Here is a 115,343-nt window from a genome sequence, read left to right on the forward strand (position 1 = left end):
GGCTCAAGAGTTTGCCGCCAACTTCCTTCAGATTCCACCTCACGATGGACACCCTTGTCTTTGGCTAACGGTTCCTACTACCAAGTCCGTAGGAGACTTTCACTCCCTAGACATAACACATGCCCGGCGCACAACAAAAAAGGAATCGGCATTTAACCGATTTCCTTTTTATTCTGGGCATCAAGTATTATGTATCTATCAATCCCAATCGTGCCGTCTGCTGAGAAGTTTTGATCCCGCTCCAGGCAGGTGGGTGCCTTGTTTCATATTTGTTGCACTTCCCCCTTTCCGGGGCTTGCACTCAATATGAAAACCAATTCTGGCTCCCATTAATATAAGTGTTCGGTCAAAACGAATGTACCAGACGAACACATCAGGATTGAAAGTGTTACGTGACTTTATTACTTTAAAAATATAATAACACACACAAAACGAATTATCAATATTCTTTTTACAAAATATTCTTGATAAAGCGAAACTTCATTCAATGGGGTGTTTTCCCCCATTGAATGTTAGTTGAGCAGCATCGGGCATTTATGGGCAGTTAGCCGCCGTACTTCGGCGGGTTTCTGCCCGTTAGATGCGGGGAAAAGCGAAACTTCATTCAATGGGGTGTTTTCCCCATTGAATGTTAGTTGAACCACGAATTAGGAATTTTACATATGTCTCATTCTTCATTGTTAATTTGAATCGACAGTTCATCCAGCTGATTCTTGCTTACATCATTTGGTGCATCTGTCAATAAATCAGAAGCCGAAGCTGTTTTTGGAAATAGAATAGTGTCCCTCAGATTCGAACTTCCGGCCAGCAGCATGACAATTCTGTCCAGTCCCAGGGCAATTCCGCCATGAGGAGGCGCGCCATACTCCAATGCTTCAATTAAAAAGCCAAACTGTTCATTTGCCTCATCTTTTGTAAATCCTAATACATCCAGCATCTTCATCTGCTGATCCTTCTTGTGGATGCGCAATGATCCCCCGCCAAGTTCATAACCGTTTAACACAAGGTCATACGCGTTGGCCCTGACATCACCCGGATTTGTTTCAAGATTATCAAGGTCTTCTTCAACAGGCTTTGTGAACGGATGATGAGCAGCAAAATAGCGCTCGAGATCTTCATCATATTCCAGTAAAGGCCAATCGGTAACCCAGAGAAAATTGAACGTGTTTTCATCAATCAGGTTCAATTCTTTTCCAAGCTTGAGTCTTAATGCACCTAAACTGTCATAAACAATAGATGTTTTATCACTGCCAAATAGAAGCAGGTCGCCATCAACTGCGGCAGATCTTTCAATTAGGCCATTTTTCTCTTCATCGGATAGGAATTTAACAACCGGCCCTGTCAGTTGACCGTCATCAACTTTGAGCCACGCCATCCCTTTAGCACCATAAACTTTCACAAAATCAGTCAGTTTATCGATGTCTTTCCGTGAATAATTGGCTGCTTGCCCTTTGACATTTAACAAGCAGATTTTTCCGCCCGATTCGATGGCCCCCTTAAAGACTTTAAACGACGAATTTTCCATAATATCAGAGACATGGATCAATTCCATGCCAAATCGTGTATCGGGCTTGTCGGATCCAAACCGTGCCATCGCCTCGTCATAAGACATTCGCGGCAGGGGCAAGGTAATGTCCACATTTCTGACTTCTTTTAGCACATACCTCATCATTTGCTCAGTCATGTCCATAATCTCATCGCTGGTCAGAAATGATGTTTCAATATCAACCTGAGTGAATTCCGGCTGCCGGTCCGCCCGCAAATCCTCATCCCTGAAACAGCGGGCTATCTGATAGTATTTTTCAAAACCGCCCATCATGATCAGCTGTTTAAACAACTGCGGAGACTGCGGCAGTGCATAAAATTGTCCTCGATGCACCCGGCTTGGTACAAGGTAGTCTCGTGCACCCTCAGGTGTGCTTTTCGTTAAGATAGGTGTTTCCATTTCCAGAAACCCATCGTCATTCAAAAAGTTACGGATAGCCTGTGTTGTCCGGTGTCGCATTTTAAAGGTTTCCTGCAGCTTATTTCTGCGTAAATCAATATAACGGTACTTTAAACGCAGGTCTTCAGCAACATCTGTATCTTCCTCGATTAAAAATGGCGGTGTCTTCGCCTTATTTAAAATGGTCAAATCTTTAGCGATTACTTCAATACGGCCTGTTTTCATCGCCGGGTTAACCGTTCCTTCTTCGCGTTTAACCACACTGCCTGCTACTTCCAGAACGTATTCAGTTCTGACTGACTCAGCCGCTTGTAAGGCGGCTTTCGAATGGTCCGGATTGAACACAACCTGTACAAGACCGGACCTGTCACGCAAATCGATAAAAATCAGCCCGCCCAAGTCACGGCGCGTTTGCACCCACCCTTTCAGCAATACCGATTGATCAACATTTTTCTCATTTAATGTTCCGGCTAGCACGCGTTCACTCATTAGTTTTTCCTCCTGACAGTTTTCCCCTCATAAACTCGGACAATTCGGCCAATGATACTTCCGCCTCATCACCAGTTGCCATTTCTTTCACATTTATTGTCTGTTGTTCCAGTTCATTTTCACCAAGAACAAGAACATATTTGGCACGATAACGGTCTGCAGCTTTAAACTGTGCTTTTATCTTTCGGCTCTGGTAATCCCGGTCAATCTGAATACCGTTTTTACGCAAGTCATGGACGATTTGAACCGAAGCTTTTTCGGCTTGATCGCCAACCGCCACAAAAAAGCAGTCCAAAGCCTCACCCGCCGGAATTTCAATATTCTCTGCTTCCAGTGCCATCATCAGCCGCTCCAGTCCCATTCCAAAACCAATCCCAGGTGTCTCGGGGCCGCCTAATTCTTCAATCAGACCATTATATCTGCCGCCGCCGGCAAGTGTGGTAATCGCACCAAATCCTTCAGCTTTACTCATAATTTCAAATGCGGTGTGATTATAATAATCAAGCCCCCGCACTAAATTCGGATCAACCTCATAATCAATATTCATCAATGATAAATAGGTTTTGACTTTTTCAAAATAAGTTCTCGAATCCTCGTTCAAATAATCTAGAACAGATGGCGCAGTCTTCATCGCAGGATGATCTTTATCAGTTTTACAATCCAATATGCGCATCGGGTTTTGCTCAAGCCGGGTCTGGCAATCACCGCATAATTCATTTTTATGTGGGATGAAATGATCAACCAATGCCTGACGGTGGCTTTCCCTGCTTTCCTTGTCTCCTAACGAGTTAATCACAAGCTTAAGCGATTTTAGACCAAGTTCGCGGTAGCAGGTCATAGCCAAATCGATGACCTCGGCGTCTACTGCTGGATCAGCGCTTCCCATTACCTCCACCCCGAATTGATTCAGCTGCCGCATTCTGCCCTTTTGCGGACGTTCATAGCGGAACATTTGGGCAAAATAATAAAGCTTGACCGGCTGACTGGGATTTCCATGCATTTTATGTTCCACAAATGAACGGACAACCGGAGCGGTGCCTTCAGGCTTTAGTGTCAGACTTCTGCCTCCTTTATCCTCAAACGTATACATCTCTTTTTGAACAATATCGGTTGAATCACCGACTCCCCGCTGAAAAAGCTCGGTGTGTTCAAATAAAGGTGTGCGGATTTCTTCAAAATGATATCTTTTACAAATATCTTTAATTTTTTCTTCAACAAATTGCCACTTCGCAGCTTCTTCCGGCAAAGTATCAACCGTACCGCGTGGCGCTTTTATACTCATCATCAATACCCCCTAAGTCATTTAAAATACCGATTCGTTCAATTGTCAATTCCAGACGATGGTTTGTCACAGCTCAGGTTCTTCTTTACAATCAGCTTGCAGTATAATCCCCGTTTAGCATTGCTTAAACAACAAAAAAACTCCCGTCCCCCTTAGATAATAAGGGACGGAAGTTTTTACCCGCGTTGCCACCCTGATTGGTGCTGTCAAAGCACCCGCTCTTCACAGTTAACGCCTGCAAAACGTCTATACCTACTTACTGTTTATTCGATACAGAACCTAAGGAATGTCGTTCACCAGGACTAATTGCGAAAATGTTTCCAGCCGATGACATTTTCTCTCTTTGCACTAGCGACCTGATTACTCTTTCCATCGCTGGTTAGTTTCGTTTTCATATTGAATGATTACTATATTAATGTTTCAGCATAATATTGTCAAGTGCGGATTATTTTTTTCTTCAGTCTTTTTACTTCACCAAGGGAAATACCCAACTCTTCTGCTATTTCCATATGATTAAACTGATCCTCCATCTCCATGAAACGATGGAAATCCGCCCCATATATTTCTTTATTCACATTTGTGCTCCATTGTTTATTATTCACACGCATCATATTGACCTCCTCATTCACTCTAGTTTTGCCTGTTTTAAAACTTTTTATTACAATTAAGAGTAATGATAAACGTATGGGAGGAAATCATGTGCGTTTTATTAAATCAGCTGGATTTTTCTTGTTCATTTTTTGCTTTACTTTAATCCCTGTGGCACAAGCAGATAAAGCGGTTGTAATCACTGATGGTCTGAACATCAGATCAGGGCCGGGGACAGATTATAACCGGGTAGGTCAGGTGAATACCGGCAAAGAGCTCCATATTATCAGTGTTGAAAATGATTGGGTGGAAATAGCATTTGATAGTGGAACCGGCTGGGTATCGAGTGAATATGTTGATATCTCTTCAAATTCAAGTGATGATTCCACCGACAGCGACCCTGCCGGCAGCAATGGCATTGGAAGCATAGTCATTCAGCATGACAATACACATCTGCGAAAAGGGCCTTCAACCTCTTACGACATCATCGGTTTCACAAATAAAGGCGAGGAATTTAATGTCGTAGGAGAAAAAGAAAATTGGTATGAAATCGCAAATGACGAAATGTACGGATTTGTATTGAAGAATTTTGCCACCGGTCATAAAACACCATCTTCAGCAGGTCTTGAAGATAAAACCATCGTCATTGATGCCGGTCACGGCGGGCGTGACGTAGGGGCAATTGGTGCAAGTGGTACATATGAAAAGAATTTTACTTACAGAACAATGCGGGAACTAAAAAAAGAACTGGCTATTCTTGGTGCTGAGGTCGTTATGACCAGAGAGAGAGATCAGTTTGTTTCGCTTGAAAGCAGGACGAGCCTGGCCAATATAGCAGATACAGATGCTTTTATCAGCATCCACTATAACAGTTTTCCCCAGGCGCCTGAAGTAACCGGGATAGCAACGTATTATTATCATGAGCAGAGTAAAGAACTTGCCCGGTTTGTGCAGGAAAGTCTAATCAATGAAACCGGAGCAAATAACCGTAAAGCGCTCAGTGAGGACTATCACGTTATCAGGCAAAGTTTTAACCCGTCCATTCTCATTGAACTTGGATTTATTTCCAATTCAGAAAAAGAGCAGCTGCTGGAGACTAACAGCTATCAAAAACAATTAGTTTCCGGCATTATCACCGGTCTTACCAAATACTTTAATTAGACTGATTTTTTAGATTTGTTTATATTATTAACAGAAGCTGACTAACCCGAAGACTACTTCAGGGGCAGCTAATCCGAAAGTCTGCAGAGTGTAAGTTAGAAGAAATTGATACGCTATCACAAGAAGCGAAGCGTTTGTCAACTGCTGTGATTTTTAGAAATATAAGTGTGAAATAAGAGCTGATTTTTTTATGGTACAAAAACCATTTCAGAACGTCACAGCAGCGGAGGCAATTTACGAAGACTCCTATGGGAAAAGCACTGTCCGAAGACCCCACAGAAAAGTGGTCTGTGCTTTTCGAGGAGGCTGAGGCCTTGCCCATGAAAGCGAAGTATATTGCCGGAGCGTCTCAAACCACTAACGGTAGTCAGAATGATAGGACGATTCTCTAATGAAATTTTCAACTGTGTCGCTTTTTATACCGACTTCGGGGTAAAAGATCAACAAAATTTCTGAAGAAAGCCTTGAAAAAATAACGAAAGAGATCGGACGACCCCGGTTATTTATCGTCTGTATCCAAAATAATTGTCACTGGCCCGGAATTCGTCAGACAGACTTGCATCATTTCGCCAAATTCCCCTGTTTGCACATGTATATCATGATGTGCAATCTGCTCATTAAAATACTGATAAAGCTCGTTTGCCAGATCTGGCTTGGCTGCATTAATATAGCTTGGCCGCCTGCCCTTGCGTGTATCAGCATATAGTGTAAATTGTGATATTGACAGCACATTCCCCGAAACATCCAGTAATGAGCGATTCATTTTACCGTTCTCATCATCAAAAATCCGTAAATGGATTAGTTTACTGACCAGATAGTCAGCATCTTGTTTAGTATCATCATGTGTAACACCGAGCAGAACCACAAGACCATGATCAATCGCTCCGGTTTCAGCACCGTTGACCGTCACACTTGCATCTGCCGCGCGCTGAATGACTGCTTTCATTGCCTTAAGACCCCTTTTTTAAATTATTGAACGGTCCTTGTCACCGTATAAACGTCTTTTATTTGTTTAATTCGGTCAACAATCCGCTTTAAATGTCCAGTATTATGAATGAGTATCGTAATGTTAATAACAGCCATTCTGTTTCGATCCGATCGGCCGTTAACATACGTAATGTTCGTCTTTGTTTCATTTACGGCCTGCAGGACTTCATTGACCAAACCGCGCCGGTCATAACCCGATATTTCCAGATCAACATGGTATTGCTTTTTCTTGGTATCATTATTTTCCCATTCAACATGAAGATGGCGCTGCCTGGCATCTTCTGTCTGGATATTCGGGCAATCCGCCCGGTGTACTGACACGCCCCTGCCTCTCGTAATATACCCTTCAATAGCATCTCCGGGAACCGGATTGCAGCATTTGGCAAGGCGTACCAATAAATTATCAACGCCCTCTGCTTTGACACCTGAATCACGTTTTTGCACCTTCTTGGTTACTTTTTCAGCCTTGACTTCCTCGATGGTTTCTTCGAGGTTTTGTTCTTTTTGTTTTTCCTGTCGCAGTTTATCCGTCAAGCGTGTTGCAATTAATGCTGAAGTAATACCTTGGTACCCCACCGCAGCATACATATCTTCCTCACTGGAAAAATTAAATTTTTCGAATACACGCTTTAAATTGCTCTGGGTCAGGACGTCTTTTGGTTCGATTCCGAGCGACCGGATTTCTTTGTCGACTGCTTCTTTGCCTTTACTGATATTTTCATCACGACGCTGTTTTTTAAAGAACTGCTTAATCTTGCTTTTAGCCTGTGATGTCTGGGTTATCGACAGCCAGTCGTGAGAAGGGCCATATGAATGTTTGGAAGTCATCACTTCCACAATATCTCCGTTTTTCAACTGATAATCAAGCGGCTCCATTTTCCCATTAACTTTTGCCCCAATTGTCTTATTGCCAACCTCTGTGTGAATACGGTAGGCAAAATCAAGCGGTACTGACCCCGATGGCAGCTCGATGACATCACCTTTTGGCGTAAAAACATACACCATATCGGAAAACAGATCGACTTTTAATGTTTCCATAAATTCTTCCGCATCATTCGTTTCACTTTGCCAGTCTAGAATTTCCCTGAACCAGGTCAGTTTATCTTCAAACGATTTACTGTCTTTTGCCAATTGCTTTCCTTCTTTATAAGCCCAATGTGCCGCGATTCCATACTCGGCAATTTCATGCATCTCTTTTGTGCGGATCTGCACTTCAAGCGGATCGCCTTTCGGACCAATGACAGTGGTATGCAATGACTGATAAAGGTTGGGCTTAGGCATTGCTATATAATCCTTGAACCTCCCGGGCATCGGTTTCCAGCAAGTATGAATGATACCCAGCACTGCATAGCAGTCCTTAATGCTGTGAACAAGAATCCGTACCGCCAGCAAGTCATATATTTCATTAAATTGTTTATTTTGCTTGGCCATTTTCCGGTAAATACTGTATAAATGTTTTGGTCTGCCGGACATATCCGCTTCAATATTGACATCATCCAGTTGTTGCTCCAGTTCCTCGATGACTTCATCAATATAGGTTTCACGTTCTTCACGTTTTTGTTTCATCAGCTGAACAATCCGGTAATATTGCTGTGGATTCAGATAGCGTAATGCGGTATCTTCAAGCTCCCATTTTATTGTCGATATCCCGAGCCTATGAGCCAGCGGTGCAAATATTTCCAGCGTTTCATTGGAAATCCTGCGCTGCTTATTCGGCGGCAAGTGTTTTAACGTACGCATATTATGCAAACGATCAGCAAGTTTAATCAAAATGACCCTAATATCCCTTGCCATCGCCACAAACATTTTCCGGTGATTTTCCGCCTGTAGAGCTTCTTTTGATTTATATTTGATTTTGCCGAGCTTTGTCACGCCATCTACAAGCATCGCCACTTCCTCGTCGAATGCATCCTCGATCTGCTCGAGTGTCACTTCCGTATCCTCGACAACATCATGTAAAAAACCGCCTGCTATTGTGACAGGGTCCATTTCCAGTTCAACCAGAATCCCGGCAACTTGAACAGGGTGAACGATATAAGGTTCTCCTGACTTCCGGTATTGATCCTTATGAGCATCTTCGGCGAATTTGTATGCGCGATGCAGAAAACCAGCATCCTCTTTTGAAAGGTAGCTTCGGGCTTTACCAATCACTTCTTCACTTGTTAATAGTTCGTCTTTAGCCATAAAATCACCTGAATTCAGTTTGACAATACTTTCCGCCGGCCGGGTAAGCCCCCGGCTGTTTCTGCGGTTCCCATCCTGACTGTAAAGCAGAATTTCGTTCAAAGTCTTTTCTATTGTTTATAGTATTAAAAATTTTTGCTGAAATGTAAAGAGAAAACTGTCAGCTTTTTCACTTCAAGACTTTTCAGACAGCCTCCTGAATAATAATAGGTCTGATAATTGATTCAATCAGACCTGAAATATATAGTTAATCCTGATATCGCATTAATGTCAGCACATCATAGCCATCCAATTTTTCCAGTCCTTTCAGATAGGAAAGCTCAATCAGAAAAGCACATCCGACAACAATTCCGCCCAATTCTTCCACCAAATTGATTGTTGCCTCAATCGTTCCGCCTGTTGCAAGCAAATCATCAGTTATCAGAACCCGCTGACCAGGTTTGATGGCGTCTTTATGAATCGTGAGGATGTTTTTGCCGTATTCAAGGCCATAATCAACTTTTATCACTTCACGCGGCAATTTTCCTTCTTTTCTTACAGGTGCAAAGCCTACTTCCAGTGCATAGGAAACGGGACAGCCGATAATGAAACCTCTTGCTTCGGGACCTACGACAAGGTCAATATCTTTTTTCTTGGCAAATTCTACAATTTCATCCACTGCTGATTTAAACGCTTTTCCATTATCCATTAATGGTGTAATATCTTTAAATTGTACGCCTTCTTTTGGCCAGTCTTCAACAATTTGTATATGTTTTTTATAGTCCATAAACTACTTCCTCCTTGAGGCTTCCCCTGTCTTCCAAGCATTCGGACAGCCACGTTTTCAGCTCTTCATAGGTTGAATAATATAATGTTTTTTCAATGTCGGCTTTCGTCAGACGCTCCTGATAGACAGCCGATGCCGCTAAATCTTTTTGAACAGGTTTAGGGTTGATTGTAATGAAACCATCCTCTATTTTAACAAAACCGAGGTCAAAAAACACGTCTGTCATAAATTCGATACGTGCTTTCGTCCATCCTTTAGCTTCCATAATCATGGGCAAATCCTTATCTGTATTAATCTGTTTTCGTTTAAACAGAAGCGCATACAGCCATTTGAAATCTTCTCTTGATGGAAAGACGTTCATGAAAGCACTGTCCTTCAACTGAAAACATGCATGGATATTGGTGGGATTCAACTGTTTCAGCAATAACTTGAAGGATTTCAAATCTGTCGGCATATCGAACAAAAATAGCGTCTCTGTCTCTTCTAAGCTGTTTACATCTGTATCGTATGTAACACATCGGACATTGTCAGGAAAATCATACTCATTCCGCTTTGCCTGACAAACTACTGTATACATATTATTTGGCTGTACATATGGTGTTATCCGTGGCTGAATCTTTCCCCGATGATCAAATAACTGGTGTTCATCAATTTTCATATCCTGCATAACGATCTGTACTTTCCGAAAACCGTTCCACTCATTTATGCCGAGTTCGCCGACAACGGATATTGGTGTTTTCGGCGTCATATAATAATATAAATCCCCAAGCCCAAAGCCAATACCGTCAAGTGTTTTATTTTGATGACGGAATTGCATTTTTAAATGTTTTTTATTATTCCCAATTTGCCTTGTATTTGCGGGAACTCCTTCTAAATGAAAAACAGGTTTGGGATTGGCCATGCCAAATGGTGCCAGCTGCCTGATTTCTTCAACCAATTCTTCATTAATTTCCGGTAGGGCTATAGACTTGGAAACCTCGATTTCCTGAGTAAAATCTTCTGTTCTCAGCTCTTGATAGATCAGATTATTCAATTCCGCTGTTAACGTTCGGAAGTTGTCTATCGGGAGTGTCATCCCCGCAGCCTGGGAGTGACCGCCGAAATGCGTGAACGTATCCCTTATTTTCATACAATTTGTAAATAAATCAAAGGTCGGGATGCTCCTTGCAGATCCTTTCATGACCCCGTCTTCCGGCAAAATCGACAGAACAATTGCCGGGCGGTCGTACTTCCTGACCAGATTTGAGGCGACAATACCTAATACACCCTGATTCCAGCCCTCTTTTGCCACAACAATGACACCCTGGTCTTCAACAGGGCCTGTCATTTCTTCGGCCTCTTTTACAATAGTACTGACAATGCTTTTTCGTTCCTCATTGATTGATTGAACCCTCTCTGCGATTTGATAAGCTTCATCCTGAACATCTGTCAATAACAGATGAACCGCCAGATCAGCATCCTGTAATCTTCCAACCGCGTTTAATCTTGGTCCGATTGAAAATCCGATATCTTCCTCAGTGATGCGCCCGTCAATGCCGCAAACTTTCATTAATGCCTTCAGCCCCGGTTTGCCGGAACGTGATAAAGCTTGTAAACCATAATAGGCAATAACACGATTCTCCCCTGTCAACGGTACAAGGTCGGCAATCGTTCCAATCGCTGCAAAGTCAAGCAGCTGTTTTGGAAAATATCCGAGCAGACATTCAGCAAGCTTAAGTGCGACACCTACACCTGCAAGGTCTTTAAAACCGTAATCAGGGGAACATTTTGGATGAATGATTGCGTAAGCATCCGGCAGTTGCTCCTGTGGTTCGTGGTGATCCGTAATAATCAGATCAATCCCCAGGTTTTTAGCATAAGCTGCCTCATTTACAGCAGCAATCCCGTTGTCAACTGTTATAATTAAATGATAGCCATTTTCATATGCCGCTCTGAATGCCTCTTCATTCGGCCCATAACCCTCTGTAAAGCGATTTGGAATATAGTAATCACAATGTGCACCAAGTTCATGCAGTGTGTTAATCATGATGGCTGTTGAACTGACTCCATCAGCATCATAATCACCATACACCAGAATTTTTTCATCAGCATTAACAGCTCTATGTATCCGTTCTGCTGCCTTATCAATATCTGACAACAATTTTACACTGTATAATTGTGTTAAATCAGGAGATACAAACGCTTCAGCTTCTTCGCGCGTTGTGATGCCGCGCTGAAACAACAACTCTTTGATAAGTGGTGAGAATCGATTTGAATCCCAATTTGGTATATCATTTTGACTGTCTGCAAATTTCCATTTCATTTTACTTTCTAACATAAACTCACCTCTGACTAATCCAGTATACAGGAGATAGCCACGGTGAGCAATCGGGTTTATTTACCCCGCATGTAATGGGCAGTAATCACCCAAAGTACAGAGGGGGGAGGGTAACTGCAATTAAATGTCCGATTCTGTTCAACTAACATTCAGCGGGAAAACCTTCCGCTGAATGAAGTTTCATCTTACCGTTTATTTTTAGCTGGCTGGTCAGATGCTTTCTTTCTGGAATCATCTTCTTTAAGTAAACTATGTTTTTTCAATGTCTCTTTCATTTGTTTGTTTTCGGACACGAGTGTATTGCGCTCACGCTGTAATCGGATAATTTTCACCAGACCGACAGCTGCTGTTATGACCCCTCCCATTAATACGGAAATCAGGATAACCAATATTAATGGCGCCTCCCCGCTGCCAAACAAGTAATTGACTTCCACTGGGTCAACGTTAATCACTGCAAAAATGGCAACAATTAACACAAAAATAATGGCTAAAATAACATAAGTCTGTCCTTTCAAATTTATCCTCCTTTTAAAAAGCTATTTCATTTAACTTACCCTTTTTCATTTTCAGATAACCATAATGAAACCCCTGAAGCCATTTGGCATCAGGGGTTTCGTTTCATTACACTTGCGGACCTTCCGTACGCTTTTTTTTGGCAAAAACAACGGGCTTTTGATTGATATTTTTCCCGCGCCAGACGAGCCAAAGCTGGGATGCGAGAAATAATGACGAATACGTACCTGCAAGAAGACCTACTGTCAGTGCAATCGCAAACCCGGTTATTGATTGTGCGCCAAGGAATAAGAATGCCAATACGGCAACCATCGTGGTAACAGTCGTATTGATACTGCGTGTCATGGTCTGCACAAGACTTCGATTGACAATTTTGGCAAGTCCTTTAAACGACTTAATCCGCTTTTTCTTTCTTAAATTTTCACGTATCCGGTCAAAGGTGACAATGGTATCGTTGATGGAATAACCGATAATCGTGAGTATCGCGGCAACAATCGTCACATCAAATTCAATTTGTGTCAGACTGAATATCGCTAGTATGAAAAATGCATCGTGGATCAGGGCTATGATTGCCGTAATCCCGAAAAAAAGCTCAAATCGGATAGTGACATAGATAATCATGCCTATTGATGCAATTGCGACTGCATATAGAGCATTTTTGACCAGTTCTTCCCCGACAATTGGTGATACAACACTGACACTCGTATCCGCATTGAAATTCTCCTTAAAATACGTTTGAATATCGGAAATCCGGTCTTCATCAATTACCCGGTCATAGCGGAGAATGGCACCCTCATTGTTGTCACCAGTCAGCACTACTGACTGGGCCTGCAGATCCAATTCTTCCAAACCACTTTCAATTTCCTCAGTATTCAGGCTGTTTTCTGCAGCTAGCTGAATTCGGGACCCGCTTGTAAAGTCAATGCCGGGGTTCAACTGGAAAATCCCGAGCGCAATTGCCCCGATAATGACCATTACTGCCGAAGTGACAAAGAATTTTTTACGATGCTGGACAACATTCAATTCCCTGTTGAATACTTTCGGTTCGTATTCTGTTGAGTCAGCAATATCTTTAATATCTTTTTGTTTTACACCAAACCAGCCCGGACGGCCTTTGAGATATCTGCTTTTCACCCATAGGCTCATAAGCCATCTGGTACCATACACAGCGGTCAGAAAACTGACGACGATGCTCAGGATCAGCATAGTGGCAAACCCTTTGACGGAGCTCGTGCCAAAAATAAATAGAACAGCTGCTGCGAGCAGTGTCGTAATATTGGCATCAACTATGGCACGAAGCGAGTTTTTTGACCCTGCTTTAAATGATGCCTGAACCGATTTACCTTCCCTCAGCTCTTCTTTAATCCGTTCAAATGTGATGACATTCGCATCTACTGCCATCCCGACACCGAGAATCAAAGCCGCAATCCCCTGCAGCGTCAGGACACCGTTCATCAGATTAAAAACTAATAAAACCAAAAAGATATAAACACTTAAGTTTATCGCTGCTATGATACCCGGAAAACGGTATATGACCATCATAAATAAAAATACAAGACTTATACCGATAATTCCGGCGAATACGGTTTTATCCAGTGCCTGTTCTCCGAATTGTGCCCCGACTGTGTTGGAATAAAGTTCTGTCATATTAACCGGCAACGACCCGGCATTTATGATATCAGCCAGCCGCTGAGCTGATTCGACCGTAAAATCACCGTCAATTTGAACATCCGTTGTATTCAGAGTTTTTGTAACACTGGGCGCTGAAACAAATTTTGGATCCTCTTTTCCATATTCCTCAGCAAATGAATTCCCTTCCTGATAGTCCATCCACATGACGAGCAAGTTATCCGGATAAGGCGTATCCGGATTTTGTTTACCTTTTATCCGGCTGGTGATCTCGCCGAATTGTTTTCCATCCTTCAGCTGGAGCGTAACAATCGGCTTGTTCGTTTTCTGGCTGAAATCCTGCTGGGCGCCGCCTTCAACAAAGTCCGTTCCATCGAGCAGTTTTTCATCTTCAACATTCCGCAGCGACAGACGTGCAGATGTCGACAAAAGTTCACGTGCCTCTTCCTGGTTTTCAACTCCGGCAAGCTGCACCCGAATCCTGTTTTCACCTTCGATATCTATGTTTGCTTCACTAATCCCTAGCCGGTTTACCCGTTCGTTAAGAATCCGGACAGTGGACTCAAGTAATTCTCTGTCTGTTTCCTTACCTTCTTCAACAGGTTCCACTTCGTATAAAATTTCAAAGCCGCCCTGCAGGTCCAGGCCCAGATTAATATCTTTCGCAATTCCCGTTACCGTTGAACCAATCGTTCCTGCAAATATGAGGACGATCAGAAAAAAGGCAACAATTCTGCCTCTTGTTTTCATATGTGGTTTTGCCTCCCTTTAAATTCCACGGGTCATTCATTATGTATCAATCATTCGTTTCTTCAGTTTTATCATTTTCTGTCACTGCTGCAATTGACGCCGACAGGTCATCATCCTGATAAGCATTGATCGTTAAATAACTCATATAAACATTGGACGATAAATGGAAAATATCCTGAACCACCTCATATAAACGCTTGGAGGGGTCCTCCCCTTTCCACACTTTTTCTTCCAGGCATTTCCATACATCCTCGCCTGTTGCATTATTATATCCCATAAGACGCAGTTCACTTGCTTTGCTATTTAATGCAGGTCCGATTTCAGTTTTCCATTCACTGACTGTTTTTATCATACTCTCAATCATCCCCCGTCGCAAAACCTTTGCCGTTTTATATCGTGATGCTTGTCATGCTTGGACCACTATATTGCATATATATCATTGTATCTGAAAATATATTTTTTGAGAAGGTAGGTCGGCAATATTGACCAAGCAAACATTTCTGCAAGGAACGCTAATCCTGATAACGGCAGGCATGATAACAAGACTGCTCGGATTTATTAACCGGCTGGTCATAGCCAGGGTTATGGGAGAGGAAGGTGTCGGTTTATATATGATGGCACTTCCTACACTATTTCTGGTTATCACGCTTACACAGCTTGGACTTCCGGTCGCTATTTCCAAACGTGTATCTGAAGCCGAAGCTAAAAATGACAAAGCCAAAATTAAGCGGATTCTTGTTATATCACTGCTCGTAACCTCCATAACCAGTATTGTTTTTACCATTGGCATGATTGCTGCAGCACCATTTATTGCAACAACTTTGCTGACAGATGAACGGACACTGTATCCACTGGTGGCTATTAGTCCAATTGTGCCGATTGTTGCCATCTCCTCCGTACTCAAAGGCTATTTTCAGGGCAGGCAGAATATGAAGCCGCAAAGCTATGCACTTGTCATCGAACAGCTTGTAAGAATTATCTTCGTCGCTTTTTTTGTTAAACTGCTGCTGCCTTATGGCATTGAATTTGCTGCTGCAGGTGCCATGTTCAGTGTGATACTCGGCGAACTTGCTTCGATGGTGTATTTGACAGGCGTGTTTAAACGGCAAAAAATTGTACGAGTCCGGAACCGATTCTTCCACCATATTAAGTCAGGCCAACATACATTGCAGGAATTGTTTTCTATTTCGCTTCCAAGTACGGGCAGCCGGTTGATCGGCAACATATCCCACTTTTTGGAGCCAATACTCGTTGCACAAAGCCTGGCCATCGCTGGTATTTCCAGTTCACTGGCGACTAAACAATACGGTGAATTGACAGGTTATGTATTACCATTGCTTTTTTTACCTACATTTATTACGAATTCACTGTCAATTGCATTAGTCCCTTCCATATCAGAGGCTGATGCAAATCAAAATAAACACTTGATCCATTACCGGATTCATCAATCAATCAGGATTTCATTTGCATCAGGTGCGATTGCAACCGTTGTGCTTACTTTATTCGCAGCTCCAATATTAAATTATATGTATGGAACCGATAATGCAAGTCATTTCTTAGTTCTCATGGCCCCTTTTTTCATCCTGCTCTATATTCAATCGCCATTGCAGGCTGCACTGCAGGCACTCGACCTGGCAAGACCTGCCATGTGGAACAGTTTAGTCGGTGCAGCCATCAAATTGACTGTACTTTTCTTGCTGGCATCAAATCCCAATTTTGGCATAAATGGTGTCGCAATCGCTATGTCAGTCGGTGTTATTCTCGTGACATTATTGCATCTGGCAAGTCTTTATAAGGAAATCGGGTTTATGATTGCAGGAGGGGATTTGCTGAAAATGAGCATGCTTGTCTCACTGACATGGCTGTGCGGGAGATTTTTACGGGGGATATTTACCGGCCTCGACACTAACTTGTTTGTTTTTGCCTTGATGCTCATTGCCTTACTGATCATTTATGTTATTCTGCTCTTTATTTTAAGGTTCCTGACAAAAGAGGAACTGAGGCAAATACCCATCCTGCAAAAATGGCTGTCATAAAAAGAAAATCCGAACTGATTCGAAATCTAACTGACGAATTTTGAATCATAGTTCGGATTTTTCTTTAGTAAAAAAGTTATATCCCAGCCTCATTTTTTATATAGACTAAGACATATATGGAATCAAATATCGGATGTAAATATAAATGGTTGATGCCACCAGTGATAAAATAACAAAAGGGATGCCATACAGCATAAAACGTATAAACGGCAGTTTTTGCCCCTCTCCTTCTGCGAGACCTGCCACCACCACATTGGCTGAAGCTCCTATAAGCGTCGCATTCCCGCCCAGACAGGCTCCCAATGCCAGTGACCACCAGATCGGGTCCAGGTAAACCATGCCATAACCCTGGAACTCTTCAACAACCGGAATCATTGCTGCGACAAAGGGGATGTTATCAACGATACCCGAAAATAACCCGGATATCCATAAAATTAAAATAGCTGTTGCAGCAAAATCACCATCTGTCCAAAGAATAATCCCCCTCGCCAATTCATCGATAATTCCGGCTGATTCAAGACCGCCTACCAGCGTAAAAAGCCCGATAAAGAAGAATAGTGTCACCCACTCAACCCGGGAAAAAACGTGTTCTGTATCCAGCTCTTTTTCCGTCAACAGAAGTAAGAGTACAGCCCCGCTTAGTGCAATGGCAGTCAAGTCGATATGCAGGAACGCATGCAGCAAAAAACCCAAAAGTGTCATAGTTAGAACAGCAATTGATTGATAAAGCATCGGAGAACGTACAAGATAGGCGGATGCATCGGCGTTCATCAACTCCTTCGCACTGCCATTTTCAGGCTTCAGTGACCGTCTGAACAATGGCAGCACCACCATCAGCATAATCACAAACATCAAAAGAGCCAACGGTGCCAGATGATTGATAAACGACAAAAATGTCAGATGTTCAACAGCCTGTCCGATCATAATATTCGGCGGATCTCCAATAAGAGTAGCAGTCCCCCCAATATTGGAACTGAAAATAACTATAAGCAGATATGGAAACGTCGGCAAGTTCAATTGTTTTGTGATTTTCAGAATGACAGGAACCAATATCAGCACTGTCGTAACATTATCCAATAGTGCTGAGCCAAGGGCAGTCAGTATACTCACGACTATCAAAAGCGGAACCGGCGAACCCCGTACTTGCTGAGAAAGCCGAATGGCAATAAACGAGAACAGTCCGGTCTTTTCGGTAATGGATATGAGCACCATCATTGAGAACAGTAATGTGATTGTGTTCCAATCAATGTATTTGGTAAACATATCATTAACGCTGTAAATCCCGGTTAACAACAGCAATGTTCCACCAGCCATTGTCACAACAGCTCTATTTATCTTCTCAGTCATGATAAAAATATAACTGACAGCAAAAATGACTCCAGCCAATATAACGTCCATACAACATCCTCTTTCAGTGTAATAGGTTGTTTCTTCTTACAAATATATGCCGCAGAACATAAAATATTTTCAGTCTATTTTTCTGTTTGGACGAATATGATAATGATACATGGACAATCATTTAGAGGGAGGCTGAAACAGCGTGCAGAAACAACAATTTGTTGCCCTGTTGTATGGATGGATTATTATTCTCGGATTGTTGCTGCTGACAAGTATCATTCTCGCACTTTTACTTCAATTGACCGGGTTGAATGAGATGACGTTGTCGTGGATCACATTGGCTGTCGGTCTAATCAGCTTATTTATTGGAGGTATTGTTGCCGGTGTCAAAGGAAAAGAAAAAGGCTGGGTTATTGGAGCGATAACAGGGGCAGGTTTTACACTATTTACCTTTCTTGTGCAATATCTGGGGTACCAACAAGGGTTTTCACTGGAACAATCAATACACCATGCAGGCTTTATACTGGCAGCTCTGCTTGGCGGCGTTATTGGAGTGAATATGATTAAATCAGAAAGTTGAGGTAACATAAAGAAGTCAGTGGCGAATGCACTGACTTCTTTTAAATGGGCACTTTTCAGTTTTCTTTTACCTTTATGTATAATCATAAAGTTCTATTGTGCATCATCATTCTTAACTTCACGGATTGCTGAACGGTCATATGTCAGTCTCGGCCCGTCGCCGGCCTGAAGCACGACTGTATCTTCATCAAGTGCATGAATTTCGGCATGAAGCCCGCCGATTGTCACCACTTTATCACCTTTTTGCAAATCAGACTGCATTTGTCTTACTTGCTTTTGCCGCTTTTGCTGCGGACGGATCAGCAGGAAGTAAAAAATGACAAACATTAAAATAATCGGTAACAGTGATATTAACGTATTCACTTACGTGTCCCTCCTTTAACTAAAAATTCTTTGCATCCTCTTTATTGAAACCATATCGTTCAAAGAATGCTTCTTTGAAATCTCCAAGCTGGTCATCAGCAATAGCTGTTCGCACTTGCTCCATTAATTTTAACAGAAAATATAAGTTATGGTAAGTAGTAAGCCTAAATCCGAAAGTTTCATTGCATTTTACCAAATGCCGAATATAGGCACGGGTATAATGCTTGCATACATGACAGTCACAATTTTCATCGATTGGACTGAAATCCCGGGCGTATTTGGCATTACGAACAACCAGTCTGCCGTTAGATGTCATGCATGTCCCATTACGTGCAATACGTGTCGGGAGCACGCAATCAAACATGTCGATGCCACGGATTGCCCCGTCAATCAATGAATCCGGTGATCCGACACCCATCAAATAACGCGGTTTACAGGAAGGCAGAAGCGGAGTTGTGAATTCCAGCATCCGGTTCATAATATCTTTGGGTTCACCAACCGACAGTCCGCCAATCGCATAGCCCGGAAAATCGAGTGATACCAGGTCTTCTGCACTTTGTTTTCTTAGATCTTCGTATTCACCGCCCTGAACAATACCGAATAACCCTTGTTCAGAAGGCCGTCCGTGGGCGTTCAAACAACGTTCCGCCCAGCGTGATGTCCGTTCAACCGAAGATTTCATATAATCATGTGAAGCCGGATATGGCGGGCATTCATCAAATGCCATCATAATATCCGAGCCGAGTGAATTTTGAATGTTCATCGCCTTTTCGGGTGAAAGAAACAGCTTCTCCCCGCTCAAATGATTCCTGAAATGGACGCCTTCCTCTTTTATGTCGCGCATATCACTAAGGCTGAATACCTGAAAACCTCCTGAATCGGTCAAAATCGAGCCGTCCCAGTTCATAAACTGATGGAGACCCCCCGCCTCTTCAACAATGTCATGACCGGGGCGCAGCCATAAGTGATATGTGTTGGACAAAATAATATTGGCATTCATCTCTTTTAATTCTTCCGGACTCATTGTCTTGACGGTTGCTGATGTCCCGACAGGCATAAACGCAGGCGTATCAAATGAACCATGCGGTGTATGTACCTTCCCGAGTCGCGCCCCCGTCTGTTTGCATGTTTTAATATGTTTGTAAGTAATTGTTGTCATATAATTCTTTCCTTTGTTGAAAGCTATTTTCTTAAGAGGTTTTCAACTGCTTTTTCCGCAGAAGTCATCACTTTCCGCTCATCGATTCAAAAGGCATTCAGGCGGCGGATAAATAAAACACCCTTTATGAAAAAACCTTATTATAAAATTAGCATCGCATCGCCAAAGCTGAAAAAGCGGTACCGTTGCTTGACAGCCTCCTGATAGGCATGCATGATGCTGTCTCTTCCTGCGAATGCACTGACCATCATGATTAATGTCGATTTAGGCAGATGAAAATTAGTGATTAGGCCATCAATCGCCTGAAATTCATATGGCGGGTAAATAAAAATATTTGTCCAGCCGCTTGATCCGGCAAATTTTCCATCATTGTCACGCACTATCGTCTCCAATGTCCTTGTCGAGGTTGTACCGACTGTAATTATGCGCCCACCGTGTTTTTTGACTTTTGTAAGTGCATCTGCAGTTTCTTTTGACATCTGATAAAACTCCGCATGCATTTCGTGTTCTTTAATGTTATCTGCGCTGACTGGTCTGAATGTTCCCAGGCCGACATGCAGCGTGATAAATTCAATACTTACCCCCATATCCCGAATCTCATCAAGCAGTTCATTCGTAAAATGCAAACCGGCAGTTGGGGCGGCAGCTGATCCCTCCTCCTTCGCATACACTGTCTGATACCGTTCTTTCTCAGGTAATTGTTTTTTGATATAAGGCGGCAGCGGCATTTCCCCCAGTTCATCAAGTATTTCATAAAAAATACCCTCATACTCCAACTGAAGTATGCGGCCGCCGTGCTCCTTAAGACCAACGCACGTTGCATGGAGTTTCCTGTCACCAAAAACGATAACTGTTCCAATTTTGATCTTCTTGGCCGGTTTTACAAGGACTTCCCAAGTATCCTTTTCCTGCTGATGAAGGAGCAACACTTCAACTTTTGCCCCTGTATCCTGTTTGATGCCGTAAAGCCTAGCCGGCAGAACCCGTGTATCATTCAGCACAAGACAATCGCCTTTTTTCAGGTAGTTTTTGATATCTGTGAATTGTTTATGCTCCACTTCTTTTGTTTCACGCTGCAATACCAGCAAACGAGACGCGGTGCGATCTTTCAAAGGTGTTTGTGCAATTAGCTCTTCCGGCAGATTAAAATCAAAATCCTCTATATTCATCGTGCTCTCCTAACTCTACTAGCGAAATTTTCCTATAATAAAAAAGATAAGTGTCAAAACAATACTTACGACAATTGATGTCATGAACGGGAAATGGAAAGTAAAATTATCACGTTTAATGGTGATATCTCCCGGCAATTTTCCGATAAACGACCAGACGATACCAATCACAACAAAGATAATGCCGAGGATAATAAACATTTTACCCATATTCATTCATTATCTTTCTTTATCCCAAAATGCTGGTAAGCCTTAGGTGTTACAACACGCCCCCGCGGTGTTCGCTGAATAAAACCGATCTGGAGTAAATACGGCTCAAACACATCTTCAATCGTCTGCGGTTCTTCTCCGATTGTTGCTGCTATTGTATCCAACCCGACCGGACCGCCCTGAAAACCATCAATAACGGCATTCAGCAGTTTATGGTCTGTATGATCCAGTCCAGCATTATCAACTTGCAGCATCTCCAGTGCTTTATCTGTTGTCTGCAGACTGATCTCTTTCTCACCTTTCACTTGCGAAATATCACGGATTCGTTTCAGCAGCCTGTTGGCAATCCGGGGCGTCCCCCTTGAACGGCTGGCAACCTCCAAGGCTGCTTCATGAGTAATGGAGGTCTCAAAAATATCCGAGGTCCGCTCAACGATATCACACAATTCGTCCGGACCATAAAATTCCAGTCTGCTCAGGACCCCAAAACGGTCACGCAATGGAGCTGATAACAACCCTGCCCTCGTAGTCGCACCTACCAGCGTAAATGGCGGCAAATCAATCTGAACAGACCGTGCACTTGGACCGCTTCCAATTACAATATCAATAAAAAAATCTTCCATTGCCGGATACAAAATTTCTTCAACAGATCGCGGCAACCGGTGCACCTCATCGATAAACAGAACATCCCCCGGTTCAAGAGACGAGAGAATCGCCGCCAGGTCACCGGAACGTTCTATCGCCGGTCCCGATGTTGAGCGGAACTGAACTCCCATCTCATTGGCAATAATTGATGCCAGAGTCGTTTTACCCAAACCGGGCGGACCATATAATAGGACATGGTCGAGGGCTTCGTCCCGCATTTTAGCGGCCTGAATAAAAACACTTAAATTATCTTTTGCTTGCTGCTGACCGATATACTGTTTCAGATTTGTGGGGCGGAGACTGAGTTCAACAGTGGAATCTTCATGCTGTAATTCACCTGTGACCATCCGCTCATCCATCATCATCCCACCTTATTAGTTTCTCATTAGCAATGCCAGCGCTTTACGCACGATTGCGTCTGTATCATTGCTGTCTTCTTTTTGGAGCTCGGGGGTAATTGTCCTAATCTCCCGTTCGGTGTAGCCAAGTGATTTTAATGCTTCCTGGGCTTCCCGCACCCCTTTTGAATTTTCGCGGGATGGCGTATTCTCAGCGGATTGAGCTGGTATTGACACGATAGCTGACAATTTTCCTTTTAAGTCAAGAATAATCTGTCTGGCAGTCTTTTTGCCTATACCCGGGAAGCTGGTCAGAAATTTATCGTCTTCTCGCTCAATCGCTTCAATAAATCCTTGAGTATCAACACTTGCCAGAATAGCTAGTGCACCCTTTGGACCGATACCGGATACGGAAATCAGTTTTGTAAACAGCAATTTCTCATCCTGGTCCCGAAAACCATACAAAATCTGTGTGTCTTCACGGACGTAATGATACGTGTTAATTGTTAATTCATTATGTAACGAGGCCTGAAATGCAAATGGATTGGCACAGAAAACCTCATACCCAACTCCCTGTACATCAACAATTACAGCATCTTCATGTATATTGACCAATGTTCCTTTTATATAAGCAATCATGTAACTTTCTCCTTTTTAATCCTCTCCCCATTTTAACATATGTATCCATTATTGGCAGAAAGAAAACTTCCATTCTCCATACGAAGAAGAATAGAAGTCTTTTGATTAGTCTGAGGTCTCCATATTGTGATAGATATCCTGCGTATCCTCGCTGTCCTCCAGCATATCTATCAGATTCAGCATTTTTTGTTCATCGTCTTCAGAAGGGGCATTGTAAGTTTGCGGGAAAAAAGATACATCTGCTTCGGCAAGTTCATAATTCGTTTCGCGCAAATAATCACGGACATTTTGAAAATTCTCCGGATCGGTATAAATTTCGTAGACGTCATTTTCTCCCACAATATCATCTGCGCCGGCCTCAATAGCTTCCATGCTAATCTCATCTTCATCGATGGCACCATCTTCATCTTCAATGAGAATGTAGCCTTTACGGTCAAACATAAATGTTACACTGCCATTCTCGCCAAGATTGCCGTCATTTTTCTTGAAAGCATGTCTGATTTCTGAAGCAGTACGGTTTTTATTATCTGTCAGCACGCTGACAATAACAGCGATACCGCCAGGGCCATAACCTTCATAGGTGATTTCTTCATAATGGGCACCATCAAGATCACCGGTTGCCTTTTTGATGGCACGATCAATATTGTCGTTCGGCATATTGTCCGCTTTCGCCTTATCAACCGCTGTCCTTAGTGCCGCATTCATATCCACATCACCCCCGCCTTCCTTCGCGGCAGTATAAATGTTTTTGGCATGGCGCATAAATATTTTGCCCTTCTTGGCATCTTGGGCATTCTTTCTTCGTTGTATATTATGCCATTTAGAATGACCAGCCATTGGACATTCTCCTCTCTCCTCAAAATTTCCTTTTTAACTATATCAAAAAAGAAGAAATCAATAAAGCGAAACTTCATTCAATGGGGCGTTTTTTCCCATTGAATGTTAGTTGAGCAGAATCAGACATTTCCAGACAGCTGGTGTGATTGTATTGATGCAGTTTAAAAATCTTCCCGGTCACGATTAAAGAATTCACGCAAGAACTCTCGCATATCTCCGTTCAGCTGATCTAGCTGCGCATCTTTGTTCCGCATCCGGTCCCAATATATATCATCTGTATAAACGTAAATTTCTTTAGTTGGGACCATCTCCTGCACTTCCTGTTCAACACGTTCACGCATGTCCGGCGGTGCCTGGTCAGTCAGCATAACACCAACAACCACTCTTTCTTCAGACACAGCAACCTGTGCTTGCCGGACATCCTTGCGTTCCTTTAAATGCTTGGAAATGGACATGGACATCTCATTCGTAAACAAGTCACTTTGTGCATTTTCATCCCCATCGTTCAGCTCTTTTTGTTCACTCTGCAAGTAACCGCCCTGTTCATCAATTCCCTGTTCCTCTCTTTCAAGCCGTTCATCCTGCTCTTGTTCTGTTTCATAATTAATCGGCTGTGAATTCATATTTTCCTGAGAGCCTTCTTCTCCTGTTTCATATTGTGCACACCCGAATAGTAAAATTGAAAGGACTGGTAAAATCAGCCATTTTATAATATGCATAACAAAACCTCCCTTATCTTTAGGTTGGATAAGCGAGGTTTTTTTAAACAGTTAAATAAAGGAATTATTTATCTGTATGATGAAATTGCTTTACCGGTTCCCGTTTGTGGGAAGTTCGCCGGTGCATGCGTTCAATGATCTTCCTATCCTTGGCAGGGATTTCTTTTCCCTCCAGATAGGCATCAATTTTATCATAGGTCGTTCCAATTTCTGCTTCGTCAGTTTGTCCTTCCCAAAGTCCGGCACTTGGTTTTTTAGTTAAGATATCATCTCTGATACCGAGATACTCCCCGATTTCCCTTACTTCTTGTTTGGTGAACTCCACCAATGGAAGGATATCCACACCGCCATCACCATATTTTGTGAAGTACCCGATATGCCACTCTGCCGCATTATCTGTTCCGACAACCAGATAATTATAATGCGCTGCAATCGTATAAAGGGTGCTCATGCGCAGGCGGGCCCTGAGATTTGCACCGGCAAGCTGGTCATTGTCCTGTTTGAATGAGTTTTTCTCCTTTAGCTGATCGCTTATTGACGAATACATGATTTGATGTGTTTCAGTCAAATCAACCGTCATTTCATTGATTCCCGAGCTTTCGGTCACTTTTTTCGCATGGTCCATATCCTCCGGGTTACTGTTAATCGGCAGCATCACACCAAGCGAATCATCAGGGAAAGCCCGCTGAATAAGGTAAGCGGCAACTGCTGAATCCAGTCCGCCGCTGACACCGACCATTAATCCGCTGACGCCTGCTTCATGCACACTTTCACGGAGCCATTGTACAATATCATTTACTCTTTCTTCCATAATTACCACCTTATTGTCATTCGGAATTCCTGTAGCCAGTTTAGCACGGTTTGAACGATTTTAAAAAAGATTGATATTTATTTGTTCCCAGTGGATAAATATTAATGTCTCATTATTACTCTTTTCCATTAAAAAGAAGAGAGACGATCCAAACTCATCTCGTCTCCTTGATTTAAATCATTCATTTGCTGAATCATCTTCATCTTCGCGGAACCATTGGTCGAAACCAGGCGGCTTCGGCATTGGGGCATGGCTGCCTGAGAAATGCGGCAGGGTTTTCGGCGGCATTTGCGGATTATGATAGCCATGTTGCATCTCCATCGGTTTTGGCGGGAATTTCGGACTGTATGATCCGTATTCGTTCATATCGTAGTTTGGTGCTGGACTCGCCGACATATTCATATTTGACGAAGATTTATCCGGACCCATCATTTCGCCATAGTGCGGAGGCTGCGGCATTTGCCCCTGCTGGTGGTACATAGGATGCATTTGCATCGGTGGCTGCATCGGCTGCGGCATCGGGTGATGATACATTGGCATCTGCATTGGCTGGTGATGCATAGGCATTTGCATTGGTTTTGGTCCGCCACAGCCGCAATCTTTATGTCCACCGGAATAAGGACTCACGTGCGGTACTGGAGGCGGCGGGCAGGGCTCGTGATGATAAAACGCCAAATCTGGCTTAGGAAGTGAGTGACAATATATTTCTTTTTTCTTTTCAGCTAATTCTTCCTCGGGTTGTTTGTAGGCCGGTATTTGCGGAAGGTTGATGGTGGTGTAATAATTCATTTCCTGTTCCATAGCCGGTATCTTCGGCTGCATCGGCATCTTCGGCTTAATATCTTTCGGCTGTTTAACATCATCCTCTTTTGTAACCGGCATCGGTTTTGGTGATGTGTCTTTATATGGTTTTTCAGCAGCGGGCTTCTGTGTTTCTTTTTGAGCTTCCTTCTTATGCTCACCTTCTTTTTTGACTGGCTTTGATGAAGCAGGTATTTTGATTTTCATGCCAGGCATAATCATATCCGGGCTTGAAAGCTGCGGATTCAGCTGTTTCACCTGTTCAAAATCAGCGCCGTACTGTTTTGCTATTTCCCATAATGTATCGCCTTTTTGTACAATGTGAATCTTCAAATTTAAACAGACTCCTTTCAATCCAGATTCCAAACTGGGCAAATCACTCATTATCACCTTATGCAAACAAATGGTAAATGTTGAACTAAAAATAAAAAAAGCCGCCTGTACCCGATCAGGAACAGACGGCTTAGATTATAAATCGATTTGATAAACGGGATATGTACCAAGGATTGTCACATTGCAGCCAAGAGCTTCCAGTTCAGCTTTGACCCCGGGAAATAAAACATTGTCATAAGGCTGGTTGACATCAACAATGAAAAAATAATTGCCTAAACCTGTTTTCATCGGTCTCGACTCAATTTTGGACAGGTTCATCCTGCGCCAGGCAAATGCTGCGAGCACTTGATACAATGCACCGGCGTAGTCACTTGGAAGTGTAATCAGCAGACTTGTCTTTTCTGCTTCGGCTTCGTGTTTGACCTTGACAATCTCTTTGTCTTTTGCCAGCACTGCAAACCTCGTATGGTTATTCGGATAATCGTGAATATTTTCCCGGTATATGTCCAGACCATATTCGCTTGCTGCCAGTCTATTGCCTACAGCAGCAGCATTGCCTTCACTCCCGCTAACGACTTCTGCCGCTTTCCCGGTAGATGATGTAAAATTCAGTTTTGCATCCGGCATATGCATGTGCAGAAATTGATGGCACTGGGCAATGGCATGACTGTGTGAGTAAACATCCGGAACTCCGGATAATTTACCAGTAAACCCGGGTTTAACAAGCAAATGCTGCTGAATCGGAACAACTATCTCGGCCACTACAGGCAATCTGACCTGGTGAACCAGGTAATCAACTGTTATTTGCACCGTACCCTCAATGGCATTTTCCAGCGGCACAACTCCGATATCAATATCCTCATTTTGAACTGCATCAATGCATTCCGGAATCGTTGTAAAACTCTGTTTGTTTTCACCATTAAACGCGGTATCAACCGCAAGCTTTGTAAAAGTGCCACGCGGACCCAAGTAACCTATTCTCACCATTCGAACTTCCCCCTATCTTCAGCATCATGAAAATCAACAATAGTCACTCTATAAATTCAAATTCAAAATCATTTAATCTGATAATATCACCGTCGCTCGCACCACGCCTGCGCAATGCATCATCTACACCCATTCCGCGCAGCTGCCGTGCAAACCGCTGTACTGATTCGTCTTTCGTAAAATCTGTCATTTTGAACAGTTTTTCAACCTTTGCTCCCGACAACACATAGGTGCCGTCCGAATCCTTGGTAATTGTAAACGGTGTTTCTTCTTTTTGGTAGCGATAAACCACTTTCTCATCTGTTTCATCAATTTCCTGTGTATGTCTTGGTGTCTTATCAAGCACATCTGCTACAGCAAAAACGAGTTCCCGTGCCCCTTCTTTTGTGAGTGCTGAAATCGAATAAACCGGGTACTCGTCATCCAATTTGCTCTTAAATTCACGCAGGTTTTCTTCCGCACCCGGCATGTCCATTTTATTTGCTGCAATAATTTGCGGCCGCTCCATCAGTTTCGCATCATATTCCTTTAGCTCACGGTTGATTTTCACAAAATCATCATAAGGATTTCTGGCTTCAATCCCTGCCATATCAATGACATGAAGCAAAACGCGTGTCCGTTCAACATGACGCAAAAACTGATAACCCAGCCCGATTCCTTCATGCGCTCCTTCGATTAAACCGGGAAGATCTGCAATAACAAAACTGCGCTGATCATCGGTATCAACAACACCAAGATTAGGCGTCAGCGTTGTAAAATGATATTCGGCTGTTTTTGGCTTGGCAGCACTTACCACTGACAGCAGAGTCGACTTTCCTGCACTTGGAAAGCCAATTAAGCCAACATCCGCAAGCAATTTCAACTCAACCTTTATATTGCGCTCCTGACCCGGCTCCCCATTTTCAGACAGTTCAGGCGCTGGATTTCTTGCTGATGCAAAACGAGAGTTGCCACGTCCGCCGCGACCGCCATTGGCAATGACAGCTTCCTGGCCATGTTCTGTTAAATCAGCAATCACTTCCCCGGTATCTTCATCGCTCACGGTTGTGCCTGGCGGGACATCAACGACCAATGACACTGCATTTTTGCCATGTTTATTTTTGCTCATACCGTTCTCGCCGCGTTTTGCTTTATAATGACGATTGTAGTGAAAATCCATGAGGGTGTTAAGCCCTTCATCAACCTTAAAGATCACGTCACCGCCATTGCCGCCATCACCGCCGGCGGGACCACCTTTTGGAACATAGATTTCCCGTCTGTAAGCAGCAATGCCATCTCCGCCGTCTCCGGCCTTGACATATACCTTAACCTGATCAATAAACATCTTCTATCCACCTCATTTTATGGAATCCGAACCGTACATTTGATTTCATCATCCAGATGCTGGATTGTCACATCCCAATCTATATTTTCTATCGTTTGCATAAAAGCCTGTACATCGGGAACTTTGCCGCTGACGGCAAATTCCAATTCAAGCATATCCCGACCAACATCATAAAGTTGTATATTCAATTCATATAATTGCATTTCATCAGATGACTTCACTATTCTTTCCATAATTTTTTCACAGCAATCTGTAAGCAATTCATCCACTGACTGCAAATTTTTAGCTGCAGTTCGTATATGATATATTACCCGAAAGTTCGTATGTAAAAATTTAAATTGCAATATATAGAGCGCAAACATCGGAGCATTTAAATTGACCAGTTTTCCTTCTTCATGCAACTCTCCCATATAATCCTTTAATTTATTTTGCACTTTGTCTGTTTTCCCCATGCTAAGATATCCCTGGACAATCTGCAAATGGTTCATCAAGTCGTGCCGATAATGACGGAGCATCTGGATGACATCTGAATCTCTCATGTTTTCCCCCCTCAATAAGTAAGAAAAGTATAGCAAAGATCGACGCATTATACCAAAAAAACCCCAGTCAAAAACTGACTGGAGTTTGTATTGTTTGTTCAGCAAGCTTATGCTTCTTTAGCTGCCGGGTAAACACTGACTTTTTTACGGTCGCGGCCAACACGTTCATATTTTACAACACCGTCAATTTTGGAGAACAATGTATCATCTCCGCCACGACCTACGTTCATGCCCGGATAGACCTTTGTACCGCGCTGGCGGTAAATGATGCTTCCGCCATTGACGAATTGACCATCGGCACGCTTGGCGCCAAGTCGTTTCGATTCAGAATCACGGCCATTCTTTGTACTTCCGGCACCTTTTTTCTGAGCAAAAAATTGCAAATTCAAACGCAGCATTTTACGGCACCTCCTTATCATTCCTGAATAGTTATAAATTCGCTGTATTCCTGTTCAATTGTTTTCAGGGAGACTAGCATACCTTCTAATAACAGCTGGACCTTTTCCATTGTAACATCCGATATGCCGTAGGGAATAGTCACCCGAAGGTAGCCGCCTTCATCCCCCTGCTCAATCTCAGGTTCCGCATCACTTAATGCCATTACTGCATTGACAGTTCCAAACGAAACAGCTGAAACACCCGCACACACTAAGTCATATCCATAAGGACCACTTGAAGCATGACCGGTCAGTTCGAACTGTTCAATTTGACTGTTTTGTCTATTTATAATGACATTAATCATAGTTTAAACCTTTATGCATTGATTTTATCAATTACCAATTTGGTATAAGGCTGACGATGGCCCTGCTTGCGATGATAATTTTTCTTAGGCTTGTATTTGAAAACATCAATCTTCTTCTGACGACCATGTTTTTCAACTTTCGCCGTGACAGAAGCACCATCAACATATGGAGCACCGACTTTCACATCATCTCCATTGACGAACAAGACTTTATCAAATGTAACAGATTCATCTGCATCAGCTGCTACTTTTTCAACATAAACTTCTTGTCCTTCAGTAACTTTAATCTGTTTACCGCCTGTTTCAATAATTGCGTACATGTCTGCACCTCCTTGAATAACTAAGACTCGCCATACAGGCACTCCCTCAGTTGTTGTTCAAAAAGTCCGATAAAAATGTCTTTGTCAGCTTGCTTTTCCATTGCTCATGTATTATAAAGCATACATTCCGCTACTCAAAGCTTCGCTTCCTTGAACTTCCCGGTCCTTTTTATTTTAATGGAGTTTAATAACCTGCTCTGAGCGGTTGTAGCACTGGTGCTACGATAAATAACGTATAAATATTATCACGAGACAAAATCAGTTGTCAAGCATACGAAAATCATTATGATACGTGGCTGATGATTTCACCGATTGATTTGCGGTAATTTTGTTCATGAAAATAACTGTGGAGGCATTCCATCTCATCCATCTGCCGGCGGACATCACCCGGCAGCGTAACATATATTTTATGTATTCTGTCCCTATGAAAACAGTTGAATACGTCCATTAATCTGTCGCGGGGTGACACTTCGATTGGCTGAACACGCCTGAAATGGTTTTCCGCGTGATAACGCTGCAACAAAAATCGTATAAACACAAAATAGCGCTGCTTCCAATCCCTTTTGTTTTCCATGACTAAGAAGGCGAACAAAAGAAAAGCACTGAGTGTAAAAGGCATCACTAACACAGCGACGGCTGCTAAGATCACATTCAAAATTAACGAAAACATGACAGCAGAATTGTATGCTTTCCGATAGGGAAGTTTTTCGGAAAGCGTCAATAACACCAATTTACCTCCGTCCAGCGGCCATATTGGCAGCAAGTTAAACAACAGGATTACTGTATTATAAAAATACGCTGTTTCAATAATATGGGCTGGCAACAGTTCAATTCCGGACAGCATAAACAAGAACAGATAAACGAACCCATGCTGAAGCGGACCTGCCAGCGCAACACATACTTCTTCATGAAATGGCCTTGTCCCGTGCTCATCTGTATCCATAACACCGCCAAACACCCATAGCATTACACCGCGAATCCGCCAGCCAAACCATTTCGCTGCAAAAAAGTGCCCCAGTTCATGAATCAGTACAATTGTCAGAATTACTATCAGTTCAAAAAATGTACCAGTTAAAAATGAGATGATGATGAATATTAATAGAATTGGGTGGATGTGAATTGCCGGTAAGAGATTACTCCGCATCATCAACTTCAATCACCTGTACAGGGTCCACATACGAATTATTTTTTTCAATAGCAAAGTAGACATTTTTGTTGTCTCTTCCAGGACTGAATATGCCAAGTTGTTGACCGCGATTAATAAACTGGTACATATGTACATCAATCGAACTTAAATTTCCATACACGGTTTCACTGTTATCAGGATGCTGAACAATAACTGTTTTCCCCGTTTCATGATTGTTGCCGGCAAACGTAACCACGCCCCCCTGCATAGCTGAAACAGCTGTTTCTTGTTCAGGCGCCAGTTTTATCCCTGTTCCATTCGCCTGAAAAGTTTCGGAAACAGACCCGCTGACAGGAAATGCCAAAGCCTCTCCTTCGTCGGCGGACGGTGATGATGATAAAGCCATCGGGGCACCGAATGTTTCTTGATACCACTGATTGACACTGGCAAAAGGAAATTCTTCTGTCAGCGTATTTACTGTCCACTCTTTAGGTGCTGAAAGTAATTCTGAATCCGTTTGAAATAAAAGAGCAGTTGAGAGAAAAAGCATTGCCGACAAAACCCCTTTAATGGCAAATCCGGTGATTCGCCCATTACTGGATTTTGATGCTCGCCCATCATCAGTGAATATAGGGAAATAGCCGTGTTTTTCTTCTTCTTGCGGAAAGGATGATGGCATAATTTGTGTCGTGTTTTTTTCACCAGCAGTACCACGCATTTTTTTTCGCTGATTAATCGATTTCCTTACTTTTTTTACCCCTTTATTCATTCGCTTCACAACCCTTGTCTAGCTTTTGTACAAGTATATGAATTAAGGGAGGAAGTTATGATATAACAGTATGGGGCATTTTTCCAAGACTGTTAACAAGCAATTGACATACACTTCGCTTTTCGCGGGCTACCACCGAAATATGTAATACAAAAAAACACATGCAACAAGCTTTAATTGCTGCTGCATGTGTTTGAATAGTCAGGATCGTATTCCGAAAAACTGCTTCACCTTTTGAAACATTCCTTTTTCTTCTTCCAATGATTGAAGCGGAACAGTTTCGCCCAGTATCCGCCGTGCGATGTTCCTGTACGCGACTGAAGCTTTGGAACTTCCTTGGAGTGCTACAGGTTCACCATTGTTGGATGCTTTGATCACTTCATCATCATCAATTACAATTCCAAGCAGGTCGACAGAGAGTATTTGAATGATATCATCTATATCCAGCATATCACCATTTTTCATCATATGGTTCCGGATGCGGTTGATAACCATTTTTGGCGGTTCAATATTCTCGTTTTCCAGCAAACCGACAATGCGGTCAGCATCCCTGACGCTGGACTTTTCCGGAGTTGTGATGACAATTGCTTTATCAGCACCGGCAACCGCATTTTGAAATCCTTGCTCTATGCCTGCCGGGCAATCAATAATAATATAATCATAGGTTTGTTTCAATTCCTGAAGAATTTTTTTCATCCCGTCCATTGTTACGGATGATTTATCACTCGTCTGTGCTGCGGGTAAAAGTGCCAGATCCTCAAATCGTTTATCTTTGATCAGAGCCTGTCCAAGTTTACAGCGTTCCTCAATCACATCCACAATATCATAAATGATCCGATTCTCCAGACCCATAATGACATCAAGATTACGCAAGCCAATATCCGTATCAATCAGGCAAACTTTTTTCTCCATAAGCGCCAAGGCTGTACCAATGTTTGCAGTTGTGGTCGATTTACCTACTCCGCCTTTACCGGACGTAATGACTATTGCTTCACCCATTCAGTATTCTCCTTTCAAACCCGCTTATATCTTTTCGTTTATGTGAAAGAACCTGGAGACGATCTATGATTATTTTATCCTGTTTTTCATCAATGAGGCCGCATTCCATATAAACACCTTCCGTTTCGTAGTCAGGCGCTCGGCTGATATAATCTGCTATTCTGAGCTGGCTCGGTTTCATGTAGGAGGCGGCGATGACAGCTTTCCGGTCTCCGTGTGCTCCGGCATGGGCAACACCCAGCAGATTTCCCATGATAAACACATTTCCTGTCGCTATAACTTTACCGCCGGGATTTACATCTCCGATTAACAACAGATCGCCGGCATTTTCCAATACCTGTCCAGAGCGTACAACTCTATTAATCACCTTCATGTCGCTGTCTTCTTTCCATCTAATAGCTTCATCCCGATGGATAACATTGGAATCGAAAAGCTCAATGGAAAAGCGCTTTTTGTCGCCAATCAACTCCCGCAGCTGCTGTTTTTGCTGATCATTAATATACCGGTTTCCCAGTTTTACAGTCACCGGTACGACCGGATCATCCTTTTTCGGGTTATATTCTGAAAGCTTATCAGCAAGCTCGTCCATTACCCCATCAAATGATTCACGATCATCAATGAATAATGTCAGTCCGTCTTTAGTACCTTTAATTGTAATTGTTTGGTTCTCTTCACGCACCTTGTATTCACCTCAATAATTCTGCCTGACATCAAACACGTTTAAAATTTCGTACTGCCTGATAACTGTTCCTCTTTCCATTTGACAAGCCGTTTTACGAAAAATGGATATAAAACGAGCAGAAATAAAATGTTAGCAATGATGGTTGGTGTCAGCCTTTCAATTAAATAATCCTTCCAGACGAAATCAGCTATCCCTGTAATGGAAAAAACAAAATTGACAAAAACCTCTACAACTATTAGTCCTGCCGTACCAAGCAATATCGTCACAAAAAAATTGGCGTGTAATGTTTTAGTCAGCCCGTGTACAACATAGACACCAAGTGCATAGCTGAACATGTATACACCTAAAATTCCGGTATAGACAACATCTGTCAAAAGTCCAAATAAAAATCCGTAAAAAACAGAAAAATATGTGTTTTCCCGGTCATAAAATATCGCAACCAGAATAAGAAATATGAAAACCCAGTGGGATACGAAATCCAGATCACCTTTTAGAAGCGGCGTCGGCAATATATCCAGTGCGACACCTTCCATAATCAGCAGAAGAAAAAGTATCAGCGGAATCAGCAATCGTCTCATTACGACCCATCCTCCCCGTTTTCTTCTGACTCATTATCATCCGGCTGCGGCCGCTCTGCTACAATTACATTATTGATATCATACATATCGACCAATGGCTCAACAAAGGCAGTGCGGGTCAGCCCATACTGATCCGGCTTAACTTCTTTGACCTCTCCGATTTTCAGGCCCGCAGGAAAAACACCGCCCATACCGGAAGATAAGACCAATTCCCCTTCTTTCAAGTCTTTGTCCGATTCCTCAATGATTCTGAACAGCAAGTGGTCTGATTCTTTGTCATATCCCTCAATCATTCCGAAAACATCATCGCCTTTATCCCTGGAGATTTTAGCGGATATCCGGTTGAACTTATCAAATCCGGTCAGCAATTTCACCGATGATGTGAATTTTGACGGTGTCTCTACTTTTCCGACCATACCTTTAGCTGTAATGACGGCCATATTCTCTTCGACACCATCCTGAGTCCCTTTGTTAATGGTTACCTGTTCAATCCACCGCTCGGTTGAACGGGAGATAACAGTTGCCTGAATCGGATTATACTCATGGATTGATTCGGTTTTATCCAATGTATTCCGCAGCTCGGCATTGTCCTCTTTCAATTCCTGTACTTCATACTGAAGACTTTTAAATTCCGCTATTTTATTACGCAATATCTTATTTTCCTCGTAAGTATCCGTGATATCATCAATGTTTTTAAAAATACCTGTAACGTAATCAACCGGTGTGTGTATTAAATTTTGTACCCATCCAACTGTATCTTTAATGAATTGTTCGGCGGTTGTCTCTTCATCCCTGTCCTGTAATGAATAGCCGATCAGTGCCACAAGAATAATAAAACCAATTAAAAGGATAAATAGTCTTTTTTTTTGTAAGAGCCTCATGTGAACACCTGCTTACTCGACAGTAGGACGGGAAGATACATTCGGATGGGAACGGAAATGGCGAATGTATTCCAAAGATTTGCCTGTACCGATGGCCACACTCTCCAGAGGATCATCTGTAACAAAAACAGGCATTTTCGTCTCATCGCTGATTATTTTATCCAGGTTTTTTAAAAGGGATCCCCCGCCTGATAATACAATTCCACGGTCCATAATATCGGCGGCTAGTTCCGGGGGTGTTGTTTCCAATGTATCCTTAACGGCTTCTACAATATCTTCAACAGTGTCATTTAAAGAATCCGCAATCTCCCTGGCTGTAATCGTTATTGTTTTCGGAAGACCGGTCAGCAAATCACGGCCCCGGATATCCATTTCGACATCTTCCTTAACTTCTCCGGCGACGCCGATATCCATTTTAATTGACTCGGCAGAGCGCTCACCAATCATCAAATTATAATGCTTGCGGATATAATTTGTAACCGATTCATCCATATTATCGCCCGCTGTTCGAATCGAACGGCTGGTTACAATGCCGCCGAGTGAAATGACAGCAACTTCGGTCGTGCCGCCGCCAATGTCCACAATCATACTGCCTGTCGGTTCCCAAACAGGCAGACCCGCTCCAATGGCTGATGCAAAAGGTTCAGCAATTGGATAAGCTTCTTTGGCACCTGCTTGTTTTGTTGCATCAACAACAGCACGTTCCTCCACCATAGTAATTCCTGAAGGTACACATATCATAACATTTGGCTTTTTGGCAAAAAGTGATCGTCTGCTCATCGCCTGTTTAATAAAAAATTTCATCATAACAGCAGTTGTATCATAATCAGCAATGACGCCGTCTTTCATCGGACGCACAACTGATATATTACCGGGGGTCCGGCCAATCATATTTCTGGCAGACTTCCCAACTGATTCAATTTCACGTGTCTCAATATTCTTCGCGACAACAGTCGGTTCCCGTACAACAACACCCTTCCCCTTCACAAAAACAAGTGTGTTGGCTGTCCCCAGATCAATGCCTAAATCCTGTGACAAACTGAATCTTCCCAAAAAAATCTTCCTTTCCCAATTAGCAATTCATTTGCTGGCTGTAAACGAAGTTAAGTAGCTATCATCTTTTATCTTATGTTTTATAGGAGTTGTTCAAAAAGTTCGGTGGAAATACCACATCGAATGTCTTCATTGGCTTGTTTTTCCACACCTTGGAAAAGAAAAACCACTAACTCTTGCGTGCGGTATATTTCAGGGCAGTTTTATTTATGCTCGAGAGTAGGCCACTTTGAACTTTTGATTTTATTCTCCTTTTTGAACAGGCACTTATAATCAATTGATTCCTAATCCATTATTTTAAACATCTTTTAATGGAAAGTAAATATTCACATTTAGTTAAAGCAAATAAAAGCGCCAATCTCAAGTAAACATTAGAAACTGGCGCTGTCCGAATTACGTCTATTCAATTATACGAAAAAAATAAAAAAATAGATAGTGTTTATAGATAACCTTTTTCTTTAAGTGAAATAAATTTCCTGTCACCGATCACCAAATGGTCCAATAATTCGATGCCAATCATTTTCCCTGATTCCACCAGACGTCTTGTTACATGGATATCTTCCTGGGAAGGCGCGGGATCTCCGGAAGGGTGGTTATGTGCACAGATAATGGAAGCAGCCGAACGTTTGACAGCTTCCCTGTATATTTCACGCGGATGTACAATCGAGGCATTCAAACTTCCGATAAAGATAGTTTGGCTGTGGATAACCTGGTTTTTGGTGTTCAAAAATAATACAACAAAGTGCTCCTGGTTAAGCGTCCGCATATCTTCCATAACATAGTCCGCCCCATCTTCAGGCGAGCGAATTACATAACGATCGTCAGGCTTGTACTGATTCATTCGTTTTCCCAATTCCAAAGCCGACAGCAACAATACGCCTTTGGCAGTTCCAATCCCTTTAATTGAAGTCAATTCTTCAATAGTCGCATCTTTCAATAAGTTTAATCCTTCAAAATGCATTAAAACCCGATTCGATAAGACCATTACTGACTCTTTCCTCGTCCCACTGCCAATCAGAATAGCAAGCAGTTCCTGATTGGACAAATGACTCGGTCCAAATTTAAGCAAACGCTCCCGGGGGCGATCCTCTTTTGGGACATCTTTTATCATAATCGGCGATGAACTCATTCACAGTCCTCCCTATGGTAAGATAGATTTATCGTAACTGTTCCTCTCCATAGGGACAACTTTATAAAAAAATACTTTAACAGGAGCCTTGATCCTTATAATTGAAAAATCTCCTGACAGAAATTCAACTTTCCAGCTATACCGGATTAATAAAATACAAAATTGCCCATTTTTACGCAACATGCACTGCGTTTATTCATTGTGATATCAACTGACTAAACTGTTCCCACAGTTTCAGCAAAATCACCTGTTCCTGCCATTTATCCGTCTGTCCCATCGCTTGATGCTGTTCATTTAACGCTTTAGCAATGCCGGAGATGGATTCGGTGTTCTCCGGAACCGCATCAATAACTTCCGCCCAGGCATCCTTTGAGAGGTGGTTGCCGCTGCTGACGGAATCAACTGCTTCCTTCCACTGCTGCTCATACATTTGAAGCCATTCTTTTTCGTTATCTGGTAATGTGATTTCGTTCGTTTCTGTTTGCCATTCCTTAACATAAACTTCTATTCCATTGTCAGCGAGGCCGGTTGCCGTTTGTTCCGCTTGTTGCTCAGAAGTGCTTATTCCGGATAAAACGAAATAAAAAGCCCCATTTTCCCAGACCATAGCAGAAAAACCTGCATCCTGGACAGTTGCTGCCATTTCCTCAGCGTTTGCTTGTTCACTGAATTTACCTGCCTGTACCACATAGGCACTGAGTGCATCTATTGCAGTAGCATCAGCTGATTCAGCATTAGCCATGCTGTTTTCTTTATCGGCTGCCGCTGAAGAGGAGGAACTGTCCTGCTGAGTTATATTGCGATTGATATCCACAAACATATTAAGCATGAAGAAACCCAGAAATGCCCCAATGATAACCGCAGATATGGAAGCAATTAAAAATGGTTTAGCCCTCTTTAATTTGGATTTTCGTTTGTAGTTGATTTTTTTGTTGCGATCCTTTTTACCATCCTCATTCTCCTGTCTGACATATTCAGGTATATTGGAATTCTCCAGTGAGGCTGCATGCTCATCGTTGGATTCTTTAATAGAATGTTGTTTGTTTGTGTTTCCGGCTTTCTTTTTCAATTTTGTTTTTTTACCATTCATCCATACGTCTACCTTTTTATTTTGACCCACCCATTTTCCCTCCATATATGAGTTTGTTCAACTCTAGCATATGGACGGTAAAAAGTAAGACGATTATTGTCACTCTTTCAAAAAAACTTTCAACATAATACAACAAAAGGCTCTTTTCGTAAATTTTGTAACTAATTTAACTGTGGGATCTCACCGAGGCCTTTCCTCCCGCAGCTCCGTGTTTTTCCTGCGCTAACATGGCGTTGATTGAAGCGGAGGACAGTTGATTTCTGCGATAAAGCAGGCAGCTGAAATCTGAGCAGGAAGCGGTTTTGCTTCCGAGGAAGCTGAAGCGTTGCCCGCGGAAAGCAATTGCCCGAAGCGAAAATCAACCCTGTCACTATGTCGCAGTTTATGTATTCTGTACCAACAACATCAATCTTGAACAAGAACTCCACCATTCAAATATTGGCAAGTGAAGTTCGCCGCAGTGAATCATATCAATTATCGCAGCTCCAAACGTCAGAAACGTAATTCTTTACCATAGCTATAAAATGTAATGAACCGGTTATAAAATAAAAGGCGTCTTTCCGTTCAAAATTGATTTGTCTGAGGGTCTGCCGCCAGTCACTTTGGAATTTGGCATGCCGGCTCTTGCTGAAATTCTGGAGCTGTTCAATTCCCGCAGCCCGCGGGTGATTAAATGTCGTCAATGTAACAGAAGAAAAATAAGGTTCCAGTTTTTCAAGCATTCGTTTTAAATCTTTATCCTTAAATGCGGCAAAAATCAAATGCTTTTCCGCATGGCCAAAGCTTGTTTCAAGCGTCTCCGTAAAAGCCTGCACACCGGCCGGGTTATGGGCTCCGTCCAGTATAATTGCCGGTCTGTCATAAATTTGTTCAAATCTGCCAGGGATCCGGGTAGCTTTCAGGCCATTCAAGCAATTGTCCCGGTGCAAATCGAATCCTTTATCGTTAAGAAGTACAAGGGCCATTATTGCCAAAGAAGCATTTCTTACTTGATGAATACCTGCTGCCTGTAATCCCGCTTCCATGCTGATATCGGAATCCATATGCCATTGAAATGTCTGGTTATGTCCCTTGACGCCGGTGATTTTATATTGAAACGATTCACCTGCCAGATAAAGTGGGGCACCTTTCCTCTTTGCCTCTGCAGCAATGACCGAGGTAGCTTTTCCAGTCATTTCCCCGGCAATAATTGGTTTGTTTTCCTTTATAATTCCGGCTTTATGATACGCAATCGACTCAATATTTTTCCCGAGAAAATCCATATGATCCCACGAGACATTTGTTATAATGGACAAAATGGGGTTGAAACAATTCGTTGTGTCTTCCCTGCCCCCCATACCGGTTTCAACTAAAACAATATCCGTGTGGTCGGCAAAATATAAGAACGCAATCACAGTTATGATTTCGAATTCAGTCGGATGATTTTGCTCTTTGTCAAGCTGGAGTACAAATGGATAAATTTTATTAAGGTAATGAATGAAAATCTTTTCCGGAATCCGGGCATCATCAAGCAAAATATGACCGGTTAACCCTTCGAGACTCGGTGAATTAAAAACACCGACCGTGTATCCGTTCGCCATAAGGGCATGGTTCAGATAGTGAATGGTTGAACCTTTGCCGTTGGTTCCTGCTGCATGAATGGCATTCATTTTTTTCTCTGGATGATTCAACAGGTCCAAAAGTTTATGTATACGTCCCAGCCCCGGTTTCATACCATGCTGTTTCCGGACATGGAAAAAAGCTTCGACTTGGCAAAATTGTTCGAACATCGTGCACACCGCTTTTCGTTTATTTTTTATCTAAACAGCATCATTATAGCAATAATTAAACACAATTTTAAATCAAGAAGGGAAGACAAGTATTGAAACTGAACGGCTGGATTATTTACAACGGCTACTTGCCGGGCAATAAGTTCCTTGACTTCGCCGAGTGGATTCAGCAAGCTGCAGCTAAACAGCGGATAGACACAAACATTTATAAAAATAATGAACTGCTTGGACTGCTGACTTCCGGATCAGTGAATTTGCTGGGCACAGGCAGAGACAGGCTGCCTGATTTTGTAGTTTTTGCCGATAAAGATACTTACCTGGCAAAACAGCTCGAATTATTGGGAATACGTGTATTCAACAGTTCGGAGACAATTGCTTTGAGTGATGACAAAATCGCCTCGTATCAGTCATTGGCATTAAACCATTTACCTGTCCCAAAGACGGTCATTGCCCCGAAATCGTTTCACAAAACGACAAAGAATCCCATCGATGACTATCAGGAAGCGATCAATATCCTCGGCTTCCCCATGATTATAAAGGAAGCATTCGGGTCCTTTGGCGAACAGGTACATCTTGTTGACACGAGAGATGAATTGGCTGAAAAAATAAGGCAGCTTCAAAGCCGTCCGTTTATGGTTCAGGAATTCATTTCCTCAAGCTATGGAAAAGACAAACGTCTGCACGTCGTCGGTGATGAAGTTGTTGCCGCTATGTCCCGTCATTCAGAAAATGATTTTCGGGCAAATGTTACAGCCGGGGGAAAGATGCAAGCGTACCACCCGTCTTCCGGGGAGAAAAGGATTGCTGTCACCGCTGCCAAAGCAATTGGCGCTGATTTCGCCGGCGTGGATTTATTAATTGGGTCTGACAACTCGCCAGTTATTTGCGAAATCAATTCGAACGCGCATATCCGTAATATGTTTGATTGCACCGGCATCAATGTTGCCGATTTTATAATAGACTATATCAAAAATGAAATACAGTAAGGGGACTGCTATGAACGGCTGGCTGATTTATAATAAAAATGATGCAGAACAAAACAGATCGTATATCAATTGGTTCCTTGAAGAAGCGCACCTGCAAAACGTATCACTGCGTTTTATTCTAAGAGAGGATTTAACGATTGGAGTTCTTGGCAGTGAACGTACAGTCAAGCTTGATAGCAAACCGTTGCCGTTACCTGATTTTGCTGTTATCCGAACGATTGATCCGCTTCTTAGCCGGCAGCTTGAATCTTTCGGTGTATCAGTGTATAACCCCGCTGAAACAGCTGCCATTTGTAACGACAAAGCACTGACACACTTTTATTTAAGCAAATTACCAATTCCGATGGCAGATACACTATTTATTTCAGAAAATACAAGCTTGCCCGAATCAGCCCCATTGCCTTTTCCGTTTGTGATTAAAGGGGCTTATGGCAGAGGCGGCAAGGAAGTTCTTCTGGTGAAAAGCATTCAGGAGTGGCAGGGCCTAAAAAAGAACCAGCCAAAGGGTGATCTGATTGTGCAATCAGCGGCAAATATTCAGCCCGGGAAAGACGTGCGCGTGTTTGTCATCGGTACAGAAGTGATTGGTGCAGTCCTGCGCGAGAACAAACATGATTTTCGGGCCAATTATAAACTGGGCGGCTCCGCTTCATGGTACACTCTAAAACCGCATGAAACAGTGCTGGTCAAACAAATCTGTGAATTTTTCCAGTTTGGATTGGCAGGCATTGACTTTCTGCTTGATCATGATGGACAGTTTGTTTTTAATGAGATAGAAGATGTAGTCGGATCGCGCACGTTAAGTGCCATAAGTGACATTAACATTTTAAAAAAATATGTGACATATATAAAAAGCGGACGTTCATGATTGTCATGAATGTCCGCTTTTACTGTTCAGGATTTTAATTCTTCAAGCCGAGCCTTAACTTTAGCCTGTTTTTCAAGATAATCTTTCTCTTTCTGTCTTTCCTCGTCAACAACATGTTCCGGTGCCTTATTGACAAAACCTTCATTCGCAAGCTTTTTCTGAACGCGTTCCACTTCTTTTGTCCATTTCGTCAATTCTTTTTCCAGCCGTTCGACTTCTTTATCAAAATCAATCAGCCCTTCAAGCGGAAGGAATAATTCTGCTCCCGTGACAACCGCTGACATTGCTTTTTCCGGTGTTTCCACGTCCGTTGAAATGATCAATTCGCTCGGATTGCAGAAACGCTCCAAATAACTGCGGTTGTTTTCAAGCTCCGATGCAATCACTTCATTTTTCGTTTTAATATACAGTTTAATTTGCTTGGACAATGGTGTATCCACCTCTGCCCGGATATTTCTGACCGATTTAATGATGGAGACCAGCCGTTTCATTTCGTTCGACGCTGACTCATCATGAAATTCCGGTCTTGCTTGCGGCCACTTGGAAACGGTGATGGAATCACCCTTATGAGGGAGCTGCTGCCAGATCTCTTCAGTAATGAACGGCATATAAGGGTGCAGCATCCGCATTGTCTGATCCAGTACATGGGCCAGGACCGACCGGGTCATTAATTTCTGTTCCTCATCATCACCATAAAGCGGCAGTTTTGCCATTTCGATGTACCAGTCACACAGTTCATCCCAGATGAAGTTGTATAAATGGCGCCCTGCTTCACCAAATTCATATTTGTTCGTATTTTTGGTCACGTGTTCAATCGTTTCGTTTAACCGGGTCAGGATCCACTTATCTGCAAGTGATTTTTCTTTGCTTAAATCAATATCTTCATAAGAGAAGTTTTCCATATTCATCAAGGAAAATCGGGAAGCATTCCAGACTTTATTGGCGAAATTCCATGTCGCTTCAACTTTCTCCCAATGGAAACGCAAATCCTGTCCCGGGGTTGATCCCGTCAGCAGGAAGTAACGCAATGAATCGGCTCCATACTGATCGATCACATCCATCGGGTCAACACCATTGCCAAGTGATTTGCTCATTTTCCTGCCTTCAGCATCACGGATCAGACCATGGATCAAAACATCTTTAAATGGCCGCTTGCCTGTAAATTGTTTGGACTGAAAAATCATCCGGGCAACCCAGAAAAAGATGATGTCATATCCGGTCACAAGTACATCTGTAGGGAAGTATCGCTTGAAATCTTTAGATCCTTCATCAGGCCAGCCCATTGTCGAGAAAGGCCATAATGCAGATGAGAACCATGTATCAAGTACATCCTCATCCTGTTCCCAGTTTTCAATATCGGCCGGTGCTTCCTTGCCGACATACAATTCACCTGTTTCTCTATGATACCAGGCCGGGATGCGGTGACCCCACCAGAGCTGTCTTGATATACACCAGTCACGAATATTTTCCATCCATTGCAAATATGTCCGTTCAAACCGGTCCGGCACAAAATTGACTTTACCCTCGCCTTCCTGCAATTCAATTGCAGCGTCTGCCAATGGCTGCATATTGACAAACCATTGTGTTGATAGGTATGGTTCCACAACAGCGCCGCTCCGCTCTGAATGACCGACCTGGTGAACATGGTCTTCAATCTCAAACAATACCCCCTGCTCCTGCAGGTCGTTCACAATTTGTCTGCGGCATTCGAATCGGTTCATCCTCTGATAGCGTCCGGCATTTTCATTCATTGAACCGTCTTCATTCATGACGAGAACACGTTCAAGATCATGACGGTTGCCGATCTCAAAATCATTCGGATCGTGTGCCGGTGTTATTTTTACCGCTCCGGAGCCCATTTCCATATCGACATATGAATCGGCTACAATTTCCAGCTCCCGGCCGATTATCGGCAGGATTACTGTTTCACCAATCAGATGCTGATAGCGTTCATCATCCGGATGGACCGCAACCGCTGTATCTCCAAGCATGGTTTCCGGCCGGGTTGTTGCGATTTCAATCGTTTCATCACTGTCTTTAATCGGATAGCGCATATGATAAAATTTACCCTGCACTTCCGCATATTCAACTTCAATATCGGAAAGGGCAGTTTTCGTGTCCGGATCCCAATTGATGATGTATTCGCCACGGTAAATCAGATCTTTTTCATACAGGCTCACGAATACTTCCCGGACGGCATCCGACAATCCTTCATCAAGGGTAAATCGTTCCCGCGAATAGTCCAGACCCAGACCTAATTTTTCCCATTGGGAGCGGATAAATTCAGCATATTCTTCCTTCCAGTCCCAGGAAACGCCCAAAAACTTTTCACGGCCAAGGGCGTGCCGGCTTTCACCTTGTTCTTTCAATTTTGCTTCGACTTTTGCCTGTGTAGCAATGCCCGCATGATCCATGCCTGGCAGCCACAGCACATCATAGCCCTGCATCCGTTTCATCCGTGAAATTGTATCCTGCATCGTTGTGTCCCATGCGTGGCCCAAATGCAGTCTGCCTGTCACATTTGGCGGCGGTATCACAATTGTAAACGGGTCTTTTTCTTCATCGCTTGTGGCTTCAAAAAATTTCCCTTCCACCCAAAATCGGTATCTGTTTTTTTCAATTTCATTGGGATTATATTTTGGTGACATCGTTGTTTTGTTCTCTTCAGTCACTGCGGGTTCCTCCTTCAATCTGATTATTATACAAACAAAAAATCCTTTCCATCCAAAAAAGGACGAAAAGGACTGGCTTCCGTGGTACCACCTTTGTTCATAGGCAGAATACACCTATGCACTCATAGCATGATAACGGCCAACAACCGGCATTCTTCTACTGAATTCAAAGAAGCAGCTTCATGGGAGACCTTCCAGAATCGTTTCCCAGGAAATTCCCACCGACATTCCCTCTCTTTTGGGGTAACAAATCTGTACTCTTCCCAATCATCGCAATTATTTATTGCTGTTATTTTACCGTTTTTGAATAACAAATTCAACTATTACAATAAGAATGGCACAAAACAGCCTGCCATATACATATTATATTACACGAAACTCAGAAAGAGGTGAACCCAAAATGGCGCGTTATTATCGATATAAGCTGCCGCCATGGGCACGAAACTGTATTATTGTCATTGAAAAAGTGACACTGCCGATACTGATTTTTCAATTAATCCGTACACTTCTTTTTCCAACGACCCTGGATGTCTTTTTGCTCGGGGCATTCACAGGACTGTTTATTGCATTTTATCTGGAATGGATTTAATCTTGAGACTCATTTTCAGTGCCATCATGTTCAGTCAGTTCTGTCCAGCGGAGCCCGAATTCCAGCCGCCGGAAAGCACGCTGCAGTAACTGAACATGTTTAACCATTGGTTGCTGGCCGGCATTCGTCATGTACTGATTGATTCGTGCTATGTAATCAGATGGATCCATTAAATAAATTGAAAGCAAGTATTGTTCAATCACGGTCAATGGGTTTTTATTCTTATATATAGTAAACAATTCTGCCAATTGTTCGCTCTGGCGGCCATAGTACTGTGCTTGTCTTTGCAACATTGCTGACAGATCAAACACAGCATTATCATATACTGCTTTTTCCCAATTAATAAGAAACGCATTGTGGGCATGAACAAAATGGGAGAGATCCGGATTGCCGTGTAAAAGACTGTAATTCCATTTTTGCTCATGTTCAAGCTCATCTTTCAATCGTTCAATATGGTGATTCAACTCAGCCAGAACTTTCACCAGCACATGGTAATGTGTACAAACCTGCAGTTCAAATGGTGACATAAACCTGTTCCGTTCAAATAACTCAACATAAGAAAGTAATTCATTCTGACATTCAGCACAATGTTTCTGATAACGTTTGAATTCCTGAATGATTGGTTCAGTATCAATCGATATTGATTGTTTCGTTCTCGCATGAACATTCCCGAGCACTTCATATATATTTGTGACGGCCCGTTCAAAGCTGGGATTCTTGTCAATTATCCATGGGGTTAAATAATAATAGAAATCCTCTGTTTTGACATATAATTGGGAGTGAACCGTTAGATAAACCGGAAGTATGGCTGATAAATCATAGGCGTATGCCTGATGATAAACCTGCTCCCAGCCTTGAACCGTATGTTCCGTCAATTTACTTTGTTTTAGGGCATACGTATTCTGCCCGTCATTTACTTTGTACAGCCTGCCTGATACTTGTTCTATCTGATATGGCGATAGCCCATATGCATTAACTATCTGCTCAATTGCTGCACACGTATCGATCACCACCTTTTACGGAAGCACAGATACCCCTTACCGCAAACAAGCAAGGGGTGTGCGACTACTATGAATTTTTCTTATATGGAATATATAGCAGTTGACCTCCTTCCAGCCCTTCTTCAGTCATCCGGTTTTGTTTTAACAGCTGGAGGGCGGATATTTCATACCGTTCTGCAATTGTTTCTACCGTATCATTGTCCTGCACGATGCACAAACGCATTTTAGTATATTGCTCTTCCTCATCATGTCTGAACATATCAGCCAAATAACGGACGTCCTCTGGTGATTCCGCTGAATCTGCAGGAGTTTCATCCTGATAAACGGAAAGTTCGGGGGAGTCCTCCGGGTTATCAGCATATTCCCCTTCTTCCACGGAGGTCTCATACTGTGGCGATTCCTGTTCATCATTTCCAAAGAATTCAGCAAGTGTCTGTGATTTTTTACTCTTCCACCAGACCCTGGCAGAGGAATGATCATCTTCAGCAGCCTCGTCTGCCTGCTCATCTTCAATTTGTTCATTTTCCTGAGACAGTACTGGAGGGTGTTCCTGATAAAATGCTTCGTCCGCTTCCGTATCCTCTTCTGATTCCTTTTTTATATCAAACTCAAATGTCTCGTCATTCCGTAACGGTAAAGCCAGTTCGTTTTCCTGTTCACTTTCAGACGTCTTTTCCGTCTCATCGCTTATGCCATGGATTTCAATTGTGGAGTTCAGCTTAAGCTGGTTCTGATTTGGTATTTCATAGTCAAAGGATTCAATACCGACTGTTATATCATCCAAGTCGGTTACACGATACGCCGGAACAGAGATTTCTACAGGAAAGCGATGTGTAAATTCTGCCTGGTCGTCATCCAGACCAACAACTTTCTCAACATATCGTTTCGAATGATAATCATCAAAATCCAACGCGCTCTCATCTTCTTCATGAGCTGATACTTCTCTTTGATAAGAGCCGCTGAGCTCGATGACACCCCTGATTGAAACATAGTCATTAAATGGCTGGATGGAAATATCCGGGTCCAGTGAAATTCCCGTCATTTCGCCAACTTCCTGTCCTTTTTCAAAATACAGCGATTCATTCAAATCAAAGCGAAATACTTCTTGTTCATTTCCCAAACGACTTCCTCCCTTCAACATATATTCCATATACTTATATGTCTCAGTTCAACTATATGACTCAAAATAGGAGGATATGCAAAATGTCTCCGGTTTTCACACTTCGCTTTCCGCATGCGTCCGATGGAGTCTGCGTGTACATGGGCTGTTCAGTGATTTTTTAATCCTTATCAGAATCAAAAAAGCAACAAACATTTTGAAAACAACCTACATAAAAAGCTATTCCGATTTGATCCGGAATAGCTTTTATACATTACTTCTCAATTTTTGAGAATGCTGTACGTACAGCCTGTATTGTTTTGTCGATATCTTCATCTGTGTGGGCGGTTGATAAAAATACTCCTTCAAATTGTGAAGGCGGCAAAAAGATACCTTCCTCTATCATAGCCCGATAGTATTGAGCGAAATAATCAACATTGGCATTTTGCGCTGTATCATAGTTTATGACAGGTTCATTCGTAAAGAAGAAACCGACCATTGATCCCGCACGGTTTATTTGCAGCGGAATACCATAATCAATGGAAGCCTGTTTATACCCCTCCACTAATTTATCGACTTTTTGATTGATTTCTTCATATGATGATTCATCCAACGCATCCAATGTTTCAAAACCGGCTGTCATGGCGAGCGGGTTACCGGATAATGTACCGGCCTGGTAGATCGAACCGGTCGGAGCTACGCTTTCGATAATCTCACGTTTGCCTCCATAAGCTCCAACAGGCAGACCACCTCCAATAACTTTCCCTAAACAGGTGATATCAGGTGTCACGCCAAAATAGCCCTGTGCGCAATTATAACCAACACGGAACCCAGTCATGACTTCATCAAAAACCAACAGTGACCCATAATCTTCTGTTATTTTCCTTAATTCCTGCAGGAAGTTTTCCTGCGGCGGCACAACACCCATATTGCCGGAAACAGGTTCAGCAATGACAGCGGCAATATCATTACCATATTCAGAAAATGCGTAGCGCACACTTTCGACATCGTTATATGGTACTGTGATTGTATTTTTCACAATCGATTCAGGGACACCAGGACTATCCGGTAGCCCAAGTGTTGCAACGCCGGAGCCTGCTTTTATAAGCAAGGAATCACTATGGCCATGATAGTTGCCTTCAAATTTCAGGATCTTGCTGCGTCCTGTGTAGCCGCGGGCAATGCGTAAAGCACTCATCGTAGCTTCCGTCCCCGAGTTCACCATCCGCAGCATTTCGATTGAGGGAACACGGTCGATAACAAGTTCGGCAAGCTTATTTTCCTGGATGGTCGACGTACCGAAACTTGTTCCCTTAGCGACAGCCTCATTTAATCCTGAAACAACACGATCGTCAGCATGCCCTAAAATCAGCGGTCCCCAGCTCAAGACATAATCAATGTATTCATTTCCGTCAATATCCTTTATTTTGGAGCCTTTTCCTTCTTCCATAAAGATTGGTGACATGCCGACGGATTTAAAGGCGCGTACAGGTGAGTTCACACCGCCCGGCATTAAATCCACCGCCTTTTTATACGCATCTTGTGATTTATCGAAATTTCGCATCATACATCACCCCAAATTGAATGTTTTATCCCGCATGGAGGGGAATAATTGCCCATATTGTCCGATTCAGTTCAACTGACAATCAACGAAGAAAAATCTTCCGCTGATTGAACTTTCACTTTAGGCTTGAAGCCATTTTGCCACATCTTTGGCAAAATAGGAAATAATCAAATCAGCACCTGATCGTTTCATCGCGGTCAGTTTTTCAAGTACAAGCTCTCGTTCATTAACCCAGCCGTTCTGCGCAGCCGCTTTAACCATGGAGTATTCGCCGCTTACGTTATAAGCGACAACCGGTGCATTGAACTCGTTGCGCACATCACGGACGATATCCAAAAATGACATAGCAGGTTTGACGATCAAAAAATCTGCTCCCTCTTCGATATCGGTTTCTGCTTCACGCAATGCCTCCCGCCTATTTGACGGATCCATCTGATAAGTTTTGCGGTCACCAAATTGTGGTGCACTGTCTGCCGCCTCACGGAACGGACCGAAGAATGCCGAGGCATATTTTACAGCATATGACATAATTGGAATATTTTGGTGCCCCGCTTCATCCAGAGCCTGTCGAGTAACTGTGACAAAACCATCCATCATATTGGACGGTGCAATGATGTCCGCACCGGCCTCGGCCTGTGATACGGCGGTTTTAGCCAACAGTTTCAGGGATTCGTCATTGTCGACATCATGATTATGGACCACGCCGCAATGCCCGTGGGTTGTATACTCGCACAGGCATGTATCAGCAACGACGAGCATCTCCGGCATTTCTTGTTTTATCAGTCGTGTGGCCTCTTGCACAATACCATTTTCAACAAACGCACCTGTGCCTTGTTCATCTTTCTCATTCGGAACGCCAAACAGCAAGACAGCTTTAATGCCAAGTGTCTGTAATTCTTCCATCTCTTCTTTTACATAATCCAGCGAGATTTGAAAAACTCCCGGCATGGAAGGCACTTCATTCTTTATATTTTCCCCTTCAATGATGAAGAGCGGATAAATAAAATCATCCACTTTAATGTGATTCTCACGGACCAGGGAACGCATTGCAGATGAAGTGCGCAGACGACGATGCCGCTTGAATTCACATTCATTTGCCATATCAATCTATCCTTTCTGCTCGAAATATTCTTCCATAAGTATCATCATGCCATCGATGGTGAACTCCTCAGGTACAAGAAGATTCGTTAACCCCCATTCAGAAGCACGAACTTCAGTAGTTGTTCCAATACAAACAATTGGTGGAAAGTGTACATACTGCTTTTCCTTCATTTCCATAAATGCATCAACCGAAGACGGGCTTGTAAATGTTATCGCATCAAGATTCTGCTGTTTCAATACCGCATTTAACTTATCATTTTCTGAAAAACGGACGCTGGTTTCGTATACTTCCACTGTTTCAAAACGAATGCCTTGCTCTTTCAGCCAAAGCGGCAGAATAGACCGTGACCTGTTCCCCCTGATGATTAGAACCGGTTCTTCAATCTGAGCGTATTCAGCGAAAAATTCATTTGTTATTGCTTCTGCAGTATATGTGCTCGGGATAAATTCTGCATGGCAACCATAGCCTTCCAGCGCATGAGCGGTTTTATGGCCAACGGCAGCAAATTTGCTTTCAGCTAAAAAGTTATGATTTATATCGGATTCTTTCAGAAGCTGAAAAAAGCAATGAACTCCATTGGCACTCGTGAAAAACAGCCACCTGAACAGCTCCCGGTTTTGGCTCAATTGCCTAATTGCTTCATCACATTTACAAGAGATCTTTAATAGTGGCACTTCCACTGAAATGCCGCCGGACTGCAGAACCTTATATGTGAATTCTTTCGCCTGCTTTTCCTCCCGGGTGATTAAAATCCGTCTATCCTTCAGCGGCAGACCCATTAAATGTCAAGCTCCTCTTTCACTTGTTCAATAATGTCTTTGGCACCACGAGCTATCAGTTTCTGTGCTGCCTCTGTCCCGACGCTTTCAGGATCGGTTCCCCGCACAATTTCCTTTAATAACGTTGTACCGTCAGTAGTTCCGACAAATGCAGTCAGAAATATTTCATTACCGTGCAGGGAAGCATATCCGCCGATTGGTACAGAACAGCTGCCTTCCAATAATTTTAGAAAGGTTCTTTCAGCAGTGACCGTTTTAGTTGTATCTGCGTCACTGATGCGATCCAGCAATCTCCGCAATTCGTAATCATCTTCACGGCATTCGATTGCCAATGCGCCCTGTCCGACTGCAGGTACACAGACATCAGGCTCAAGATATTCCGTAATAAGTTCTTCACTTAGTCCGACACGTTTCAGGCCGGATACTGCCAAAATGATTGCATCATAATCTTCTTCATTCAATTTACGGATGCGGGATTCAATATTGCCGCGGATCCATTTAATTTCAAGATCAGGGCGTTCTGCCAGGAGCTGTGCCTTTCGTCTTAAACTGCTTGTACCAACAATGGCAGCCTCCGGCAAATCTTTTAAAGCAATATTGTTTTTGGCAATATATGCGTCACGATGATCTTCTCTGACAGGTATTGATGTAATAATAAGACCTTCAGGCATTTCGGAAGGCATATCTTTCATGCTGTGGACGGCAAGGTCAATTTCTTTATCATACATCGCCCTTTCAATTTCTTTGACGAAAAGAGCTTTGCCGCCGACTTTTGATAGAGTTACATCCAAAATCTGATCGCCGCGTGTGACAATTTTTTTCACTTCGAACGAATTGGTGATACCAGCTTGTTTCAACTGATCAATCACCCAATCTGTCTGGGTCAATGCCAAATTGCTTTTTCGTGATCCGATAACAATGTGACGCATCTGGATTCCTCCTTATAGGATCTACTGTAAATGAAAATTGGATAAATTACTGAACAGAAAAAAGTTGATTAATAAAACAAGAAATGCCGCCGAGTTATAAACGGAAATCGCTCTCCCCTGATAACCTTTCCCCAGTCTCAGCAACAGGTAAAAAACATACACAATAAGAACCAGTATCGATCCGATCGTTTTAAGGTCAAACCAGTAAAATTCAGCATTTGCCGCATAGGCCCAGGCAACGCCTAGAATTATCGCTATCGTCAGGAGCGGCACACCTATAGTCACCGCTTTAAATGAGAGCTGATCAAGCTGGCTCAAATCACCGATACGCCAGACCCAGCGAAATCCTTTTTTACGTTTTAAAAAACGATATTGGACCAGATACATGAGCGAAAAAATAAATGAAATGGTAAAAAATCCATACGATATGAAAGCCAGTGTTATATGGGTAATCAGCATTTCATGAACCAGTTCAATGCCTTGAACCTGCATGTATTCTGCTGCTCTGGTTGAAATGGATAATAAAAGAATGAAAAAACCGAGCAAGTTAATAAAAAACAGCATGAACTGAACCCGGAAAAACTTGCTGAGAACAAGTGAAAAGGAGATCAGCACCCAGGCGTAGAATGATAGACCATCATATAAAGTCAGTACCGGGAAACTTTTCTCGATAAATATTTGCCGTAATAAAAAAACGGTTTGCAGAAGCCAAACCATACTAAGTAACCAGAAGGCAATTTTGTCAGCCTTCCGGTTATTTTGTATAAATTCAATAAAGTACCCTACCAAACTTAATCCATAAATGATTAGTATGATTTCATAAAGCCATTTTGATTCTTCCATATTGGGGATCCTTTCGTTTTACCGTAAAGATAAGCTTTGTGTAACAGGAAAGGATACTTTTTCATCTGTTTCCCTAATTGTTGGATTATTTTTTTCAGCCTGCCGCTGCAGCTCTTCCTGAACATCTTCCTCAATTCCAAAGATGTCAATAAATTGCTGAAGTGCTTCTTCTTTATTATCGTTTGCCGCCAACTCCTTAGCCTGTGTCACCGGCTGTTTTAACAGCTGATTTACAATGCTCTTCGTATGTTTATTTAATACCTTTTTCTCACGCGCTGTTAAGTCCGGCATTTTCCGTTCGATACTTTTCATGGTTTCCGACTGTATGGATAACGCTTTTTTGCGAAGTGCCGTTATTATCGGAACAACGCCAAGCGTTTGAACCCACTCATTAAACGCGACAATCTCACCTTCAAGTATGATTTCAATTTTTTCGGCTGCAGTTTTTCTTGCTGCCAGGTTTTCATCAACGATATTTTGGAGGTCGTCGATATCGTACAGGAAGACATTGTCCAATTCGCCAATGGCCGGATCCAAATCTCTCGGCACTGCAATATCCACCAAAAACAGCGGTTTGCCTTTCCGTTTTTTCTGGATGGCCTCAACCGATTCATTGGATAACATAACAGAGTCCGATCCTGTGGAACTGATCAATATATCCGCGTCTTGTAACAATTCATGCAATTCGTCAACAGACTTAGCCTGTGCTTCAAACGTTTCTGCCAGCAGACGAGCTTTTTCAAGTGTGCGGTTGACAACCGTAATATTTGATGCTCCGGAACCATGAATATTCTTGGCCGCCAGTTCACCCATTTCCCCGGCTCCGAGTATAACAACATGCTTTTGCTGCAAATCCCCGAATATTTTTTTTGCCAGCTCAACTGCCGCATAACTTACAGACACTGCATGTTCACCAATAGCTGTGTCTTTATGTGCCTTTTTGGCAAATGTAATGGCCTGCTTGAACAGCTCATTAAAAATCGTGCCGGTTGTCTGATTTTCCTGTGCAGTCAAAAAAGCATCTTTAACCTGACCCAAAATCTGAGTTTCGCCCAAGACCATTGAATCAAGACCCGAAGCCACCCGGAATAAATGTTCAACCGTCGCATCACTTTCGGTAATGCGCAGGTATGGTGATACGTCTTCTTTATCTACTTTAAGCCAGTCAGCAAGGAATTGTTTAATATAATAACGGCCTGTATGGACTTGATCGGTCACTGCATAAATTTCTGTGCGGTTGCAGGTGGAAACAATGACATTTTCCAGGATGCTTTTCTGCTGCTTCAGCTTTACCATCGCTTCAGCAATATGATCTTCGGAAATCATAAACCGTTCCCTGATTTCCAACGGGGCCGATTTATAATTGAAACCAACTTTAAGTAAGTGCACTATTACTACCCCCAAAAACTTAAAAACATCAGTTTGTTTTCATTATAACATGGACAACACATGTTAATTGTTTTAGAATGTGAACAGATTTTGAAACAAAAATCACCGTTCAATCGTACTTCATTGTATGATAATCCGTTTGTACTTTATCATACGCATTCGGAAGACGCAAGAAATCTGCCGAGTGGCACATGTTAAGCAGGTAATGGGCATTTCCTGATTTATACCTGCAAGCTGCAAGAAGCGAATGAGTTATCAAAGTAGCTTACATCGCGACAACAATTGCGGCAGTCAAAATATACGAATGGAACCTGACATTAAATGAAAGCTGGTGAACATCGTGAAAAGGCAACATTCATTTGCTGCATATATGTTAATCGGCATTGGCGTTTACTTTTTATTACGAGAGTTAAAAATACCCATTATAACCGATTTTTATTCATGGCCAACATTGCTTATTATTATCGGGATTGCCTTGCTTATACATAGTTACACATCAAGAGATTATCAGCATTTACTGACCGGGACGGCTGTGCTGGGACTTGGCATCCATTTCCATGGACTTAGCCATTATACGTTCTGGATTGATCATTGGGCAGTATACCCGCTTATCGCAGGAATTGCTTTCATTGTACGTGGGTTAAGAACCAAAAGCGGTTTATTTACCGGGGTCATCATAACTGCAATTTCTATCTTTTTAATGTTTTCGGTCCAATTGCCTGCACCGCTGGGCTGGGTTTATGACCTCACATCATTACTTGAGCGGTTTTGGCCCCTGATCCTGATTGGCATTGGCATTTATTGGCTCAAAAAGAAAAAATAGAGTGGGGGTGCTTTTCCTTGGCAAATATCAGTCGAGCAGAATCGGGCATCTACAGTCCAACCCTTCTCTCTATTTCGTAAAATTTTGAAGCTCGCGCTTACTGGCTGTTATGGCGGGATAAAGCGCGCGGCAATCGGGCGGTTTATTTTTTACGCCGCAAGCTATATAAACTGCCTGATTGAACGCCAAGCATCATCTTTCCCTTCCCCGGTTTCTGCAGAGAAAGGAATCACGACATCGTCGGGTTCAATTTGCAACGTTTCGTGTGTCTGTTTTAAATGCCTGGCTCTTTTCCCTTTAACAACTTTATCGAGTTTTGTAGCTATCACAATTACCGGCAGCTTATAATATTTCAGAAAATCATACATTAATAAATCATCTTCCGTTGGTTTATGCCGTATATCGGTAATCATAACACAGGCTTGCAATGTATCGCGTGACGCAAAATACTCCTCCATCATGGCGCCCCATTTTTCCCGTTCCTTTTTGGAAACTTTTGCATATCCATAGCCGGGAACATCCGTGAAATAAAACCTATTATTTATCTTATAAAAGTTAATCGTTTGTGTCTTGCCCGGCTTGGATGATGTGCGGGCTAAATTTTTACGCTGGATGAGTTTATTGATGAACGATGATTTCCCGACATTTGACCGGCCGGCCAAAGCTATCTCCGGTAGCCGGTCGTTCGGGTATTGCTTTTTGCTGACGGCACTTATAATAATTTCAGCTTCAGTTACTTTCATGTTTCTCCTCCGTTAATGCGTGTTCCAGGACTTGATCCAAGTGACTGACCTTAATAAAGGTTAATTTATCACGCACGCTTTCGGGTATATCTTCAATATCTTTTTCATTTTCTTCCGGGATAATGATCGTCGTTAAACCTGCCCGCTGTGCACTCAACGATTTTTCTTTCAAACCGCCGATAGGCAGCACTCTGCCTCTTAGTGTAATTTCCCCTGTCATGCCGACTTCTTTTTTCACTGATCTGCCTGTTAAAGCAGATACAAGGGCCGTTGCCATGGTAATACCGGCTGAAGGGCCATCTTTTGGCGTCGCCCCCTCGGGAACATGAATATGAATATCATTTTTTTCATGAAAATCAGGGTCAATATTCAGTTCCTCAGCACGGGAACGAATGTAGCTGAACGCAGCCTGGGCTGATTCCTGCATCACATCGCCCAGCTTTCCGGTTAGGGTTAATTTCCCTTTACCGGGGTAATGCGAAACTTCGATCGATAAGATATCACCGCCGCCAGTTGTGTACGCCAAGCCTGTAGCTGCACCCACCTGGTTTTCCTGTTCTCTCAGCCCATACCGGAAAACGGATTTGCCCAGCAAGGCTTCCATATTTTTGGCGGTAACAATCACACGCTTCCTTTCACCTGAAATGATTTTCTTCGCTGCTTTCCGGCAAAGCTTGGCTAGCTGACGTTCAAGGTTACGAACGCCAGCCTCACGTGTGTAAGTTCTAATCAGCTTCAAAAGAGCATCGTCACGTATCTGCAGATTCCCTTTTTGCAGTCCATTTTCTTTCAGCTGTTTTGGAAACAGATGTTCTTTCGCAATATGCAATTTTTCAACTTCAGTATAGCCTGCAATCGTTATAAGCTCCATCCGGTCCAATAACGGTCCCGGAATATCATTGACAAAATTGGCGGTGGCAACAAACAGTACGTTCGATAAGTCATACGTTTCTTCAATGAAATGATCACTGAAGTTGCTGTTTTGTTCCGGGTCCAGCACCTCGAGCATTGCTGAAGACGGATCGCCTCGAAAATCACTGGCCATTTTATCAACTTCATCAAGCAAAAATACCGGGTTGACTGTTTTGGCATTTTTCATCCCCTGAATAATTCTGCCTGGCATAGCACCAATGTATGTACGCCGGTGTCCGCGGATTTCAGCTTCATCTCGAATGCCCCCAAGCGAAATGCGGACAAAATTTCGGTTGATTGAACGGGCAATTGACTTAGCCAAAGACGTCTTGCCAACACCCGGCGGCCCAACAAGGCAAAGTATCGGGCCTTTGATCGATTGTGTTAATTTTTGGACTGCCAAGTACTCCAAAATACGTTCTTTTACCTTATCAAGACCATAATGATCTTCATCAAGTATATCCTGAGCTTTATCGACCTCAATCGTGTCCTCTGTTTTTTCGGTCCAAGGAAGTGCCAAAAGCCATTCAATATAATTTCGTATGACCGAGCTTTCAGCAGAACTTTGCGGAACTTTTTCGAACCGGTCCAGTTCCTTTTTAGCCACATCGATGATACGTTTCGGCATATCGGATGCTTCAACTTTTTCTCTCAGCTGTTCCGCTTCGCCGGATTTGCCCTCCTTTTCACCCAGTTCTTTCTGGATTGCCTTTAACTGTTCGCGCAAATAATATTCTTTTTGTGTTTTTTCCATCGATGTTTGGACACGCTGACCGATTTTCTTTTCCAAATCAAGAACTTTCTTCTCATCTGTAATAAGTTGAATCAGATGCTGCAGGCGCTCTTTAACATTCACCATTTCCAATAAATCCTGTTTGTCTTTTATTTTCAGGGATAGATGTGATGTCACAATATCGGCAAGCCTGCTTGGTTCATCAATATCAGAAACGGTGGCCAGTGTTTCTTTGGTTATTTTCTGTGAAACTTTTATGTATTGTTCGAATTGTCTGAGCAGGGAACGCATAAGCGCTTCTTCTTCATTCTCTTCGCCATGTTCATCTTCCAGCTCATTAAATTCGACTGTAAACTCCTCATTTTCATCGATAAAACGGGTGATTTCCCCGCGGCGGAGCCCTTCCACTAAAACACGTATCGTGCCATTGGGGAGTTTCAGCATTTGTTTGACATATGCCACTGTGCCTACCCGATAAATATCTTTTGACTCAGGTTTATCCAGACTGACTTGGTTCTGAGCTGCCAGAAATATCGTCTGATCCTCCATCATTGCTTTTTCCAGAGCCGCGACAGATTTGTCACGTCCAACATCCAGATGCAATACCATAGATGGAAAGACGAGCAGTCCCCTTAGCGGCAGGAGAGGCAATTGTGCTGATTCTTTGGTCATTATTATGTATACCTCCATCTATACTGGAATTTTTCCCCGCATATAACGGTCAGTAACCCGCCGAAAAACGGCGGCCAACTGACCTTAAATGCCCGATTCGGTTCAACTAACATTCAGTGGAGAAAAGCACTCCACTGAATGAAGTTTCACTTTATGTATATTTCGTTATTGTTTAAAGTCTATAGAAAACCTGCTTATTTGTAAATAATTATAGCTGATAATTAGTGTTGCCTGTGAGGAAAAAATTACTCAAGTTAACATAGAAAGAGACTGACATCTGCTTTCTCCTCGAAATTTATTTGAACAGAGAATATCCGCAAATGTCAGTCCCGGATTATTAAATTTCATTCATCTGAGTTATGCACTCTCTCTTGGGAGTTTATCGTTCTCATCCCTTACAGTACCATCCCGGAACACCAATTTTGGTCTTCCATTTTCCATTTCAACCGTATCTTTTGTAATGATGCACTTTTCAATATCGTCGCGGGATGGAAGTTCAAACATGACATCCAGCATGATACCTTCAATAATCGAGCGCAGACCACGTGCACCGGTTTTCCGCTCAATGGCTCTGTTTGCAATTGCTCTGAGCGCTTCATCCTCGAATTCAAGCTCAACATCATCAATTTCAAACAGTTTTACATACTGTTTAACGAGTGCGTTTTTCGGTTTTGTCAGGATTTCTACCAAAGCATCCTCATCAAGCGGTGTCAGGCTTCCAATGACGGGGATTCTACCGATAAATTCCGGTATCAGACCGTAGCGCAGCAAATCCTCCGGCAATACTTTCTGAAGCAGTTGGCTTTGATCCAAATCTTCTTGCTCTTGATCAGAACCGAAGCCGATAACTTTTTTGCCCAAACGGCGTTTAACGATCTGATCAATACCATCAAAGGCACCCCCAACAATAAATAATACGTTGCTTGTATCAATTTGAATAAACTCCTGATGCGGGTGCTTGCGCCCACCTTGAGGCGGTACACTGGCCACTGTACCTTCCAAAATTTTCAGGAGTGCCTGCTGTACACCCTCGCCTGATACATCACGGGTGATGGAAGGATTTTCTGATTTACGGGCAACCTTGTCAATTTCATCGATATAGATGATGCCTTTCTCCGCTTTTTCCACATCATAATCGGCTGCCTGAATCAATTTCAGCAGAATATTTTCAACATCTTCCCCGACATAGCCCGCCTCGGTCAGTGACGTTGCATCAGCCATCGCAAACGGAACATTCAGGATTCTGGCAAGCGTTTGAGCCAGCAATGTCTTACCAGATCCGGTCGGACCGAGCATGGCAATATTACTTTTAGCCAATTCAACATCATCGGCACTGTTCTTGGTTGTATTTATCCGCTTATAATGATTGTATACCGCCACAGACAAATTCTTCTTTGCATCCTCCTGGCCAATGACATAATCAGCTAGTGTTTCATTAATTTCTCTTGGCTTTGGAAGTTCTTCAAACTCAGTAGCTTCCTCGGTCCCAAGTTCCTCTTCCACGATTTCAGTGCATAGTTCAATACATTCATCACATATATAAACGCCTGGACCGGCTACTAATTTACGGACCTGATCCTGACTTTTGCCGCAAAACGAACATTTTAATTGTCCTTTTTCTTCGTTAAATTTAAACATTACATTTTCACTCCTAAAAGTTTAAATCTGATTCCTGTTTTTGTGTAATTTCAACTTAACGTCATCATACCAAATCAATTTGTGAAAACAAAATAATAACTCTTCTGCAGAAGCCGATTTTTTAAAAACACCGTAGCTCAGTATTGTAATCCTTTAGTTATCGTATGTTCACTGGCCATGATAGATAACAATCATCGAAAGAAAACTTCATAAAGCAAAGCCCTGATTCCCACGCTTATCTTTCTTAATTTTTAGGAATATTGAAGTAGGGTTTGCTCCACATTAAGGCGAAATAAACTCGAAAGCAAGGTGCGAATCATCACACCTTGCTTTAACATGTTTATTAAATTGAGCTGCTTTTTATACAGTCTTACTATGCTCGACCAAAAACTCAATTGATTTTCTCGATTTGAGTTCCTCTTTAAGCGCGTCGGTATTTCCGCCAAGCATCTGTTTAAGCTGATCGACATCAGTTCCATACATCGATGCCATATTGCCCAGCTCTTCTTCAACATCGTCGTCTGTCACTTCAAGATTCTCTTCATTGAAAATAGCTTCAAGTGTTAAGTTTGTTTTAACACGTTTTTCCGCATCGTCGCGCATTTGTTCTTTCAGCGCGTCTTTGTCCTGCCCCGAGAACTGGAAATACATATCCAATGTCATACCCTGCATTTGCAGACGCTGTTCAAATTCCTGGAGCATACGGTCTAATTCCGTTTCAATCATGGCATCAGGAACGGTAACTTCTGCATTATCAGAAGCTTTTTCAATCAATGTTTCGCGCTTTTGATTCTCGGCATCCTGTTCTCTTTGACTCTGAAGTTCTTCTTTTTTCTTCTCTTTCAGTTCATCAAGTGTTTCGACTTCTTCATCAACATCTTTGGCAAATTCATCATCTAACTCCGGCAGTTCTTTTGTTTTAATGTCGTGAATTTTTACGTTAAATACAGCATCTTTTCCTGCCAGGTGCTCAGCATGATAGTCTTCGGGGAATGTGACAGTTATTTCAGTTTCTTCACCTGAAGATTTACCGACCAATTCCTCTTCAAAGCCTGGGATGAATTGACTTGACCCAATTTCCAGCGAGTAATCTTCGCCTTTACCGCCTTCAAATGCTTCGCCGTCAATAAAGCCCTCGAAATCCATGACAACAGTGTCGCCTTCCTCAACAGATCCTTCTTCTTTAACGATCAGTTCAGCATGATGTTCGCGCTGATGCTCGATTTCGTGGTCTACATCTTCGTCTGTGACGTCAACTGACTGTTCTTCGACTTCAAGTCCTTTATACTCACCTAAATCAACCTCCGGTTTAACGTTGACGGTAGCCTTGAAAATGAGATCTTTACCTTGCTCAATTTCCTCGATATCAACTTCCGGCTGCTCAATCGGTTCAATTTCCGTTTCTTCAATAGCATTTGCGTAGGCATCAGGCAGCACAATATCAACTGCATCCTGATAAAGTGACTCGACGCCAAAGCGTTTTTCAAAAATTTTACGCGGTACTTTCCCTTTACGGAAGCCGGGAATTTGGACATCTTTTACAACTTTTTTAAACGCTTGATCTAGCGCTTTATCAAATTCGTCGGCACTTACTTCAATCGTCAGTACCCCTTGATTTCCTTCTTGTTTTTCCCATTTTGCTGACATAACATACCCTCCAAAATCTATTATTCCATTAATGATGACGGTGTATTACAATACGTCCGATTGATAAGGAGCAAAATTTCAACCATCTTATTATAACATAATTATGTGGCCTTTCAAGCAACCCGGCAACTGATTTGCTGTCTACACTTCTATGATTGTGGAATATAAAGCTTCACACATTTTAATCTCATCCATATATAGGTTTAAACTGTCATCTCCGTTTTCAGTGGTTCCCTTATGTATATCCAGATAATCTTCACCAATTTTCATTAATGCTTCAGCGATAGACGGGGCTTCATCTTCCGCTGGCATTAACGGATAACGCACGTAGAGATAATGATGCAATACCTGTTCCATTAACCGGTATAAGGTTGGATTTTTCTGTTCCTCATCGCTTATGGATGACAATATCTGTTTCACAATTGGATGAGAATCTAACTTAGGTGTGTCTTCCGGCGCTGCCTGATATTTACTGCCCAATTTATGTATCCAAACTCTCTCAGAAAAATCCTTTTCCTGCAACCATATAAAAACGCCTGTTTTCGCAACCGGATGGACCCGGTCATCTGTTAAGAGAGCTTTTTCCTTCCCTGTCGGGGTCAGATCCATTTTACGGATTTGTTCAACAAGCCTGTACTGATAGACATGATTTTCCTCTTCAACTGCTTTAAACAATTCATTTATGTATTCGGGGGCCTTTTCAATCCGGATATCATGCCGCATCTTTCGGCTCATATCATAAAGCTGCTGGAACTGTTCTTTCATATCATCAGGTACAGTGTTTTTTTCTTTTTCCTGCTCGACCTGATCCATTAATAAATGGTATTGACTCGTCTGAAATAAAATCGTTAAGTAAATGTGGACGTATTGATAGTAATTTTCATCTTTATGTATTAATAACCCCTCACAGAAATCCTGTGCTTCTTTATACCGATTGAGTTCCATCAGACACATCAGCTTCCCGATGATTATCTCATGATTTTTAACATCGAATTCCAGAAGCTGATCAAGTTTGACCAGTGCTTCTTTATATCTTTTCTCTTTCAGTGCCACGAGGCTTTCTTCTTCCAGGGCTGTCCGCCATTTCGGGAAAAGAATGACATTTTCCCTGTTACCTTCCATAAATTCACTCCTTTCAGTATCAGTTGCTTTAATAAATAGCCATACCCCGGATCAAGGAAATTAAAACATGCAACCCGGAACTGTTTTCATTGTGTATGAAAAAAGAAACCCACTTTGAATACTCGGGGTTTCTCAGGCTGGTATACGTCCCAGGCAGGATTCGAACCTGCGACCCATAGCTTAGAAGGCTATTGCTCTATCCTACTGAGCTACTGGGACATCATTTATGTATATGGAGCGGGTGATGGGAATCGAACCCACGACATCAGCTTGGAAGGCTGAGGTTTTACCACTAAACTACACCCGCAAAATACGTATCAAGTCTTCGTTTTTGACGGACAAAGATTATTATATGCACTATCAGTCGATTTGTCAATAGTTTGACGAAATACGTTATTCATTCGGTTTCAACATGGATAGAGTAGCAGAAACCGGCAACGGAGCCGATTTCTTAACTAGATTATTGCTTTACGACAGAGAGGTCCTTAAGGATAAATCCTCAACTAGTTCCCCGTCAACCGTGTAAAAATGAACTTCAATTTCATCCAGCGTTTCCCATTCCATAATGGCGTATGTTTTTTCCGGTCTCGTTCGCGGCAGCAAAATGCTTCCCGGATTTATCAGTAATTGATTGCCGATTTTTTCCGCACCGGCAATATGTGTATGACCAAAACAGATCACTTGCGCATGTTGTTCTTCAGCGCGATAGGCAATCGCAAGCGGGTTCGATTTTACCTGATGTAAGTGGCCATGTGCAATAAAAAAAGTAAGACGATCTATCGTGCTTACCTGTTCCTCAGGAAATCTGGCATCAACATCACAATTCCCGGTAACTTTGATAAAACCTTCGAGTGCCGGGGCATCCATTTCAAGCTCTGAGTCACCACAATGAATTTTATGTTCAGTCTTATGACGTTTGTTGATCGTTTCAAGTTCTTCTGTCGAACCATGACTGTCACTGACAATCAATACGCTTGGCATAATATCACCTCATTTGATTACCGCAAATTTTTGACCCAATCCCGTAATTGACGAATAGCATCACTCCGGTGGCTGATCTGATTCTTTACGTCCGAAGAAAGTTGTGCCATCGTTTCTGAATAGCCTTTTGGTATAAATATCGGATCATAGCCGAACCCGTTATGACCCGCCTGTGTATCAGCAATTCTGCCATCACAGTATCCTTTTCTAAACACCGTTTCTTCACCTGGGGCAGATACTGCCAGCACACACACGAACCGTGCTGTGCGATTGGCCGCTTCCACATCCAGCAATTCAGCCAGCACTTTATCAATGTTCTTCTGATCATCTTTCGGTTCACCGGCGAATCTGGCTGAAAAAACGCCAGGCCGCCCATCCAGTGCATCCACCACCATACCGGAATCGTCAGCCAGCACGGGGGACTGCAGCAATTCCGCTATTTGTTCGGCTTTCAATTCAGCATTTTTCTCAAATGTCGAACCTGTTTCCTCAATGTCTTCAATTTCATGGGAAAGTTCAGAAAGTGACACTGCTTTTATACCATATTCAGCAAAAAATGTTTTAAATTCTTTCGCTTTACCACTATTTTTCGTCGCAATAATCATTTCGTTCATGGTGAGTCTTCCTTTGCTTTTTTCTTTTTTGTCTCCCCGATCCGGTCAGCAAGTTTACCCAGTATCGATTTTTGAATGACATTTAAATCCTCCACTCCGCTGCCGGCCAGGTCAAGCATCGTCTGCAGCTGATCGCCGGTGAATGTTGCTTCTTCACCGGTTCCCTGGATTTCAATAAACTCCCCTCCGCCTGTCATCACCACGTTCATATCGACAGAGGCTTCAGAGTCTTCTTTATAATTTAAATCGAGCAGTTCTGTCCCATCCGGTGCAATACCAACTGAAATAGCTGCCAAAAAATCTGTAACAGGCATTTTTTTAATCGTTTTAGCTTCAAGTAATTTATCAAACGCCATAACAACAGCAACGAATGCCCCGGTTATTGAGGCTGTACGCGTGCCTCCATCAGCTTGGATAACATCACAGTCAATCCATACAGTACGTTCGCCAATTTGATTCAAGTCTACAACCGATCGTAGAGCACGTCCGATTAAACGCTGGATTTCCATCGTCCGTCCGCTGACTTTACCCTTGGAGGATTCGCGGATATTCCGCTGTTCTGTTGCCCGGGGAAGCATCGCATATTCTGCAGTGATCCAGCCTTTCCCCTGACCGCGCATAAAAGGGGGCACACGATCTTCAATACTTGCATTGCAAATTACTTTTGTATCCCCAAATTCGATAAGTACAGACCCTTCCGGATGTTTAACAAAACCCGGTGTTATGGTTACAGGCCGCAATTCATTGTGTTGCCGCTGATCATATCTCAATAAAACCTATGCCTCCTTCATTATGCATCATCACATCAATTATCCTAACATATTTTTTACAAAGACACATGAATTATGAATCCAGGCTAAAAGAAAAAAAGACTGCTCTCTGCAGCCTTTTGAGCTTGCTTTTTGGCAGCCTTTCGCACTACAATTTTTCTGTTGAAATAAATGTTTGTTTGGTAACAGGCTCCGTATATGGCTCACCATTTTCATTAAACAGTGTCTCGACATCTTCCACTTTCACTTCCACTGCCTCGACCGCTTCATCCTGTGTCAAAGTCCGTACAAGGCTTTCCATGACCTCGTTGGAAATAACCGCCTTATCGGTATCCTGCAACACATCCTGGTTGAAGATCACCTCAAGCACACCTTCTTTCAAACTTGGATCAGTGGTCAATTGTACAGAGCTGTTAAAAACGTGCTGTAAATTAGTTTCGGGTACCGGCCCTTGCATTAAAGCCTGAATCGTGGACCCATACAGATTATTGTCTTCAACATCAATGTGCTGGGTTACAGGAACAAAATACTTGTTCTCGCCTTGAGCTGACGGATAGTACAGTGTTACCGGTTCTGCCCCCAGCAAGTCTACCGTATTGGATTGAACCAGATTTATGCCATTAACTCTTGAATAGCCGTCACCAATAGGTGTGCCATCAACAGGCATGGTGCCCTGCTTCTTTCCATTAATCCGCAGTTTCATCCTATCCACATTTTCAAACTGTGTCACTGTATATGTCATAGCCTGCAGTATTTCCTGCTCATTTTCTGCTTTATAATTCTTGAAATCCTCGGAAACATCAACAATCATCGTTCCATCATCCTGCAGATCCAATCCGAGAATTTGCGTTCCGGCAGGTAAAACTGCCTGAAAACCATTTGGCAGCAACGATGTGACCGGTCCATCTTTCACAAGATATTCCAATGACTGTTCTGCTACCGTATTCGATTCAGGTTGAGGCAGTTCCAGAGTCTGCGACGCCACCATTCCATTTGCATCAAGCAAATATAACTGGCGGTCTACTGTTGCTGAAGGTGTGTCTCCTTTAGTTTTCTTTTGACCCTCTTCTCCTTTTTGATTTTCTTCTTCTTTACTTGCTTTACCGCTTGTTTCATTCGCTAAATCATCGACAGCTTCAGCATCCTTTGGCGGGTCAATTTCTCCTTTGTTACCCAATGATTGCTCTCCCTGAAAACATCCGGATAATATAATAGTGAGAAACACCGTTAGGCTCAATAACAACAATGGACTGCGCTTCTGCATGTTTTTCCCTCCTACGATGGTTTGTACTATTATATATACGAGCTCATCAGAATTTTAGACCAACCTGTAAACAAAAAATTAAATCCCCCCTGAGAAATAACTATCAGGGAGGATCCTGTATTAAAATGAAACTTCATTCAATGGCACGCTTTTTACCATTGAATGTTAATTGAACAAATCGCAATTTAGTATGGAAGAACAGCTCTTTCAATTGTAACAGACTGAAAATACTCAGCTGATTCTTTGAAAATCCCTTCTGTGATCTTTGCAAAAACGCCCATTTCTCCCGTTGTATAAAAACGATGTGCCGGTGATATCGTTCCATTATATAATTGACCATAAAACTCAAGGATAGTGCTGACCTCACGTGCTGTTTCTTCGCTTGAGGAAATCACCGTGACCTGACTGCCGATCACTTTTTGAATGGTATCTTTGATTAACGGATAATGTGTACAACCAAGTATCAGTGTATCAATATGGTTTTGTTCCTTCATCGGCAAAAGGGTCTCCCCAACCATCTGCTCAGCCTCTGTTCCCGACAGTACGCCTTGTTCAACCATAGGCACAAATAATGGGCATGCCAGCGAATTAACGCGGAGATAAGCGCTAATACTTTTCAATGCCCGTGGATAGGCGTTGCTTCGGATAGTTCCTTCCGTGCCGATGACACCTATGTGGCTGTTTTTTGTAAACTTGACAGCTGCCCGTGCCCCGGGTTTGATAACCCCAATAACGGGAATTGACAGATGTTTCTTAAGTTCCTCCAACGTAAAAGCTGTAGCCGTATTACATGCTACAACAAGCAATTTAATATTTTTTTCAAGCAGGAAATCTGCCAACTCCCACGTAAATGTTTTGATCTCACCTTCTGATCGCGGCCCGTATGGACACCTGAGCGTATCACCCAAATAAATCAGACTTTCTTTTGGCAGCTGCCGCATTAACTCATGGACAACCGTCAGACCGCCTACTCCGGAATCAATTACACCTATTGCCTGATTCAAAATAATCGCCTCTTCATGCTGTTATTTATGATTGACGTGCTGCATTTCCTCATACAAAAACGTAAGCATTTCATTTAATGATTCTGTCTGATCCTTTGAAAAATTTTCCAAAATGTCACCCAAATATTCTTGACGTTTCCCGATAACCTCTTCTATTATCGTGCGGCCTTTTGACAAAATATGAATCCTTACGACACGCCGATCATTTGTATCCCTTACCCGTTCAACAAGCTTGTTCTTTTCCAGCCGGTCCACCAGATCTGTTGTAGTACTGAATGCTAATCCATTTTTATTTGACAGCTCACCAATTGTCAAATCTTCCTCAATTAAAAACTGCAGGGCGATAAATTGCGGTGAAGTGATCGGGTAATGGTTCAGTATTTTACGCCCGTTCTGCTTGATTAAACCTGATATGTAACGTAATCGTTTTTCGAGATTCGCAATGGTTTCTGCTGATATTTCATGATTCAATACGGGTGACCCCCTCAGAAATATTCCATTTTCGTATACGTATTTTAACATATCATGACAAAAATAGCAGTGTTTCCTATGAATAAGGAGAGTGAATTATGTGAGAGAAAAATTTATGTAATGGACTACTGCCATAATATTAAACTTCCTTTCAAAATGTGCTCACCGTTTACACATATTTTCATACGCTAATAGTGACTAAATAATTCACCCTTCATATGCAGCTCTTTGACAGCAAGGAGGGGTTATCATTTGAAGGACAACAAGTACAAACCAAAGCAGCTACTAACGAAACGTGAAAAAGAAGTTTTCGAGCTCTTAGTACAAGATAAGACAACAAAGGAAATTGCCCAGGAATTGTTCATATCTGAAAAAACGGTCCGGAACCACATTTCCAATTCAATGCAAAAATTAGGAGTCAAGGGGCGATCGCAAGCAGTGGTAGAACTTCTCCGCATGGGGGAGTTGAAACTCTGAAAAAAACCGACTTTCTTAAAGGAAGTCGGTTTTTTTCATTATAAATAACGAACCACTATTTAGCCTGCAAACTGCTTTTCATGGAGTCGGATAAAGGTACCGGTTTACCGGTCTCCGGATGTATGTAGACCATTCTTCCCCGTCCTGCCAGACAGAGGTCGCCTTCACCGTTTATACCCATGTAATGGACATCAAATGAGGTCGTACCGATATAATCAGCTTTAACATACAGGCGCAATTCCTCATTGAAATACATCTGTTTAAGATAATCGCATTGCAGATCTGCCACAATGGGCATCCCTCCACTGTAATCATTATTAAACATACCGATGGACTTTAGAAATTCAATACGTCCCTCCTCAAAATAAATAAATGGTGATACATTATTCACATGCCCGAACATGTCCGTTTCAGAAAAACGTATTTTGATAGGAATATAGAAAGAAAACTCAGACCGCCAACTTTCCATATTTTCAATATATGAAACCTTACTCAACTTGACTGTCCCCCCTGGTAAAATGACCCCTGTCAACGCCTGACAAGGGTCATGAGATTCAGAGTTTCATAGTTTAATGAGCTTCATCACTGCCAAAGAAGTTCTTGAATGCCTGAATGTTCGTTGCACGGTTCATTGCGGCGATCGATGTTGTCAATGGAATACCTTTAGGGCAAACCTGCACACAGTTTTGTGCGTTACTGCAGCCGCTAATGCCCCCGTCTTCCATTAATCCTTCGAGACGTTCACTCGCATTCATTTCCCCCGTTGGATGTGAATTGAACAAACGAGCTTGTGATAAAGCAGCAGGACCAATGAAGTCCGACTTGTCATTCACATTCGGACAAGCCTCAAGGCATACCCCGCAAGTCATACATTTTGACAATTCATAAGCCCATTGCCGCTTTTTCTCCGGCATGCGGGGACCTGGGCCGAGGTCATGTGTTCCGTCGATTGGAATCCATGCCTTTATTTGTTTCAAGGCATCGAACATTTGTTCACGATCAACGAAGAGGTCCCGGATTACCGGGAACGTACTCATTGGCTCTAAGCGGATTGGTTGTTCAAGATCATCAATAAGCGCGGCACATGACTGCCGTGCTGTTCCATTAATTATCATGGAACAGGCACCACAGACTTCTTCAAGACAGTTCATATCCCATTGAACCGGCGCTGTACCTTCCCCCTTGGCATTCACAGGGTTCCTGCGAATTTCCATAAGTCCGGAAATAACGTTCATACCCGGTTTGTACGGGATTTCAAAGGTCTCTTCATAAGGTGAAGAATCCGGGCTATCCTGACGAGTAATAATAAACGTAACAGTGCTTTCTTCAGCCATTATTACTTACTCCCTTCATGTTCGTTTTTTTGCGTGTAATCACGTTTACGCGGCGGAATATGTGATAAATCAACTTCCTCATACGTGATGACGGGATCGTTGGTCTTTTCATCGTATTGAGCAATCGTTGTTTTCAGGAAGTTTTCGTCGTCACGTTCAGGGAACTCCGGTTTGTAGTGTGCACCCCGTGTTTCATCACGCTTCAGGGCACCATTGGTTATCACGCGTGCCAAATGGAGCATGCTCTCCAGCTGGCGGGTGAACATAACACCCTGGTTGTTCCAGCGGGACGTATCATTAATATTGATGTTTTCCCAGCGCTCCAACAGCTCCTGGATCTTCTTATCTGTCTCTTTTAATTTATCATTGTAGCGGACAACGGTCACGTTATCTGTCATTAATTCTCCCAGTTCTTTATGAATCTGGTAAGCATTTTCGGTGCCGTCCATTTGCATCAGTTTTTCGAACCTTTCCTGCTCTTCTTTTTCTCTGTCTTCAAACAGTTTTGACGGCAGGTCCTCAACATGTTTCTCAAGACCATCGATGTATTCAATCGCTTTAGGTCCGGCTACAGATCCGCCATAAATAGCTGAAAGCAGTGAATTGGCTCCCAGACGGTTGCCCCCATGCTGGGAATAATCGCACTCACCGGCTGCAAAAATACCCGGAATACTAGTCATCTGATCATAATCAACCCAGAGACCGCCCATTGAGTAGTGAACAGCAGGGAAAATTTTCATTGGAACTTTGCGCGGGTCATCACCTACAAATTTTTCATATATTTCCATGATGCCGCCCAATTTAACGTCAAGTTCTTTCGGGTCTTTATGGGACAAATCGAGATAAACCATGTTTTCCCCGTTAATGCCGAGTTTTTGATGAACACACACGTCAAAAATCTCCCGTGTTGCAATATCACGCGGCACCAGGTTACCATATGCCGGATACTTTTCTTCTAGGAAATACCACGGTTCACCATCTTTGTAAGTCCAGACCCGGCCGCCTTCACCGCGTGCCGACTCACTCATCAGCCGAAGTTTGTCATCGCCCGGTATAGCGGTTGGATGGATTTGAATAAATTCACCATTTGCATATTTGGCGCCCTGACGGTATAAAATGCTGGCTGCCGAACCGGTATTGATCATTGAGTTGGTCGATTTACCAAAAATAATGCCTGGTCCGCCTGAAGCCAAAATGACAGCGTCAGCAGGGAATGATTTGATCTCATGGGACCGGATATTTTGACCGACAATTCCACGTCCGGTATTTTCTTCATCAACAATCGCACCGACAAATTCCCAGCTTTCATATTTATTAACCAGTCCTTCCACTTCATAGCGGCGGACTTGCTCATCCAATGCATACAGCAGCTGCTGGCCTGTTGTTGCTCCTGCATATGCTGTACGGTGATGCTGCGTTCCACCGAAACGCCGGAAATCCAGCAGTCCCTCAGGTGTGCGGTTAAACATAACGCCCATGCGATCAAGCATATTGATAATGCTTGGAGCCGCATCACACATTGCTTTAACCGGTGGTTGATTGGCGAGAAAATCCCCGCCGTAAACTGTATCGTCAAAGTGAATCCATGGTGAGTCACCCTCACCTTTGGTATTAACTGCACCGTTAATTCCACCTTGAGCACACACAGAATGAGACCGTTTTACAGGCACAATAGAAAACAAGTCAACATTCACACCTGCTTCTGCTGCTTTAATTGTTGCCATGAGACCAGCCAAACCGCCTCCGACAACAATAACTTTACGATTACTCATTTGGAATACTCACTCCTTGTTCTCTGTATTAAACTCCGTAAGCAAATTGAATTAGTGCTCTGACACCAACATAGCTAAGAGCCAGGAAGACAATTAATGTTGCGTATGTAGCAAATTTCTGGGATTTTGGTGATTGTGTAAAGCCCCATGATACAAGGAAGCTCCAAAGGCCATTGGCGAAATGGAATGTGGTCGAAATCACACCAATAATATAAAACCAGAACATGACCGGGTTGGAAAGAATGTTTTCCATCAGATTGTAATCCAGCTCAACATTGCCAAGACCAATTTGAACCCGTGTCTCCCATACATGCCATGCAATAAATACAAACGTAATGAGTCCTGTTATCCGCTGCATCAGATACATCCAGTTACGGAAATAACCGTAATGCTTTGTATTGCTTTTTCCGACAAAGACAATATAAACTCCCAAAATTGCATGGAATAAAATCGGCAGATAGATCACCAGGATTTCCAGTGCTAACCGGAATGGCAAATCATGCATAAAAGAAGCCGCCTGATTAAAACTTTCTTCGCCATACACTGCGAAATGGTTAACAACCAGGTGCTGAATAAGGAAAAACCCAATTGGAATGACGCCTAACAGGGAATGGAGCCTGCGGTAAAAAAATTCTCGATGTTCTGCCATGTGTTTACCCCCCTCGTTTAAGATGTTATGTTTTACAGGATGCACATTTTTTAACAATAATCCCCTATACTTTTATTGCCCAAAAATGTACAATTTATGACATATTTATTGTACTTCTAACTATGAAAGGCGTCAAGAAAAGGAAATATACTTGTGTGCCGCGACACCATAAACTTGCCGACATCGCTTGAACTTTGACGCTTTTGCATAGATAATAATAAAAGAAAAACATTTCATTGAAACAATGTATTTATCCGTGCATTTGTTACTGGGGAAAGGATGACATCAATGTCAAAAAATCACGATTCCATGCCTGTCACACTTCTCGATCAATTACATACAACCGGAGCAGGATACGACGTTATCCGATACATCGGTTTACCAGATATATTTGGCCAGGAATCACCTACCCTCCTCTATTTTATGGGGAAGAATCTTTCCAGAAAATTGGATATCCAAACTGTATCAGACGTTGTCTATGCATTTGATAAACTAGGGTGGGGACAATTAGAATTGGTTAAAGAAAAAAAGAATGAACTTATTTTTCAATTGATGGCTGATTCAGTCGTATACCGTCTCAATGCTCCTCTGTATACCGATTTTCGGCTTGAAGCAGGTTTTTTATCCGAATCAATTGAACGGATTAAAGAACGCTCATGCGAATGCAAAGAAGAATTGTATGAAAAAATTCACCAAATCGAATTCACCGTCGTGTTTACGGATTAAATTATCAGAACACCACTGTGAAAATATCCCTCTTTTTTGCAGATAAATAAATCAAAGGGAAGCCGAATGACTTACGTTTTTTCGCTTCCCTCTTCATTATTCAGGTGAGACAATATTTTTTTGGCGACATTTTGCGGTACACCCAATTTTGTAATATCCTCAATTGAAGCTTTTTTTATTTCACTGACATTCTTAAAATGCCTTAGCAGCAACCGCCTCCGCTGTTTGCCAACCCCTGGGATCTTATCGAGCTCTGACTGCACCAGATTTTTCCCGCGCAGTTGCCTGTGAAACGAAACCGCAAACCGGTGAACTTCATCCTGAACCCGCTGCACCAGATAAAACGCCTGGGATTTTCTTGACAATGGAATAATAGCAGGCGGATGACCATACAGCAATTCGCTTGTTTTGTGTTTATCATCCTTCGCCAGACCGCATAACGGAATATCCAGGCCAAGTTCATTTTCCAGGACATCCAGCGCGGCACTCATCTGCCCCTTCCCGCCATCAACAATAATCAAGTCAGGGAGCTGATGCTCCTCTTTCAATACTCTTGAATACCGCCGGCGGATGACTTCCCGCATAGTTTCATAATCATCCGGGCCTTTAACATCCCTGATTTTATATTTGCGATACTCTTTTTTATCAGGTCTTCCATCGGTAAAAACAACCATGGCCGAAACCGGGTCAGTTCCTTGTATATTAGAGTTATCAAAGGCTTCAATACGGTGCGGGATTTCAATATTCAGCGATTCACCCAACTTTTCCACCGCTTGTATCGTCCTTTCCTCATCACGTTCTATTAAGGAAAACTTTTCATAGAGTGCAATGTCAGCGTTTTTCATAGCCAATTCGACAAGTTCTTTTTTTCTGCCCCGAAATGGTGTGTGTACATTTATTTCCAATAATTCACTTAATATACCTGTATCCGTGCCAATCGGGACCAGCAATTGTTTCGGCTTCAAATGGCGCTGATGTAGATAAAATCGCCCAATAAAACTGACAAACGTTTCAACAGGGTCGTCGAAAAACGGAAAGATCGACACATCTCGTTCAATCAAATTTCCCTGTCTGACGAAGAACACTTGGATGCACATCCAGCCTTTGTCATAACTGTAACCGAATATATCACGATCAACCTGATCATTTAGTGTCATTTTCTGCTGCTCCATAACAGCTTCAAGATGCTGGATCAGATCACGAAGTTCTTTTGCCCGTTCAAAATTAAGCTCTTCACTTGCTTCATGCATTTTTGCAGTCAGGTCCTTTTTGATCTCTTTATGTCCCCCCTGTAAAAACGATGTGATGTTCTGCGTGATTTTTTTATATGTTTCTTCAGGCACAGACTTTTCGCTGCAGGCCAGACATTGACCCATATGATAATAAATGCATGGACGTCCCGGGGGGTTATTGCACTTACGCAGCGGATATAGCCGGTCAAGCAATTTTTTGGCCTCCCTGGCGGCCAATACATTGGTGTACGGGCCAAAATATTTCCCTTTATCTTTTTTTATGTTCCGTGTGATAAGCAGACGCGGGTGCCGCTCGGAAGTGATTTTTAAATACGGGTATGATTTATCGTCTTTCAGGCGGACATTGTATCTGGGGTCATACTTCTTAATTAAATTCATCTCCAGAATCAATGCTTCCATTTCGGATGTGGTTACAATATACTCAAAATCCTGAATCTCCTGAACCAGCCGCTGTGTCTTCCGATCATTTGCACCGGTAAAATAAGAGCGGACTCTGTTTCGGAGCTTTTTCGATTTTCCGACATAGATGACAGTACCATTTTTATCTTTCATCAGATAACAACCGGGCTGCGCCGGCAAAACGGCCAATTTTTCACTTAGTTGCTGGTTCATCTGCAAACTCATCCCCCGATAAAATTGTTCCAGATTACACAGAATCCCTTGCCCCACATAATGTGGCAAGGGATTCTGTCAACAATTCCGAATAATAGTATACACCTTAAGAGGCATGTTTGTTAATTAAATCAACCAGTGCTTCTTTTGGCTGGAAACCAACTACTTGATCGACGACTTTTCCGTCTTTGAAAAGCAGAAGTGTTGGTATGCTCATAACCCCGTATTTTCCGGCGGTTTCCTGATTTTCATCTACATCAAGTTTAACAATTTGCACTTTATCTTCCATTTCACCGTCTATTTCTTCCAGTACGGGTGCAATCATTTTGCATGGTCCGCACCATGGCGCCCAAAAATCAGCCAGCACTAGACCTTCAGCTGTTTCCTGGCCAAAATTTTGGTCAGTTACATGTTCAATTGCCATTATTATTTCCCTCCTCAATCACTAAACTATGGTTTTAAGTATACCATCGTTAGTATTTCCTCGCGAATACTTTGCTTATTCGTTCGACGAAAGACAGACGCATCCTGTTAGTATAAAAGGTCTGACCTAAAATTGATCAGACCTTTTAAAGGTTCTATACTTTCTGCTTGAGTTCTTCGGTCAGTTTTGGAATCACTTCAAATACATCGCCGACAATTCCATAATCCGCTACATTGAAGATATTAGCTTCCGGATCCTTGTTTATTGCAACAATTACTTTTGAGTTTGACATTCCGGCTAAGTGCTGGATAGCACCTGAAATCCCGACAGCAATATATAAATCAGGTGTTACTACTTTACCGGTCTGGCCGATCTGCAGGGAATAGTCACAGTATTCCGCATCACATGCACCACGCGATGCTCCTACTGCCCCTCCCAATACATCGGCAAGTTCATGCAAAGGTTCAAAGCCTTCTGCACTTTTTACACCGCGTCCGCCGGCAATAATAACATTTGCCTCGGATAAATCAACGCCTTCAGAAGCTTTGCGGATGACATCTTTAATGACTGTTTTGATGTCTTTTACATCAACATCTTTTGATGTTACATCACCGGAGCGTGACCCATCACGGTTCAATGCCGGGATATTGTTCGGGCGGATCGTTACAAACGTTAAGCCGCTTGTAATAACCTTTTTCTCAAATGCCTTTCCGGAATAAATCGGTCTGATAAATACAGCTTTATCACCATCATTTTCAATATCAGTCGCATCTGAAATTAGACCGGATTCAAGTTTTGCAGCAAGCTTAGGTGTCAAATCCTTGCCAATTGCAGTGTGGCCCATGACAATACCATCCGGTGATTCATCTTCAATAACTGCCATAATCGCCTGGGAATAGCCCTCAGAAGTATATGATTCCAAATCATCATGTTTTACCGTTACGACACGGTCTGCACCGTGATAGATAATTTCCTGTGCTGAATCACTCAGATCATCACTGCCGCACAAGACGCCGACAATCTCCGCACCGGAATCTATCTTTTTGGCAGCTGCGATTGCTTCAAATGTTACATTGCGCAATTCACCATCTCTTGCTTCGCCTATGATTAATAGTTTCATACTTTTTCCCTCTCCTCTCCGTTATGATTAAAGTACTTTTGCGTCATCTTTAAGCAGGGAGATCAATTCATTCACCTGATCATCAATCTCGCCTTCGAGAATACGTCCTGCTTCTTTTTCGGGAGGCAGGAATATTTCAACCGTTTCAGTTTTTGCTTCGACATCATCTTCGTCAAGATCCAAATCATCTATTTCCAGTTCTTCCAGCGGTTTTTTCTTTGCTTTCATGATTCCCGGAAGCGATGGATATCTTGGCTCGTTAAGACCTTGCTGACAAGTGACCAGCACCGGCAGGCTTGTTTCGATTTTCTCGACATCACCTTCAACATCTTTATCGATATTAGCTGTCTCGCCATCAATCTCAAGTGCCGTTATAGTCGTCACGTAGTTGATTCCCAGACTTTCAGCGAGTCTTGGACCGACCTGACCGCTTGCCTCATCGATGGCCACGTTTCCTCCCAGGATAAGGTCGGCTTCTTTATCTTCAAAATAGGCTTTTAGGATTTGTGCTGTAGTAAATTGATCCCCGTCCTCGACGTCATCTTCTGTGTTAATCAGGACAGCCTTATCCGCTCCCATGGCAAGAGCCGTACGCAACTGTTTTTCGGATTCTTCATCACCTGCAGTTACAACCGTCACTTCTCCGCCATGTTCGTCGCGCTGTTTAATCGCTTCTTCCACCGCATACTCATCGTATGGGTTGATAATGTATTCAGCACTTTCATCCTCAATTCGGCCGTCAGATACAACAATCTTTTCTTCCGTATCAAACGTTCTTTTAAGCAATACGTAGATGTTCATATTCGTTCCTCCTTGTCTCTATCAATCTATTTATCACGAAAGTCCGGTTTGCGCTTTTCAATAAAGGCCTGAATGCCTTCTGTCGCGTCTTCTGTCCCGAATACTTTCGCGAATGCTTTGGCTTCTTCCTGTAGACCTTTGGCAAACCGTTCCGATTTCGAATAAGGAATCAGCTCCATAACTGCTTCAATAGACAGTTTGCCTTTAACGGCAATTGACCGGGCAAGTTCAAAAGTCTTCTCAAACACTTCTTCATCCTGAACAGCCTGGTTTGCCAACCCTGATTCTTTTGCTTCTTTTCCTGTAATCGGCTGGCCCGTTAAAATCATTTCATATGCTTTTGCTGTTCCAACATATTGCGGCAGGCGCTGCGTACCGGCAAAACCAGGGATAATTCCCAGCGTCAGTTCAGGCAGACCAAGTTTGGCATTTTCACCGGCTATCCGAATGTGACAAGCCATGGCAAGTTCAAGGCCCCCTCCTAAAGCAGCACCGTGAATCGCAGCAATGACCGGTACCTTAAAGTGTTCAATTCTTTCGAACAGCTGATGTCCCTTTATGGATAAAGCCTCATAGTCAGAGTCATTTTGCAATGCCGTAAATTCTTTTATATCGGCTCCTGCAGAAAAGAACTTGCCTTCTCCATTCAGAACGACAGCTTTTACCGTGTTATCGGTTTCAATTTGGTCGAGCCTTTCACTTAAATCGTCTAACAGACCACTGGACAACGCGTTTGCCGGCGGACTTTGAATCGTCAGCACCGCTACGTTATTTTTTACTTCATAAGCGAATGTTGTCAAATCAATCCCCCCTTTTTATTTTTTTGCGGAAAGACCGTTAATGATGAATGCATGAACTTCCGGAGCTTCCCGGACGAGATCATACTTCTGTTCTTTCATGACCCAGTTTGTCACTATTTCATCCAGAGTGCCAAAAATCATCTGTCTGGCAAGCAGACTATTCAGATCATCCCGAAAAACGTTTTCCCTGGTCCCCTCTACGATTATATCATCAATAACGGTTAAATAGGGCTTTAAAATCTGATTAATTTTCAATCTGAGATCCGTATTGGACTGTCTTAATTCCAGCTGAGTCACAATGGCCAGATTATGATCTTCGGAAAGCTGGTGGAAATGCATTTCAATCAGCTTAAACAGTTTCTCCTCAGCATTACGCAATTTGCTGATGCCGAGGGCGATTTTTTCAATAAACTGACCCATTTTTTCCTCAAAAACAGATATTAGAATATCCTCTTTATTATTAAAATAGAGGTAAATGGTTCCGTCGGCAACACCTGCTTTTTTAGCAATTTTAGATACTTGTGAAGCATGGTACCCATTTTCTGCGATGACCTCCACGGCCGCCTCGATAATTTGGTTGTATTTTGGTTTTTTCTTTCGCATCTCTATCTCCTTAGCAAACACGTTACCACCAGAAAGTGAATGAATAATCATTCATGTTTAAGTTTATAAAATTAAAGTGAATCTGTCAATATACAGTTTGTTCAAAAGACCAATACAAAAGAGGGTAACTCACGTGTCAGACAGTCTCCTTATTTGCTTCTTTTTCTTCTTCGATCAGCTGACGCCGCAGAATTTTCCCGACGGCTGTTTTTGGCAATTCATCACGGAATTCGTATATTCTTGGCACCTTAAACGCTGCGAGATTGTTCCGGCAATAGGCATTTAATTCTTTTTCGTCCACTTCATGACCATCTTTAAGCACAACGTATGCTTTAACCGTTTCACCGCGATACGGATCCGGAATCCCTGCGACCACAGCCTCCTGGACTGCTTCATGTTCATATAATACTTCTTCCACTTCCCGCGGGTAAATATTAAACCCTCCGGCAATAATCACATTCTTTTTCCGGTCGGCCACGTAAAAATAGCCATCTTCATCCATATAGCCCATGTCGCCGGTAAATAACCAGCCATCTTTCAGGACGTTATCCGTCTCTTCCTGATTATTCCAGTAACCTTTCATAATCTGCGGTCCTTTGACGGCAATTTCACCGACCTCGCCTATAGCTGCTTCCTCCCCCGTTTCCGTGATGATTTTCGCATCAGTATCAGGCCAAGGTACACCAATACTGCCATTAATCCGCTTGCCCCATATGAAGTTTGCATGTGTAACCGGAGATGATTCGGTCAATCCATATCCTTCCACGACATTGCCATCGGTGACCTTCTCAAACTGTTCCTGCACCTCAACTGGTAATGGAGCAGATCCGCTTATACATGCATCAATTGATGACAGGTCATATTTTTTTAGATTCGGATGATTTAACAGACCGACATAAATCGTTGGGGCGCCCGGAAACATGGACGGTTTCTGTTTTTGAATTGTTTTAAGCACGTCCTCAGCATCAAATTTGGGCATCAGAATCATTTCATAGCCATACATAATAGACATATTCATAACGGTGGTCATCCCGTATACGTGAAAAAATGGCAGTACACCCAAAACTTTTTCACCGGGTTTTGATTTATATAACCACTTCTGACACATTTGGACGTTGGCAACCAAATTGTAATGGGTTAGCATAACACCTTTAGGATTCCCGGTTGTCCCGCCGGTATACTGCAGCAATGCCAAATCCTCCTTCGCATCAATATCGACCGGGGTATAATTTTCATGACCTTCATCCATTACTGCTTCCCAAATGTGTGTGTCCTCTGACTGCTCCACTTTCACAAGCATTTTATATTCTTTCTTCTGAATAAATGGGTATACAAGGTTTTTAGGAAAAGGCAAGTAATCCTTAATACCCGTTACAATCGTATGTTTCAGTGATGTACTCGCATGCACATTACTGACACGCGGAAGCAATATGTCCAGACAGATAATGAATGTTGCACCGGAATCGTTCAGCTGAAATTCCAGTTCCCTTTCTTTGTAAAGCGGGTTCGTTTGTACAACGATCCCCCCTGCAAGCAAAGCTCCATAATAACCTATGACCGCCTGTGGACTATTCGGAAGCATTATGGCGACCCTGTCTCCCTTTTCAAGCCCCAGTGACTGGAAGTACGCCGCCAGCTTTCTTGCCTCGGAATAGACATCTGCAAATGTCATTTCATTCCCCATAAAGTGAAGCGCTTTCTTATCCGGGAAACGTAGGGCCGAAGATGCCAGAAAAGAAGTAAGCGGCTGTTCATCATACGCGATGGTTGTCGGGATTTCATCAGGATAGTGGGTATGCCACCTTTTTTCTTCACCCATTGGAATTCCTCCTTTATTTGTATGATACTTTTATTATACCGATAAATAAGTATTTTTTGAAACTTTAATCACTTATTTTTCTAAATTTTTTTCTAAAGAAAATAGATAACCCCAACAACTATAAATACGACAGCTACGATAAACATCGCTTTTGTCAGTTTTTCCAGAAACAGTTTAATCTCCTCCAATACTTGCCCCGATAACGAATGATAAACCGACGGAAATAAGCATTGATATGAGTCCTACCGCCTTATTTCCTTTCCCGATTTCTTCATCAGTATTAATCGTTGGTGTCATGAATTCAAAGACGAAATAACCGAACAGAAGCAGGACGAACCCAAAAGCGCCCCACCCTATACTCTCAATCAGCGTGTCATTATGCTCGATGGAATACCGGAAAACCGTTGCGATACCAAATATTTTTCCTCCGGTTGCCATAGCCACCGCCAGATTGCCTTTTTTGATTTCCTGCCAGTTACGGTATGATGTAACAAATTCAAATATGGCCAAAAACACAATGGTACAAAGAATGACGACACTGTATCTTGCAGCGGTCTCAATGAAAATATTTTCCCAAAAAGCAGCCATTATTACTGAACTCCTTTTGCCAATTACTTTAATTCAAGAACTGTTACACCACTGCCGCCTTCACCTGCTGATCCCGGTCTGTCCGATGCAATGCGGGAGTGATTTTTTGCGAATTCCTTCACACCTTCGCGGAGCGCACCGGTTCCTTTTCCATGAATGATAAAAACTTTAGGATACCCGGCAAGCAATGCATCATCAATATATTTTTCCAAGTCCCCCATGGCATCCTCATAACGTTCACCGCGCAGATCCAGTTCTGTTTTGACATGGTAACTGGAACCCTTAACGGTGGCAAGCGGCGTTTCGGTTACAGGACTTTTGTGTTTAACGAGCTGTATCTCGTTGCGCTTCACTTGCACTTTCATGATACCAACCTGAATTAGATAGTCATTTTCATTTAATTTTTCAAGAACGGTGCCCTGCTGATTCGCAGACAGTAATTTGATTTCATCACCCGGTTTCAGTTCCTGTCCCTCATTAGGGTGTTCTTTCGGTTTATCCGATTTTTTAGCTGACAGGTCCGGTTGTGCTTCTTTAAACATTTTTCGGGCTTCAATCCATTCATGTTCTTTTAATTGTGCATCGGTTTTCATATGACGTATTTCATCAACAATCATTTCGGCTTCATCGCGAGCTTTTTGCAATGCCTTATCGGCTTTTTCTTCTGCTTTTTTATATAAGTCTTCCCGTTTATTTTCATATTGCTGCCACGCTTTTATGAGATCGTCGCGTAATTTTTCGCTTTCCTGCAAGGTGGTATGCGCTTGTTCATAATCGGCTTCAGCCTGACGCCGCGATTCTTCGAGCGAAGCAATCATATTCTCAACACTTTCAGAATTAACACCAACCTGATTTTTCGCTCGATCGATAACCGATTGATCAAGCCCAAGGCGTCCTGCTATATCAAAAGCGTTACTTCTGCCGGGTACACCAATCAATAATCGGTAAGTAGGGTGCAATGTTTCCACATCGAATTCAACTGATGCGTTGACAACATTGTCCCGGTTATAGCCATAAGCCTTCAATTCCGGATAGTGCGTAGTTGCCACAACCCGCGCACCGCGGGAAACAACATCATCCAGAATAGACATGGCAAGCGCAGCGCCTTCCTGAGGATCTGTTCCTGCACCTAGTTCATCGAACAGAACAAGGGATTTATGATCAATCGCGCTTAATATCGAAACTATATTGGTCATGTGCGAAGAGAATGTACTTAAATTCTGTTCGATCGACTGCTCATCACCGATATCGGCAAAAACATCATCAAAAACGGCCATGTCACAGCCATCAGCAGCGGGAATCTGTAGACCGGATTGGGCCATTAATGTAAACAGCCCAATCATTTTCAGTGTGACGGTTTTACCGCCTGTGTTTGGCCCGGTGATAACAATCGATGTGAAATCTCCGCCAAGGACTACATCATTGGAAACCACTTCATCTTCCGGGATTAACGGGTGGCGAGCCTGTTTGACGTTGATAATGCCATTGTCATTAATGGCAGGCATGGCAGCTTTCATTTCTTTTCCCAACTTCGCTCTTGCCGTAATAAAATCAATTTTCGCTAAAACGGAAATATTCTCGGTAAGAATCGCTTCGTCCTCAGCAATTTTTCCGCTCAATTCGCGAAGAATCCTTTCAATTTCCTGCTTTTCTTTCACTTTCGCTTCTTGAAGCTGATTATTCAAATCGACAATAGCTTTTGGTTCCATAAACAGTGTTGCGCCAGAGGCTGACTGATCGTGAACGATGCCGCCGATGGACCCGCGATACTCCTGTTTCACCGGGAGAACGTAACGGTCATTACGGATCGTGATAATAGCGTCTGATAACATCTTACTTTGTGATTTAGTATAACTGTCCAGCTTATCACGCACTCTGCTTTCATAGGTTCGAATGGAAGAACGGATACTCCGCAGTTTAACGGAAGCGCCATCCATCACATGGGCTCTGTCATCTATACAGCTGTTGATTTCTGTTTCCAGTCTGCGCAATGTCATGATTCGTCCGGCAAGCCCTTTTAAAATGGGCAAATTTTCTTCTGTCTTTTCCAAAAATTTCTTGGTCTGACGTCCGCCATATAGGGTGTTGGCAACGTCAAGACATTCTTCAGCTGTCAGAACACCGCCAATGGCACTCCGCTTAACGGAGGCGCGAATATCAGCTATCCCGCCCAACGGAACGACCATATTTAATCGCAGGATCTGACTTGCTTCATCAGTTTCGGCCTGCATTTCCCTTACTTCAGCTATATCCGCAGAAGGTTTTAGAAGTGAAGCCAGCTCTTTTCCAATCGAGGTCGCTGCCTGGCTGTTCAATTGCTCTGTTATCTTGTTGAATTCCAATGTTTTAAGTATTCGTTCGTTCATCAGGATTATCTCCTTCATACAATTCCAAGCACTCTTTGATTATCGTTTTTAAATTTTTATTAATTACTTGTACGATTCATAAAGTCCATAAGTTTCTGTTTGGACCAAGTATTTATAACTGTGTCTTTACTGATCCATCCCTTCCTTGCCGTTGCCACACCGTAATTCATATGATCAAGCATAGAGTAGTCATGGGCGTCTGTATTAATGGCAATCTTAACACCTTCTTCCTGTGCTTTCCGTGCCCATTCACTGGAAAGGTCGAGCCTGTTTGGATTAGCATTTATTTCCAATGCTGTATCAGTCTCTTTGGCTCGTTCAATCAACCGCGCGACATCGGCCCTGTAGCCCTGACGCCTTCCGATTAGTCTTCCGGTGGGATGGGCAACCAATGAAACATATGGATTTGCCAAAGCAGCATCCAGCCGATGCATGATTTTTTCCTGTGACTGATTAAAACTCGAGTGGATTGCACCAATCACAAAATCCATCTCTTTCAAAAACTTGTCGCTGAAATCCAGTGTTCCATCAGGCAGAATATCCATTTCAACACCGGCAAAAATGTGTATGTCATGATATTTTTCATTTAATTTAGCAATTTCATCACGCTGTTTTCGCAATCTCGTTTCATTTAACCCATTGGCGATGCGCAAATACTTGGAATGGTCTGTAATCGTAATATAATCGTATTTTTTCAAGCGTGCCTGGTTCACCATTTCTTCCAATGATTGACCGCCATCACTCCAGGTCGTATGCATATGCAAATCACCGCGGATATCTTTTAACTCAATTAAAGGCACCGGCTCGCGATATGCTTCCACTTCGCCGGTGTTTTCCCGTACCTCCGGCGGGATATAATGCAAGTCAAAGTGATCAAAAAATGCCTGCTCACTTTCAAATGTCAGTGTTTCACCAGTCTCCTCAACTTCAACACCGTATTCATTAATTTTTTCACCTTTTGATTTGGCGAGCTGCCTCATAGCGACATTATGATCCTTTGATCCTGTAAAATGATGCAATGTTGAGGCAAATTCAACCGGTTCAACAATTCGGAAGTCCACGTTTATGTCATAGACATCCTCCAGAGTTACCGATACTTTGGTTTCCCCCTGTGCAATCACTTCTTTTATTCTTTCCAGCTCAAGCAGCCGGTCACGAACCGCCGAAGGATTATCAGATGCAATGATAAAATCAATATCTTTAACCGTCTCCCGCATTCTTCTCAGGCTCCCGGCACGTGAATAGTCATCGATTTCCGCTATTGTCTCCAAGTAGTCTTCAATTTGTTCAGCCAGCGGCAGCATAGTAGCAATCGGCAAACGTTCGGGGCGTTCATTTGCTTCCTCCAGTGCCGTCAGAATTTTTTCAGCTGATTTCTTTCCAAAACCTTCAAGCTGCTCAACTTTTCCCTTTTCACATGCCTGCTTAAGTGAATCGGCGTCTGAGATATTAAGCTCCTGATACAGCTTGGCCAATTTTTTACCGCCAAGCCCAGGCAAATCCAGGAGCGGGATTAACCCTGCGGGGATTTCATATTCCAGCTGAGTCAGTGTTTCCGAAGATTCATTTTGGATATATTCCGTTATGACAGAAGCCGTTCCTTTGCCAATACCTTTAATCTTTGTGAAATCATCAATATCCGCAATCGAACGTTCATCCCGTTCCAGAGCTTGGGAAGCTTTCCGGTAAGCCGATATCTTGAAGGGATTTTCACCTTTCAGCTCTAAATAAACAGCTATTTTTTCGAGTAATTTAATAACATCTTTTTTATTCACAGCCATTATCAATCACCTGTTTCAATATTTTATAAAGCCCGCCTCAACACGAAAAAAGACCGATTCACACCTCAGACTATACTCATTGTACACAACATACAACAGTACTGCCCAATCCTTTGAATCAGCCTTGTCACATCAATCGGCGTTGATTAATTCATCCATCCCGGTTGACCATAGGGCCTTAATCTCATCCGATAAAAAGGGGGTATGCTCGATAATAAACAATGCCACAAATGAATCATTGATCCACGATTGGATTTCGGCCAATGGTGTCAGCGCCAATATATATAACACTATAAATAATATCAAATATACCTCGACAAAGCCTAAAATCGCTCCAAGTATTTTATTAAATGAATGCAAAATAGGCAATTCAGCGACAAAATCAAGCATGGAGGCGATTATCTGAAGAAGTACCTTCACGGCGAAAAAGATAATCGCAAACGCTATTGCACTGTAAAAAGTGCCCTCAAGGGGGATAGCTTGCAGGAAGTCGGCCCACGCACTGCTATCGTCCAATTCGGGATATGGTATCCATAATGCCAGTTGCGGTGCCAGTTCATCGTAATATAAAGCGGCAAGAATGAAAGCGGCAATAAATCCGATCAAGTGGAAAACCTGTAATATAAATCCGCGTTTTAAACCGATGAAAAAGCCAAAAATTAGTAATATGATTAAAACGAAATCTATCATCTGTTATTTATCCTCTTTCTTGTTTTGTGATCTCATCAATGCTGCATAATCTTCTTTTAATTTCATATAATCATTCATTGTGTTGACTGCGGTCAGCACAGCCAATTCCGCAGTTGTCAGCTGCTGATTCGCATCATGAATTTCCCGCATCTTCTGATCGACCTGACTGGCCACCAGATTGACATGGCTCGAATCTTCTTTTCCGACAATTGTATAATTCCTGTTGTATATCTCGACTGTTACTCGTGCTTTATCATTTTGTGCCACACGCGACATCCTCCTGTAGTTTTTCAGAAAACCTGCTTTTCTTCAGTTCGAAACAATAATACCATCATGTTTCTGACGTTTAAAATAGTCCATTATATAGTAACACAAAGACTGCAAATCAGGAAATCCAAAACAGATTATTGCCATTATAAGTCCTGATTTGCTATAGTTTATCTAGTTCATTGACTGGAGGGCGAGTATGCCACAACAAGTGTATAAGCTGTTGCCGGAAACAATTGAAACAATGAAAACATATTACATGAAAACCCTGCAATCACCCCCTCAGGGCGCTGTTTTCCGTGCTAAAACACCTAATGCAGTAATCACTGCCTATAAGTCCGGAAAAGTATTATTTCAAGGCAGTGATCCAGAAGCCGAGGCAGAAAAATGGGCTGACGGAAAACAGGCAAGCCCGAAAAAGCCGAAAAATAATGGAAAGAATAATTCATTTGCACCGCCGGAGACACTCTTAGCCGGCGGTCATATCGGATCGGACGAAGCAGGGACTGGTGATTATTTCGGCCCTATAACCACGGCGGCTGTTTTTGTAAAAAAAAACCAAATTGAATTGCTGAAAGAATTGGGGGTAAAAGATTCCAAAAATTTATCCGATGATTCGATCCGTCAAACAGCCCAAAATATTTTAACGCTTGATATCCCCTATTCACTTTTAGTGCTCCGAAATGAGAAGTATAATAAACTGCAAAAACGCGGGTGGTCGCAGGGAAAGATGAAAGCAATCCTCCATCATTACGCGATTACAAATGTCAAAAGCAAAATTGATTCTTCTGAAACGGAAGGTATATTAATTGATCAGTTCTGTGAACCGGCAGTCTATAAACGCCATATTGCATCCGAAAATGAACAGATGCACGATCGAATGTTCTTCATGACAAAGGCGGAAAGTTATTCCATTGCGGTAGCCGCAGCTTCCATTATCGCTAGGACGAGCTTTTTGAAAGAAATGGACCACCTGTCCAAAATAGCAGGGTTCACACTGCCTAAAGGCGCTTCGGGGAAAGTTGATCAGGCTGCTGCCCGCATCATCAAATCTAGAGGCCAGGAAGAACTGAACAACTATGCCAAAACACATTTTGCCAACACCAAGAAAGCTTTGAACCGCCAATAAAAAAGGAGCAAGCACCAACTCAGGATGCTTGCTTCTTTTACATTAAGTTCTTACATACGCGTTGAACTTCTCATTAACCGTACTGACAATCCTTTGGTAGGATTGCTCAACCTCATCATCTTTCAGTGTTTTTTCCGGATCCTGGTAATGCAAGCTATATGCAATTGATTTCTTGCCTTCAGGTAAGTTCTCTCCTTTATAGACATCAAAAACCTGTACATTCTTAACCAGCGGAGAACCAGTTTCTGCTATTGTTTCCTCAATATCACCCGCCTGAATGTCTTCATCAACAATGAAGGCGATATCTCTGGCAACTGACGGATATCTGGGAATTGGCCGGTAGCCGGGTGCATTGGTATAATCTGTCAGCACCGCCTCCATATCAATGTCAAACACATATGTTTCTTTAAGATCCATCGACTTTTCAAATGTCGGATGCACCTGCCCTAAAAATCCGACCACACGATGGTTTATTAAAATAGTGGCACAACGGCCAGGGTGCATATCAGGCAATTTGACCTTCTCAAAACTGACCGGAATATCCAAGTAGTCGAATAGACCCTCAACAATCCCTTTAACCAGATAAAAATCGACCTGCTTTTTCTCCTGCTGCCACGGATGGCTAACCCATATCCCGGTAAGCGCACCTGCTAAGCGCAGTTCTTCTTCCGGCTGGCGTGTTACCGTTTTTTCATCAGTAATAAAGATATTTCCGAGCTCATAATAATGAATGTCGCTTTGTGTACGAGCATGATTATGTGCCAATGATTTCAGCAATTCAGGCAAGATGCTTAACCGCAGATATTTATGATCCTCGCTCATTGGCATAGCGAGTTGAACAGGGATTGGATGCCTTTCATCCAATTCCGGACTGATCAGCCGCTCAACCATCTCATCATCAGTAAGTGAATAAGTGATTGTCTCCATCAGCCCCGCACTCTCCATGTAACTTTTAACCTCACGTTTTAATTGCTGTTTGTTCGTTAACCCCCCGGTTTGTGTAGCTCCTTCCGGAAGCGTGAACGGTAAATTATCATATCCATAAATACGGGCAACTTCCTCGAGCATATCCTCAAACATCGTAATATCCCCGCGCCTGGTCGGAACATGTACAATAAATTTGTCATTGTCCTGTTCAAATGAAAATTGAAGCTTAGTTAATACTGAACCAATATCACCTGCTGTAATCACTGCACCAAGCCGCTTATTTATTTCATCTGTTTCCATTTCCACCGTTCTTTCACTGCGGTCAAGTGCATCAAATGAAACGGGATCAGCTAGGATTGTTGCACCTGCATATTTTTCAAGTAAATGACAGGCGCGAAAACCGGCCTTTTCCACACGGTTTGGGTCGACTCCTTTTTCAAATCGCGTACTCGAATCACTGCGCAATCCTGTATTTCTGACTGCCGTTCTTACAGCGAACGGTGAAAAGTAGGCTGACTCAAGTAAAACAGTTGTCGTATCTTCATTTACTTCTGTATTTAAACCGCCCATCACACCAGCGAGTGCCACCGGTTCTTTGCCATTTGTAATCACAAGATTCTCATTGGACAATATTCTTTCTTCACCATCGAGTGTTATCATTTTTTCGTTTTGTCCTGCACGCCGGGTGACGACCTGATCAGAGCCAAACCGGTCATAATCAAACGCATGGAGCGGCTGGCCGTACTCGAGCAGCACATAGTTTGTAATATCTACCACATTATTGATCGGACGTATACCAGAAGCAATCAGTGCATTGCGCATCCATAAAGGGGCCGGCTTAATCTCAATATCCTTGGCAATGAAGGCACCATAATAAGGATTCAATTCCGGGTCTTCTACACTGACAGAAACGTAATCCGCTGCTTTTTCACCGGCAGAATGCAGCTCTTCATTTGGGAGTTTAACTTTCTGATTCAGAATGGCTGCTGTCTCGTAAGCAACACCGAGCATGCTCAAGGCATCTGCACGATTTGGCGTCAAATCGAATTCCAGCACAGCATCATTTAAATTCAGGAGCGGCTCGACGCTCTCACCGACCGTAACATCATCCGGGAAGACAAAAATCCCTTCAGCAATGTCTTTCGGTATATATCTCTCGTCAATCCCGAGTTCTTGCAGCGAACAAATCATACCGTTGGATTCAATACCACGCAGTTTGACTTTTTTAATCTTGAAGTTATTTGGCAGAACGGCACCGGGTTTGGCAACAATTACTTTTTGACCCTGTCTGACATTCGGCGCACCGCAAACAATCTGTAATCGTTTATCACCGGCATCAACCTGGCATAGGCTTAAATTATCAGCATTTGGATGTTGCTCGCATGATTCAACGTACCCGACAACAACATCACTGCTTTTTTCAGCAATATACTCAATGCCATCGACCTCAATACCTGTCTTCGTAATTTTTTCGGCCAGTTCCTCAGGGCTGATCGAACTGATGTCAACGTAGTTTTTCAGCCAGTTTAATGATACAAACATTACAATGCGCCTCCTTTTGCATGATGATACTGGGTAAGGAACCGTATATCATTCGCATAGAAATTGCGGATATCATCTATTCCGTACTTCAGCATGGCAATGCGATCCGGTCCCATGCCAAATGCAAACCCTGTATATTTTTCCGAATCGTACCCAGCCATTTCCAGTACGTTCGGGTGAACCATTCCGCCGCCAAGGATTTCAATCCAGCCGGAATGTTTACAGACGGAGCACCCTTCACCTTTACAGACTTTGCAGGAGATATCCATTTCAACTGAAGGTTCGGTGAACGGGAAAAAGCTTGGACGCAAACGTATTTCCCTGTCTTCCCCAAAAATACTTTTCGCAAATCGATTCAACGTTCCTTTTAAATCACTCATACGCACATTTTCATCAACGTACAGCCCTTCAATTTGTGTAAACTGATGGGAGTGAGTTGCATCGTCCGAATCACGGCGGTAGACTTTACCGGGACAGATCATTTTTACCGGCTGCATGCCGCCGTATTGTTGCATCGTCCTTGCCTGTACCGGTGATGTGTGGGTCCGGAGCAGCAAATCATTCGTGATATAAAATGTATCCTGCATATCACGAGCTGGATGACCTTTGGGCAGATTCAGCGCTTCGAAATTAAAATAATCCGTTTCCACCTCAGGACCTTCTCTCACCTCATATCCCATTCCAATAAATAAATCCTCAATTTCCTCAATAATACTGGTCAGCAAATGAGGGCCGCCGACCTGGACCGGACGACCGGGAAGCGTCACATCAATGGCCTCTTTTTCCAGTTTTTCTTCCATCGCTTTCTCTTCAAGTGTTTCTGTCTTTTCCTCGATTTCTTTTGTGATGGCTTCGCGTACTTTATTGGCAATCTCGCCGACTGCGGGTCTCTCCTCCTTGGACAATTTACCCATGCCGCGCAGTACACTTGTCAGGGATCCTTTCTTGCCCAGATAGGCTACCTTTATATCCTGAAGCTCTTTTAAATTTTCCGCTTCGGTGACTTTAGCAGTCGCTTCCTGGCGAATCATTTCAAGCTGCTCTTTCATAGATATACCTCCTTATGCATCTTTTCAATCAACTAAAAAAAGCCTTCATCCCACTAAGGGACGAAGGCTTTTTCGCGGTACCACCCTTGTTGACACAGCTGTTGTGTCCAACTTCCTCGTGATAACGGATCAAACATCCGGGGCACCTTTACTTATTTGAAGGTCCAAGTGCCAGCTCCAGAGTGAAATTGCAGCAAATGTACCAGCGGAGATGCTTTCAGTCCGTGACACCTCTTCCCTGTTCACTGTACAGAATATTACCGCACGTCTCTTTCCAAGCTTTTAAATGGCGCTAAATCAAATTTATTCTATTATAGAAAAATTACGGACAATATGCAACTATTCTTTATGAACCTCCTCTTTAATATGATACATTAATATTCCTGCTGCTACACTGACGTTCAAAGATTCCACCTGTCCGAATATCGGGATCTTAACGGTTTGATCCGCTGATTCGATGAGTTCGTTCCGGACACCTGCACCCTCATTGCCTACGATTAAAGCGTTCTTCTCACTTGTCTTCATCGCTTGAAATGAAACGGCGTCTGTAAGTGCTGAAGCAAACACAGTAAAACCGACACGCTGAAGTTCAGAAATTTTCTCCAGTAAATTCACCTGTAAAATGGGTAAATGAAATAAGGAACCTTGTGTTGCGCGGATAACCTTATCATTGTATAAGTCCACTGTGCCATCTCCAAGCATGACCATATCGACACCCGCTGCATCCGCCGTTCGAATAATCGTCCCCAAATTGCCCGGATCCTGGATGGAATCGATTAACAGCACTGTATCACCGGCAATTTCATTTGGTTCTTTTACCTTGACCACTGCAGCTATTCCCTGTGGTGTTTCAGTTCGGGTGATGTGCTGCAGCACCTTTCTGCTGACGGATACAGCAACAAAATGGTCATTCCACCCTGAATAATCAAGCCCGTCTTCCACAATAATTTCTGCGATTTCCCAGTTGCTATTATAGGCTTCTTCAACCAAATGAAAACCTTCGATCAAAAACATGCCAGATTGCCTGCGTCCTTTTCGCCTTTGCAGTTTCACCCATTCTTTGACTTTCTCATTTTGAAGTGATGTTATCATCATATATATTCATCCCGTTTCGACATTTTTTCCCGCAAATAAATGAAGTTTCACTTTATCCACTTAATCATACATATTTTATGCTTAACAGGTCAAACTAGCGTTAGTTTAATCAATCTGAAGAGGTGGTTTGATGGATCTTAATTTACGGAAAGCTATTCTGTCCAACATTGCTGAAAATGACCAGGAACAGTTAGAAGCTACGATCGCCGATGCCATTCAGGACGGTGAAGAAAAAATGCTGCCTGGCCTTGGAGTGCTCTTTGAACTCATTTGGAAGCAATCTGACGAGCAGGATAAGCAAGATATGGTTGAAGCATTGGAACAGGGTGTTAAACAAGCCAATCAGTAGCTGGGACAAAGGTTCAGAGCCTTTGTCCTATTTTTTTTCAGCAATTTCCAGCTTTTTTGGCCAAAATATTAAATAATGGTATATAATAGAACTATTGTATTAAGACAAGGTCTTCATAATACATATCATTTTATAAGGAGTCAGAAAGGAGTTTAACAGAATGGAAGAAAATGGACAAAACAAAAAGGGACTTTCCAAAAAAGTCATCGCTATTATTGTAGCGGCCGTTTTAATCGTGGGCGGCAGTGCAGCGGCATTTGTGCTTATAACCGGCTCACCGAAGGCAAAATATTTTAAAGCAGAAAAGAACACCGCAGAGTTTTTTGCAAACAAATTGGAGGAACGCTATCAGCCGGAATTTGACTGGGCAGAAAACACAATGGAAAACCCGATTGAAAACACGGTGGAATTATCTGCTCAATATAACGGTCCCCCAACCGGCGGCGGAATGGGAATGAGCCCGGAACAGGTGATTAATAATTCAACTTTAACAATGACTTCGCAATTAAATCAGGATGAAAATCAATTTGCAACCGACTTGCAAATAAACTTTGGCGGAGTTGAAATGAAAGATATTAAACTATTTATGGATGGCAACAATGCCTTCCTGCAGCTTCCTTTTCTCGAAGAAGTCCTGACAATTCAGGATAGCGATTTGAGCAAGTTGCTTCAAGAATCCGATCCGGCATTTGAAGGTGCAGAGATTGATTTTAAGGCATTGTTCAATCAAATGGATGGTATGCTGTCTGAAGAGGATAAGGAATATATAACAGATGAATATCTTATGATGGTGTACAATGAATTGCCCGATGACGCTTTTGATACAGAAAATGAAACGGTTACTGTCCAGGATGAATCAATTGATGCCGAAAAAATAACTTTCAGTCTTACAGAAGAACAATTTAAAGAATTAATCACAACTGTTTTAGAGAAGGCTAAAGATGATGATCGGTTGAAAGAAATCATTGAAAAACAAATAAGGAATCAATTTGGAATCTTTACATCAGGGTCACTCCCTGCTGAAATGGAGAATGAAGTAAGTACTGCTATGGAAGATTTCGAGAAATCGATTGATGAAGCTATAAATGGATTGGAAGATTTCCAGGTTCCTGATGGTTTGACATCAGTCATTTGGGTCAAGGACGATTTGATTGTTAAACGTGATTTTTCAATCGGTATGGCACCAAAAGATGAAGAAGTATCCACACTATCGATTACCGGCGGGCAAATGCTGAATGATTCGGAACAAAACCTGGCTTATGAATTTGCAGTGGATGATTCGTCAGCAACAGTCGATATCAATCTATCAAATAAAGATAATAACCTTAAAGATTCCATCACCATCGCCGGAGGAGATATCGAACTTTCTTACAGCGGTGAATCGACGCTCGAGGATGGAACAAGGGAATTTGAACGGACATTTTCATTTTCAACGCCTGAACCAAACGGATCCGGCAGCCTGAATTGGAGTGGGGAAGCAACTTATGAAAATGATCAAAAAACTGCAGATCATACAATTTCAGTAGGGTTGCCTGACCTGCCACAGGATATAGTCAGCCTGAATATCAAAAACGATGCCAAAACGATTAAAGAAGTTGAACAGCCTGATGATTCAAACGTGAAAAACCTTGGAGACATGTCTGCACAGGAATTGGAAATGTACTTTCAGACTGAAGTGGCTGGACAATTCCAGCAGTGGCTGATGGAGATTATGGGGGCTCCCGGCGGTGGTAACATGAACAGCTTTTAATTAAGGAAGTGCCGGTATGACTTTTGCAAAACACAACCTTCTGTTTATACAAAGCAATCTGAAGAAACTGCAGAGGAAGTGGCTATCACTTCCTCTGCTTTTACTGTTCCCTGTTTTACTTATCTCACTCATTGCTGTTATTGCGGTATCAATCTTCCTGCCCGAGGAAAGCGAACCGATTCATGTCGGATTAGTTGACCTCGACAAGTCACAGGAAACAGAAACAGTGATTAACTTAATTGAAGAATCATCAAAATTAGGCAGTTTTATTAAAATGGAAGCCCTGTCAGAGACTGAGGCAAATGAACGCATCAACGGACAATTAAGCGCATATGTCAGCTTTCCTGAAGGGTTTACTGAAAGTTTATACAGCGGTGATTCTGTCACCTTGAACATTACAGGCAATCCCGATAAACAAACGGAAAGTCATCTCGTCAAGGAATTGCTGGACAGCATTGCCAGACATATCCGTACATCCCAGGCGAATATTTTAACAGTAAATTATTACGCAAAACAATTATCCATTGACAGTGATACACGTCATGACATGCTGTTTCAGCAGTTTAACAACTTTCTTGTCTATACTGCAGGTAAAGACAAAATAGTGGATGAGGAACAGATAAGCAACGATGCCACAAGTTCTCCTGTGGACTATTATAGTCTCGCAGCCTGGTTTATGATTCTTACAATCTGGCTTCTAACGTTTTATTCATTTTTTACGAATGATGAGCAAGTGCGTATGCAAAACAGAATGCGGTTATATGGTGTAACGATTCTTCAGCAGCTGACAGCCAAAATCACAATAACGTTCATACTCACAAGCATTTTTGCCGGAATTGTCCTATATACATACACTTCGTTCATGGCAATTCCACTATACGGTGAAGATTATGGTCGAATCGTTCTGATAACAGGCTTGTACAGTTTAATTTACTTGATCATCCTTGCCATTCTGGAATTAATTTTCACAGGACAGAAACTACGGCTGCTTATCCAATCGTTGTTTACGCTGATTGTCTTGCTGGCAAGCGGTGCGATCATACCAACATTATACTTCCCGATGTATATGCAGAATTTGCTGCCATACTTTTTTGCAAGTGAAGGTTACCACTGGCTACAGGAAATTTTATTGAACAACAGGCTTTACGCAGATTATATACCGTTGACAATCATGCTGGCGGCCGCTGTTATGATGTTGCTCGGAACCTCCGCCTGGAAGGAGAGTGCCCGCTAATGAAACAGGTTATTGCAACACGCTTGATGCATTGGAAGAAACAGTGGATCGGCCTTGTGTTCTGGCTTTTGTTTCCGCTTATTGCCGCCCTCAGCGTTACAATGATTATCAATACACTGCAGGAAGATGCTAAAGTGCCTGTTGGTGTTGTACTGGAAGAGCAAACAGTTGCTGCGGAAGAATTAGTGGAAAAAATAGAAGCAGCTTCATTTATCAGGATGGAAGTGCTATCTGAGCAAGAAGCGCTGCACGATCTGGAGAAACACGAGATTGACAGTGTATTCGTGATTCACGAAAAATTTGAACAAAACATCAAGCAGAATAACCGGACCAGGCTAATCACCGGTTATCAATCTGATATGTCATTTGCCTACGTACCGGTCAAGGAAATGATTATCTCACATGTTCAGCAGGAAACCGGAAGAGCAAAAGCCGCATTCGCGGTCAAAAAGCTTGAAAAGCAATATAATGGGCAAGAAGAATGGACATTTGAAGAAATCACGGCTAAAAGCAAGGATATACAGCGGGAAGAGAACCTTCTTGATACGGCTTTGACGTTCAAGGGAACACCGGAAGCGGTAAATGATAACCCGCGCTTATTTCCGGTATGGGGCTTGTGGGGAATATTCAGCCTTCTGTCAACGCTGCTTGTGTTTGACTGGGTTATTAAAGAAAAACAATCGAAAGCTATTCAGCGCTTGGTATTTTCCCGCTGGTCACTAAAATCATATTTGCTGCAAAATCTTGTTCTATACACAGTTGTGATGTTCACCGTCGACCTGTTCACTGCCGGTTCATTGTATTTTATATTTGGAGAATGGATCAGCCCCATCAGTCTTTTTGTTTATCGGCTGTTAATCAGCACGGCAGCATTCTTGTTTGCTTGCCTTTTTAAGAAACCATTTTATTATTACACCATGTCGTTTGTACTTACCTTGGTTATTGGCATCAGTAGTGGCGCATTGCTTCCGTCAGCTATAGCAACGGATTGGGATTGGAATTGGTTTGATTTAATAAACCCGCTCGGTCCGGTACTATCGGAAAACTATCTCAGCTTTTGGCCGGCGGCTGTTGTGTTATCATTTGTATTGTGGCTTTTCAGAAAGGAGCAATATCATGCTTGACGTCCAGTCACTTTCAAAGACATATGATAAAAAGCAGATCTTGAACAACCTGTCGTTTTCCGTAAAACCCGGAGAAGTGATCGGGCTTGTCGGGGAAAATGGTGCAGGCAAATCAACATTGCTGCATATTCTAGCAACTTTATCCAAACCGACATCCGGTACTGTCATGCTAAATGATCAACCCTATCAATCCGGCATTAAGAAAATCCGTAAGCAAATAGGTTTTGTATCACAAGATATTGCTTTGTGGGAGGAATTCACTGTAAAAGAAAATATGATTTTTTTCGAAAGGCTTTCGTGGAACCGTAAAAACAACGAAAAACTCAGGCAGCTGTGCAATGACATGAAACTCAGCGAGTGGAACGAAACCGTCAACAATTTATCGGGAGGCATGAAGCGAAAGTTGAATATCGCTGTCAGCTTGATCCATGACCCTGACTTGCTTCTGCTGGATGAACCGACGGCAGGCATTGACCTGAAATCCCGTAAAGAAATCGGTTCTTATCTGTCCAATCTGGCACAAAAACAAGGTAAAATGATTATATACACGTCACACGATATGGATGAAATCATGCAGCTGTGTGATCGGATTTACTGTATTGGTGACGATCCCTTTTACCACAAACTGCTGGAATCTTACGGAAAAAACCCGATATTATTGTAGATGCTCTTTCATATTAATAATAGCATGCCGACAACTGGAGCCGGCATGCTATTATTGTGTTTTCCGTTCAGTTTATCATTAACCGAGTTTAATTTCTTTAACTTTATCAGCATCCAGTTTTTTTATCGTGGCAACGATCAATTTGACAGCATTCTCAAAGTCATCGCGATGCAAAATCGCAGCATGGGAGTGAATATATCGTGTTGCAATGGTGATTGACAGTGATGGAACACCGTCTGCCGTTAAGTGAATGGAACCGGAATCCGTTCCGCCGCCGGCAATGGATGCAAATTGATATGGGATGTTCTGCTCGTCTGCAGTATCAACAACCAAATCACGCACACCTTTGCTCGGAACCATAGATGCATCATAGATAATAATTTGTGGACCTTCTCCAAGTTTGCTGTCCGCTTCTTTATCAGATACGCCTGGCATGTCCCCGGCAATCCCCACATCAACACCGAAGCCAATATCCGGTTTAATGGCATGTGCTGACGTGCGCGCTCCGCGCAGGCCAACCTCTTCCTGAATGGTTCCAACACCATAGACAATGTTCGGATGCTTTTCGCTTTTCAGCTGTTTCAATACCTCAATTGCAATGGCACAGCCAATCCGGTTATCCCAGGCTTTGGCCATCAGCATTTTTTCGTTTTTCATCTGTGTGAATTCAAAGTACGGTACAATTGAATCACCTGGACGGACGCCGAAATCCTGCGCTTCCTTCTTACTGGAAGCACCAATATCGATAAACATATTTTTAATCTCGACAGGTTTTTTGCGTTCTTCGGCTGACAACACATGCGGCGGCTTCGAACCTATCAGACCGGTCACATCACCACGGGCTGTCATAACCGTTACCCGTTGTGCCAGCATGACCTGGTTCCACCAGCCACCGACTGTCTGAAAATAGACAAAGCCATTATCATCAATCCGTGTAACCATGAAGCCAACCTCGTCCAAATGACCGGCCACCATAATTTTAGGTCCATTTTCTTCACCGGTCTTTTTCGCAATCAGACTCCCCAGATTATCCTTAAAGACTTCATCAGCATGAGGGGCAATATATTTCTCCATAATCTCCCGTGGCTCCCTTTCATTACCCGGAATTCCACGTGCGTCTGTCAAGTCTTTAAGCATCGTATTCATTTCATCTAAATTTGCCATATGTATAAACCTCCTTCATTATCCTCTACCATTATAACGCCATTACTGTAAATGACAAAATTTTTTAAATTCCCGATTCTGTCAAACTGACATGCAGTGGGACAAAGCGCCTCACTGAATGAAGTTCCACTTTTCCACGTATAGTTATGGTCAATACCCCTCATTTTGACGCTCATAATTGATTTCATTCTTTTTTAAATAAGCATCTTTAACCCCTTGTGCATCAAACCCCAAGAGGGCACCAAGCTGTAGATAGCTTTCAAACAATTTATTGTAATTTTCCTCCGTAGGTTCACGATAAAATGCCGAACATAAATCATAAACACGGTTAAACTGCCCGCTCTCGTCCATTTTAGCCGGTTTTATTATTTCAGAAACATAACGGCAGCCCTTTTCCAGTCCCAGCGACAAAATAAAATGAATGCCATCGACATACTCCTCTAAAATAACCGATTGATCACTGCGTGGTTTGACACTCCAGAATTTAAAACACCTTGTCTCGTTAGCCAGTTCACCCAGCTCCACAAGTAAAGCCAAGTATTTCTCTTTAAACAAATCCCTGCCCGAGAGATCATGCTGGGCTTCAATATATGCATCCAGCTGTTTTTGCATCGTATATAATGACAACCATTCCATATTACTCTGCCCCATTTCACGTTGCGGATATGTACAACAACTCTAAAATATTTGCTTATAATTGTATCATGAAATCATCATATTCGTGAAACTTCCAGTGAATTTGAAACGTATATACATATTATCAAGTGTTACAAGGAGACAAGGGATATGATTGTTCTGTTATTTCGATTGCTTATACTGGTAGCCATTATTCTTATTGTCTATACGATTGTTCAATACTTCCGAAACCCTGATCGTAAATTGCAAATCGCCAAAGAAACTAATACGTTTTACATGGTGGATGACCCTGGTAATTCCAAAAAGAATATTCAATTTGTATATAAAAGCTGTTTGTTTGAGGGTGAAAAATATATTGACGCAACTGAAGACTCGTTTGAGGTCGTCGATATCCACATATTTGCCCGTAATGCCAATGAACTGGAGGGGATCACCCGGGATGATTTATATTTCATTGAAAAAGAATTTTTGATCCGCTATCCGCATGCTGCCATAACCTGGAAATATCCGATTAATAAACTGATACTGACAACGATTGATTAAGCGAACGTAAAAAATGCGCACCCCGGAGGATGCGCATTTTTTACGTGCTGACCTGGAAAAAATCATTCCATTTAATAATAATTTCTTTTCGTCTCAGAATGTAGATAAATGGCAGCATTGCTAATAACAAGATGAGGATATGGAGCGGAGACAAACTGGATATCCATTTGCCTGCTGATGTGTAAACAAATGCCAATGGGATGTTTGTCAAAATGGATGATCTCGTGTAATCCCTGAAGTCTGACGATATTTCAATCAGGCACAGGGACAACATATGGAAATGAATGAAAGGCACAAGTCTCAGCAGAGCAATTTGCGATGTTGTAAATTCGGAATTGTTCCCCATCAGCTTTTGCTTCAGGTTGACAAGTTTTGCGAAGGTGTTTGGCATCCAGCGAATAATCGCGTAAAAAATGAGGCTCGATAGCGTAATGCCGATCACGGAATACAATGTCCCGGCAACAGTTCCGAAAAGTACACCACCTGAAACACATATGAAAACAACCGGGAGAAAAAATAAAGGTCTTAATAAATGAAAACTGATGAATAAAATCGGTGCAAGCAATCCGCCTGTTTCAATAAAAACCATGATATAATGACCAGCCAGTTCCATGCCCTGCCTCCTTCCCCGGAACTTGCTTCATACGCCAGTACAAGTATATGACAATAGACGAGCCATTATGACATTATAATAAGGAAAACGAAAAAACGGCCTGAAGTATGATTAATACCGGAATTCCTATAACAAATGAACGATGCTTTGTTTTGTGGTGGAAGCTTCTCATGCCTGCCCATACCCCAAATGCACCGCCTAAAATAGCGAGTCCCCATAAGGTCCGTTCGGGTATGCGATAGGTTTCTTTTTTTGCTTTTTGCTTATCAATTCCCATGATCAGGAATGCAATTATATTGACACCAGTTATGTAAGTGATAATCATTTTTTGTTATCTCTCCTGCTACCCCAGTAAAGCTATTCGTTGGCAGTTTCTGTAAACTCATTTCTTCTTTTTCTTCTTTCTCTTTTTTGATTTTCGTTGTTTTGGTATTTTTAAAGTTCTCGATCTGCCAGGCAATTTTTTTCTTAGTCTCCCCATATACATTTCAGCAAAAGGGTAGAACGATTCCATGTTCTCAGGGATAATTTCCACATCCACACCTTTTTCACTCTGTACCATGTCGTCCACTTTACCAGCACTCTCTAATTCATCACGGGTTGGTAAAAATGGAATTTTCTCATCCGTTTCCAAATGAATAAGAAATAAATATTGTAATCCGGCGGCAAGTATTTCTCTCAAGTCCTCTGCTTTCATAGAATAATAGTCACTTGCATAAAGCAGCATTTGTTTGAAATGATAAGCAGACTTCTCATAATTGCCAACTTCCATAAACAGATGCCCCAATGTAAAGTGTGATTCCGTCTGCTTTGGATCTAAAGTTAAAGAATGCTCGAATACACTTGCCGCTATTTCAGGCCGGTCGCCTTTAAGATATAGATTTCCAAGCCTATTCCAAATAAAAGCATTTGCGGGTTCTTCGCGAAGTTTATGTAATAGATGTGTTTCAGCATCCGAACTGAGTATATGCGAAGTGCCATCATATATTTGATTTTTACCTGTTGTGACACTTTCTTCATCTAAATTTTCTGAATTGATTAATCTTAACGGTGCTAATTTAAATTCAGGTGGCATTTCCCAATTTCCTGCATCATTACAATGTTTGCATCGAAAATAACCTGTCGTTTGAATTCTATTAGCCGCATCTTTAACATTATTTTTAAGATCACTATTGACAACCATTAATCCAACATTGTATTTTCCCTTTCGCTGACAGCTATTGCATTTAATCATAAAAATATTTTCAGCATTTCGAGTACTGATTTTACTTTTGTCTTTATTGATTAATTTTGTGTACTTACCCGGCAACCAGGAAACAGTCGGTGATTCAGGAATTTCTGTTATATTCTTATTGGTCAATTGTTGTATTAACATAGGGTTTATTTGAGCACCTGGCACAATGGCAACCCCTTTCATAATTTAAAATATGTATTTATTTTACCATTAGTTTGGGGTTCTGTCACCGCAGGATCAAAGGACATGTCCACTGTCCTCAAACTGAAATAGGACAGATGACGTGTTTGTTCCTCCTATACACTAAAAGCCAAACCCGTAAAATGGGTTTGGCTTTTAATTACGTCATTATTTCAATGCTGCCTTAGCTTTGTCGGCTAATTGAGCAAATGCCTTCTCATCATTGACAGCAAGGTCTGACAGCATTTTACGGTTAACTTCAACACCAGCTTGCTTTAAGCCGTGCATCAATCTGCTGTATGAGATATCGTTCATGCGCGCTGCAGCGTTAATGCGGGCAATCCACAACCTGCGAAAGTCGCGTTTTTTCTGTCTGCGGTCACGATAGGCATATTGCCCGGACTTCATGACCTGCTGTTTTGCTATTTTGAATAATGAATGTTTTGAACCATAATAACCTTTGGCTAATTTCAATACGCGTTTACGGCGTTTGCGCGTAACTGTTCCACCTTTTACACGTGGCATAGTAATTCCCTCCTAATACAATTGAAAAATCGTTACATATTTAATACAATTCATCGGTTTCTTATTTATACGGAAGCATTGTTTTAATGCGTCTGAAATCACTTTTGGAAACGATAGCGGATTTACGCAGTTTACGCTTCTGTTTTTGTGATTTATTTGCGAACATATGGCTTGTGTACGCGTGTCCACGATTCAACTTTCCTGAACCTGTTTTGCGAAAACGTTTTTGTGAACCTTTATGGCTCTTCATTTTAGGCATATTGGTATCCTCCTTGTATCGTTAAATGCTTATTTTTCTTTGATTGGCGCAAGCATCATAAACATATTGCGGCCTTCCATTTTTGCCTTGGATTCAACGGTTGCCACATCTTTAGTTTCTTCTGCCAGACGGTCAAGAACTTCCCGGCCAAGGTCCTTATGCGTGATGGCACGACCGCGGAAACGGACAGAAGCTTTAACTTTATCGCCCTTACTTAAGAATTTTCGTGCATTCTTAAGTTTCGTGTTGAAATCATGTTCGCCAATTCCCGGAGTAAACCGCACTTCTTTTACGTTAATGACTTTCTGTTTTTTACGCGCTTCTTTTTCTTTCTTTTGCTGCTCATAGCGGTATTTACCATAGTTCATAATACGGCATACCGGTGGTTTAGCATTTGGTGCAACCAAAACTAAATCCAGTTCGCGCTTTTGAGCAATATCCAGCGCTTCATTGCGTGATTTAACTCCTAACTGATCCCCATTAGAATCGATCAGACGTACCTCGCGGGCACGGATTTTTTCATTGACGTTCATTTCTTTGCTAATTGCCAGCCACCTCCAAATTTTTTATTACGCTGATCCGTCATTGACAAGTGTTTCTATCACAAATAAAAAAGTGTCGGTACATACTGCACCCACACGTCTCCAATAATCACTATTGAAAAGTTCAGAACCAGCCGACTGCATAATCGCGTCGATCAGGTGAGAAGCGGGTGCTTCTACTTGTCTCAGATCATTTTGTTCAACTTTTACAGAATAGCATCTATTAAACCGTGTGTCAACAGTTCTCTGCCAGCCTGCAAAAGCTTCATTATCAGTTTATCATGATTGCGGCCAGAAGGGAAGCCCAGATGCCTTTAAGTGGTTAACAGGCCTAATCCGAATAAACCCCGGGTAAAGTTGCCTACCCGGGGAAAGCTGTTATTTTTTATTGAGTACTTTTTGATCGATTTCCTCTTTAATCAATGCTTTAAAGTCGTCAAAGCTTAATGTCTTGGACTCTTTTTCTCCGTAACGGCGGACGTTCACACTGCCCGTTCCCATTTCATTGTCGCCAAGCACCAAGGCGAATGGAACTTTTTGTGTCTGTGCTTCCCTGATTTTATAACCGATTTTTTCATCGCGTTCATCCACTTCGATTCGCATGCCCTCGAACCGTAATTTATCAGCAACCTCTTTCGCATAGTCAAGATGAGCATCCGCTGAAACAGGTATAACCTTTACTTGAACGGGTGCCAGCCAAGTCGGGAACGCACCTTTGTATTCTTCAATCAGGAATGCGACGAAACGTTCCATTGTCGAGACGACACCGCGGTGGATGACAACCGGACGATGTTCATTGCCGTCTTTACCGATATAGGTCAAGTCAAAGCGTTCTGGAAAATGGAAGTCCATCTGAACAGTGGACAGTGTTTCGTCTTTTCCTAAGGCTGTTTGTACCTGCACGTCTAATTTCGGCCCGTAAAAGGCAGCTTCTCCCACGGCTTCAACATACTCAACATCCATTTCTTCCATCGTTTCTTTCAGCATGGCCTGTGCTTTTTCCCACATCGCATCATTATCCACATATTTTTCCTTATCTTCCGGGTCACGGTATGATAGACGGAAATAATAGTCTTCAATTCCAAAATCTTTATACACCTTTTGAACAAGTTCCACAACCCTGATAAATTCTTCTTTCAACTGATCCGGTCGGGCGAATATATGCGCGTCATTCAGGGTCATCGCGCGGACACGCTGCAACCCTGCCAGTGCACCTGACATTTCATGGCGGTGCATAGTTCCCAGTTCAGCGATTCTGACCGGCAAATTACGGTAGCTGTATAATTGATTTTTGTACACCATCATATGATGTGGACAGTTCATCGGACGGAGCACCAAATCTTCATTGTCCATTTCCATTATCGGGAACATGTCATCCTGGTAGTGATCCCAGTGACCGCTTGTTTTATACAGGTCGACACTGCCCAAAACAGGTGTGTAGACATGGTCATAACCGAGACGTTCTTCAAGATCAACAATATAACGTTCAATAATACGGCGTATGGTCGCCCCTTTCGGCAGCCACAACGGCAAACCCTGGCCCACTTTTTGTGAAACAGTAAAGATATCCAGTTCCTTACCCAGCTTACGGTGATCCCGTTCTTTCCGCTCTTCAAGAATGCGCAGGTGCTCATCAAGCTGGCCTTGCTTTTCAAAAGCTGTCCCGTAAATGCGCTGCAGCTGCTTATTATTGCTGTCACCGCGCCAATATGCCCCGGATACACTCAGCAATTTAAATGCTTTGATTTTGTTTGTCGATGGAACATGGACCCCACGGCACAGGTCGAAAAATTCTCCTTGTTTGTAAATTGTCACCTGTTCATCTTCCGGGATATCGTCAATTAATTCAAGTTTCAGATCATCGCCGATTTCCCGGAACATCTCTTTCGCTTTTTCGCGGGCAACCACCATACGTTCAATTTCAAGATTTTCATCAATAATGCGTTTCATTTCTTTTTCTATTTTTGTGAGGTCTTCAGCTGACAGGGCATGATCCAAATCCATATCATAATAGTAGCCTTCTTCAATAACCGGGCCTACGCCGAATTTCACATTATCAAACAATCGGGTAACCGCCTGTGCCAGTAAATGGGCTGTTGAGTGGCGCATAATCTCAATGCCTTCCTGATTTTTATACGTAATGATCTCAATCGCTCCGCCGTGAGGAAGCTCGCGTCTTAGATCAAATAAATTGCCATCGACCTTAACTGCAAGTGCCTGTTTTTTTAGCCCAGGTGAAATCGAACCTGCAATATCTTCGCCGGTTGTCCCCTGGGGAAACGATTTATTCGCTCCATCAGGAAATGTAATTGTAATATCTTTCATATTTATCGCTCCTTTGTTGAATCATCTAATTGGGAAATCCTCAAATTTTAAGCCATTTTTCCTAAATTTTGCCGTTCTTTAAACCTCGCAGTTGATCTATACTGCGACACAAACCAGAAGTTAGCGAGAATCTCTAACCACGCAGCTGGAATATACTCGCTTTCCGTGGGCTTACCACGAGCCTCCTCGCTCACAAAGACCGCTCGCCGTGGGATCTCTTAGGCTCGCTGTCCCACAGGAGGCTCACCAGCCGCCCGCGGAAAGCGGCGTGTATTTCCGGAGCGGTAGAAGACGCACTAACTTATACCTTAATTTATGTCGCAGTTTATGGATTTTGTGTCAAAAACAACCGTTTTAAATGTAAGGTGTTCGTTTTTTGAGTCAATGATGAGTATAACGGGGTTTTTTTGAATAAGGGGGAAGACACTTTTGAAAATTAGTGAAGTCCAGACAAAAAAGACATCCAAACCATTGGAAAAAGCATTTAAAACAGCCTTGAGAGAAGTCACCGAAATTGAAGTAATTGATGTGATGATTCGTCTGGAAAATGGCGATACCGGGAATGGTTCAGCTGCGTCCACATGGCAGATTACCGGTGAGTCACTGCCCAGTATCCATGCTGCTATTGACGGACCGATTAAAGACGTTATACTAAATCGTGATATCGAAGAATTGGAAGATATTTTGACAAAAGTGGAGAAAAACTGTATTGGCAATACAAGTGCTAAAGCTGCGGTTGATATTGCCTTGCATGATGCTTATTGTAAGCTGTTTGGAGTGCCGCTGCACCAATATCTGGGCGGTGGTTCAGTGTTTCCTGAAACAGATATGACCATTGGCCTGGACCGTCCGGAAATTATGCAAAAGGATGCAAAAGAACGTGTGGGCCAAGGGTTTAATGTGCTGAAAATTAAAGTTGGAAACGACGAACAAATGGACATCAGCCGCATAGAAAAGATTCGTGAGGTTGTTGGCGAAGAGGCGACATTACGCTTGGATGCCAATCAGGGATGGGATCGTAAACAGGCAGTTCAAATCATCAGGCACCTTGAGAAAAAGAGAGGTATTGAACTGGTTGAGCAGCCAGTTCCGGCTCATGATTTTGAGGGATTAAAATATATCCGTGAGCGTGTTGACATACCAATTATGGCAGATGAAAGCCTCTTTTCTCCGTTCGATGCGTTTAGGCTGATCAAAATGGAAGCTGTTGACTTACTGAATATTAAGTTGATGAAAAGCGGCGGGATTCGACGGGCGAGACAAATTGCCGATACAGCACAGAGTGCAGGAATTGAGTGCATGATTGGCAGTATGATGGAATCCAGCGTGTCTGTAGCTGCAGCTGCTCATCTCGCTTATGCGCACTGCAACATTACATATTATGATCTTGATGCAGTATTATGGTTAAAAGAACAACCTGAAAAAGGCGGCATCACATGGCACGGCGCAACGGCTGAGCTGTCCAATAAGCCTGGGCTTGGATTCACCTGACTTTTCCGAAAATATTTAACTGACATAACGGGAATACTGTCTAAAACGAGCAAAATAAATTCATACAAAGGTGATTCCACAATGAATGTCAGAATTGAATTATCTTACATCACACCCAAAGGCACAGAAACTTCCTTCAGTTCCGATGAAATGCGGACGGCCAAAGCACTTCTGTTAGCTGAAGATTTGGAAAAAACCGCCCGGGCAAAAGAGATAATGTTCGTGGATAAATATGAGAACAAATGGACGTTGAAAGAAATGAAGAAACAGATGGAGGCTATTAAAACTGAGCCACATGAGGTGACGGTTTATTTTGACGGCGGTTTTGATCTGACCACCAGAAACTCCGGTCTGGGTTGTGTCATCTATTATGAACAGAACGGGAAATCCTGGCGCCAGCGTAAAAATGCTCTCGTCGAGGAACTGGAAACCAATAATGAAGCCGAATATGCGGCGCTTCATCTGGCCGTACAGGAACTGGAATTAATGGGTGTCCACCATCTGACAGTTACGTTTACCGGTGATTCGCAAGTTGTTATCAATCAGCTGAAAGGTGAATGGCCGTGCTATGAAGCAAAATTAAACCATTGGGCTGACAGAATTGAAAACGACTTTGACAGACTGGGCATTGATCCGGAATATGAACTTGTTTCCAGGAAAAATAATCAGGAAGCGGACCGGCTGGCATCACAGGGGTTAAAGGGTGTTGATGTAACAAGCACGAGCGAGGTTTAGTGTTTATTTCAATGGTATAGCGAAGATCGCGCGATAAAAGCAGATTTCGCGCGGCAACTCTATTATTTCGCGCGACCGTCCGCCCAAATCGCGCGATAAAAGGAGATTTCGCGCGATAAGCCACCAAAATCGCGCGATCGCTGTATGACCAGCGTCAAGCAAATTGACAGAAGTCTATTTCCGCTATATAATAATGTGCGTGACAGGATAAAAATATATCCGTTTTGAAGACGGGAGAGGTTCTTAGCCCAACCCTCTATAAAAAACTAAGGACAGATGATTGCGATTTCTAAACCATGTGCCTTAGGCCGTGGTTTTTTTATTTGTCAAATGATAGATGGGAGGTTTTTTGCGATGACAGAACGGCGTGATGATTTACAAGATTTAAATCAACTGGGCAATCAGGGAACGAGTTACCAGTTTGATTATACACCTGAATTGCTCGAGGCAATTGATAACCTGCATCCTGACAGGGACTATTTTGTCAAATTCAACTGTCCGGAATTTACGACATTGTGTCCAAAAACCGGACAGCCGGATTTTGCAACGGTCTATATCAGTTACATACCAGACCAAAAAATAGTTGAAAGCAAATCGCTGAAACTATATTTGTTCAGTTTCCGGAATCATGGGGATTTTCATGAAGACTGCATCAATATTATCATGAACGATCTGATCGATTTGCTGGATCCGCGATATATAGAGGTATGGGGAAAATTCACGCCACGCGGCGGTATATCCATTGATCCGTACTGTAACTATGGAAAACCGGATACTAAGTATGAACAAATAGCCGATCATCGTCTGATGAATCATGATCTGTATCCTGAAAAAGTTGATAATCGCTAATAGAGGGTTAGCTATGAATCCTTTCCTTTAGGTTGATAGGGAGGGAATTGGATGTTTGTTTATTTAAATGCATTATTTGTCGGCTTGTTACTGCTATCGAATGTATTGGGTGTAAAACTGTTCAGCATCGGGGGAATCGTGCTGCCCGGGACGGTCATTGTGTATGTTGTCACCTATGTGATTACGGATGTAATTGGTGAAGCCTACGGGAAAGATGCTGCAAGGAAGACGGTACAGGCAGGCTTTTTGACACAGGTGATCGCTCTTTTCTTTATTGTTATCGTCATTAAATTACCGCCGGCACCGGATTTTGGTCTGCAGCCGGAATTTGCAGCGGTTTTGGGCGGTAGCTTCAGAGTGACGCTGGCAAGTCTGTTGTCATATATTGTCAGTCAAAACCTTGACGTGAGCATTTTCCACCGTCTGAGATCGAGGCATGGGGAATCGAAGCTTTGGCTGCGAAACAATTTGTCAACGCTGACCAGCCAGCTCACTGATACGGTTATTTTTATTACAGTCGCTTTTTGGGGGATCGTCCCATTCAGTGTGTTACTGGGAATGCTTGTCTCCCAATATTTCTTTAAACTTGCTGTTGCACTAATAGACACACCTATTGTTTATTTGCTGGTGAAATTTGCAAGATAGATTTTATACTAAAAAACCCCGGAACAATTGGTGCGCCGGGGTTTTAAGATGCTTAACCTGAAGCTTTCAGTGCAGCTTGCTTGATATTTTCAACTTTTTCAACCCAGTCGAATGGATCCTGGATTTTGCCGTATTGGATGCCAGTCAGTGTGTCATACAGACGCTTGGCAATAGCTCCGGTTTTTCCCTTATTGATTTCAAGGTGTTTTTCGCCGCGAACCAACTCGCCGATTGGTGAAATGACAGCAGCTGTGCCGGCACCGAATGCTTCTTCCAGTTTGCCGTCTTTGTGCGCCTGGATTACTTCGTCCATTGAGAGTTTTCTTTCTTCAACCGGGACATTCCAATACTTCAGCAGCTGGATAACGGAATTACGGGTAACACCTTCCAGAATACTGCCATTCAGAGCGGGTGTCACAACTTTGCCGTCAATTTTGAAAAAGACATTCATGCTGCCGACTTCCTCAATATACTTGCGCTCAACACCGTCGAGCCACAACACCTGAGCGATGCCTTCTGCCGCCATTTCCTGCGCTTTAAGACTCGCTGCATAGTTTCCGCCGGTTTTTGCTTCACCGGTTCCGCCTTTGACGGTACGGACATAATCGTGTTCGACTGCAATTTTGACCGGATTGATGCCTTCTTTGTAATAAGCGCCGACCGGCGATAGGATAATAATAAATTTATAATGACTTGATGGTGCCACACCGAGAAAAGCCTCGGTTGAAATAATGAACGGCCGGATATACAGGGATGTTCCTTCTGCTTCAGGTATCCAGTCTTTTTCCAGTCCAACGAGCTGTTTGAGCGCCTTCAATGCAAATGCCTCATCAATCGGCGGGATGCAAAGCCTGCTGTTGGAATGGTTCATCCGGCTGAAATTCCGCTGCGGCCGGAATAATTGGGCATCCCCGTCTGAAGTGAGATACGCCTTCATTCCTTCAAACACTGATTGACCATAATGGAAAACCATTGCCGATGGATCGACATTCAATGGCTCATAAGGCACAATGCGCGGATCATGCCAGCCTTTGTCATCCGTGTAGTCCATCAAAAACATATGGTCTGTGAAAATTCTTCCAAACTCCAATTGGTCTGATTTGGGTTTTTCCTTGCCTGAAGAACAGATTTCGGTTCGGATTCCTTGTTGTTCTTCCTCCATGTCGCCATCCCCTTGTGTAAAAAGTTGTATACAATCATAGGATAAATTTCGTGCAAAAGCAAGCCCAAAAATTTATTTATTGGATATTGTAACAATGTTTTAAAAATTGGACTTTTCCTGTCAGGATGCTTGTGCTACAATCAATAGTTATCTGAATATTAATCCATTACATCTGGGAGGGGAAACCATGAAAACATTAGGAAAGATCAGTGATTTTGCGGGAAATACGTTTGCTGTCTGGGTGGTTTTATTTGCCGCTTTAAGTTTAATTTTTCCGGGAGGTTTTGCGTGGATTGCACCGCATGTATCGCTGCTTCTGGGAATTATTATGTTTGGTATGGGACTGACGCTGACGCTTGATGATTTTAAAGGCGTGCTCAAAGCGCCGATCAGTGTTCTCATTGCTGTTGTTTTACAATATACAGTAATGCCGCTAGTAGCGTTTGGTCTTGCGGTGATTTTTCAGCTTCCGGCGGAGATTGCAGCCGGTGTGATTCTGGTCGGCTGCTGCCCGGGTGGAACAGCTTCAAATGTTATGACATTTTTGGCAAAAGGAAATACAGCCCTGTCCGTATCAGTGACAGCCGTTTCGACTGTACTGGCGCCGATTTTGACACCCGCACTGACACTGCTTTTTGCCAGTCAATGGCTTCCGGTATCTGCGGCTGATATGTTCATATCGATTGTGCAAATTGTACTGATCCCGATTGTCTTGGGCATCATTGTCCGTTTGTTGTTCAGCAGACAAGTTGATAAAAGTATCCAAGCATTGCCGCTTGTTTCTGTTGTCGGAATTGTGGCTGTGGCGTCTGCTGTTGTGGCGGTTAACCGAGAGGATATCCTTACGACCGGACTGCTGATTTTTTCCGTTGTGATCTTACATAACGTGCTTGGTCTTGCGGTTGGCTATCTGTTTGGCAAACTGTTCAAATTTGATTTTGCTGATCAAAAAGCTGTCTCAATCGAGGTCGGTATGCAGAATTCAGGGCTTGGATCCGCATTGGCGCTTGCCCACTTTTCACCAATTGCTGCTGTTCCGAGTGCTTTGTTCAGTGTTTGGCACAATATTTCCGGCCCGGTTCTGGCCACCTGGTGGGGCAAACGGACTGCTGATTTGCATCATAAAGCAGACTGAGGTAAAGCATTCAAGCGTGAGCTGTATCAAATCAATCGAGCAGTGCATGAAATCAATCGAATACACATGGGATTCGATCGAGTCGCTCTTAAAATCGATCGGGCTGTAACTGATAGCAACCGAGAGCCGGTACGACTTTCTTGTGCATCACACATATTTCAGTTATAAATATCACGAAATTTAACAAAAAGATTGAACGATTAGAATATTAGGCATATAATTATTCGAAAAAGGAAGGTGGTCTGCAGGATGGAAAAAGATTTACGCATCAAAAGTCAAGTTTTCAGTGATGATGTAATGCGGGCACCTAACCGAGCCATGCTGAGAGCGGTTGGTGTAACGGATGAAGATTTTAAAAAGCCGATGGTCGGTATTGCCAGCACATGGAGTGAGGTAACGCCGTGCAATATTCATATCGATGATTTGGCTGTCAGTGCAAAGAAAGGGGCAAGAGAAGCGGGCGCGACACCGCTTATTTTCAATACGATTACCGTTTCGGACGGTATTTCGATGGGGACGCAGGGAATGCGCTATTCGCTGCCAAGCCGTGATTTGATTGCCGATTCAATAGAAACGGTTGTCGGGGCGGAAAGTCTGGATGGTTTTGTTGCCATCGGAGCTTGTGACAAAAATATTCCGGGATGCATGATTGCGATTGCCAATTCCGATGTGCCGGCTATTTTTGTCTATGGGGGTACGATTGCGCCGGGATCGCATAATGGCAAGGATATCGATCTTGTGTCAGTGTTTGAGGGCGTCGGCAAACATAATAATGGCGATATCGATGATCAGGAGCTCAAGAATATCGAGTGCAAAGCATGTCCCGGTGCCGGTGCATGTGGCGGGATGTATACCGCTAACACTATGGCCTCAGCGGTAGAAGCGATGGGGATGAGCCTGCCGGGCAGTTCGTCAAATCCTGCCGAGTCTGAAGAAAAAGCAGCGGATTGTGATGCTGCCGGTGAAGCGGTGTACAAGCTGCTGGAAAAAGGCATTTATCCAAAAGATATCATGACGAAAAAAGCGTTTGAGAATGCGATGACGGTTGTCATGGCGCTTGGCGGCTCGACAAATGCCATTCTGCATCTTCTGGGAATGGCGCATGCTGTCGAGGTGGATATCACGATTGACGATTTTAACCGGATTCAGGAAAAAGTGCCGCATCTGGCTGACCTGAAGCCGAGCGGCCAATATGTTATGCAGGATCTGCACCGTTCCGGCGGGGTTCAGGCTGTCATGAAGCTGCTTCATGAAGCCGGCTACCTGCATGGGGATTGTCTGACCGTAACGGGCAAAACAATTGCAGAGAATCTGGCGGAAGCACCATCCCTGACAGAAGACCAAAAAGTGATTGCACCGCTTGATCATCCGAAACGTGCAGACGGACCGCTGATTGTCCTGAAAGGCAATCTGGCACCACGGGGGGCGGTTGCAAAAGTGTCAGGCGTCAAAGTAAAACGGCATACCGGACCTGCGCGTGTATTTAATACCGAACAGGAAGCGACCGATGCTGTCAGACAAAATAAAATCCAGGAAGGCGATGTGCTGGTTATCCGCTATGTCGGACCAAAAGGAGGTCCCGGTATGCCTGAGATGCTTTCGGTTTCCAGTCTGCTGGTCGGAAAAGGCATGGGTGAAAAAGTTGCCCTTCTTACTGACGGGCGTTTTTCCGGCGGGACCCACGGGCTTGTCGTCGGGCATATCGCACCGGAAGCGCAGGATGGCGGCCCGATTGCCTTTTTGGAAGAAGGCGATAATGTCACGATTGATTCTGAAAAAAAGGAAATAACCGCCGACGTGTCCGAGGACGAGCTCAAACAGCGCAAGCAGGATTGGAGTGCGCCGCCGCTTTATAAAAAGGGTGTTCTGGGCAAATATGCGCATAACGTGTCCTGTTCATCAAAAGGTGCCGTGACAGATTTCCTGGATGCTGATTAAAATGGGATAGAGAAAGAAAACTTCGGGATCCGCATTATGAGGATTTCGAAGTTTTTTAATGCCCAATTTTGCTGTGTAACAAAATTGAAATATTTCAGCATATTCTCTGACACGCCGTCATTGTAAGCGTATACAATTGTTCGGACTTATCAAAAACATCAAAAAAGTTTTGCAAAAGCTGTTGACCAATTCGAAAAATCGGTATATGATTATCGGCAATATTAATTTTAACTTTTCAAAGTTCACGAAAAATTAACCAATGAAATTTATAAATAAAAACGCGATGACGGGAAAAAAGGAACATGCCGCATGCATTCACAGAGATCCGGGGATGCTGGAAGCCCGGAAGTGCATATTGTTCCGACATCTTCTCTGAGTGCTTTGTTGAAAGGGAAACCCATTAGACTTGGCCAGGTGCAGGCTCATGCACCTGTTATCAAATCAGCTGATCTTAATCAGCTGGCAAGATAGCATTTGCGAAGATGCTATGAAAATGGGTGGTACCGTGGAAAGATGACTCTTTTCTCCCCAGTAATTCTGTGACAGTGCAGTTTTGTGTGGGAAGAAAAGGGTCTTTTTTTATCGCTGAGTAAAAACTTTGGCAGCCCCTTGCAGCAGGGAAAAAGCCTTAAGTTTTTTAACAAAAATACTAAAGGAGGCGAGCAGCAGTGAACGTTAAAGCTGAGCAGGAATTAAAACAAGTGGAAAAAAAGGTGACCAAGGTGACCGGTGCTGACTTACTGATTCAGACTTTGACAGCTGTCAATGTGGATACTGTATTCGGTTATCCGGGCGGGGCGGTACTGCCGATTTATGATGCGTTATACCGCAGTGATGCACCGTTCAAGCATGTGCTGACGCGCCATGAGCAGGGCGCGGTTCACGCAGCAGAGGGCTATGCACGGGTTACCGGAAAGCCCGGAGTAGTCCTGGCAACATCGGGACCCGGAGCAACCAATCTGATTACCGGCATTACGGATGCCATGATGGACTCGTTGCCGATGGTTGTATTTACCGGCCAGGTTGCCAGCAATGTTATTGGAACCGATGCATTTCAGGAATCCGATGTGATGGGGATTACGACGCCTGTTACGAAATACAACTATCAGGTCCGGGATTTGAAGGAGCTTCCGCGGGTCATTAAAGAAGCGTTCCATATCGCGTCGACAGGGCGGCCGGGGCCGGTTGTTGTGGATATCCCCAAAGATATTTCATCAGGGGTATCAGACGTCAGCATTGAGCCTGGCGATGACTGCTACTTGCCTGGCTATCAGCCGAACAAAAAGCCGAATCCGCTGCAAATCGTTAAACTGGCAGAAGCGGTCAGCCGGGCCAAAAAGCCGCTGGTTCTGTCAGGTGCAGGCGTGGTATTTGCCGAAGCATCAGAAGAACTGAAGGCATTTGCGGAAAAACACAAACTCCCGGTCGTCAATACACTGCTTGGTCTGGGGGGATTTCCGGGAACTCATGAATTATCGCTGGGAATGGGCGGCATGCACGGTTGCTACGGAGCCAATCAAGGAATCTATGATTGTGATTTGCTTATCAACATCGGGGCGCGGTTTGATGACCGGCTGACCGGTAACCTGAAACACTTCGCTCCGAATGCGAAAGTAGCGCATGTTGATATCGATCCGGCAGAAATCGGCAAAAACGTTGAAACGGAAATACCGGTTGTCGCTGATGCCAAAGAAGCGCTGGATGCATTGCTCAAAACGGAGATATCAGCCAGTGATCACGATGAGTGGCTCGACACACTCTGCCAAAATCAGACGGATTACCCTTATTGGTACGATCGCTCGGAAACATATATTTCGCCGCAATGGCTGACCGAGCAAATTTACGAGATTTCGGATGGCGAAGCGATTGTCACAACAGACGTCGGACAGCACCAGATGTGGGCGGCACAATATTATCCGTTTGCCAATCCAAACAAGTGGGTTACCTCGGGCGGACTCGGAACAATGGGATTCGGCTTCCCGGCTGCAGTTGGCGCGCAGCTTGGCGCACCGAATGAACTGGTAGTAGCGCTCGTCGGTGACGGTGGCTTCCAGATGACAGCACAGGAACTGTCGGTCATTAAAGAAAGACAGCTGCCGGTTAAGATTGTAATCGTGAATAATCAGTCGCTTGGCATGGTGCGGCAATGGCAGGAAAGCTTTTACGATAAGCGGTATTCCGAATCAATTTTCCCGGAGAATCCGGACTTCGTCAAACTGGCTGAATGCTATGGCATCCGCGGAATGAAGGCTGAGAACGAATCAGAATTAACAGACGTTTTAACTGAAGCCTTTAACTATAACGGCCCTGTTGTGGTTGATTGTCACGTCGTTCAGGAAGAATGTGTCTACCCGATGATCGCACCCGGCAAAGGCCTGCATGAAATGATAGGGGTGACACGATGAGACGGATAATCACAGCCGATGTTCAGAATCAGAGCGGAGTTCTTAACCGGATCACCGGGATGCTGCATAAACGGCAATTCAATATCGAAAGCATTACAGTCGGCAAATCAGAGCGGGACGGAATCTCAAAAATGACATTTGTTGTCGAAATCAGTGATGATCAGAAGATGGAGCAGCTGACAAAACAGCTGAACAAACAAATCGATGTATTGAAAGTGAAAGATAT

The 115,343-nt window shown here is 42.8% G+C and carries 110 protein-coding genes, 2 tRNA genes, 1 other RNA gene, 1 riboswitch and 4 other annotated features (1 of these 118 running past the window's edge); of the genes, 24 read left to right on the top strand and 89 right to left on the bottom strand.

What is annotated here, in order from left to right; genetic code table 11:
* Positions 1-197: 197 nt before the first annotated feature.
* The 4 genes from ssrS to VK097_RS09030 all read right to left on the bottom strand — a co-directional run bounded on the left by ssrS (position 198) and on the right by VK097_RS09030 (position 4,324).
* Positions 198-383: non-coding RNA, 6S RNA (ssrS, locus tag VK097_RS09015), on the bottom strand.
* Between the two features lie 284 nt (positions 384-667).
* Positions 668-2,434: an aspartate--tRNA ligase gene (aspS, locus tag VK097_RS09020; protein ID WP_324211474.1), complete on the bottom strand. Its 1,767-nt coding sequence runs from the start codon at positions 2,432-2,434 to the stop codon at positions 668-670.
* Entirely contained in the window at positions 2,427-3,716 is a 1,290-nt protein-coding gene (gene hisS / locus VK097_RS09025) for a histidine--tRNA ligase (protein WP_324211475.1), read from the bottom strand. Before hisS ends, aspS begins: the two co-directional genes overlap by 8 nt.
* A gap of 159 nt (positions 3,717-3,875) precedes the next feature.
* Positions 3,876-4,101: a binding site (T-box leader), on the bottom strand.
* A gap of 49 nt (positions 4,102-4,150) precedes the next feature.
* A complete protein-coding gene (locus VK097_RS09030; protein ID WP_324211476.1) occupies positions 4,151-4,324 on the bottom strand; it encodes a sigma factor-like helix-turn-helix DNA-binding protein in 174 nt (57 codons plus the stop codon).
* A 91-nt stretch (positions 4,325-4,415) separates the two neighbouring features.
* Between VK097_RS09030 and VK097_RS09035 the strand changes: the two genes are divergently transcribed.
* On the top strand, positions 4,416-5,465 hold the full coding sequence (locus VK097_RS09035) for an N-acetylmuramoyl-L-alanine amidase family protein (RefSeq protein ID WP_324211477.1): 1,050 nt from the start codon (positions 4,416-4,418) through the stop codon (positions 5,463-5,465).
* A 499-nt stretch (positions 5,466-5,964) separates the two neighbouring features.
* On the opposite strand, the gene dtd is transcribed toward VK097_RS09035, so the two are convergent.
* The 7 genes from dtd to VK097_RS09070 form a co-directional block, all read right to left on the bottom strand.
* Complete coding sequence (gene dtd / locus VK097_RS09040; RefSeq protein ID WP_324211478.1) at positions 5,965-6,411, bottom strand: D-aminoacyl-tRNA deacylase; 447 nt, start codon at positions 6,409-6,411, stop codon at positions 5,965-5,967.
* Positions 6,412-6,434: 23 nt separating this feature from the next.
* Complete coding sequence (locus tag VK097_RS09045; RefSeq protein ID WP_324211601.1) at positions 6,435-8,636, bottom strand: RelA/SpoT family protein; 2,202 nt, start codon at positions 8,634-8,636, stop codon at positions 6,435-6,437.
* A gap of 247 nt (positions 8,637-8,883) precedes the next feature.
* The gene (locus VK097_RS09050; RefSeq protein WP_324211479.1) at positions 8,884-9,402 is read right to left on the bottom strand and encodes an adenine phosphoribosyltransferase; all 519 of its coding nucleotides are present in this window, start codon (positions 9,400-9,402) and stop codon (positions 8,884-8,886) included.
* Positions 9,392-11,719, bottom strand: coding sequence for a single-stranded-DNA-specific exonuclease RecJ (gene recJ / locus VK097_RS09055; RefSeq protein WP_324211480.1), 2,328 nt, complete (start codon positions 11,717-11,719; stop codon positions 9,392-9,394). The genes VK097_RS09050 and recJ overlap by 11 nt, the downstream gene beginning before the upstream one ends.
* A 185-nt stretch (positions 11,720-11,904) precedes the next feature.
* The gene (locus tag VK097_RS09060; protein ID WP_324211481.1) at positions 11,905-12,234 is read right to left on the bottom strand and encodes a LapA family protein; all 330 of its coding nucleotides are present in this window, start codon (positions 12,232-12,234) and stop codon (positions 11,905-11,907) included.
* Positions 12,235-12,340: 106 nt separating this feature from the next.
* Positions 12,341-14,611, bottom strand: a complete 2,271-nt coding sequence (secDF, locus tag VK097_RS09065) for a protein translocase subunit SecDF (RefSeq protein ID WP_324211482.1) — start codon at positions 14,609-14,611, stop codon at positions 12,341-12,343.
* 46 nt (positions 14,612-14,657) lie between these two features.
* Positions 14,658-14,963, bottom strand: coding sequence for a post-transcriptional regulator (locus tag VK097_RS09070; RefSeq protein ID WP_324211483.1), 306 nt, complete (start codon positions 14,961-14,963; stop codon positions 14,658-14,660).
* Positions 14,964-15,093: 130 nt separating this feature from the next.
* Between VK097_RS09070 and spoVB the strand changes: the two genes are divergently transcribed.
* Positions 15,094-16,647, top strand: a complete 1,554-nt coding sequence (gene spoVB / locus VK097_RS09075; protein WP_324211484.1) for a stage V sporulation protein B — start codon at positions 15,094-15,096, stop codon at positions 16,645-16,647.
* Between the two features lie 105 nt (positions 16,648-16,752).
* Here spoVB and VK097_RS09080 read toward each other — a convergent pair whose 3' ends face one another.
* Positions 16,753-18,045, bottom strand: coding sequence for an ArsB/NhaD family transporter (locus tag VK097_RS09080; protein WP_324211485.1), 1,293 nt, complete (start codon positions 18,043-18,045; stop codon positions 16,753-16,755).
* A 142-nt stretch (positions 18,046-18,187) separates the two neighbouring features.
* Between VK097_RS09080 and VK097_RS09085 the strand changes: the two genes are divergently transcribed.
* Positions 18,188-18,565 carry a TIGR04086 family membrane protein gene (locus VK097_RS09085; protein ID WP_324211486.1) on the top strand — a complete coding sequence of 126 codons (378 nt, stop codon included), beginning with the start codon at positions 18,188-18,190 and terminating at the stop codon, positions 18,563-18,565.
* A 92-nt stretch (positions 18,566-18,657) separates the two neighbouring features.
* Here VK097_RS09085 and yajC read toward each other — a convergent pair whose 3' ends face one another.
* The 26 genes from yajC to VK097_RS09215 form a co-directional block, all read right to left on the bottom strand.
* Positions 18,658-18,927: a preprotein translocase subunit YajC gene (gene yajC, locus VK097_RS09090; protein ID WP_324211487.1), complete on the bottom strand. Its 270-nt coding sequence runs from the start codon at positions 18,925-18,927 to the stop codon at positions 18,658-18,660.
* Between the two features lie 19 nt (positions 18,928-18,946).
* The gene (gene tgt / locus VK097_RS09095; protein WP_324211488.1) at positions 18,947-20,086 is read right to left on the bottom strand and encodes a tRNA guanosine(34) transglycosylase Tgt; all 1,140 of its coding nucleotides are present in this window, start codon (positions 20,084-20,086) and stop codon (positions 18,947-18,949) included.
* Between the two features lie 140 nt (positions 20,087-20,226).
* Entirely contained in the window at positions 20,227-21,255 is a 1,029-nt protein-coding gene (gene queA, locus VK097_RS09100) for a tRNA preQ1(34) S-adenosylmethionine ribosyltransferase-isomerase QueA (protein WP_324211489.1), read from the bottom strand.
* An 18-nt stretch (positions 21,256-21,273) separates the two neighbouring features.
* Entirely contained in the window at positions 21,274-21,465 is a 192-nt protein-coding gene (locus tag VK097_RS09105; protein WP_324211602.1) for a DUF2905 domain-containing protein, read from the bottom strand.
* A 2-nt stretch (positions 21,466-21,467) separates the two neighbouring features.
* Positions 21,468-22,469, bottom strand: a complete 1,002-nt coding sequence (gene ruvB / locus VK097_RS09110; protein ID WP_324211490.1) for a Holliday junction branch migration DNA helicase RuvB — start codon at positions 22,467-22,469, stop codon at positions 21,468-21,470.
* 15 nt (positions 22,470-22,484) lie between these two features.
* Positions 22,485-23,087, bottom strand: coding sequence for a Holliday junction branch migration protein RuvA (gene ruvA / locus VK097_RS09115; RefSeq protein WP_324211491.1), 603 nt, complete (start codon positions 23,085-23,087; stop codon positions 22,485-22,487).
* Between the two features lie 105 nt (positions 23,088-23,192).
* Positions 23,193-23,924: a YebC/PmpR family DNA-binding transcriptional regulator gene (locus VK097_RS09120; protein ID WP_324211492.1), complete on the bottom strand. Its 732-nt coding sequence runs from the start codon at positions 23,922-23,924 to the stop codon at positions 23,193-23,195.
* 161 nt (positions 23,925-24,085) lie between these two features.
* Complete coding sequence (locus VK097_RS09125) at positions 24,086-24,643, bottom strand: YhcN/YlaJ family sporulation lipoprotein (protein WP_324211493.1); 558 nt, start codon at positions 24,641-24,643, stop codon at positions 24,086-24,088.
* A gap of 64 nt (positions 24,644-24,707) precedes the next feature.
* A complete protein-coding gene (gene nadE, locus VK097_RS09130; RefSeq protein WP_324211494.1) occupies positions 24,708-25,454 on the bottom strand; it encodes an NAD(+) synthase in 747 nt (248 codons plus the stop codon).
* A 177-nt stretch (positions 25,455-25,631) separates the two neighbouring features.
* Entirely contained in the window at positions 25,632-26,588 is a 957-nt protein-coding gene (safA, locus tag VK097_RS09135; RefSeq protein WP_324211495.1) for a SafA/ExsA family spore coat assembly protein, read from the bottom strand.
* A gap of 135 nt (positions 26,589-26,723) precedes the next feature.
* Positions 26,724-27,575, bottom strand: coding sequence for a prephenate dehydratase (gene pheA, locus VK097_RS09140; RefSeq protein ID WP_324211496.1), 852 nt, complete (start codon positions 27,573-27,575; stop codon positions 26,724-26,726).
* A 43-nt stretch (positions 27,576-27,618) separates the two neighbouring features.
* Positions 27,619-28,899 carry a GTPase ObgE gene (obgE, locus tag VK097_RS09145; protein WP_324211497.1) on the bottom strand — a complete coding sequence of 427 codons (1,281 nt, stop codon included), beginning with the start codon at positions 28,897-28,899 and terminating at the stop codon, positions 27,619-27,621.
* 17 nt (positions 28,900-28,916) lie between these two features.
* Positions 28,917-29,438, bottom strand: a complete 522-nt coding sequence (locus tag VK097_RS09150) for a Spo0B domain-containing protein (RefSeq protein ID WP_324211498.1) — start codon at positions 29,436-29,438, stop codon at positions 28,917-28,919.
* 107 nt (positions 29,439-29,545) lie between these two features.
* On the bottom strand, positions 29,546-29,836 hold the full coding sequence (rpmA, locus tag VK097_RS09155; protein WP_324211499.1) for a 50S ribosomal protein L27: 291 nt from the start codon (positions 29,834-29,836) through the stop codon (positions 29,546-29,548).
* 17 nt (positions 29,837-29,853) lie between these two features.
* Positions 29,854-30,180 carry a ribosomal-processing cysteine protease Prp gene (locus VK097_RS09160; RefSeq protein ID WP_324211500.1) on the bottom strand — a complete coding sequence of 109 codons (327 nt, stop codon included), beginning with the start codon at positions 30,178-30,180 and terminating at the stop codon, positions 29,854-29,856.
* Positions 30,181-30,191: 11 nt separating this feature from the next.
* Complete coding sequence (gene rplU / locus VK097_RS09165) at positions 30,192-30,500, bottom strand: 50S ribosomal protein L21 (RefSeq protein WP_324211501.1); 309 nt, start codon at positions 30,498-30,500, stop codon at positions 30,192-30,194.
* Positions 30,501-30,513: 13 nt separating this feature from the next.
* Positions 30,514-30,717: a sequence feature (ribosomal protein L21 leader region), on the bottom strand.
* A gap of 66 nt (positions 30,718-30,783) precedes the next feature.
* Positions 30,784-31,647 carry a site-2 protease family protein gene (locus VK097_RS09170; protein WP_324211502.1) on the bottom strand — a complete coding sequence of 288 codons (864 nt, stop codon included), beginning with the start codon at positions 31,645-31,647 and terminating at the stop codon, positions 30,784-30,786.
* Positions 31,634-32,395, bottom strand: a complete 762-nt coding sequence (locus tag VK097_RS09175; protein WP_324211503.1) for a M23 family metallopeptidase — start codon at positions 32,393-32,395, stop codon at positions 31,634-31,636. Before VK097_RS09175 ends, VK097_RS09170 begins: the two co-directional genes overlap by 14 nt.
* Positions 32,396-32,596: 201 nt before the next feature.
* Positions 32,597-33,394: a septum site-determining protein MinD gene (gene minD / locus VK097_RS09180; protein WP_324211504.1), complete on the bottom strand. Its 798-nt coding sequence runs from the start codon at positions 33,392-33,394 to the stop codon at positions 32,597-32,599.
* Positions 33,387-34,073, bottom strand: coding sequence for a septum site-determining protein MinC (minC, locus tag VK097_RS09185; protein ID WP_324211505.1), 687 nt, complete (start codon positions 34,071-34,073; stop codon positions 33,387-33,389). The genes minD and minC overlap by 8 nt, the downstream gene beginning before the upstream one ends.
* A gap of 41 nt (positions 34,074-34,114) precedes the next feature.
* Complete coding sequence (mreD, locus tag VK097_RS09190) at positions 34,115-34,654, bottom strand: rod shape-determining protein MreD (protein WP_324211506.1); 540 nt, start codon at positions 34,652-34,654, stop codon at positions 34,115-34,117.
* Positions 34,654-35,535, bottom strand: a complete 882-nt coding sequence (gene mreC, locus VK097_RS09195; RefSeq protein WP_324211507.1) for a rod shape-determining protein MreC — start codon at positions 35,533-35,535, stop codon at positions 34,654-34,656. Before mreC ends, mreD begins: the two co-directional genes overlap by 1 nt.
* A 12-nt stretch (positions 35,536-35,547) precedes the next feature.
* Positions 35,548-36,588, bottom strand: coding sequence for a rod shape-determining protein (locus VK097_RS09200; protein ID WP_324211508.1), 1,041 nt, complete (start codon positions 36,586-36,588; stop codon positions 35,548-35,550).
* 439 nt (positions 36,589-37,027) lie between these two features.
* Positions 37,028-37,717: a RadC family protein gene (gene radC, locus VK097_RS09205; protein ID WP_324211509.1), complete on the bottom strand. Its 690-nt coding sequence runs from the start codon at positions 37,715-37,717 to the stop codon at positions 37,028-37,030.
* A gap of 196 nt (positions 37,718-37,913) precedes the next feature.
* A complete protein-coding gene (locus VK097_RS09210; RefSeq protein ID WP_324211510.1) occupies positions 37,914-38,837 on the bottom strand; it encodes an SPOR domain-containing protein in 924 nt (307 codons plus the stop codon).
* A 440-nt stretch (positions 38,838-39,277) separates the two neighbouring features.
* Positions 39,278-40,576 carry a bifunctional folylpolyglutamate synthase/dihydrofolate synthase gene (locus tag VK097_RS09215; RefSeq protein ID WP_324211511.1) on the bottom strand — a complete coding sequence of 433 codons (1,299 nt, stop codon included), beginning with the start codon at positions 40,574-40,576 and terminating at the stop codon, positions 39,278-39,280.
* Between the two features lie 92 nt (positions 40,577-40,668).
* Between VK097_RS09215 and VK097_RS09220 the strand changes: the two genes are divergently transcribed.
* Together VK097_RS09220 and VK097_RS09225 are read left to right on the top strand one after the other, a co-directional pair.
* A complete protein-coding gene (locus tag VK097_RS09220; protein ID WP_324211512.1) occupies positions 40,669-41,562 on the top strand; it encodes an ATP-grasp domain-containing protein in 894 nt (297 codons plus the stop codon).
* A gap of 10 nt (positions 41,563-41,572) precedes the next feature.
* A complete protein-coding gene (locus VK097_RS09225; protein ID WP_324211513.1) occupies positions 41,573-42,430 on the top strand; it encodes an ATP-grasp domain-containing protein in 858 nt (285 codons plus the stop codon).
* Positions 42,431-42,456: 26 nt separating this feature from the next.
* Here the strand turns inward: VK097_RS09225 and VK097_RS09230 are convergent, their stop codons facing one another.
* Entirely contained in the window at positions 42,457-45,078 is a 2,622-nt protein-coding gene (locus VK097_RS09230; RefSeq protein WP_324211603.1) for a valine--tRNA ligase, read from the bottom strand.
* 79 nt (positions 45,079-45,157) lie between these two features.
* Positions 45,158-45,382 (bottom strand) — a binding site (T-box leader).
* Positions 45,383-45,502: 120 nt separating this feature from the next.
* On the opposite strand from VK097_RS09230, the gene VK097_RS09235 reads away from it, so the two are divergent.
* On the top strand, positions 45,503-45,691 hold the full coding sequence (locus tag VK097_RS09235) for a YszA family small membrane protein (RefSeq protein WP_324211514.1): 189 nt from the start codon (positions 45,503-45,505) through the stop codon (positions 45,689-45,691).
* On the opposite strand, the gene VK097_RS09240 is transcribed toward VK097_RS09235, so the two are convergent.
* The 8 genes from VK097_RS09240 to hemA all read right to left on the bottom strand — a co-directional run bounded on the left by VK097_RS09240 (position 45,688) and on the right by hemA (position 54,397).
* Complete coding sequence (locus VK097_RS09240; protein WP_324211515.1) at positions 45,688-46,701, bottom strand: hypothetical protein; 1,014 nt, start codon at positions 46,699-46,701, stop codon at positions 45,688-45,690. The genes VK097_RS09235 and VK097_RS09240 overlap by 4 nt on opposite strands.
* Before the next feature lie 58 nt (positions 46,702-46,759).
* Positions 46,760-47,812, bottom strand: coding sequence for a stage VI sporulation protein D (gene spoVID, locus VK097_RS09245; protein WP_324211516.1), 1,053 nt, complete (start codon positions 47,810-47,812; stop codon positions 46,760-46,762).
* Positions 47,813-48,065: 253 nt separating this feature from the next.
* Positions 48,066-49,355 carry a glutamate-1-semialdehyde 2,1-aminomutase gene (hemL, locus tag VK097_RS09250; RefSeq protein ID WP_324211517.1) on the bottom strand — a complete coding sequence of 430 codons (1,290 nt, stop codon included), beginning with the start codon at positions 49,353-49,355 and terminating at the stop codon, positions 48,066-48,068.
* Between the two features lie 120 nt (positions 49,356-49,475).
* Entirely contained in the window at positions 49,476-50,456 is a 981-nt protein-coding gene (gene hemB / locus VK097_RS09255) for a porphobilinogen synthase (protein WP_324211518.1), read from the bottom strand.
* Positions 50,457-50,462: 6 nt separating this feature from the next.
* Complete coding sequence (locus VK097_RS09260; protein WP_324211519.1) at positions 50,463-51,236, bottom strand: uroporphyrinogen-III synthase; 774 nt, start codon at positions 51,234-51,236, stop codon at positions 50,463-50,465.
* Positions 51,236-52,165, bottom strand: coding sequence for a hydroxymethylbilane synthase (gene hemC, locus VK097_RS09265; RefSeq protein ID WP_324211520.1), 930 nt, complete (start codon positions 52,163-52,165; stop codon positions 51,236-51,238). The genes VK097_RS09260 and hemC overlap by 1 nt, the downstream gene beginning before the upstream one ends.
* 21 nt (positions 52,166-52,186) lie before the next feature.
* The gene (locus VK097_RS09270) at positions 52,187-53,008 is read right to left on the bottom strand and encodes a cytochrome C assembly family protein (protein WP_324211521.1); all 822 of its coding nucleotides are present in this window, start codon (positions 53,006-53,008) and stop codon (positions 52,187-52,189) included.
* An 18-nt stretch (positions 53,009-53,026) separates the two neighbouring features.
* Entirely contained in the window at positions 53,027-54,397 is a 1,371-nt protein-coding gene (gene hemA / locus VK097_RS09275) for a glutamyl-tRNA reductase (RefSeq protein WP_324211522.1), read from the bottom strand.
* A 340-nt stretch (positions 54,398-54,737) separates the two neighbouring features.
* Here hemA and VK097_RS09280 point away from each other — a divergent pair, with 340 nt between their 5' ends.
* The gene (locus VK097_RS09280) at positions 54,738-55,220 is read left to right on the top strand and encodes a LiaI-LiaF-like domain-containing protein (RefSeq protein ID WP_324211523.1); all 483 of its coding nucleotides are present in this window, start codon (positions 54,738-54,740) and stop codon (positions 55,218-55,220) included.
* Positions 55,221-55,381: 161 nt separating this feature from the next.
* On the opposite strand, the gene yihA is transcribed toward VK097_RS09280, so the two are convergent.
* The 13 genes from yihA to VK097_RS09345 form a co-directional block, all read right to left on the bottom strand.
* On the bottom strand, positions 55,382-55,963 hold the full coding sequence (gene yihA / locus VK097_RS09285) for a ribosome biogenesis GTP-binding protein YihA/YsxC (protein WP_324211524.1): 582 nt from the start codon (positions 55,961-55,963) through the stop codon (positions 55,382-55,384).
* Positions 55,950-58,280, bottom strand: coding sequence for an endopeptidase La (lon, locus tag VK097_RS09290; RefSeq protein ID WP_324211525.1), 2,331 nt, complete (start codon positions 58,278-58,280; stop codon positions 55,950-55,952). Before lon ends, yihA begins: the two co-directional genes overlap by 14 nt.
* Before the next feature lie 357 nt (positions 58,281-58,637).
* A complete protein-coding gene (gene clpX / locus VK097_RS09295) occupies positions 58,638-59,918 on the bottom strand; it encodes an ATP-dependent protease ATP-binding subunit ClpX (RefSeq protein ID WP_324211526.1) in 1,281 nt (426 codons plus the stop codon).
* Positions 59,919-60,278: 360 nt separating this feature from the next.
* Positions 60,279-61,565 (bottom strand): trigger factor, encoded by a 1,287-nt coding sequence (gene tig, locus VK097_RS09300; RefSeq protein WP_324211527.1) that lies wholly within the window; start codon positions 61,563-61,565, stop codon positions 60,279-60,281.
* Between the two features lie 141 nt (positions 61,566-61,706).
* Positions 61,707-62,687: a tetratricopeptide repeat protein gene (locus tag VK097_RS09305; protein ID WP_324211528.1), complete on the bottom strand. Its 981-nt coding sequence runs from the start codon at positions 62,685-62,687 to the stop codon at positions 61,707-61,709.
* 145 nt (positions 62,688-62,832) lie between these two features.
* A tRNA-Arg gene (locus VK097_RS09310) sits at positions 62,833-62,906 on the bottom strand.
* Positions 62,907-62,920: 14 nt separating this feature from the next.
* A tRNA-Gly gene (locus VK097_RS09315) sits at positions 62,921-62,994 on the bottom strand.
* Positions 62,995-63,155: 161 nt separating this feature from the next.
* Complete coding sequence (locus tag VK097_RS09320; RefSeq protein ID WP_324211529.1) at positions 63,156-63,668, bottom strand: metallophosphoesterase family protein; 513 nt, start codon at positions 63,666-63,668, stop codon at positions 63,156-63,158.
* 17 nt (positions 63,669-63,685) lie between these two features.
* Complete coding sequence (locus tag VK097_RS09325; RefSeq protein ID WP_324211530.1) at positions 63,686-64,282, bottom strand: XTP/dITP diphosphatase; 597 nt, start codon at positions 64,280-64,282, stop codon at positions 63,686-63,688.
* On the bottom strand, positions 64,279-65,052 hold the full coding sequence (gene rph / locus VK097_RS09330) for a ribonuclease PH (RefSeq protein ID WP_324211531.1): 774 nt from the start codon (positions 65,050-65,052) through the stop codon (positions 64,279-64,281). The genes VK097_RS09325 and rph overlap by 4 nt, the downstream gene beginning before the upstream one ends.
* 148 nt (positions 65,053-65,200) lie before the next feature.
* Complete coding sequence (locus VK097_RS09335) at positions 65,201-66,316, bottom strand: GerMN domain-containing protein (protein WP_324211532.1); 1,116 nt, start codon at positions 66,314-66,316, stop codon at positions 65,201-65,203.
* A 185-nt stretch (positions 66,317-66,501) separates the two neighbouring features.
* Entirely contained in the window at positions 66,502-67,320 is an 819-nt protein-coding gene (gene racE, locus VK097_RS09340) for a glutamate racemase (RefSeq protein ID WP_324211533.1), read from the bottom strand.
* A 21-nt stretch (positions 67,321-67,341) separates the two neighbouring features.
* Entirely contained in the window at positions 67,342-67,791 is a 450-nt protein-coding gene (locus VK097_RS09345; protein WP_324211534.1) for a MarR family winged helix-turn-helix transcriptional regulator, read from the bottom strand.
* A 252-nt stretch (positions 67,792-68,043) separates the two neighbouring features.
* Between VK097_RS09345 and VK097_RS09350 the strand changes: the two genes are divergently transcribed.
* Positions 68,044-68,268, top strand: coding sequence for a helix-turn-helix domain-containing protein (locus VK097_RS09350; RefSeq protein ID WP_324211535.1), 225 nt, complete (start codon positions 68,044-68,046; stop codon positions 68,266-68,268).
* Positions 68,269-68,323: 55 nt separating this feature from the next.
* Here VK097_RS09350 and VK097_RS09355 read toward each other — a convergent pair whose 3' ends face one another.
* From VK097_RS09355 to VK097_RS09370, 4 genes are all read right to left on the bottom strand, one after another.
* A complete protein-coding gene (locus VK097_RS09355; RefSeq protein WP_324211536.1) occupies positions 68,324-68,764 on the bottom strand; it encodes an acyl-CoA thioesterase in 441 nt (146 codons plus the stop codon).
* A 73-nt stretch (positions 68,765-68,837) separates the two neighbouring features.
* Positions 68,838-69,602, bottom strand: coding sequence for a succinate dehydrogenase iron-sulfur subunit (sdhB, locus tag VK097_RS09360; RefSeq protein ID WP_324211537.1), 765 nt, complete (start codon positions 69,600-69,602; stop codon positions 68,838-68,840).
* 2 nt (positions 69,603-69,604) lie between these two features.
* A complete protein-coding gene (sdhA, locus tag VK097_RS09365; protein WP_324211538.1) occupies positions 69,605-71,374 on the bottom strand; it encodes a succinate dehydrogenase flavoprotein subunit in 1,770 nt (589 codons plus the stop codon).
* 28 nt (positions 71,375-71,402) lie between these two features.
* Complete coding sequence (locus VK097_RS09370) at positions 71,403-72,023, bottom strand: succinate dehydrogenase cytochrome b558 subunit (RefSeq protein ID WP_324211539.1); 621 nt, start codon at positions 72,021-72,023, stop codon at positions 71,403-71,405.
* A 288-nt stretch (positions 72,024-72,311) separates the two neighbouring features.
* On the opposite strand from VK097_RS09370, the gene VK097_RS09375 reads away from it, so the two are divergent.
* The gene (locus VK097_RS09375; RefSeq protein ID WP_324211540.1) at positions 72,312-72,749 is read left to right on the top strand and encodes a YslB family protein; all 438 of its coding nucleotides are present in this window, start codon (positions 72,312-72,314) and stop codon (positions 72,747-72,749) included.
* Between the two features lie 71 nt (positions 72,750-72,820).
* Here VK097_RS09375 and uvrC read toward each other — a convergent pair whose 3' ends face one another.
* The 12 genes from uvrC to zapA all read right to left on the bottom strand — a co-directional run bounded on the left by uvrC (position 72,821) and on the right by zapA (position 85,873).
* Positions 72,821-74,614 carry an excinuclease ABC subunit UvrC gene (uvrC, locus tag VK097_RS09380; protein WP_324211541.1) on the bottom strand — a complete coding sequence of 598 codons (1,794 nt, stop codon included), beginning with the start codon at positions 74,612-74,614 and terminating at the stop codon, positions 72,821-72,823.
* Between the two features lie 106 nt (positions 74,615-74,720).
* Positions 74,721-75,038 carry a thioredoxin gene (gene trxA / locus VK097_RS09385; RefSeq protein WP_010532457.1) on the bottom strand — a complete coding sequence of 106 codons (318 nt, stop codon included), beginning with the start codon at positions 75,036-75,038 and terminating at the stop codon, positions 74,721-74,723.
* A 154-nt stretch (positions 75,039-75,192) separates the two neighbouring features.
* Complete coding sequence (locus tag VK097_RS09390; protein ID WP_324211542.1) at positions 75,193-76,158, bottom strand: electron transfer flavoprotein subunit alpha/FixB family protein; 966 nt, start codon at positions 76,156-76,158, stop codon at positions 75,193-75,195.
* Between the two features lie 27 nt (positions 76,159-76,185).
* Entirely contained in the window at positions 76,186-76,959 is a 774-nt protein-coding gene (locus tag VK097_RS09395) for an electron transfer flavoprotein subunit beta/FixA family protein (protein ID WP_324211543.1), read from the bottom strand.
* Positions 76,960-76,985: 26 nt separating this feature from the next.
* Positions 76,986-77,759, bottom strand: coding sequence for an enoyl-CoA hydratase (locus VK097_RS09400; protein ID WP_324211544.1), 774 nt, complete (start codon positions 77,757-77,759; stop codon positions 76,986-76,988).
* 15 nt (positions 77,760-77,774) lie between these two features.
* Entirely contained in the window at positions 77,775-78,362 is a 588-nt protein-coding gene (fadR, locus tag VK097_RS09405; RefSeq protein WP_324211545.1) for a fatty acid metabolism transcriptional regulator FadR, read from the bottom strand.
* A gap of 136 nt (positions 78,363-78,498) precedes the next feature.
* Positions 78,499-80,181, bottom strand: a complete 1,683-nt coding sequence (locus tag VK097_RS09410) for a long-chain-fatty-acid--CoA ligase (protein WP_324211546.1) — start codon at positions 80,179-80,181, stop codon at positions 78,499-78,501.
* Between the two features lie 174 nt (positions 80,182-80,355).
* Positions 80,356-80,769: a DUF350 domain-containing protein gene (locus VK097_RS09415; RefSeq protein ID WP_324211547.1), complete on the bottom strand. Its 414-nt coding sequence runs from the start codon at positions 80,767-80,769 to the stop codon at positions 80,356-80,358.
* A gap of 23 nt (positions 80,770-80,792) precedes the next feature.
* Positions 80,793-83,135: an endonuclease MutS2 gene (locus VK097_RS09420; protein ID WP_324211548.1), complete on the bottom strand. Its 2,343-nt coding sequence runs from the start codon at positions 83,133-83,135 to the stop codon at positions 80,793-80,795.
* A gap of 59 nt (positions 83,136-83,194) precedes the next feature.
* Positions 83,195-84,916: a DNA polymerase/3'-5' exonuclease PolX gene (gene polX, locus VK097_RS09425; protein WP_324211549.1), complete on the bottom strand. Its 1,722-nt coding sequence runs from the start codon at positions 84,914-84,916 to the stop codon at positions 83,195-83,197.
* Positions 84,917-85,048: 132 nt separating this feature from the next.
* Positions 85,049-85,606 (bottom strand): CvpA family protein, encoded by a 558-nt coding sequence (locus tag VK097_RS09430; protein ID WP_324211550.1) that lies wholly within the window; start codon positions 85,604-85,606, stop codon positions 85,049-85,051.
* A 3-nt stretch (positions 85,607-85,609) separates the two neighbouring features.
* Positions 85,610-85,873, bottom strand: a complete 264-nt coding sequence (gene zapA, locus VK097_RS09435; protein ID WP_324211551.1) for a cell division protein ZapA — start codon at positions 85,871-85,873, stop codon at positions 85,610-85,612.
* 199 nt (positions 85,874-86,072) lie between these two features.
* Here zapA and rnhC point away from each other — a divergent pair, with 199 nt between their 5' ends.
* Positions 86,073-87,002, top strand: coding sequence for a ribonuclease HIII (gene rnhC, locus VK097_RS09440; RefSeq protein ID WP_324211552.1), 930 nt, complete (start codon positions 86,073-86,075; stop codon positions 87,000-87,002).
* 42 nt (positions 87,003-87,044) lie between these two features.
* Here rnhC and pheT read toward each other — a convergent pair whose 3' ends face one another.
* The 3 genes from pheT to VK097_RS09455 form a co-directional block, all read right to left on the bottom strand.
* The gene (gene pheT / locus VK097_RS09445; RefSeq protein WP_324211553.1) at positions 87,045-89,471 is read right to left on the bottom strand and encodes a phenylalanine--tRNA ligase subunit beta; all 2,427 of its coding nucleotides are present in this window, start codon (positions 89,469-89,471) and stop codon (positions 87,045-87,047) included.
* Positions 89,471-90,520, bottom strand: a complete 1,050-nt coding sequence (gene pheS / locus VK097_RS09450) for a phenylalanine--tRNA ligase subunit alpha (protein ID WP_324211554.1) — start codon at positions 90,518-90,520, stop codon at positions 89,471-89,473. The genes pheT and pheS overlap by 1 nt, the downstream gene beginning before the upstream one ends.
* A gap of 339 nt (positions 90,521-90,859) precedes the next feature.
* Positions 90,860-91,612, bottom strand: coding sequence for a TrmH family RNA methyltransferase (locus VK097_RS09455; RefSeq protein ID WP_324211604.1), 753 nt, complete (start codon positions 91,610-91,612; stop codon positions 90,860-90,862).
* A gap of 133 nt (positions 91,613-91,745) precedes the next feature.
* On the opposite strand from VK097_RS09455, the gene sspI reads away from it, so the two are divergent.
* The 5 genes from sspI to VK097_RS09480 all read left to right on the top strand — a co-directional run bounded on the left by sspI (position 91,746) and on the right by VK097_RS09480 (position 96,736).
* Positions 91,746-91,964, top strand: a complete 219-nt coding sequence (gene sspI, locus VK097_RS09460) for a small acid-soluble spore protein SspI (RefSeq protein WP_324211555.1) — start codon at positions 91,746-91,748, stop codon at positions 91,962-91,964.
* Between the two features lie 160 nt (positions 91,965-92,124).
* Positions 92,125-93,714 (top strand): DUF6583 family protein, encoded by a 1,590-nt coding sequence (locus VK097_RS09465; RefSeq protein ID WP_324211556.1) that lies wholly within the window; start codon positions 92,125-92,127, stop codon positions 93,712-93,714.
* Positions 93,715-93,730: 16 nt separating this feature from the next.
* A complete protein-coding gene (locus VK097_RS09470; protein ID WP_324211557.1) occupies positions 93,731-94,948 on the top strand; it encodes an ABC transporter permease in 1,218 nt (405 codons plus the stop codon).
* Positions 94,948-96,072 (top strand): ABC transporter permease, encoded by a 1,125-nt coding sequence (locus VK097_RS09475; protein ID WP_324211558.1) that lies wholly within the window; start codon positions 94,948-94,950, stop codon positions 96,070-96,072. The genes VK097_RS09470 and VK097_RS09475 overlap by 1 nt, the downstream gene beginning before the upstream one ends.
* A complete protein-coding gene (locus VK097_RS09480) occupies positions 96,065-96,736 on the top strand; it encodes an ABC transporter ATP-binding protein (RefSeq protein WP_324211559.1) in 672 nt (223 codons plus the stop codon). The genes VK097_RS09475 and VK097_RS09480 overlap by 8 nt, the downstream gene beginning before the upstream one ends.
* Before the next feature lie 78 nt (positions 96,737-96,814).
* Here VK097_RS09480 and VK097_RS09485 read toward each other — a convergent pair whose 3' ends face one another.
* Complete coding sequence (locus VK097_RS09485) at positions 96,815-97,900, bottom strand: M42 family metallopeptidase (protein WP_324211560.1); 1,086 nt, start codon at positions 97,898-97,900, stop codon at positions 96,815-96,817.
* Positions 97,901-98,050: 150 nt separating this feature from the next.
* A complete protein-coding gene (locus VK097_RS09490) occupies positions 98,051-98,536 on the bottom strand; it encodes a dUTP diphosphatase (protein WP_324211561.1) in 486 nt (161 codons plus the stop codon).
* A gap of 150 nt (positions 98,537-98,686) precedes the next feature.
* Between VK097_RS09490 and VK097_RS09495 the strand changes: the two genes are divergently transcribed.
* Positions 98,687-99,079, top strand: coding sequence for a sigma-w pathway protein ysdB (locus VK097_RS09495; RefSeq protein WP_324211562.1), 393 nt, complete (start codon positions 98,687-98,689; stop codon positions 99,077-99,079).
* 40 nt (positions 99,080-99,119) lie between these two features.
* Here VK097_RS09495 and VK097_RS09500 read toward each other — a convergent pair whose 3' ends face one another.
* The 7 genes from VK097_RS09500 to thrS form a co-directional block, all read right to left on the bottom strand.
* A complete protein-coding gene (locus tag VK097_RS09500) occupies positions 99,120-99,692 on the bottom strand; it encodes a TVP38/TMEM64 family protein (protein ID WP_324211563.1) in 573 nt (190 codons plus the stop codon).
* Positions 99,693-99,765: 73 nt separating this feature from the next.
* Positions 99,766-100,017 (bottom strand): DUF1294 domain-containing protein, encoded by a 252-nt coding sequence (locus VK097_RS09505; RefSeq protein WP_324211564.1) that lies wholly within the window; start codon positions 100,015-100,017, stop codon positions 99,766-99,768.
* 57 nt (positions 100,018-100,074) lie between these two features.
* Positions 100,075-101,091 carry a hypothetical protein gene (locus VK097_RS09510; RefSeq protein WP_324211565.1) on the bottom strand — a complete coding sequence of 339 codons (1,017 nt, stop codon included), beginning with the start codon at positions 101,089-101,091 and terminating at the stop codon, positions 100,075-100,077.
* Positions 101,092-101,274: 183 nt separating this feature from the next.
* Positions 101,275-101,631, bottom strand: a complete 357-nt coding sequence (gene rplT / locus VK097_RS09515) for a 50S ribosomal protein L20 (protein WP_324211566.1) — start codon at positions 101,629-101,631, stop codon at positions 101,275-101,277.
* Between the two features lie 61 nt (positions 101,632-101,692).
* Positions 101,693-101,890 (bottom strand): 50S ribosomal protein L35, encoded by a 198-nt coding sequence (gene rpmI, locus VK097_RS09520; RefSeq protein WP_324211567.1) that lies wholly within the window; start codon positions 101,888-101,890, stop codon positions 101,693-101,695.
* Positions 101,891-101,919: 29 nt separating this feature from the next.
* Positions 101,920-102,423: a translation initiation factor IF-3 gene (gene infC, locus VK097_RS09525; RefSeq protein WP_324211568.1), complete on the bottom strand. Its 504-nt coding sequence runs from the start codon at positions 102,421-102,423 to the stop codon at positions 101,920-101,922.
* Between the two features lie 70 nt (positions 102,424-102,493).
* Positions 102,494-102,620 (bottom strand) — a sequence feature (ribosomal protein L20 leader region).
* Between the two features lie 190 nt (positions 102,621-102,810).
* Positions 102,811-104,757, bottom strand: coding sequence for a threonine--tRNA ligase (thrS, locus tag VK097_RS09530; RefSeq protein ID WP_324211569.1), 1,947 nt, complete (start codon positions 104,755-104,757; stop codon positions 102,811-102,813).
* Positions 104,758-105,186: 429 nt separating this feature from the next.
* Between thrS and VK097_RS09535 the strand changes: the two genes are divergently transcribed.
* The 4 genes from VK097_RS09535 (at position 105,187) to VK097_RS09550 (ending at position 108,477) form a co-directional block, all read left to right on the top strand.
* Positions 105,187-106,248 (top strand): dipeptide epimerase, encoded by a 1,062-nt coding sequence (locus tag VK097_RS09535; RefSeq protein WP_324211570.1) that lies wholly within the window; start codon positions 105,187-105,189, stop codon positions 106,246-106,248.
* A gap of 81 nt (positions 106,249-106,329) precedes the next feature.
* A complete protein-coding gene (locus VK097_RS09540; RefSeq protein WP_324211571.1) occupies positions 106,330-106,983 on the top strand; it encodes a ribonuclease H family protein in 654 nt (217 codons plus the stop codon).
* Between the two features lie 230 nt (positions 106,984-107,213).
* A riboswitch (PreQ1 riboswitch) is annotated at positions 107,214-107,259 on the top strand.
* Between the two features lie 78 nt (positions 107,260-107,337).
* Entirely contained in the window at positions 107,338-107,832 is a 495-nt protein-coding gene (gene queF, locus VK097_RS09545) for a preQ(1) synthase (RefSeq protein WP_324211572.1), read from the top strand.
* 51 nt (positions 107,833-107,883) lie between these two features.
* A complete protein-coding gene (locus VK097_RS09550; protein WP_324211573.1) occupies positions 107,884-108,477 on the top strand; it encodes a queuosine precursor transporter in 594 nt (197 codons plus the stop codon).
* A 52-nt stretch (positions 108,478-108,529) separates the two neighbouring features.
* Here VK097_RS09550 and VK097_RS09555 read toward each other — a convergent pair whose 3' ends face one another.
* A complete protein-coding gene (locus tag VK097_RS09555; RefSeq protein ID WP_324211574.1) occupies positions 108,530-109,639 on the bottom strand; it encodes a branched-chain amino acid aminotransferase in 1,110 nt (369 codons plus the stop codon).
* Positions 109,640-109,826: 187 nt separating this feature from the next.
* Here VK097_RS09555 and VK097_RS09560 point away from each other — a divergent pair, with 187 nt between their 5' ends.
* From VK097_RS09560 to ilvN, 4 genes are all read left to right on the top strand, one after another.
* Positions 109,827-110,774 (top strand): bile acid:sodium symporter family protein, encoded by a 948-nt coding sequence (locus tag VK097_RS09560; protein ID WP_324211575.1) that lies wholly within the window; start codon positions 109,827-109,829, stop codon positions 110,772-110,774.
* Between the two features lie 249 nt (positions 110,775-111,023).
* Entirely contained in the window at positions 111,024-112,712 is a 1,689-nt protein-coding gene (gene ilvD, locus VK097_RS09565; protein WP_324211576.1) for a dihydroxy-acid dehydratase, read from the top strand.
* A gap of 668 nt (positions 112,713-113,380) precedes the next feature.
* The gene (gene ilvB / locus VK097_RS09570; protein WP_324211577.1) at positions 113,381-115,117 is read left to right on the top strand and encodes a biosynthetic-type acetolactate synthase large subunit; all 1,737 of its coding nucleotides are present in this window, start codon (positions 113,381-113,383) and stop codon (positions 115,115-115,117) included.
* On the top strand, positions 115,114-115,343 hold the beginning of the coding sequence (gene ilvN / locus VK097_RS09575) for an acetolactate synthase small subunit (RefSeq protein ID WP_324211578.1). It continues 289 nt past the right edge of the window; only the first 230 of its 519 coding nucleotides appear in the window; its start codon is at positions 115,114-115,116; its stop codon lies beyond the right edge, outside the window. Before ilvB ends, ilvN begins: the two co-directional genes overlap by 4 nt.

This window comes from Lentibacillus sp. (genome assembly GCF_035301675.1).
Classification (GTDB): domain Bacteria; phylum Bacillota; class Bacilli; order Bacillales; family Amphibacillaceae; genus Lentibacillus.

Coding starts and splice junctions, on each gene's coding strand:
- aspS (WP_324211474.1), bottom strand. CDS start 2,434: ATGAGTGAACGCGTGCTAGCCGGAACATTAAATGAGAAAAATGTTGAT.
- hisS (WP_324211475.1), bottom strand. CDS start 3,716: ATGAGTATAAAAGCGCCACGCGGTACGGTTGATACTTTGCCGGAAGAA.
- VK097_RS09030 (WP_324211476.1), bottom strand. CDS start 4,324: ATGCGTGTGAATAATAAACAATGGAGCACAAATGTGAATAAAGAAATA.
- dtd (WP_324211478.1), bottom strand. CDS start 6,411: ATGAAAGCAGTCATTCAGCGCGCGGCAGATGCAAGTGTGACGGTCAAC.
- VK097_RS09045 (WP_324211601.1), bottom strand. CDS start 8,636: ATGGCTAAAGACGAACTATTAACAAGTGAAGAAGTGATTGGTAAAGCC.
- VK097_RS09050 (WP_324211479.1), bottom strand. CDS start 9,402: ATGGACTATAAAAAACATATACAAATTGTTGAAGACTGGCCAAAAGAA.
- recJ (WP_324211480.1), bottom strand. CDS start 11,719: ATGTTAGAAAGTAAAATGAAATGGAAATTTGCAGACAGTCAAAATGAT.
- secDF (WP_324211482.1), bottom strand. CDS start 14,611: ATGAAAACAAGAGGCAGAATTGTTGCCTTTTTTCTGATCGTCCTCATA.
- VK097_RS09070 (WP_324211483.1), bottom strand. CDS start 14,963: ATGATAAAAACAGTCAGTGAATGGAAAACTGAAATCGGACCTGCATTA.
- VK097_RS09080 (WP_324211485.1), bottom strand. CDS start 18,045: ATGGACGTTATATTGGCTGGAGTCATTTTTGCTGTCAGTTATATTTTT.
- tgt (WP_324211488.1), bottom strand. CDS start 20,086: ATGACAACAATTACTTACAAACATATTAAAACATGCAAACAGACGGGG.
- queA (WP_324211489.1), bottom strand. CDS start 21,255: ATGAATATAGAGGATTTTGATTTTAATCTGCCGGAAGAGCTAATTGCA.
- VK097_RS09105 (WP_324211602.1), bottom strand. CDS start 21,465: ATGGGTAAAATGTTTATTATCCTCGGCATTATCTTTGTTGTGATTGGT.
- ruvB (WP_324211490.1), bottom strand. CDS start 22,469: ATGGATGAGCGGATGGTCACAGGTGAATTACAGCATGAAGATTCCACT.
- ruvA (WP_324211491.1), bottom strand. CDS start 23,087: ATGATTGCTTATATAAAAGGAACATTGGTCAATATACATGAAGATGCT.
- VK097_RS09120 (WP_324211492.1), bottom strand. CDS start 23,924: ATGGCTGGTCATTCTAAATGGCATAATATACAACGAAGAAAGAATGCC.
- VK097_RS09125 (WP_324211493.1), bottom strand. CDS start 24,643: ATGCATATTATAAAATGGCTGATTTTACCAGTCCTTTCAATTTTACTA.
- nadE (WP_324211494.1), bottom strand. CDS start 25,454: ATGGAAGAAAGAGTAAATGATATTGTACAATGGCTCCGTGAAAGTGTG.
- pheA (WP_324211496.1), bottom strand. CDS start 27,575: ATGGTGAGAATAGGTTACTTGGGTCCGCGTGGCACTTTTACAAAGCTT.
- obgE (WP_324211497.1), bottom strand. CDS start 28,899: ATGTTTATTGATCAGGTTAAGGTATATGTCAAGGCCGGAGACGGCGGA.
- VK097_RS09150 (WP_324211498.1), bottom strand. CDS start 29,438: ATGAGAGATTCAGATGTCATCCAGATGCTCCGTCATTATCGGCACGAC.
- rpmA (WP_324211499.1), bottom strand. CDS start 29,836: ATGCTGCGTTTGAATTTGCAATTTTTTGCTCAGAAAAAAGGTGCCGGA.
- VK097_RS09160 (WP_324211500.1), bottom strand. CDS start 30,180: ATGATTAATGTCATTATAAATAGACAAAACAGTCAAATTGAACAGTTC.
- rplU (WP_324211501.1), bottom strand. CDS start 30,500: ATGTACGCAATTATTGAAACAGGCGGTAAACAGATTAAAGTTACTGAA.
- VK097_RS09170 (WP_324211502.1), bottom strand. CDS start 31,647: ATGATGCGGAGTAATCTCTTACCGGCAATTCACATCCACCCAATTCTA.
- VK097_RS09175 (WP_324211503.1), bottom strand. CDS start 32,395: ATGAATAAAGGGGTAAAAAAAGTAAGGAAATCGATTAATCAGCGAAAA.
- minD (WP_324211504.1), bottom strand. CDS start 33,394: ATGGGTGAAGCAATAGTCATTACGTCCGGTAAAGGCGGAGTAGGTAAA.
- mreD (WP_324211506.1), bottom strand. CDS start 34,654: ATGAGACGATTGCTGATTCCGCTGATACTTTTTCTTCTGCTGATTATG.
- mreC (WP_324211507.1), bottom strand. CDS start 35,535: ATGAGGCTCTTACAAAAAAAAAGACTATTTATCCTTTTAATTGGTTTT.
- radC (WP_324211509.1), bottom strand. CDS start 37,717: ATGAGTTCATCGCCGATTATGATAAAAGATGTCCCAAAAGAGGATCGC.
- VK097_RS09215 (WP_324211511.1), bottom strand. CDS start 40,576: ATGTTCGAACAATTTTGCCAAGTCGAAGCTTTTTTCCATGTCCGGAAA.
- VK097_RS09225 (WP_324211513.1), top strand. CDS start 41,573: ATGAACGGCTGGCTGATTTATAATAAAAATGATGCAGAACAAAACAGA.
- VK097_RS09230 (WP_324211603.1), bottom strand. CDS start 45,078: ATGTCACCAAAATATAATCCCAATGAAATTGAAAAAAACAGATACCGA.
- VK097_RS09235 (WP_324211514.1), top strand. CDS start 45,503: ATGGCGCGTTATTATCGATATAAGCTGCCGCCATGGGCACGAAACTGT.
- hemL (WP_324211517.1), bottom strand. CDS start 49,355: ATGCGAAATTTCGATAAATCACAAGATGCGTATAAAAAGGCGGTGGAT.
- hemB (WP_324211518.1), bottom strand. CDS start 50,456: ATGGCAAATGAATGTGAATTCAAGCGGCATCGTCGTCTGCGCACTTCA.
- VK097_RS09260 (WP_324211519.1), bottom strand. CDS start 51,236: ATGGGTCTGCCGCTGAAGGATAGACGGATTTTAATCACCCGGGAGGAA.
- hemC (WP_324211520.1), bottom strand. CDS start 52,165: ATGCGTCACATTGTTATCGGATCACGAAAAAGCAATTTGGCATTGACC.
- VK097_RS09270 (WP_324211521.1), bottom strand. CDS start 53,008: ATGGAAGAATCAAAATGGCTTTATGAAATCATACTAATCATTTATGGA.
- yihA (WP_324211524.1), bottom strand. CDS start 55,963: ATGAAAGTAACTGAAGCTGAAATTATTATAAGTGCCGTCAGCAAAAAG.
- lon (WP_324211525.1), bottom strand. CDS start 58,280: ATGACCAAAGAATCAGCACAATTGCCTCTCCTGCCGCTAAGGGGACTG.
- clpX (WP_324211526.1), bottom strand. CDS start 59,918: ATGTTTAAATTTAACGAAGAAAAAGGACAATTAAAATGTTCGTTTTGC.
- tig (WP_324211527.1), bottom strand. CDS start 61,565: ATGTCAGCAAAATGGGAAAAACAAGAAGGAAATCAAGGGGTACTGACG.
- VK097_RS09305 (WP_324211528.1), bottom strand. CDS start 62,687: ATGGAAGGTAACAGGGAAAATGTCATTCTTTTCCCGAAATGGCGGACA.
- VK097_RS09320 (WP_324211529.1), bottom strand. CDS start 63,668: ATGCCAAGCGTATTGATTGTCAGTGACAGTCATGGTTCGACAGAAGAA.
- VK097_RS09325 (WP_324211530.1), bottom strand. CDS start 64,282: ATGAACGAAATGATTATTGCGACGAAAAATAGTGGTAAAGCGAAAGAA.
- VK097_RS09335 (WP_324211532.1), bottom strand. CDS start 66,316: ATGCAGAAGCGCAGTCCATTGTTGTTATTGAGCCTAACGGTGTTTCTC.
- sdhB (WP_324211537.1), bottom strand. CDS start 69,602: ATGGCTGAAGAAAGCACTGTTACGTTTATTATTACTCGTCAGGATAGC.
- sdhA (WP_324211538.1), bottom strand. CDS start 71,374: ATGAGTAATCGTAAAGTTATTGTTGTCGGAGGCGGTTTGGCTGGTCTC.
- VK097_RS09370 (WP_324211539.1), bottom strand. CDS start 72,023: ATGGCAGAACATCGAGAATTTTTTTACCGCAGGCTCCATTCCCTGTTA.
- VK097_RS09375 (WP_324211540.1), top strand. CDS start 72,312: ATGTCAAAAAATCACGATTCCATGCCTGTCACACTTCTCGATCAATTA.
- uvrC (WP_324211541.1), bottom strand. CDS start 74,614: ATGAACCAGCAACTAAGTGAAAAATTGGCCGTTTTGCCGGCGCAGCCC.
- trxA (WP_010532457.1), bottom strand. CDS start 75,038: ATGGCAATTGAACATGTAACTGACCAAAATTTTGGCCAGGAAACAGCT.
- VK097_RS09390 (WP_324211542.1), bottom strand. CDS start 76,158: ATGAAACTATTAATCATAGGCGAAGCAAGAGATGGTGAATTGCGCAAT.
- VK097_RS09395 (WP_324211543.1), bottom strand. CDS start 76,959: ATGAACATCTACGTATTGCTTAAAAGAACGTTTGATACGGAAGAAAAG.
- fadR (WP_324211545.1), bottom strand. CDS start 78,362: ATGCGAAAGAAAAAACCAAAATACAACCAAATTATCGAGGCGGCCGTG.
- VK097_RS09410 (WP_324211546.1), bottom strand. CDS start 80,181: ATGGGTGAAGAAAAAAGGTGGCATACCCACTATCCTGATGAAATCCCG.
- VK097_RS09415 (WP_324211547.1), bottom strand. CDS start 80,769: ATGGCTGCTTTTTGGGAAAATATTTTCATTGAGACCGCTGCAAGATAC.
- VK097_RS09420 (WP_324211548.1), bottom strand. CDS start 83,135: ATGAACGAACGAATACTTAAAACATTGGAATTCAACAAGATAACAGAG.
- polX (WP_324211549.1), bottom strand. CDS start 84,916: ATGGCTGTGAATAAAAAAGATGTTATTAAATTACTCGAAAAAATAGCT.
- VK097_RS09430 (WP_324211550.1), bottom strand. CDS start 85,606: ATGATAGATTTCGTTTTAATCATATTACTAATTTTTGGCTTTTTCATC.
- rnhC (WP_324211552.1), top strand. CDS start 86,073: ATGCCACAACAAGTGTATAAGCTGTTGCCGGAAACAATTGAAACAATG.
- pheT (WP_324211553.1), bottom strand. CDS start 89,471: ATGTTTGTATCATTAAACTGGCTGAAAAACTACGTTGACATCAGTTCG.
- pheS (WP_324211554.1), bottom strand. CDS start 90,520: ATGAAAGAGCAGCTTGAAATGATTCGCCAGGAAGCGACTGCTAAAGTC.
- VK097_RS09455 (WP_324211604.1), bottom strand. CDS start 91,612: ATGATAACATCACTTCAAAATGAGAAAGTCAAAGAATGGGTGAAACTG.
- sspI (WP_324211555.1), top strand. CDS start 91,746: ATGGATCTTAATTTACGGAAAGCTATTCTGTCCAACATTGCTGAAAAT.
- VK097_RS09465 (WP_324211556.1), top strand. CDS start 92,125: ATGGAAGAAAATGGACAAAACAAAAAGGGACTTTCCAAAAAAGTCATC.
- VK097_RS09470 (WP_324211557.1), top strand. CDS start 93,731: ATGACTTTTGCAAAACACAACCTTCTGTTTATACAAAGCAATCTGAAG.
- VK097_RS09475 (WP_324211558.1), top strand. CDS start 94,948: ATGAAACAGGTTATTGCAACACGCTTGATGCATTGGAAGAAACAGTGG.
- VK097_RS09480 (WP_324211559.1), top strand. CDS start 96,065: ATGCTTGACGTCCAGTCACTTTCAAAGACATATGATAAAAAGCAGATC.
- VK097_RS09485 (WP_324211560.1), bottom strand. CDS start 97,900: ATGGCAAATTTAGATGAAATGAATACGATGCTTAAAGACTTGACAGAC.
- VK097_RS09490 (WP_324211561.1), bottom strand. CDS start 98,536: ATGGAATGGTTGTCATTATATACGATGCAAAAACAGCTGGATGCATAT.
- VK097_RS09495 (WP_324211562.1), top strand. CDS start 98,687: ATGATTGTTCTGTTATTTCGATTGCTTATACTGGTAGCCATTATTCTT.
- VK097_RS09500 (WP_324211563.1), bottom strand. CDS start 99,692: ATGGAACTGGCTGGTCATTATATCATGGTTTTTATTGAAACAGGCGGA.
- VK097_RS09505 (WP_324211564.1), bottom strand. CDS start 100,017: ATGATTATCACTTACATAACTGGTGTCAATATAATTGCATTCCTGATC.
- rplT (WP_324211566.1), bottom strand. CDS start 101,631: ATGCCACGTGTAAAAGGTGGAACAGTTACGCGCAAACGCCGTAAACGC.
- rpmI (WP_324211567.1), bottom strand. CDS start 101,890: ATGCCTAAAATGAAGAGCCATAAAGGTTCACAAAAACGTTTTCGCAAA.
- infC (WP_324211568.1), bottom strand. CDS start 102,423: ATGAACGTCAATGAAAAAATCCGTGCCCGCGAGGTACGTCTGATCGAT.
- thrS (WP_324211569.1), bottom strand. CDS start 104,757: ATGAAAGATATTACAATTACATTTCCTGATGGAGCGAATAAATCGTTT.
- VK097_RS09540 (WP_324211571.1), top strand. CDS start 106,330: ATGAATGTCAGAATTGAATTATCTTACATCACACCCAAAGGCACAGAA.
- queF (WP_324211572.1), top strand. CDS start 107,338: ATGACAGAACGGCGTGATGATTTACAAGATTTAAATCAACTGGGCAAT.
- VK097_RS09550 (WP_324211573.1), top strand. CDS start 107,884: ATGTTTGTTTATTTAAATGCATTATTTGTCGGCTTGTTACTGCTATCG.
- VK097_RS09555 (WP_324211574.1), bottom strand. CDS start 109,639: ATGGAGGAAGAACAACAAGGAATCCGAACCGAAATCTGTTCTTCAGGC.
- VK097_RS09560 (WP_324211575.1), top strand. CDS start 109,827: ATGAAAACATTAGGAAAGATCAGTGATTTTGCGGGAAATACGTTTGCT.
- ilvD (WP_324211576.1), top strand. CDS start 111,024: ATGGAAAAAGATTTACGCATCAAAAGTCAAGTTTTCAGTGATGATGTA.